The 86,566-nt window shown below is 37.8% G+C and carries 72 protein-coding genes; 40 read left to right on the forward strand and 32 right to left on the reverse strand.

Features of this window, described 5'->3' with window-relative positions:
• The 3 genes from CDA10_RS04245 to CDA10_RS04255 form a co-directional block, all read right to left on the reverse strand.
• On the reverse strand, nucleotides 1-673 hold a 673-nt coding region (locus CDA10_RS04245; protein ID WP_089604256.1), incomplete at its 3' end, for a hypothetical protein.
• A 42-nt stretch (nucleotides 674-715) separates the two neighbouring features.
• Complete coding sequence (locus CDA10_RS04250; RefSeq protein ID WP_004644609.1) at nucleotides 716-1,717, reverse strand: YagK/YfjJ domain-containing protein; 1,002 nt, start codon at nucleotides 1,715-1,717, stop codon at nucleotides 716-718.
• Between the two features lie 455 nt (nucleotides 1,718-2,172).
• On the reverse strand, nucleotides 2,173-4,026 hold the full coding sequence (locus CDA10_RS04255; protein WP_004723230.1) for a helix-turn-helix domain-containing protein: 1,854 nt from the start codon (nucleotides 4,024-4,026) through the stop codon (nucleotides 2,173-2,175).
• Between the two features lie 130 nt (nucleotides 4,027-4,156).
• Between CDA10_RS04255 and CDA10_RS04260 the strand changes: the two genes are divergently transcribed.
• Nucleotides 4,157-5,098, forward strand: coding sequence for a hypothetical protein (locus CDA10_RS04260; RefSeq protein WP_004723231.1), 942 nt, complete (start codon nucleotides 4,157-4,159; stop codon nucleotides 5,096-5,098).
• A gap of 32 nt (nucleotides 5,099-5,130) precedes the next feature.
• Here CDA10_RS04260 and CDA10_RS04265 read toward each other — a convergent pair whose 3' ends face one another.
• Nucleotides 5,131-6,018: a hypothetical protein gene (locus CDA10_RS04265; RefSeq protein WP_004723232.1), complete on the reverse strand. Its 888-nt coding sequence runs from the start codon at nucleotides 6,016-6,018 to the stop codon at nucleotides 5,131-5,133.
• Nucleotides 6,019-6,205: 187 nt separating this feature from the next.
• On the opposite strand from CDA10_RS04265, the gene CDA10_RS04270 reads away from it, so the two are divergent.
• Complete coding sequence (locus CDA10_RS04270) at nucleotides 6,206-6,478, forward strand: pyocin activator PrtN family protein (protein ID WP_004723233.1); 273 nt, start codon at nucleotides 6,206-6,208, stop codon at nucleotides 6,476-6,478.
• Here the strand turns inward: CDA10_RS04270 and CDA10_RS04275 are convergent.
• Nucleotides 6,462-7,610: a site-specific integrase gene (locus CDA10_RS04275; protein WP_004723234.1), complete on the reverse strand. Its 1,149-nt coding sequence runs from the start codon at nucleotides 7,608-7,610 to the stop codon at nucleotides 6,462-6,464. The genes CDA10_RS04270 and CDA10_RS04275 overlap by 17 nt on opposite strands.
• Before the next feature lie 133 nt (nucleotides 7,611-7,743).
• Between CDA10_RS04275 and dusA the strand changes: the two genes are divergently transcribed.
• Nucleotides 7,744-8,766 carry a tRNA dihydrouridine(20/20a) synthase DusA gene (dusA, locus tag CDA10_RS04280; protein WP_089604257.1) on the forward strand — a complete coding sequence of 341 codons (1,023 nt, stop codon included), beginning with the start codon at nucleotides 7,744-7,746 and terminating at the stop codon, nucleotides 8,764-8,766.
• Nucleotides 8,767-8,827: 61 nt separating this feature from the next.
• On the opposite strand, the gene CDA10_RS04285 is transcribed toward dusA, so the two are convergent.
• From CDA10_RS04285 to CDA10_RS04325, 9 genes are all read right to left on the reverse strand, one after another.
• Nucleotides 8,828-9,265, reverse strand: coding sequence for a hypothetical protein (locus CDA10_RS04285; protein ID WP_228704593.1), 438 nt, complete (start codon nucleotides 9,263-9,265; stop codon nucleotides 8,828-8,830).
• A 118-nt stretch (nucleotides 9,266-9,383) separates the two neighbouring features.
• Nucleotides 9,384-10,154, reverse strand: a complete 771-nt coding sequence (locus CDA10_RS04290) for a tRNA threonylcarbamoyladenosine dehydratase (RefSeq protein ID WP_089604259.1) — start codon at nucleotides 10,152-10,154, stop codon at nucleotides 9,384-9,386.
• A 127-nt stretch (nucleotides 10,155-10,281) separates the two neighbouring features.
• The gene (acnA, locus tag CDA10_RS04295; protein WP_089604260.1) at nucleotides 10,282-13,038 is read right to left on the reverse strand and encodes an aconitate hydratase AcnA; all 2,757 of its coding nucleotides are present in this window, start codon (nucleotides 13,036-13,038) and stop codon (nucleotides 10,282-10,284) included.
• A 141-nt stretch (nucleotides 13,039-13,179) separates the two neighbouring features.
• Nucleotides 13,180-14,001, reverse strand: coding sequence for a TatD family hydrolase (locus CDA10_RS04300; RefSeq protein WP_089604261.1), 822 nt, complete (start codon nucleotides 13,999-14,001; stop codon nucleotides 13,180-13,182).
• Nucleotides 14,001-14,969: an RsiV family protein gene (locus tag CDA10_RS04305; protein ID WP_089604262.1), complete on the reverse strand. Its 969-nt coding sequence runs from the start codon at nucleotides 14,967-14,969 to the stop codon at nucleotides 14,001-14,003. Before CDA10_RS04305 ends, CDA10_RS04300 begins: the two co-directional genes overlap by 1 nt.
• Before the next feature lie 138 nt (nucleotides 14,970-15,107).
• A complete protein-coding gene (locus CDA10_RS04310; protein WP_089604263.1) occupies nucleotides 15,108-15,923 on the reverse strand; it encodes a hypothetical protein in 816 nt (271 codons plus the stop codon).
• 94 nt (nucleotides 15,924-16,017) lie between these two features.
• Nucleotides 16,018-17,610 (reverse strand): peptide chain release factor 3, encoded by a 1,593-nt coding sequence (locus tag CDA10_RS04315; RefSeq protein WP_089604264.1) that lies wholly within the window; start codon nucleotides 17,608-17,610, stop codon nucleotides 16,018-16,020.
• Between the two features lie 314 nt (nucleotides 17,611-17,924).
• On the reverse strand, nucleotides 17,925-19,994 hold the full coding sequence (locus tag CDA10_RS04320; protein ID WP_089604265.1) for an EAL domain-containing protein: 2,070 nt from the start codon (nucleotides 19,992-19,994) through the stop codon (nucleotides 17,925-17,927).
• Nucleotides 19,995-20,204: 210 nt separating this feature from the next.
• Nucleotides 20,205-22,388 carry a carboxy terminal-processing peptidase gene (locus CDA10_RS04325; protein WP_089604266.1) on the reverse strand — a complete coding sequence of 728 codons (2,184 nt, stop codon included), beginning with the start codon at nucleotides 22,386-22,388 and terminating at the stop codon, nucleotides 20,205-20,207.
• A 196-nt stretch (nucleotides 22,389-22,584) separates the two neighbouring features.
• Here CDA10_RS04325 and nagZ point away from each other — a divergent pair, with 196 nt between their 5' ends.
• Nucleotides 22,585-23,604: a beta-N-acetylhexosaminidase gene (nagZ, locus tag CDA10_RS04330; protein ID WP_089604267.1), complete on the forward strand. Its 1,020-nt coding sequence runs from the start codon at nucleotides 22,585-22,587 to the stop codon at nucleotides 23,602-23,604.
• A gap of 86 nt (nucleotides 23,605-23,690) precedes the next feature.
• The gene (locus CDA10_RS04335; RefSeq protein WP_089604268.1) at nucleotides 23,691-24,554 is read left to right on the forward strand and encodes a class I SAM-dependent methyltransferase; all 864 of its coding nucleotides are present in this window, start codon (nucleotides 23,691-23,693) and stop codon (nucleotides 24,552-24,554) included.
• A gap of 247 nt (nucleotides 24,555-24,801) precedes the next feature.
• Here the strand turns inward: CDA10_RS04335 and CDA10_RS04340 are convergent, their stop codons facing one another.
• Nucleotides 24,802-26,133, reverse strand: a complete 1,332-nt coding sequence (locus CDA10_RS04340) for an alpha/beta fold hydrolase (RefSeq protein ID WP_089604269.1) — start codon at nucleotides 26,131-26,133, stop codon at nucleotides 24,802-24,804.
• 302 nt (nucleotides 26,134-26,435) lie between these two features.
• Between CDA10_RS04340 and CDA10_RS04345 the strand changes: the two genes are divergently transcribed.
• From CDA10_RS04345 to pta, 3 genes are all read left to right on the forward strand, one after another.
• Nucleotides 26,436-27,701 carry a glutamate-5-semialdehyde dehydrogenase gene (locus CDA10_RS04345; RefSeq protein WP_089604270.1) on the forward strand — a complete coding sequence of 422 codons (1,266 nt, stop codon included), beginning with the start codon at nucleotides 26,436-26,438 and terminating at the stop codon, nucleotides 27,699-27,701.
• A gap of 370 nt (nucleotides 27,702-28,071) precedes the next feature.
• Nucleotides 28,072-29,289, forward strand: coding sequence for an acetate/propionate family kinase (locus tag CDA10_RS04350; protein WP_089604271.1), 1,218 nt, complete (start codon nucleotides 28,072-28,074; stop codon nucleotides 29,287-29,289).
• Nucleotides 29,290-29,339: 50 nt separating this feature from the next.
• Nucleotides 29,340-31,478: a phosphate acetyltransferase gene (pta, locus tag CDA10_RS04355; protein WP_089604272.1), complete on the forward strand. Its 2,139-nt coding sequence runs from the start codon at nucleotides 29,340-29,342 to the stop codon at nucleotides 31,476-31,478.
• 171 nt (nucleotides 31,479-31,649) lie between these two features.
• Here the strand turns inward: pta and CDA10_RS04360 are convergent, their stop codons facing one another.
• On the reverse strand, nucleotides 31,650-33,857 hold the full coding sequence (locus tag CDA10_RS04360; protein ID WP_089604315.1) for a TonB-dependent receptor: 2,208 nt from the start codon (nucleotides 33,855-33,857) through the stop codon (nucleotides 31,650-31,652).
• Between the two features lie 421 nt (nucleotides 33,858-34,278).
• On the opposite strand from CDA10_RS04360, the gene CDA10_RS04365 reads away from it, so the two are divergent.
• The 4 genes from CDA10_RS04365 (at nucleotide 34,279) to CDA10_RS04380 (ending at nucleotide 38,934) form a co-directional block, all read left to right on the forward strand.
• The gene (locus tag CDA10_RS04365) at nucleotides 34,279-35,619 is read left to right on the forward strand and encodes an MFS transporter (RefSeq protein WP_089604273.1); all 1,341 of its coding nucleotides are present in this window, start codon (nucleotides 34,279-34,281) and stop codon (nucleotides 35,617-35,619) included.
• A 575-nt stretch (nucleotides 35,620-36,194) separates the two neighbouring features.
• Nucleotides 36,195-37,721, forward strand: a complete 1,527-nt coding sequence (locus CDA10_RS04370; RefSeq protein WP_089604274.1) for a fumarate hydratase — start codon at nucleotides 36,195-36,197, stop codon at nucleotides 37,719-37,721.
• A gap of 83 nt (nucleotides 37,722-37,804) precedes the next feature.
• Nucleotides 37,805-38,356 carry a DUF2059 domain-containing protein gene (locus CDA10_RS04375; RefSeq protein WP_089604275.1) on the forward strand — a complete coding sequence of 184 codons (552 nt, stop codon included), beginning with the start codon at nucleotides 37,805-37,807 and terminating at the stop codon, nucleotides 38,354-38,356.
• Nucleotides 38,357-38,406: 50 nt separating this feature from the next.
• Nucleotides 38,407-38,934, forward strand: a complete 528-nt coding sequence (locus CDA10_RS04380; protein WP_089604276.1) for a DUF2059 domain-containing protein — start codon at nucleotides 38,407-38,409, stop codon at nucleotides 38,932-38,934.
• 128 nt (nucleotides 38,935-39,062) lie between these two features.
• Here the strand turns inward: CDA10_RS04380 and CDA10_RS04385 are convergent, their stop codons facing one another.
• The 4 genes from CDA10_RS04385 to tig all read right to left on the reverse strand — a co-directional run bounded on the left by CDA10_RS04385 (nucleotide 39,063) and on the right by tig (nucleotide 43,459).
• Entirely contained in the window at nucleotides 39,063-39,812 is a 750-nt protein-coding gene (locus CDA10_RS04385) for a DUF2846 domain-containing protein (protein WP_089604277.1), read from the reverse strand.
• A gap of 169 nt (nucleotides 39,813-39,981) precedes the next feature.
• A complete protein-coding gene (gene clpX, locus CDA10_RS04390) occupies nucleotides 39,982-41,292 on the reverse strand; it encodes an ATP-dependent Clp protease ATP-binding subunit ClpX (RefSeq protein ID WP_089604278.1) in 1,311 nt (436 codons plus the stop codon).
• Nucleotides 41,293-41,327: 35 nt separating this feature from the next.
• On the reverse strand, nucleotides 41,328-41,939 hold the full coding sequence (gene clpP, locus CDA10_RS04395) for an ATP-dependent Clp endopeptidase proteolytic subunit ClpP (protein ID WP_089604279.1): 612 nt from the start codon (nucleotides 41,937-41,939) through the stop codon (nucleotides 41,328-41,330).
• A gap of 188 nt (nucleotides 41,940-42,127) precedes the next feature.
• Complete coding sequence (gene tig / locus CDA10_RS04400; protein ID WP_089604280.1) at nucleotides 42,128-43,459, reverse strand: trigger factor; 1,332 nt, start codon at nucleotides 43,457-43,459, stop codon at nucleotides 42,128-42,130.
• A gap of 272 nt (nucleotides 43,460-43,731) precedes the next feature.
• Here tig and CDA10_RS04405 point away from each other — a divergent pair, with 272 nt between their 5' ends.
• From CDA10_RS04405 to rdgB, 11 genes are all read left to right on the forward strand, one after another.
• Nucleotides 43,732-45,906: a TonB-dependent receptor domain-containing protein gene (locus tag CDA10_RS04405; RefSeq protein WP_089604281.1), complete on the forward strand. Its 2,175-nt coding sequence runs from the start codon at nucleotides 43,732-43,734 to the stop codon at nucleotides 45,904-45,906.
• Nucleotides 45,907-46,130: 224 nt separating this feature from the next.
• Nucleotides 46,131-48,416 carry a TonB-dependent receptor gene (locus tag CDA10_RS04410; protein ID WP_089604316.1) on the forward strand — a complete coding sequence of 762 codons (2,286 nt, stop codon included), beginning with the start codon at nucleotides 46,131-46,133 and terminating at the stop codon, nucleotides 48,414-48,416.
• 602 nt (nucleotides 48,417-49,018) lie between these two features.
• Nucleotides 49,019-51,340, forward strand: a complete 2,322-nt coding sequence (locus CDA10_RS04415) for a catecholate siderophore receptor Fiu (RefSeq protein ID WP_089604282.1) — start codon at nucleotides 49,019-49,021, stop codon at nucleotides 51,338-51,340.
• A gap of 81 nt (nucleotides 51,341-51,421) precedes the next feature.
• The gene (locus CDA10_RS04420) at nucleotides 51,422-52,105 is read left to right on the forward strand and encodes a Fe2+-dependent dioxygenase (RefSeq protein WP_089604283.1); all 684 of its coding nucleotides are present in this window, start codon (nucleotides 51,422-51,424) and stop codon (nucleotides 52,103-52,105) included.
• A 5-nt stretch (nucleotides 52,106-52,110) separates the two neighbouring features.
• Nucleotides 52,111-53,214: an alpha-hydroxy acid oxidase gene (locus tag CDA10_RS04425; protein WP_089604317.1), complete on the forward strand. Its 1,104-nt coding sequence runs from the start codon at nucleotides 52,111-52,113 to the stop codon at nucleotides 53,212-53,214.
• A 279-nt stretch (nucleotides 53,215-53,493) separates the two neighbouring features.
• Complete coding sequence (gene leuA / locus CDA10_RS04430) at nucleotides 53,494-55,191, forward strand: 2-isopropylmalate synthase (protein WP_089604284.1); 1,698 nt, start codon at nucleotides 53,494-53,496, stop codon at nucleotides 55,189-55,191.
• A 223-nt stretch (nucleotides 55,192-55,414) separates the two neighbouring features.
• A complete protein-coding gene (gene metX / locus CDA10_RS04435) occupies nucleotides 55,415-56,575 on the forward strand; it encodes a homoserine O-succinyltransferase MetX (protein WP_089604285.1) in 1,161 nt (386 codons plus the stop codon).
• The gene (gene metW, locus CDA10_RS04440; RefSeq protein ID WP_089604286.1) at nucleotides 56,575-57,168 is read left to right on the forward strand and encodes a methionine biosynthesis protein MetW; all 594 of its coding nucleotides are present in this window, start codon (nucleotides 56,575-56,577) and stop codon (nucleotides 57,166-57,168) included. Before metX ends, metW begins: the two co-directional genes overlap by 1 nt.
• Complete coding sequence (locus CDA10_RS04445) at nucleotides 57,165-57,761, forward strand: tetratricopeptide repeat protein (protein WP_089604287.1); 597 nt, start codon at nucleotides 57,165-57,167, stop codon at nucleotides 57,759-57,761. Before metW ends, CDA10_RS04445 begins: the two co-directional genes overlap by 4 nt.
• Nucleotides 57,762-57,868: 107 nt before the next feature.
• On the forward strand, nucleotides 57,869-58,336 hold the full coding sequence (locus CDA10_RS04450) for a hypothetical protein (RefSeq protein ID WP_089604288.1): 468 nt from the start codon (nucleotides 57,869-57,871) through the stop codon (nucleotides 58,334-58,336).
• A gap of 113 nt (nucleotides 58,337-58,449) precedes the next feature.
• Complete coding sequence (rdgB, locus tag CDA10_RS04455; RefSeq protein WP_089604289.1) at nucleotides 58,450-59,076, forward strand: RdgB/HAM1 family non-canonical purine NTP pyrophosphatase; 627 nt, start codon at nucleotides 58,450-58,452, stop codon at nucleotides 59,074-59,076.
• Between the two features lie 114 nt (nucleotides 59,077-59,190).
• Here the strand turns inward: rdgB and CDA10_RS04460 are convergent, their stop codons facing one another.
• Nucleotides 59,191-60,066: an AEC family transporter gene (locus CDA10_RS04460; protein ID WP_089604318.1), complete on the reverse strand. Its 876-nt coding sequence runs from the start codon at nucleotides 60,064-60,066 to the stop codon at nucleotides 59,191-59,193.
• Between the two features lie 383 nt (nucleotides 60,067-60,449).
• Between CDA10_RS04460 and CDA10_RS04465 the strand changes: the two genes are divergently transcribed.
• The 5 genes from CDA10_RS04465 (at nucleotide 60,450) to CDA10_RS04485 (ending at nucleotide 65,881) form a co-directional block, all read left to right on the forward strand.
• On the forward strand, nucleotides 60,450-61,601 hold the full coding sequence (locus CDA10_RS04465; RefSeq protein ID WP_089604319.1) for an agmatine deiminase family protein: 1,152 nt from the start codon (nucleotides 60,450-60,452) through the stop codon (nucleotides 61,599-61,601).
• Between the two features lie 88 nt (nucleotides 61,602-61,689).
• A complete protein-coding gene (tatA, locus tag CDA10_RS04470; RefSeq protein ID WP_089604290.1) occupies nucleotides 61,690-61,914 on the forward strand; it encodes a Sec-independent protein translocase subunit TatA in 225 nt (74 codons plus the stop codon).
• Between the two features lie 18 nt (nucleotides 61,915-61,932).
• A complete protein-coding gene (gene tatB, locus CDA10_RS04475) occupies nucleotides 61,933-62,406 on the forward strand; it encodes a Sec-independent protein translocase protein TatB (protein ID WP_089604291.1) in 474 nt (157 codons plus the stop codon).
• Nucleotides 62,403-63,197, forward strand: coding sequence for a twin-arginine translocase subunit TatC (gene tatC, locus CDA10_RS04480; protein ID WP_089604292.1), 795 nt, complete (start codon nucleotides 62,403-62,405; stop codon nucleotides 63,195-63,197). Before tatB ends, tatC begins: the two co-directional genes overlap by 4 nt.
• Nucleotides 63,198-63,715: 518 nt before the next feature.
• Nucleotides 63,716-65,881 (forward strand): PhoX family protein, encoded by a 2,166-nt coding sequence (locus CDA10_RS04485; RefSeq protein WP_089604293.1) that lies wholly within the window; start codon nucleotides 63,716-63,718, stop codon nucleotides 65,879-65,881.
• A gap of 276 nt (nucleotides 65,882-66,157) precedes the next feature.
• On the opposite strand, the gene CDA10_RS04490 is transcribed toward CDA10_RS04485, so the two are convergent.
• A complete protein-coding gene (locus CDA10_RS04490; RefSeq protein WP_089604294.1) occupies nucleotides 66,158-66,952 on the reverse strand; it encodes an NRDE family protein in 795 nt (264 codons plus the stop codon).
• A gap of 93 nt (nucleotides 66,953-67,045) precedes the next feature.
• Here CDA10_RS04490 and lgt point away from each other — a divergent pair, with 93 nt between their 5' ends.
• The 3 genes from lgt to CDA10_RS04505 all read left to right on the forward strand — a co-directional run bounded on the left by lgt (nucleotide 67,046) and on the right by CDA10_RS04505 (nucleotide 68,804).
• Entirely contained in the window at nucleotides 67,046-67,870 is an 825-nt protein-coding gene (gene lgt, locus CDA10_RS04495) for a prolipoprotein diacylglyceryl transferase (RefSeq protein ID WP_089604295.1), read from the forward strand.
• 80 nt (nucleotides 67,871-67,950) lie between these two features.
• On the forward strand, nucleotides 67,951-68,331 hold the full coding sequence (locus CDA10_RS04500; protein ID WP_089604296.1) for a hypothetical protein: 381 nt from the start codon (nucleotides 67,951-67,953) through the stop codon (nucleotides 68,329-68,331).
• Nucleotides 68,332-68,429: 98 nt separating this feature from the next.
• Nucleotides 68,430-68,804 carry a hypothetical protein gene (locus CDA10_RS04505; protein ID WP_089604297.1) on the forward strand — a complete coding sequence of 125 codons (375 nt, stop codon included), beginning with the start codon at nucleotides 68,430-68,432 and terminating at the stop codon, nucleotides 68,802-68,804.
• A gap of 401 nt (nucleotides 68,805-69,205) precedes the next feature.
• On the opposite strand, the gene CDA10_RS04510 is transcribed toward CDA10_RS04505, so the two are convergent.
• The gene (locus tag CDA10_RS04510) at nucleotides 69,206-69,733 is read right to left on the reverse strand and encodes a CHAP domain-containing protein (protein ID WP_089604298.1); all 528 of its coding nucleotides are present in this window, start codon (nucleotides 69,731-69,733) and stop codon (nucleotides 69,206-69,208) included.
• 788 nt (nucleotides 69,734-70,521) lie between these two features.
• Here CDA10_RS04510 and thyA point away from each other — a divergent pair.
• The 5 genes from thyA to msrA all read left to right on the forward strand — a co-directional run bounded on the left by thyA (nucleotide 70,522) and on the right by msrA (nucleotide 74,470).
• Nucleotides 70,522-71,364: a thymidylate synthase gene (thyA, locus tag CDA10_RS04515; RefSeq protein ID WP_089604299.1), complete on the forward strand. Its 843-nt coding sequence runs from the start codon at nucleotides 70,522-70,524 to the stop codon at nucleotides 71,362-71,364.
• 220 nt (nucleotides 71,365-71,584) lie between these two features.
• Nucleotides 71,585-72,097 carry a dihydrofolate reductase gene (locus CDA10_RS04520; protein WP_089604300.1) on the forward strand — a complete coding sequence of 171 codons (513 nt, stop codon included), beginning with the start codon at nucleotides 71,585-71,587 and terminating at the stop codon, nucleotides 72,095-72,097.
• Nucleotides 72,098-72,134: 37 nt separating this feature from the next.
• The gene (locus CDA10_RS04525; protein ID WP_089604301.1) at nucleotides 72,135-73,196 is read left to right on the forward strand and encodes an Lnb N-terminal periplasmic domain-containing protein; all 1,062 of its coding nucleotides are present in this window, start codon (nucleotides 72,135-72,137) and stop codon (nucleotides 73,194-73,196) included.
• 100 nt (nucleotides 73,197-73,296) lie between these two features.
• Nucleotides 73,297-73,740 carry an META domain-containing protein gene (locus tag CDA10_RS04530; protein ID WP_089604302.1) on the forward strand — a complete coding sequence of 148 codons (444 nt, stop codon included), beginning with the start codon at nucleotides 73,297-73,299 and terminating at the stop codon, nucleotides 73,738-73,740.
• Nucleotides 73,741-73,951: 211 nt separating this feature from the next.
• Nucleotides 73,952-74,470 (forward strand): peptide-methionine (S)-S-oxide reductase MsrA, encoded by a 519-nt coding sequence (msrA, locus tag CDA10_RS04535; protein WP_089604303.1) that lies wholly within the window; start codon nucleotides 73,952-73,954, stop codon nucleotides 74,468-74,470.
• Between the two features lie 120 nt (nucleotides 74,471-74,590).
• Here msrA and CDA10_RS04540 read toward each other — a convergent pair whose 3' ends face one another.
• The 5 genes from CDA10_RS04540 to CDA10_RS04560 form a co-directional block, all read right to left on the reverse strand.
• Nucleotides 74,591-74,995 (reverse strand): ExbD/TolR family protein, encoded by a 405-nt coding sequence (locus CDA10_RS04540; protein WP_089604304.1) that lies wholly within the window; start codon nucleotides 74,993-74,995, stop codon nucleotides 74,591-74,593.
• Entirely contained in the window at nucleotides 74,995-75,618 is a 624-nt protein-coding gene (locus tag CDA10_RS04545; RefSeq protein WP_089604305.1) for a MotA/TolQ/ExbB proton channel family protein, read from the reverse strand. The genes CDA10_RS04540 and CDA10_RS04545 overlap by 1 nt, the downstream gene beginning before the upstream one ends.
• Nucleotides 75,619-75,630: 12 nt before the next feature.
• On the reverse strand, nucleotides 75,631-76,380 hold the full coding sequence (locus CDA10_RS04550; RefSeq protein ID WP_089604306.1) for a TonB family protein: 750 nt from the start codon (nucleotides 76,378-76,380) through the stop codon (nucleotides 75,631-75,633).
• A gap of 221 nt (nucleotides 76,381-76,601) precedes the next feature.
• Nucleotides 76,602-77,468, reverse strand: coding sequence for a formyltetrahydrofolate deformylase (gene purU / locus CDA10_RS04555; RefSeq protein WP_089604307.1), 867 nt, complete (start codon nucleotides 77,466-77,468; stop codon nucleotides 76,602-76,604).
• 85 nt (nucleotides 77,469-77,553) lie between these two features.
• Nucleotides 77,554-78,246, reverse strand: a complete 693-nt coding sequence (locus CDA10_RS04560; protein WP_089604308.1) for a TetR/AcrR family transcriptional regulator — start codon at nucleotides 78,244-78,246, stop codon at nucleotides 77,554-77,556.
• A 112-nt stretch (nucleotides 78,247-78,358) separates the two neighbouring features.
• Here CDA10_RS04560 and CDA10_RS04565 point away from each other — a divergent pair, with 112 nt between their 5' ends.
• The 4 genes from CDA10_RS04565 (at nucleotide 78,359) to CDA10_RS04580 (ending at nucleotide 82,245) form a co-directional block, all read left to right on the forward strand.
• Nucleotides 78,359-79,807, forward strand: coding sequence for a coniferyl aldehyde dehydrogenase (locus CDA10_RS04565; RefSeq protein ID WP_089604309.1), 1,449 nt, complete (start codon nucleotides 78,359-78,361; stop codon nucleotides 79,805-79,807).
• Between the two features lie 165 nt (nucleotides 79,808-79,972).
• The gene (gene rpmB / locus CDA10_RS04570; protein WP_031952295.1) at nucleotides 79,973-80,209 is read left to right on the forward strand and encodes a 50S ribosomal protein L28; all 237 of its coding nucleotides are present in this window, start codon (nucleotides 79,973-79,975) and stop codon (nucleotides 80,207-80,209) included.
• A 12-nt stretch (nucleotides 80,210-80,221) separates the two neighbouring features.
• Nucleotides 80,222-80,377: a 50S ribosomal protein L33 gene (gene rpmG / locus CDA10_RS04575; RefSeq protein WP_003654787.1), complete on the forward strand. Its 156-nt coding sequence runs from the start codon at nucleotides 80,222-80,224 to the stop codon at nucleotides 80,375-80,377.
• 149 nt (nucleotides 80,378-80,526) lie between these two features.
• Nucleotides 80,527-82,245, forward strand: coding sequence for a cation:proton antiporter (locus tag CDA10_RS04580; protein WP_089604310.1), 1,719 nt, complete (start codon nucleotides 80,527-80,529; stop codon nucleotides 82,243-82,245).
• Between the two features lie 73 nt (nucleotides 82,246-82,318).
• Here CDA10_RS04580 and CDA10_RS04585 read toward each other — a convergent pair whose 3' ends face one another.
• The 4 genes from CDA10_RS04585 to CDA10_RS04605 all read right to left on the reverse strand — a co-directional run bounded on the left by CDA10_RS04585 (nucleotide 82,319) and on the right by CDA10_RS04605 (nucleotide 86,365).
• A complete protein-coding gene (locus CDA10_RS04585; protein WP_089604311.1) occupies nucleotides 82,319-82,597 on the reverse strand; it encodes a hypothetical protein in 279 nt (92 codons plus the stop codon).
• Nucleotides 82,598-82,705: 108 nt separating this feature from the next.
• On the reverse strand, nucleotides 82,706-83,209 hold the full coding sequence (locus CDA10_RS04590) for a DUF6586 family protein (RefSeq protein WP_089604312.1): 504 nt from the start codon (nucleotides 83,207-83,209) through the stop codon (nucleotides 82,706-82,708).
• Between the two features lie 825 nt (nucleotides 83,210-84,034).
• Complete coding sequence (locus tag CDA10_RS04600; RefSeq protein WP_089604313.1) at nucleotides 84,035-84,286, reverse strand: RNA recognition motif domain-containing protein; 252 nt, start codon at nucleotides 84,284-84,286, stop codon at nucleotides 84,035-84,037.
• Nucleotides 84,287-84,373: 87 nt separating this feature from the next.
• Entirely contained in the window at nucleotides 84,374-86,365 is a 1,992-nt protein-coding gene (locus CDA10_RS04605; protein ID WP_089604314.1) for an ATP-dependent helicase, read from the reverse strand.
• Nucleotides 86,366-86,566 lie beyond the last annotated feature (201 nt).

Genomic DNA, 86,566 nt, shown 5'->3' on the forward strand with positions numbered 1-86,566 from the left:
ATCGGTTAAAGCTCAGATAAAAGTGGATCACATACCGCTGCTGAACATCATCCCGTACAATTTGATAAAAGCGGTAAATGGCTTGTGTTCTATACCAATACTCAGCTGCTAGACTTTTTTGGAAATTTGATAAAAATCGCTCTAACTGTCGCAAATCGATAATTTCATTTCCACCGTCATTTAGACTTAGTTCCAGTTTTAAATCCGCTGCATCAGGATAGATCTGGCTTGTATTACGGTAGGATTCTCTCAACTTTTCAATCCGCTTTTCGTAGCACTCATTCAGCTTATGCATTTCTTCAGTTAAGCTGGTGCTTTCAAACAGCACTCTCAGCCGCTTTACGATCTTATCGATATAAAAACCAGCGCTTCTTTGCGCCGTGACCTCAAAGAACCGAATCTGCTCTTCCTGTAATACACTGCAGTAAGCCTGAAAGAACTTGTCTGCCCAAAAGGAAAAAGACAAATGCTCATGAATGCCAACAGCCATCATCCTGCGCCATGCTGAAAAATAACCAGACAGTTTCCGCTTGAACTCCTGATCTATATTTTTTTGATGAGCATCGTAATCAGTACCTTCTGGAATTGGAGCAAAGCGAATCGTTTGGTAATGCTCTAAAACGTCTTGTTCTAATCGGGGTGCTGTAACAAACTCCAACTCTGAATGGCTCATGTATTGTCCTATGAATCAATTGATTTCATAGAACTGGCATGTTCATAATTTTTTAAACCAAATCTCCTCTTCCAGCTTTGCTAAAGCGGTCTGCGCATCCCATTCTTTGATTCTTCTATTTTCTTCTGTATCAGGTATTGGGCGACCATGATGCTGATAATCCCCCTTATAAAACGTTTTACGCCCTCGTGGTTTAACCAATAACGACTGCTCGTATTTATCAGGGTCACTGAGATAAGCAACTGCACCCAAAGCATTGTTGCCTTGTTCGGGTGTCGTTCGACGAATATCTCCAATACCTAAACGACCTTGCTTCTCGTAGTTCTCTTTATTCGCTGTCGTGTTGATGTTCCGCCCAAAACCCTTATCGAATGTGATTTCCTTCCACTTATCGATCACTCCCTCAGCAATTTTATAATCACTCTTATGCTTCGATCTATTAATCACCAATGTTAAATGAGCATGAAAGCCTTTGGTTATACCCTGCTCCAGTGCGATCGCATAGGTCAAAAGTGCATCAAAATATCCATTCTTATCAGTGATCAAATCACGTAGTTTTCCGATATGCTGATAGAAGTCATTTACAGTAATTTCACTCATGCTGTCCTTGCTATAGCTCAAATCCACTCTGATCACTAGAACCGAATAATACCCCTTAATTGCACCTTCGAACTCCTCAAGTAATGCCACTCGATTCAATTCTTTCCGCCTCGCAAAGCTTTTGATCTCATCACGTATCAGCCCTCGATGCGCATGTAATATCCGTCTTAATGCCTTAATTTCCCCTATTGAAAGCCCTGTCAGATATTCAGCAAAGCTAAGCATGCCACGTTGGCTATTGACGTATTCAGTGACTGCAATAAATGCCCGAATCGATGCTGCATACTCAAGCCCTTCTTGTTTAAACGCTTCAAATGCACACCATAAGCGTTCGAGATTGAAAATGAACGCTTCATTCGGCATATCAAAATTAAGACATACATCCACAAAGGTATGAATGGCATACATCACCCCTGCCTGATGATCTAAATCGGATTGCAACACGTTGAACTTCCTTAACTATGATTAACGTCATAGTTAAGCAATCGACTTATTTTTTTAAATAGTGTTTTTATCTAGAGTAAGAACAAGTCATCCACTATTCGCATATATCGAATAGTGCTCTCATCCTGCATGGCTATACTCAATAGCATCGTCCACATTGGGATATCTATTCAGCTTGTATGACATATCAAACTGTTCTTATAGGTATGAGTAATAGTGATTGTATTGATATATCGAGTATTTATAGTTCTATACGCTACAGTCATTAATCTATTATTAGTATTAATCTATATATTAATAATAGATAAAACCGTCTTAGCGTAAAAGCAATAACCATAGCCCAGCCGATCAGTAGGATTTCTAGACCTTCGGCTAAGCTCGGCTTTTTATATATTTTAGCGTTACGATAGTTAAGTCAGAAAAATGGTTTTTCAAAAAAAACTTAGCGCAAAAAACTATTCGAATAATGACAAACAGTGATGATGCAGCAGTCCGTAATCTTTAAGTTCTGCCAGTGTTGGTGAAGTTTCTGTTATTTGCTGTGTAGGAAAATCAAAGCGAGTTCCATCCTGAAAGGGTTCTTGAAACGCCAATTCACTTAAGAAATACCTGTTAGTTTCCGCATGCTGATCAGGGACAAAGCAACAGCTGTATGTATTCTGTATAAATGACCGAGGTAAAATCCTAAAAGGCGTCACTATTTCAGTTGCATTTACCAACACCCTTTCCAAACTACTTTTAGTTGCACTGAGCTTTTGGTCAATATCAGAATGTTTCCGCATACATTGCTGAAAAAAATAAATTTGGTTATATGCAATTAGATCCATAAGGGCCATTAAAAACTGATGAATTCTGGACTGCTCAGCATTTAACTTGAAGGTGATCATTGATTCAATTTTATCAGACTCATTTTTTAGCGTCATATCCTCTTTGATTGTTTTGATTTGAGTCGCTTGCAATGAATACGGATAGAGAAAGTCTGTGCACCCTAAACGCTCAAAGCTTTCATCATCGATTACTACTGGGTTAGCTTCTTTCAGCATTTTAAAAAGCGATTTATTCTGACTGTATATCTGGCAGCACCACTGTTCAAGCAAGCTTTGAAAAAGACCTAAGCGGTTGTTCATCCCGCTGAGTTTAGTATGCTGGATAGATGCTAAATGACCCAAAACCGCCTCATCCTTCAAAATATTTTCATGCGGCTTTAAATAAAACGTCGCTGATAATGGGTTCTCTGGATGTAACCGCTTTAGCTCGACATAATGATCATATAACTTCATTATTTCCTGCTGTTGTAACACAACATAATTTGCATAACCTACAGCATCACGAGACCGAAGAATAAACGGTTTCATCCAGCACAAAGGATCATGTAACAAATAATAGTTTTTGCAATTCAACACCTTCAAGCCAACATCTGAATCTTCACTTTTAGTGTTTGACAACAAGTCGCTCTTTAGATTTAGCATAGTAAAAATAGAGGCCACTTTCTGAACTTCAAAAACATGCGGCTGGGGGTACTTCAAAATATAAAATTTGCCGTAGATCGCAGCATCCCCCCAAAACCTATGCGAAAGGTTTAAAGCGTATATTGGAGACTCTGTTTGAATAAAACTATTTCGAATTGCGCCATCCGCTTGGCAGCGGATAAATCCGTTTTTTTTAAGCTGCTGTATAGCGCGATAAATAGATTGTTTGCTTAAACCCGTGGCTCGCTCAATTTCAACAATTCCACACCCTATAACAATCCCAAATGAATCTGCACTGTAAAGCAATCGCAATAAAACAAGATAACTTCGATAATCAAGATTGCAATCGGTCTCTATTTTTTTAGGTAAATTGCTGATGCTTATCCCATCACTTTTTATAAATAGAATTGAAATAAAATTTAATAAAGGAAATTTCTTGTACATGCTTTTAGTACTATTTACCATCCAGCTAGCCGGCATTATTAAATCAACACCAATATAATCGAGATTAAGGCGTAAGTGACGAACACGAGCCCTCTTCCCCGTTTCGGGAAAATCTATTTTTAAAATCCCCTGCTGCTCCAACTCATTAAGTACATCACGTAATCTTTTAATCTGTATGCCTGTGACTTTTGCCAATTGGGCAAGCGGCAATGATGTACTCTCTACCCCAAAATTTCTAATAAAAGTGATTAGAGCCCAAACAGCTTTGGCTGAAAGCTCCCCATCTATTCTCTGATAGAAAGCTAAAAACAGGCTCAAGAAATCATGCTCAGAAAGCTTCTCATCCACAATAAAAATCTCCACTTCATCAATCCATACCCCATGCAGAGATATCATACACAAATTAAGATAGGCACAAAATGATAATTAAAAATATAATAATCAACATTTAATATTTAATTAACATTTACTTAATGTTTATTTATTGATATATAAACATTTATTTAATATCTATGAAAAATATAAAATGACACGACCACATTTAACTTTAGAGAAATGGTTATCTACTGAGACAGATCTAAAAAAAATATTCTTAGAGCAGGAAATTTTACTAAGACCAAATGAAATCAATAAGCGAGTTAAATCAGGTGAAAAGGAAATTTTTTATTCTATAAATCACCCACAGATTAAACCCAATGAAAATTCAGCAATATCTCCTCAGCATAACCAATATAATTCGACTGATATAAGCGAACTATTCACCAACCCACTTAAATTTTCAGTTGATAATTTCATTTGTAAAACAAATAATGAACACTTTGAAATTTTAAAAAAGAGATACCGTATATTTAAATATAACTACACAAATAAAAAAGATAAACGTATCAATAAACAAATCACACTGGATCAAAAGACATTAAAAGAACTAGAGAGAATCACAGAGAAGTACAAATTAAAAAGCCTGCAAAACTGCTTAGACTTTTTAATTGATCAACATAATTTTAAATTAACAGAAAAGGATAAAGTAATATCAAAGCTTCAAAAATCACTCATCGAAAACAATGATTCCCAATTAAAACAAGAGCTGAAATTAAAGGATGAAGAAATTAATCAACTTAAAACAGAGCTTGGGCAGCAAAAACATACCATTCAAGAAAACATGCGCTTATCAGCAAAAGAATTTGAGGACTACTTAATACAAACAGCTGTAAGCAAGACTATTGAATTGGAGAAAATTAAGGCTTTTTTGGGTGAAATTTCCGAAGAGGATCAGCAGACAATAAATGAAACTCTTGCACCCGAGGCTCTTAGCCAAATTGAAACCCAATTGAGAAATGAATGTGCTGAACAAAAACAATTTTTAACAATGAAAAATCAACCAAATACCAATATTGCTTTAGGGTTTGATCAACATAATCAATATAGTAATACCGTACAAAATGACGGTGAATTTCAGTCTAAGCCTTGAGCGTATCAATTTACCACCCTGACTAAAAAGTATTAAGTTTCACTGCAACATTGTATTATTTCGCGTATTAAATCAGGACGACGCCTTAAGTGATTTACCAGTACTTCATCACAGTATGCCGTATTAAACGGCAATTGCTTCTGCTGTGGAAAATATCGATCAGGGTATTGTAAAAATTGCTGCCATTTTTTATTTTCGTTTTGTAATTCTCTAATTTGATTTAAATAAGTGCGATCCTGAATTTTAAATGACACATCAAAATCACCATCTTCACAGATTTCTTTCTTTTCATTGTTTTTTTTGGCTTCAGTTAAATCTAAAATTTTCTGTTTATTCGCCTCTAATCTGCTTTGAACCCACTGCAAATCAAACGCTCTAAACTTTATTTGCAGTGTGGGTAAAATCAGCTGTACAGCCTGCGAAGCATTTTTGAATCTGCCATTTTTCTGTGCATAACTAGTTAATTCTGAATAGAATATCTCAAGCTTTTTATGCAACAGCGGCGCATATCGTTTACGTACATTTAAAATTCCATTAATTCTACGCTTTAAACTCGGGTTATAGGTGTAGACTTTCCCACTTTCATCTTCAACCAATTCTATGTATTTATTTAATATTTCTGAATATTTTTCATTAACCTGCTGCTGTCTATAGTCACTAATTCCTGTTGTCACCGTACTCATTTGATCAAGTAAATTCAGTAAATCCTGTACCGTATACATTTCCCCTAAAAACTGCATTTGCTGGCACTCTACCATCAGTTCAACCAACAATTTGCGTTCTGACGCGTCAAACTCAGTCTTTGGGTCAGGATCACTCATTATTTTATGTTCTCTTAAAAAGCGTCCAGCATGATCCAAAAAGCAATTCAGAATTTCGACCTTCAGTTGCTCAAAATCAAAAAGAGTGCAATTTTTCATTTTCAGTTCTAAATAATATTTTTCAGTATCTTATATCAACATTCTAGTAAAATATTATTTTTAATTATTAGGATTACATAAAAATCTATGTAAAAAAAATAGGATGAAGGCATCGAGATGGTTAACCTTCAGTCAAAAGGTATCCCATTTGAATTTAAAACTGTTCTGGTATGGAGTACCTGAATTCATGAGTTGCTTTCAAATTAATACTACTGACCTTCTTTTTATAAAATATCGCTCTATGATTGTCGAACTGATGACAATTGTTGCTGACTATTACCCTCATCTTAGTAAAGCTGAAGCTTTAAGAAAGGCGAATAATCAAGAATTCCCTTTTTCAGTGTTTAAAATAGATCAAAGTAAACGTGCACCTTTTTTGGTGCACATTAAAGATCTCGCAGATATTTTAGATAGTAAGTATTTAGAAGCTTCTAAAGATTATGCTACGTTTCATCGATGAGGCGTAGTACTTCCTCTAACTGCATAACATCCCTTCTCGCCTTCACTGACACATAACGCTGTAAACTGCTCCAAGAATCATGCAGACTTACTTTCTGAATCTCAGGAATAGTAAAGCTCTGTTCAGCTAGTCTAGTACATCCTTCATGTCTCAAATCATGAAAGCGTAGATCATCGATACCCAACATTTTACAAGCCTCTCTAAACTCTTTACCCAAGCTTTTAGGATTCAATGGCAACAGTAAGTTTTCATCATGCCCAAGCATCAACATCCGTTCTCGAACTTCTGACTGCTTTATTCTTTTAATCATTTCCTTACAAGGTTCAAGGACATCAAATGATTTATGATTACCTTTAGAGCCATTTGGATTTTTTAGATCATGTACTTTCCATGTTGAGTGATGTGAATCATAATCTCGAAGAAATAATCGTGTTAACTCAGCTTCACGTCTGCATGAGAAAACAGCAAACCAGATTATTAAATGCATTGGGTATTTAGAACCGTTACGGTTTAGCTTCCATCGCTCTGTGAAATACTTCGTCAATGCAATCAGCTCATCCGTTGAAGGAAGCCGGTCTCTTTTTTGACTGGAAGATATTTGACGTGTTTTTCTTAACTGCGCCGTAGCCTTATCAAAACCGTTTAAATCAATATCCATTTCCCACATAACAGCAGCATGAGAAAGTACACCACGGATATGTAAAAGCTCATGTTGCTGCGTACTAGTCGCAATAGGCTCAAGTTCCAAATGAGGGACTCCCCCCTTCCTTAAAGCAACATGCTCGGCCAAATGTACTGATTTTATTTTTGTGATAATATTGCGCGCGATTGGTAGCTTCTTAATTAAAAGCAGAGAATAGCGTTTCGTCCTTCCGTACTCGCTCCCGACTTCATCCAAATATTTATCTATGGCATCTGATAAGGTCAGATCAATCAGCTTTTCTTTGCCAAGTAAAATATCAGGATTTTCTTGAATTTCGACTTCTCGTTTCTTAACCCAGTTTTCAGCCAACTTCTTTGAGTGAAATGTTTTACTTTCAGAGAATGTAGGAAAGCCCTTTCGATTAATTCGAATCGCAGCACGATAGTTAACTTTACCATCTGCACCTTTCCTTGCTGTAATTGACCCCATAATTTACACCACAACCTGTTTTTTTGATTATGGTGTAAAATTTGGTGTAAATGCAAACCGATTAACCCACCTAAATATAGGTTCAAACAGATTCGCGCAGGTTGCGAAATATAGATTAAAGGTATGATTTTTAATGACTATTAACAAAAACATTGAAAACACTCAATCTCCGCGAATCAGTGTTGCACCGATGATGGATTGGACTACAAAAGATTATCGTTTCTTTGCGCGTCTATTTAATCCAAATGTCATTCTTTATACAGAAATGGTGACGACAGGCGCGATTCTATTTGGCGGTGCAAATCGTCATCTTGACTATAACAATGAAGAACACCCTATCGTTTTACAACTTGGTGGCTCAAATCCAAAAGATCTTGCGACTTGTACTAAAATGGCACAAGACTGGGGCTATGATGAAGTCAATTTAAATGTGGGCTGTCCAAGTGACCGCGTACAAAATAATAAAATCGGGGCATGTCTTATGGCAGAACCTGAACTTGTTGCCGAATGTATAGCTGAAATGCAAAATGCTGTTGATATCCCAGTCACCGTAAAGCATCGTATCGGTATTGATGACATGCACTCTTATGAGGAAATGCTGCATTTTGTTGATACTGTAGCAAAAACAGGTTGTAATAATTTTATCGTACATGCACGAATCGCATTGCTTCAGGGACTATCGCCAAAAGAAAACCGTGACGTTCCGCCACTTCGCTATGAAGATGTCTATCGCTTAAAACAAGAACGTCCAAATCTACTCATTGAAATTAATGGTGGAATTAAAACCTTTGCAGAAACACAAGCACATTTAGAACATGTCGATGGTGTCATGATTGGTCGTGAGGCCTATCATAATCCCTATCTTTTGGCTGAGATTGGTCAATTGTGGAATTTGGATTTACCTGATCGTTTTGAAATTATCGATCAAATGCTGCCTTATATTGCTAAGCGTATGCAAGAAGGCGCACCATTGTCGATTATCACTCGTCATATTTTAGGTTTATTTCAAAATCTTCCTGGTGCTCGAAAATGGCGTCAGGCTTTAAGTGGTGGCAACGCTAAAACTTTTGCAGATGTTGAAAATGCCATTTTCAATATTAAAGAAGCGATGAAAAGAACTGAAGATTACTTAAAAGAGCACAGTATCGCTCAGTAACTGAAACGTTGATCTATAATAGAAAAGCGAAGTACCTGTTTCGCTTTATTTTGTCTTTCTTTTATAATCGTGTACAAGGCTTTACTAAAGAACGTTTTTGGATGTTGGTGAAACATTTAATTTCTTTGGTTTTAAAATCATAACGATAAGAAATGTATTTCCCTGAAAGATACTCACTGACAATTGGCGCTTTTCTAAAGTAGGTTGTGGTAATGCAACTGTGTAAATCAGATGTAGGATTCACTTTGATCTGCTCAACAAATCGAGTTTGCTGGCGAATTTGATCTTGTAATTTTAAAATACGATTCATATTTTGGAATTCTGCGGACTGGGTAAGCTGTTGTATATTTTTAAAATGACAAGCCTTGATCACATCATCATGAAATTGATGCATTGACCAAACCAATAATGCCTGCACATCACTCATCATTTCTTTAGCTTCATTGACTTGATTTTTAATATAAAAATGACGAACCGTTGAATAAATAAAATATGCCATTCCGAAAATCAAAATTATCCCGAGAGCTAGCGTTTTAAAATCTAGTCTAGGGCGATCTGAAAAATGAGTCATGATATTGATCTACAAGCTTAACTTAGCAAGGAAAACAAGAAATCATCTATTGCTTCGATTTAATCTGATCTAGTTTCTTCAATACTTCCGCCACAGCGATCATGGCAAAACTTGAAGTCACAACCACAGCAGAGCCATAACCACCACAACGCAATCCAGCACTTGCACAGACATCAGCACTCGAAAATGGATTATCGATTGAATAAACACAAGTAATACCAAACTTCTCTTTTGGCTTTTTACAAATCCCTTTAGAACGTAATTGTGCACGTAACTTTGCGAGCATCGGATCTTGTTCAGTTTTGGATAAATCCGCAACTCGTATTTTGAGTGGGTCTAATTTTCCACCTGCGCCACCTGAAACAATCAGTGGAATTTTATTAAATCGACAATGTAACATCAGTGCCAATTTTGCTTTGACATCATCAATACAATCTAGGATTAAGTCAGGGACGTTTTCTAAAATGTCTTTGACATTTTCAGGTGTTAAATAGTCTTCGATTAAGTTTATTTTGATTCGAGGATTAATCGAACGGCAACGCTCTGCCATGACTTCAATTTTTTCCTGACCTAAAGTAGAGGTCATCGCAGGCAATTGTCGATTAATATTCGATGCTGCAATGGAGTCCATATCGACCAGTGTCAATTCACCAACACCTGTCCGCGCCAAGGCTTCCACAGCCCAAGAACCCACACCACCGATTCCAATCACCATCACATGACTTTTTTCATAGTGATTAAATGCATCCTCTCCATAAATTTTAGCTACACCTGCAAAACGGCGGTCATATTCATCATCTTGGAGAAGGTCGGTCATGTTCTACATCAATTCAAAAGGTACATCTTGCTATTTTACTCATTTATCCAAAAGGTGTCTTGTTTAAGCTCAATAAAAAAAGCCCTGCAAGATCAGCAGGGCTTGGAAAACTGAAATCTAACCCGTATCAAGAAGCAATTAAATTACGTAAAACGTAATGCAAAATTCCACCTGCTTTAAAGTATTCAACTTCGTTTAAGGTATCGATACGACATAACACTTGAAAATGATCTAAGTGTCCATCTGCACGTTTAACCTCAATCTTTAATATTTGATGAGATTGAATATCATCCGAAATTCCCAAAATAGAAAGTTGTTCATGTCCTGTGAGCTGTAAACTTTGACGGGTTTCACCATCTACAAACTGTAAAGGTAAAACACCCATACCGACTAAATTAGAACGATGGATACGCTCAAAACTTTCTGCAATCACCGCTTTGATGCCAAGTAAGTTAGTACCTTTAGCCGCCCAATCTCGTGATGAACCTGTACCATATTCTTTACCGGCAATAATGACCAATGGTGTACCATCATGTTGATATTTCATGGCCGCATCATAAATAGCCAGTTGCTCTCCTGTCGGAATATATAAAGTATTACCACCTTCAGCACCACCTAACATTTCGTTTTTAATACGAATATTGGCAAATGTTCCTCGCATCATGACTTCATGGTTACCACGACGAGAACCATAGGAATTAAAATCGCTCGGTGCAACACCTTGGGTCTGTAAGTATCGTCCTGCTGGACTATCCTTTTTAATATTTCCTGCGGGAGAAATATGATCCGTTGTAACTGAATCACCTAAAACAGCAAGGATTCTGGCATTTTCAATATTATGAAGTGATTTAATCGGTTGATTAATTTCATCAAAGAACGGTGGGTGTCGAATATAAGTTGAATGAATATCCCACTCATACGTTTGACTGTCTGGAATTTGAATCGCTTTCCACTGTTCATCGCCCTCAAAAACAGCCGCATATTCTTTATGGAACATCGCTGTATTGACTTTTTGCAGTGCATCATCAATTTCAGCTTGAGATGGCCAAATATCTTTGAGATACACATTCTGTCCGTTGCCATCGACACCTAAAGGCTCAACCGTAATATCATATCGAATCGTACCCAATAATCCAAAAGCCACCACCAAAGGTGGTGAAGCCAACCAATTGGTTTTAACTAAAGGATGTACTCTTCCTTCAAAGTTACGATTCCCGGACAGTACAGAGGCAACATTCAAGTCATAACATTGAATTGCATCTTCAATTGGTTTAGGCAATGGTCCTGAATTACCAATACACGTGGTACAACCATAACCAACTAAGTTATATCCCAGTTGATCTAAATAGGTCATTAAACCAGAGGCTTTGAGATAATCAGTCACGACTTTTGAACCCGGAGCCAGTGAACTTTTCACCCAAGGTTTACGCTGTAAGCCACGTTCAATTGCTTTTTTAGCCAATAAACCTGCTGCTAACATCACACTTGGATTCGATGTATTGGTACATGAGGTGATCGCCGAAATGACCACATCACCATGAACCAAAGGATAGCTTTTACCATTAATTACACAATGTGGATGCTCAGCTTGTACGGTTGATTGTTTTGCATCAACAGCAGTCCCCGCCCCACCTTCATTGATTAGACGTTCTTGGTCATTCTTGGTTGGTTTAAGATCGAGTTCGATCAATTTTTGGAAAGTTTGTGGAATATCGGATAATTTAACACGGTCTTGAGGTCGTTTAGGCCCTGCAACACTGGCTTCAACTGTCCCCATATCTAAAGACAAGGTATCGGTAAAAATTGGCTCATCACCTGCATGACGCCAAAACCCTTGTTCTTTGCAGTAAGCTTCAACCAATGCAATACGATCAGCATGACGTCCTGTTAATTTTAAATATCCTAAAGTCACGTCATCTATAGGGAAAAAGCCACAGGTTGCACCATATTCAGGTGCCATATTGGCAATGGTAGCACGGTCTGCGAGTGGTAAATCGGCTAAACCGTCACCATAAAATTCGACAAATTTTCCAACAACACCTTTCTGACGTAACATTTGGGTAATGGTCAGAACAAGATCTGTAGCAGTAATACCTTCAGGTAATTTTCCAGTCAGTTTAAAACCAATCACTTCAGGAATAAGCATTGAAATCGGCTGTCCGAGCATGGCTGCTTCAGCTTCGATCCCACCTACACCCCATCCCAGTACCCCTAAACCATTGATCATGGTGGTATGGGAATCTGTACCAACTAAGGTATCTGGAAAAGCGAAAGTTGCTCCATCATGCTCATTTAACCAAACCACTTGGGCTAAATATTCAAGATTAACTTGATGGCAAATCCCTGTCCCCGGCGGTACGACACTAAAATTATTAAAGGCAGATTGTCCCCAACGCAAGAATTGATAACGTTCACCATTACGTTGCATTTCAATTTCGACATTCTCAGAAAAAGCATTCTTATTACCGAAATAATCAACCATAACTGAATGGTCAATGACTAAATCTACAGGTGATAATGGATTGATCAGATTAGGATCTTTTCCTGCATTTTGCATTGCTGCACGCATGGCAGCTAAATCAACTACAGCGGGTACACCCGTAAAATCCTGCATTAAAACCCGCGCAGGTCTGTATTGAATTTCTTGATCAGAAGTTCGCGTTTTCTGCCAATTCACAATGGCTTCAACATGCGCCTTATTCACCGTAATATCATCTTCAAATCTTAGTAAATTTTCCAATAACACCTTGAGTGATTTGGGTAATTTGGAGAGATCACCTAATGTCGATTGAGCTTCTTTAAAACTGAAAATTTGGTAGTCTTTTGAACCTACTTTTAGATCTTTTAAAGCTTTAAAACTATTGATATGACTATACGTTGCCATAGGTGAATCCTCCGGCTGAGCATGATTTCCATTCGAACTTTTATTATTCAGGTTGACGCGAGGTACAACACTATTCTTCTAATGTAAGCCAAATCTCGGCTATTCGTGTTATGAATTGGTTATTTTTCACGCTTAGTTTTTTCAATGAGGTAAAGCCAAAGCCTTCAAAGAATTTTGCCACAATTGCTGCGCAAGCTGTTGTTGGGGAATGGATAATGTCTTCGCTAAGCCTTCCAATACATAAGGTAAATTAACTGGCGTATTACGTGTGTGATGCTCACTTGAAGTTTGACAACATAACGGTGTCATATCGGGACAATCCGTTTCAATGACTAAATGCTCTACACCAATCTCTTGAACCACGCGATGTAATTTTTTGGCGTTTGGATTGGTGATTTGTCCCGTCACACCAATTTTAAAACCTAATTTAATGAAAGCCTTCGCTTCTTCCACTCCACCACTAAAAGCATGAGCGATACCACCGTTATTGAATTGATGCTGTTTCAACATTGCCAAAACATCTGCATGCGCTTTTCGAATGTGTAAAAGAATCGGTTTATGGAATTGCTGTGCTAATTCAATTTGTTTTGAAAAGAAATCTTTTTGTTTTTGAAAAACTTCAGCTTGCTTATGTTGTTTTAGAAAAGTATCCAGACCAATTTCACCGACTGCAACACAATCATGTGTTTTAAGCATTTTTTCTAAATCATCTAAATATTCAGGTTGATGTTGCTCGATGTAAAATGGATGCAAACCGGGGGCAAGATAACTTTTCGGTGCATTCACCAATTGATTCAGATAATGATGTGTATCTACTAAATCATTAAAACGCTCATGTAAAAAGCCAATCAAAATTAAGCGTTCAACCCCAACAGCCTTGGCTTGATACGCTAAAATTTCCCGATCGACATCAAAATCGGGAACATCGAAATGTGTATGCGTATCAAACAAAGGTAAAGTCATTATGAAGCTACTTTTGCATTGGTAACAGCAGACGATGCCGCAGGTTGATCGACTTGCATATCTACTGGAAAATATTGTGGTTTTAACACCCCTTTTAACTGATCATAAGGAATCGTTAAGCGCGGTAATCCAACGACATAAGGCCCAATGTCATATTCACCATATTGCAATATCAAGCCTTGTTTACCTAAATAGAAGTTGTCTGTTAATTTGAATTTCCAAGCTTGTTCATACTCTGCTACATTTTCAGCCAGTTTAGAATCAATGACCCATACTTTAAATGCATCATGCGCCAATTGTTTTAATTTTTCTTTTTGATTCGCTTCAAGAATTTGATCCAATGCAACTTGTTTCTTGGTTTTTAAATCAAAGTTAAAATAAGTTTGTGCAGAAGAACCATGCGCACCACCCAAATAACTACTGCTATTTAATACCACAGTTGCCAATGGCAACTCTGCATTTAAGATCTTTGGACTTAAAGTTAAACTAATTTGACCACTTGCGCCCAAATTTTGTAATTCTTTCTGCAATTCAAGGAACGAATTGACATAAGGTTGTACTCGATCTTGCATTTGCTGTGCAGGCGTTTTGCTGGCATTTTCCTGTATTTCACTTGCAGAAGATTGATTTTTCTCAAGGTCTTTTTTAGATTTATTGACTTGAGTAACATCTAAAATACGATCCAAATTACTCAGAATCGCTTGATCAATCATTTCATCAACAAACGGTTGGTTGCTGTGTAAGCGATCCACAGAAAATTCAGGACAACTATTTCCACCACACTCAGGTAAAGTCAGCTTGAGTTTTTCCGTGTCACCTTGTAGAAGCATTGATGTATCAATAACTTGTGAAGCAGTACTTTGATCTACAGGTTTATCTGTATTTTTAGGGTCAGTTTTTTGACACCCTGTCATTCCTACAACGATGACCAATATTGATAATGCCAAAACATTCTTTTGATTAAACATCTCACAAACCTGTCTGAGATTTAAAAATATGTATATTCAATAGCCTATTCTTCTCAATACAAATGCTCAACCAAAATTTGTATTGAATTGGAACATTATTGAAAATACTAAAGTGATCTTTGATGTGAATAAAAACAATTAAAACATTTGCTGATAAACATCGGTTTTTAAAATCTGTTTGGTCTGTTCTTTACTCAAGTAAATATCGAGCTGTGTGCCTTCTTTAACAATTTCACTGGCGCGATAATGTAAACCGATACCCTCACCATCAAAGAACCAATCTGCTTGTCCCCAATATAGCTTTTTTGGTGCTTGCTTTTTAACATCAATATCTTGTTTTTCTAGCCATTCTTGATATTTAACTTGTACCCAATTATTGAGTAAATTCTGCTGTTTAGGTTGAATTACGTCTAGAATACTCAATGCTTTTTTTAACTTTCGATCTGCTACAAAGAAATACTGACGTTCTTTAATACTAACATCGGCTTGTAGAGTATTAATCGAAATTTGCAGCAAAACATATTGATTTCGTTGTGAAGCCATACGGGTTTGCATATGTAATTCAAAAGCTTTATTTTTAGGAAATTCTGCTTGCCACACATCTGATTTTTTCACAAATGCATTAATCGCTTGTTGCAAAGTCATATTCTGCTTGGTGTCAATTTGCGTTTGAATCACATTCGATTGATTATTCGCAATCCACTGATTTAACCATTCGTCTTGGGTTTTAATGGTTTGGATGTCGATTTCAATACAATTTTTCTTTTCACAAAATGGCAATGCATAATCAGCTTTTGTTTCCTGAATATTTAAATAAGGTAGTACTTCAGCCACTTCTTGCTGTGTTTTTCCTTGCTGTGTATCAGAATTTTTTTGATCTTTTTTTGAATCACACGCCACCAATAGCAGCGTACTTAAACAAAGTATTGATGTTATTTTTTTTGTAAACTGCATGACACGAGTCCCTACCTCAGAAGCCTAGTATTCTGATACAAAAACAGCTTCACAAGGAAGCTGTTTTTACATTTTTAAATGAGTTTATTTAAACTTAGTGCTCTCGCGTCGCACGGAATTGAATATCAGGATAACGTTCTTGCATCAATTGTAGATTTACACGACTTGGTGCAAGATAAGTTAAATGACCACCGCCATCGACTGAAAGTTGGTCATGTGCCTTTTTCTTAAATTCATTGAATTTTTTCTCGTCATCACACGATACCCAACGCACTGTATTGATATTGACGGGCTCGTAAACACAATCCACTTTGTATTCTTCTTTCAAACGATAGGCAACAACATCAAACTGAAGTACACCTACTGCACCAACAATTAAATCATTGTTGATTTGCGGCATAAAGACCTGTGTTGCACCTTCTTCAGAAAGTTCTTTTAAACCTTTTTGAAGCTGTTTAGATTTCAATGGATCTTTTAAACGAACACGGCGGAACATTTCAGGTGCAAAATGCGGAATACCCGTAAAGTGAAGGTTTTCACCTGCTGTAAAGGTATCACCAATTTGAATCGTACCGTGGTTATGTAAACCAATAATATCACCCGGCCATGCTTCTTCAAGTTGCTCGCGCTCACCTGCAAGGAAAGTCAATGCATCACTGATTCGCACATCTTTACCGATGCGCACGTGATTCATTTTCATACCCTTTTCATATTTACCCGAACAAATTCGCATAAAGGCAATACGGTCACGGTGTTTTGGATCCATATTGGCTTGAATTTTGAAAACAAAGCCAGTAAAGCCATCTTCTGTTGCATCTACAGCACGTTCTTGCGTTGGATGTGCTTTAGGTTCAGGCGCCCATTGAATAAACGTATTCAGGACATGATCTACGGCAAAGTTACCCAAAGCTGTACCAAACAATACAGGGGTTTGACGCCCTGCTAGAAATTCATCATGATCCAAAGGATCATTTGCCATTTGAACAAGCTCTAAAGACTCTTCAAATGATGCAAATGCCAATTCTCCAACACGGTCACGTAAGTCAGGATAGTCATAACCATCACGAATTTCGATATCTGTAATCGTCGAACCAAAACCTGCTTTATAGACATAGAATTTATTTTCTAACAGGTTATACACCCCAGCAAAATCACGTCCTGTACCCATTGGCCATGTTAATGGTACACATCTGATTTTTAATACATTTTCAATTTCATCAAGCAATTCTAATGGTTCACGAATTTCACGATCCATTTTGTTGACGAATGAAATGATTGGTGTGTCACGCATACGACACACTTCCATCAATTTAATGGTACGTTCTTCGACACCTTTCGCACCATCAATCACCATCAATGCTGAGTCAACCGCAGTCAATGTACGATAAGTATCTTCTGAGAAGTCTTCATGTCCCGGTGTATCAAGTAAATTGATCACGTGATTTTTATAAGGGAACTGCATTACAGATGTGGTAATCGAAATACCACGTTCTTTTTCCATTTCCATCCAGTCAGATGTTGCTGCACGATCTGACTTACGGCTTTTTACCATTCCCGCAATCTGAATCGCTTTACCCCAAAGTAACAGTTTTTCTGTCATTGTGGTTTTACCCGCATCGGGGTGGGAAATAATAGCGAACGTACGTCGCTGAGCGACCTGAGTCGCTAATTCATTTTGAAAGCTCATGCAAAATACCTACTGCGAACACGCAGTTGTAAGGATCAAAACTGACCCAAATATAAAATTGGCAATATTGTAGCAGAATTACGTCATGCTACGCTGTAATCTTGAAAGTAGTTTTAACTACAGTGCCGAGTGTTCACATTGGTAAATACCTTATTTTCATGTTTCAAAGATTTTTAGCTTTTCAAGCTATAGCGCTGCTTGAGCGGCAACATGATCGTTAGCTTGGTCGTTTTGTGTAGAATCCAGTATTACATCTAAAATCATCTGTAATCTGAATTCGATAACCTAAAACCATTCAACTCATGATTTTTAAATCAAGCAAATACAGGGTAACACGATTCCAAACGGTCTACAGGTAAAGGCATACCGAGCAAATAACCTTGTAGTTGTTGGCAACCTAAACGTTTTAAAATTGCAGCCTGCTGTTCCGTTTCTACACCTTCTGCTGTGACCACTAATCCTAAACGGATAGCTAGCTGAATAATACTTTCTAATATAATTTCTTCTTTTGAACCCACGCTTAAATTACGAATAAATTCACGGTCTATCTTCAACTCATCCACGGGTAAATCTTTTAAATATAAAAAGCTTGAATGCCCTGTTCCAAAATCATCAATCGCTAATTTAATACCTAAATTTCTTAATTTTTCAAATGTTTGAATACTGCTTGAAATATGGTGCATTGCCGTCGATTCAGTAATTTCAATAATCAAATTACCACTTTTAACATTATACTTTTTAATCAGCTTTTCTAATGATTCAATCAAATGTTTATGTTCAAATTGCACTGCCGAAAGGTTAACGGCAATTGGTCCAAATGCATATTGCTTCTCTCCCCACTCTCGCATTTGCATACATGCCTGCTCTAATGCCCAATAACCCATCCGAATAATTAAGCCTGTTTGCTCAGCACCTTCTATAAACATACCAGGTGCAAGCAAACCTAAAGTTGGATGCTTCCATCGAATCAATGCTTCAACACCACAAATCTGATAATCCGCAGTAAACTTAGGTTGATAAAATAATATAAATTGCTGATCTTCAACAGCTTTATAAAGATCATTGATCAGTTTGGATTGACTTCGACTGAGAAGCTGCTGATCAGAAGAATTACTATAAATACTAAAAGTATTTCGCCCTTGCTCTTTAGATTGCATCATTGCTGAATCTGCATTGATCAATAAATCTTGCAAACTCTTTCCATTATCAGGAAAAAATACGATACCAATACTTGCAGAAATATTGATTTCTTTACCAGAGATCTGAAAACTATCTTGAATTTTGTGTAATACCAATTCAGCAATTTTTTCAGTTTGAGTTTTATTGACACTTTCTGCAATCAGAATAAATTCATCACCACCAATCCGAATCAGCTTTTGTCCTTGTTCTAAGAGTGGATATAAACGTTGTGCTAACTTAACCAGTAACTCATCACCAACGTGATGCCCAAATGCATCATTCACGGACTTAAAGCGGTCTAAGTCAATATAAATCAACGCAATTTTAGATCTTTTTTCTTTACTCTCTAAAAATAAAGCATCTGTATATTCAACTAAAAATAAACGATTAGGTAATTTGGTTAAATTGTCTTGAAGTGCCAAACTTTCAAGTTCTTTATTGACTTGTAATAGTTGTAAATTCCGTTCTTCCAAGCGTTTTTCTAAAATCGCAACACTGAATGCAGAAACCAAGACTAAACTGGTAACAAAAATAATGGTAAAGAGCAGGATGTCTTGCCTCTCTTGAATGTGCTGTGTGACATACACAATATCGCCGACTGAATAAAATGTCGCAGAGGCCATACCAGTATAATGCATACCGACAATACTAAAAGCGATCATAAATGAAACGGCGATTTTATAAAGCGCCTTATGATGGAAAGTATTTTTATATTTGAAAGCAAGCCAGAAGGACAAACCCGCACCGCTAATTGCGATGAGAACAGAAAATACCACCAATGGAATATTGTAGTAAACCAATTGGTCAGGAACATTCAACCCTAACATACCAACATAGTGCATTCCAGAGACACCTAACCCCATTAACACAGCACCTAGAATCAAACGCACAATAGGCAAAGTATCACGTGTGGTTAGCCAAACGGCAAAAGTTGAAGCAATTGCAGCAATAACATAAGAAATGATGGTCAGACTAACATCGAATGAATAACCTTCAGGTAAGTGACAAGCAAGCATTCCAACAAAATGCATTGCCCAAATTGCGAAACCAAACAGCATTCCACATACACACATCATCAATTTTTTTATATGCGTAGTTTGTTGTTTAAATATGAGTTGTTCCAATGAAATAGCCACGTAACAAATGATTACTGCAACGCATGCAGAACCTATTACGAGAGTAGTATCATAACCCATATAACTCATAAAATATTTCTTCCCGTAATAAATCTATTTTTGTTATAAGAAGCCCCTAAAATAACGACGCATAACTGCGATCAGGTTCACCTTTTTTAAATATCTTTAGTTCTCCTTAAAATATCACTATCCTATTGAACGTCAAGTTATTTTTGACCAGAATAGATAAAAAAGCATATATTAAATATGCTTTTTAATTTATCTAAATGGTGACTTTAGCTATTTGCTTTTCAAACTTCCCATATCCATTAAAACATTGGCAGCTTCGGTTACAAAAGTTTCTTCTTCAGCCAATGCAGGACGTTGATTCGCCTTCATTTTTGCTCTAGATTCTGCTAAAGCATCTAAGCTCGCCTGATAACTTTCCCAATTTGAATAAGGCTTTAAACCTGTTTCTGCACGGCGCTTATTTTCAGCAGCTAAGGTTTTAGCCTCAAGTGCATGTAGTTCAGCTTTACGTTGATCGATATCTAAAGATGCCTTTTTTTGATCTTTAGCTTGCTGTGCAATCGCTTTACGTGTTTCTAAATATTGAAATTGCGGATCTGCAGCCACACGTACTTTTGACTTCTCACCCAACTGTGTCACATACGGCTGAATTGACCCTTCACGCTTGAATGGTGCAGTTGGAATGGTATCCCATTTCAAAGCATTTTTAGCTTTACGTTCACCAAACTCTTCATCATAAATATCGACCAGTTTAATATCTGGAACTACGCCTTTATTCTGCGTGCTTCCACCAGTAACTCGATAGAATTTACGTTGCGTTAAGGTTGCCTGACCATAAGCTAAACTGTCCAATTGAACCTGAGCCGTTCCCTTACCTGTCGTGGTGCTACCCAAAACAATTGCACGATCATAATCTTGCAACGCAGCAGAATAAATTTCACTAGCTGAAGCAGAAGCCAAATTGACAAGAACAGCCAATGGTCCTGCATAGGTCTGAGCACCACCATCGGTATCTTCAAACACGCTCACATTACCATTACCATCACGGATTTGAACAACAGGTCCTTCTTTGATCACTTGTCCAATCATCTTGGCAACTTCTTCTAAAGAACCACCCGGATTGTTACGCAAATCAATAATAATACCCTCTACTTTTTGTGAAGCCAATGATTTCAAAGCATTATTGGTATCTTCTGCAACAGAACGATATTCAGTTCCTGCTCGACGTGCACGATAGTTTAAATAGAATGAAGGAATTTCTAGCACACCAAATTTATGCTTCACACCATTACGTGTCACATCAACTGTACGTGAACGTACACCTGCATCTTCCTCTTGAATCACATCACGAGTGATCGTAACCACTCTCGCCTGATTCATAGATGCACCTGCAGCTAAAAGTTTGATTGAAACTTTTGTGCCACGCTTACCTCGAATTAATCCGACAATTTCAGAACTAGGCCAACCAATCACATCGACCATTTTGTCGCCATCTTGGGCAACACCGATGATACGATCACCTGATTTTATCTGTCCTGTTTTACTTGCAGGCCCACCATCCACGATGGTTTCAATCTTGGTGTAATCTTCATTACCACGCTCAGGACGAATAGAAACGCCAATCCCTTCCAGTTGTAAAGTCGTTTGGCGATTCAACTCCATTGCATCGACAGGTGGAAAATAGTTACTGTGCGGATCATAAGTCAGTGTCATCGCATTTAAAATGCGCTCTAACACGTCATCGCTTTTAGTACGTCCAATACGTTCTAACTGGCGGGTATAACGTTTTGTTAAAGTCTGAACTGGGGTTAAATCTTCAGATGATGCTAGATCTTGTCCATTTGCTAAAGTAGGATCATCTTTCAAGGCTTTCTGTTTGGCCTGATCTTCTTGCTTGGCAATGGTCAAGTTAATTAATTGCGAAACCAACATCTTACGCCAATAATTTTGTAGTTCGTCCTGACTTGTAAAGAAAGCAGCTTTTTCACGATCAGTGTCAATAAACTCATTTGGCTGATGTAAGTTTTGCGTTTTCTTAAGTTCAGCTAACTCAAATTCATAAAACTGCTTTAATCGTGCACGATATTGCGCATGAATTTCATACGGCGCTGATAAATCACCCGCTTTTAAGGCTGCACCTAATGTAGGGCCATACTTTTTCTTATAGTTTTCAACTTCGGAAGCTAAAAATAACGTGTGCTCAGGATCAAGACTGTCGATATACATTTCTAAAATACGATTTGATGTATTGGCATCTAAACGCATATTTAAATAATGTTGACGGTCAATCAACGTAGCGAGCTGTCGCGTCACCAAAGCCTGCTCTTGCGTAGGACGAATTGACTGAGAAACATTTGTAGCATTGGTTTCAGCCATTGCCTGATTGATGGTATGCGAAAAAAATAAACCACCAGTTGCCAGAGCTATAGCGCAAGCGAGAGTTTGAAGTTTCATAAATTCTTAATATTTCCTTGGGTTTTCCAATTTCTATATCGTTTTTCAATCTGAACTCAACAGTTTCAAGATCTTAAACGACTTTATCTGTTTATGTTGTGTAGTTTTATCATAATCTGTGCAGACTAAATGTAGCAAATCATTGCAGAAATCAGGTATTGTTTCTAGGTTTCTATAAATACAACCACGGATTCTTATGATCGGCGCATTGATGCTTGATATTGCAGGCACAAAACTTACTCAAGAAGATATTGAACTATTACAGGCTCCGCAAGTCGGCGGCATGATTTTATTTTCAAGAAATATAGAATCACCTGCTCAAGTCCGTGCTTTAACTGATCATATGCGCCAAATTCGCCCAGATATTCTGATCGCGGTAGATCAAGAAGGTGGTCGCGTACAAAGACTCAGAACAGGTTTTACACTTCTTCCAGCCATGGGACATTTTGGTGAACTTTACTTAACGCAACCTGAAAAAGCTTTAGATTTAGCTGAAAAATGTGGTTGGTTAATGGCCATCGAAGTGCTTGCAGTTGGTATTGATTTTAGTTTTGCTCCTGTTTTAGATATTAATGCAATTAGCGATGTGATTGGTGATCGTGCATTTGCAAAAAATGTGCAAGATATTGTGCCACTTGCAAGTGCATTTATGACAGGTATGCAACGTGCAGGTATGGCAACCACAGGAAAACATTTTCCTGGTCATGGCTCTGTCAAAGCAGATTCACATGTTGCCGCAGCCATTGATCACCGTGAATATCAAGAAATTTATAACAATGACATGCAAAGCTTTATTCAATTGCAATCTCAACTGAATGCGCTCATGCCAGCACATGTGATTTATGCAAAAGTTGATCCAAATCCAGCAGGTTTTTCACCCTATTGGATTCAAAAAGTATTACGTCAAGAATTGAAGTACGATGGTGTACTCTTCTCAGATGATTTGAGTATGCAAGCGGCTTGTGTTGCAGGTCATGCTGATGCGCGTATCCGTGCTGCTTTAGATGCAGGTTGCGATATGGGCTTGGTGTGTAATGATCGTGAGTCTGCATGCATCGCATTGACTGGTATTGAAAACTTACCACTCCCCAACCAAGAACGTTTAGAACGTATGCGTGGTAAAATTCCAAACATTCAGATCGGTGAACAACTTGATTTAGGAAATGAATGGCAATCTGTCAGAAAAGTCATTGAAGATTTTAAAAATTCCCTTTAAAAAGAACAGGAACACTTCGGTGTTCCTTTTTTGATGTTCATTATGAATTGTAATCAAAATTAGAAAAACAAAAGTTAAGGATAACTATGTCAGATACCTCAGAACAACAGCTTTCTAAACATCGCCATATTTCATTTACAGCCCATTACACAGGTTATATTTGGTATCAAATGGGGATTTCTCATCCTTTACTTGCAACATCTAAAGGTAAGACTTTAGCTATGATTGCGCATCCAATTGAAAGTTGGGGTGAAAAATATGTGGGAGGCAGTATGCGTACCACACTCAAAGAACGCCACACCATGCTGGATGAACACCTAAAACAACTGATTGCAGAATCTCCAGACTTACAAGTTTTAGAAATTGCTGCGGGGCTATCCCCTCGTGGTTGGTGGTTCAGACAACATTATCCAACCATTGATTATCGTGAACTTGATTTGCCTGATATGGCGAAAACCAAACAAACGGCACTGAAACAAATTGATGTACAAAGTCCAGATGTACTTTCTGTCGATCTATTTACAGCAGATTTTCAAAAGGCTTTTGAGGTATTTGATACCAATCGCCCGCTTGTGGTCATCAGTGAAGGCTTGATTAATTATTTTAACAAAGATCTTTTACAACAATTGATTCAATCCATTGCACATTATGGAAAAGACTTTAAAGCGTTGCATTATTTAACTGATTTATACCCTGAACCTGTCAAAAACAAACTGGCAAAGGTCATTTGGAACAGCAGCAAACTGTTAAAAGTGATGTCACGTAGTGCTTTCAGTTTTCACTTTATTAGCCCTGAAGAAGTAAGAAATTTTATACAACAGGCAGGTTTTAGTACTGTTAGAGTGATTCAACCCAGTCTTTACTTTCATCAAGATACTACAGACTTAAATCCTGAAGAACATTTGGGTGACTTGGTTTGGATGATTGATGCTCAGTTGCAAGGCGACTGAGATACTTGGAAAGAAAAAACAGTTATTTGACTTACTGCTAGTCAGTTAAGCATTTTTAAATCCTCCCCAACCCTCCTTTTTCAAAGGAGGGAGTATCGATAATCTAAAATTATTTTAAATTCTCAATAGTTCCCCTCTTTTTTAAAGAGGGGTTAGGGGAGATTCTTAGATGAGTAACTACCAAATTACTCTTAGCTGACTGGCATTAGTCAATTGACTGGTTTTTTGTGCCACTAAGCTTGTTAGATCAAACGATCTCTTCTACTTGATCTTCTTGAGTCTGACGTGCCACAAAACGCAACAAACGATCTGCATTTTCAAAACTACCATGCTTAAACAATGCTCGCACACCTTGTTCAGACGTTTCAAAAATTAAGCATTCAATCGCAAACTCGCCTTCATCATCACTTAAATTCAGCGCCAAATCACGTGGATGATCATTCACAAAAGTTAAATCGTCTTGATTATTCAACTTCATCCATAAACCAAAATAGTTTAAATCGACGATTTCAACATTTACAACTTGCTCAGAATGACGATGCGTCAACTGACGTTGTGATTGCAACACTTGAATACGTGCTTCGCCACGACGTTCTAATTTTTGCATGTCTTCACGTGTCAAATTGATGATGCCATCTAGACCATGAATCGACTCACCTTTTAAATAAGTGGTAAACAAAGTCATGGTTTCTTTACGACGTTGCAATTGTGGCACATGATCTGCATTGGCAATCATGGCAAACTGCATATCTGGGCACTGCAAAGCAAAATGTGCGTTTTCATGTGGCAGTGTAAAACTGTCGTATTGACCACATGCAACCAGTGTATCTGTTTGTGGAACAGGAACATGATTTAAACGCAATAAGCGATTGCAATTAATTTCATAACGTTCTTGCTCAGTATTTGAAAACTCAGCCATTTGTTTGAAAAACAATCTTTTCGCTGTCGGCGACATCCGAGTTTTATCAAGCTTGGCATGATTAACTAAATAGAGAATAACCGCTTGACCAAACTCATCCATGCGCTGCTCTTTCATGAGCATCAATGATTCTTCTAACAGCATGCGCCAACTCTTACGAGTCTCTTGCATCACGCCCATGAGAATCATTTTTTCGACAAGTTCAGAACGCTGATGTGCGAAAAAAGAAGCAATCACTGAACCTAGTGAAATACCCACCACATCGACTTTCGCAATTCCAACAATGTCTAACCACTCACCGAGCATACAAGACAAATCAGGTAATTCTAATGTGCCTGCTGATCGACCGGTATCTACATTGGTGATTTGCTGATTTGCACCCATCGATGGCAAATCAATCAGAATGACGGGCCCACTTTCAAAGAACTGTTCAACACAATACTTATAAGAGTTAAAATTTTGAAATGCGCCCCCTACAATCACAATAGGGGTATTGTGAATCGTCTTAGGATCCGCAATGGCCATATATTCAATTTTCCAACCATCGATCCATGTGGTACGAGGAGGTTGTTTAAAACTGTGTTTGTGATATAGATCGAAAAAACCAAAACTTGTAAAAGATTGGTGTGATTCATTGTCCATTTGGATAATGGAATTCATATCCTTCCTCCATCCCTGCTTTATTCTTTTAATATGCAAGATAGTTTAACTCACATTATTATCGCTAATAGCAATACAAGTTGTGTTTTGTATTACGTCAATATCCTTATTGTTTCATTCTATACAGATGTGTGATTTATACGCAATCGCTAAATTGACCGCTCATCTAGTTTAAAGAGCAAAAAGATTGCAAAATATTTACATGTCCTATTTTAAGCCGCTTTATTTCAGCGCAATACTTCCTTGCTCGTGCATAGACTGTTACTATCAAAGAGATATTTTTAGTGATCAAATAAACCGCTATGCAAGATTCTATTGAACAGTATATGCAAACTGTAGGAAAACAAGCTCGCCAAGCTGCTAGTATTTTGGCTGGTTCAACTACACTTGTAAAAAATAATGCCTTATCTGCTATTTATACTGCTTTAAAAAATAGTGAACCCCAAATTTTAGCTGCTAATCAAATTGACATGACCAAAGGCCATGAAAATAACTTGGATAGTGCTTTACTTGATCGCCTTGAACTCAACCCCACACGTTTTAAAGAGATGCTGCAAGGCTTAAAAGACGTCATTGGCTTGGTTGACCCGATTGGTGAAATCACCGATTTGGCTTATCGTCCAACGGGCATTCAAATTGGTAAAATGCGCGTACCTTTAGGTGTGGTTGGCATGATTTATGAGTCACGTCCAAACGTTACACTTGAAGCAGCATCTTTGGCGTTGAAATCTGCCAATGCAATCATTCTGCGTGGTGGTTCTGAAGCATTAAATTCAAACCAAGCCATTGCTCAAGCGATTCAACATGGTTTAAAAACGGTTGGTTTACCTGAAACATGCGTACAAGTAATTAACACCACTGACCGTGCTGCTGTGGGTCAATTGATTACCATGTCTGAATATGTAGATGTAATCGTTCCACGTGGTGGCAAAGGCCTGATTGGACGTATTACCAATGAAGCAACCATTCCAGTGATTAAACACTTAGATGGTAACTGCCATGTCTTTGTTGAAGCTCAAGCTGATTTACACAAAGCCCTTCCAATTGCATTAAACGCAAAAACACACCGTTATGGTGTTTGTAATGCAATGGAAACGCTATTGGTAGATGAAAAGATTGCTGAAGAGTTTTTACCGCGTATTGCAGAATTATATGCTGAAAAACAAGTTGAACTCCGTGGTTGCTTAAAAGTTCAAAAAATCTTGGGTACTACAGTCAAACCTGCAAGTGAAGAAGATTGGTATGAGGAATATCTAGGGCCAATTTTAGCTGTGAAAATTGTTTCAGGAATTGATGAAGCCATTCAACATATTAATAAGTATGGTTCACATCATACTGATGCCATTATCACTGAAAACTTCAGCCTAGCACGTCAATTCCTAACACGTGTCGACTCAAGCTCTGTGATGGTCAATGCTTCGACTCGTTTTGCAGATGGTTTTGAATACGGTCTAGGTGCTGAAATTGGTATCTCTACAGACAAAATTCATGCACGTGGTCCTGTTGGCTTAGAAGGCTTAACCTCTCAAAAATGGATCGTTTTAGGTGATGGTCAAATTCGCCAATAATTCAGTCTAAAAAGCTCCATTTGAACTCAGTATTTATACGTGTAAATACTGAGTTTTTCTTAGTCTGTCCCATCACATATGCAAATTAACAATTTTGAAATCAACACTTACAAGAAACTGTATTTTGCAGATAGATAAAAATAGTGATGAGTGCTAATTTTTACTTATTAAATGAATAATCAACTGATAAATATTAGGTATTAATCATTTTCAGGTCGATAGTTCTAAAGTCTAATCACCTAAAGTCTAGCTAGGACAAAAAATCTACACATGGTAAAACATACACACTGATCTCATTTACCCTATTTATAAAAAGTGTAATCAGATCAATCAGGAAGACTTTTCAAATTACAATTTCGGGTATTAAAACGTGTCTACATCAGTATTAGTCATTAACTGCGGTTCTTCATCAATCAAATATGCGCTTATTTCTGAAGATCGTGAAAATCGCATCTTTGGTTTAGCAGAAAACTTAGGTTCTGCTGATGCACGTATTAAAGGAATCACTGCGGGTAATCAACCTCTTGAAATACCGATTCCATACGCCGACCATGAGAAAGCTTTAGAAACGATTTTAGGTCGTTTATCTGAATACAAACCTCAAGCGATTGGTCACCGTGTCGTTCACGGCGGTACAATTACCAAAGCAGAATTATTAACACCTGAAATTATCGAAAAAATTCGTGAAGCTACGCCGCTTGCACCACTACATAATCCTGCGCACCTTGTGGGAATTAATGCAACAATGCGCTTATTCCCAGAATTACCACAAGTTGCTGTATTCGATACCGCATTCCACCAAACCATGCCACCACATGCATATCGTTATGCATTACCTAAATTCCTATATACAGATCATAATGTACGTCGTTATGGTTTCCACGGTACCAGTCATGCTTATGTTTCTGAACGTGGTTCTGAACTTGCAGGCAGCTTCAAACAAGGCGGTTGGCTCACTGCACACTTAGGTAATGGTAGTTCAACATGTGCGATTTGGAATGGACAAAGTGTCGATACCTCTATGGGCTTAACACCGCTTGAAGGTGTTGTTATGGGTACACGTAGTGGTGATGTAGACCCAAGTCTTCACAGTTTCTTGGCTTCAAACCTAGGTTGGGACATCTATAAAATTGACAAGATGTTAAATAGCCAATCTGGTTTACTCGGCCTATCAGACCTCTCAAATGATATGCGTACGCTGATTGAAGCTTCTGAACAAGGCAATGAAGATGCGACTTTAGCGATTGAAGTATTTTGTTATCGCTTGGCGAAATCAATTGCTGCATTAAGTTGTGGCTTACCGCGTATTGATGGTTTATTTTTCACTGGCGGCATTGGTGAAAACTCAGCTTATATCCGTGAAAAAACAGTTGCTTATCTACCTCATTTTGGTTTTGATTTGAGTAAAGATAAAAATAACACCTTAAAACGTGGTACAGAAGGTCGTATCGATGCAGGTCATGGTCCTCAAATTTGGGTGATTCCTACAGATGAAGAAGGACGCATTGCACAAGAAACAGTGTATGTTGTAGAACACGAGGTACAACAGACTGCAAAAAAGTCTAAATCAGATGTTACAACAGCTTAAGTTGTTGTAACTGTTTGTCTTAAAATATCTTTATTGTCCAAGAATAGTCTATGAAAACAATTTTATTGGTTCCTACTGGGGAAGGTGTTGGTTTAACCTCTGCTTGTCTAGGTCTTGTTTATGCATTGGAATGCCAAGGTGTAAAATCAGGTTTTTTAAAACCATTCTCACAAGAGTTAAGCACTGAACCTGACCGCACCACTGCGCTATATCGCCATATCTCTAATTCAGAAACCGTTGAACCGATTTCTTTTGTAAAAATCACTCAGCAATTAAATGCCAATGAAACGGATGAACTCTTAGAAGAGGCTGTCAGCCTGCATCGTCGAGTAGCGAAGTTACATGACATTATTATTGTTGAAGGTCTTGTTCCAACAACACGTGATTCTTTTGCAAGTGATTTAAACGCTTCTTTGGCACAAGCTTTAGATGCGAAAGTCATTTTTGTCAGTAATGCAGATATTCACAAACCTGAACAAACTGCTGAAAAAATCGAAACTCAATTGCGTAACTTTGGTGGTGCATCTTCATCACGTAATGCGGGCGTTTTGCTCATGCGTACTCGTGGTTTACCCGCTGATTCTGCACAGATCCCTGTAACCATTGATACCGATCTGCGTTTAGTCAATGATATTGAAAAATTCAGTACTGAAATTCAAAAAAGTCATCCATACATTGGTTCTGCGAAATTACCGATCATCGGTATGGTACCGTTCAGTGATATTTTAAGTGTGCCACGTGTTTCAGACCTTGCGAAACAAATCCAAGCCACATGGATTAATGAAGGTAAAGCAGCGACACGTCGTGTATTACACAGTAGTTTAATCGCTTCCAATATTGAACACGAGCTAGATAAATTTATTGCAGGCGAACTGATTATCAGTGCATCAGATCGTATTGATGTGTTATTGGCGAGTAGCTTAGCCACCAGTAATGGTATTCCCTTAGCAGGTTTGGTATTAACAGAGCATTATGAACCCAATGCTTTAGTACTTGAATTCTGCCAAGCAGCGATTAAAAATGGTTTACCTATTTTACACACCCCTCTCAGCACCTTTGAAACTGCACAAAAGCTTTCAAATTTGAGCAATGAAATCCCTGTTGATGATATCCAACGTGCTGATCAAGTAACACGTTTCGTATCTAGTCATATTGATCCCGTTTGGTTGACTCAAATGCTCAATGGTGATTACAAACCACGTTTATCTCCTTCTGCGTTCCGTCATGAATTAGTACAAAAATCAATTGCTGCGAAAAAGCGTATTGTACTGCCGGAAGGTGATGAGCCACGTACTGTTCAAGCTGCTGCAATCTGCCAGTCACGTGGTATTGCTCAATGTGTTTTATTGGCAAAACCTGAAGCCGTGATTGAAGTTGCTAAAGCACGTAATATTGAATTGCCTTTTGATTTAGAAATTATTGATCCAGACCTGATTCGCGAAAATTATGTCACTCAAATGGTTGAATTACGCAAAGGCAAACTCAACGAACTCCAAGCTCGTGAACAACTTCAAGATACTGTGGTTTTAGGTACCATGATGTTGGCGCTTGATCAAGTTGATGGTTTAGTTTCTGGTGCAATACATACCACTGCTAATACTGTTCGACCTGCTTTTCAGTTAATTAAAACTGCACCAGACTATTCTTTAGTATCTTCTATATTTTTCATGCTGTTACCAGATGAAGTTTATGTCTATGGTGACTGTGCGATCAATCCTGATCCTGATGCAGAACAGTTGGCGGAGATTGCCATCCAATCCGCTGATTCAGCAAAAGCTTTTGGCATAGACCCTCGTATTGCCATGATTTCTTATTCAACAGGTACTTCTGGCGCTGGAGCAGAAGTTGAGAAAGTTGCCAAAGCAACTGAAATTGCGAAACAACGTCGTCCTGATTTACTCATTGATGGCCCGCTTCAGTATGATGCTGCTTCGGTTGAAAGTGTGGGACGCTCTAAAGCCCCTGACTCTAAAGTTGCAGGTCGTGCCAATGTATTTATTTTCCCGGACCTCAATACAGGAAATACCACTTACAAAGCGGTTCAGCGTTCTGCCAATGTAGTGAGTGTAGGCCCAATGTTGCAAGGTTTAAATAAACCTGTAAATGATTTGTCTCGTGGTGCTTTGGTCGATGATATTGTCTTTACCATCGCCTTAACTGCAATTCAGTCAGCACAACAAGAAGTCTAAATCTAAGATTTTCAAGTTGATATAAAAATCATATCAATATAAAAAGCCATCCAATCGAACAACTGGATGGCTTTTTTTGCAATCAAATACTTCTTCAGAAATCGAGTGATGTGTTTATTCTAAGTAAAAATACCGCTGTTCCATGAAATACTGATTTACTGAAAGTATGATTTAGAAGAAATAATTCATTCTAAATAAATAATTTCGTGGTGTTCCCGGCATAGAGCTTGAACGCCAGTATTCTTTATCCGTTAAATTATTCACTGCAAAAGTTGCGCCCCATTTGTCATCTTTATAACCAATGGCTGCATCTACGCGAGTAAAGTCAGGCATTTTTGCAGTGTTTTTATCTGTCGTATAATAAGAACCAACATAAGTTACACCTACTTCGCCATACCAATTTTGCGTTGGTAAATAACGGACAAATAAATTCCCCGTATTCTCAGAAATACCACCTAATCGGTTACCTTTTAAATTATCAGCTTCTTTTACATTACGACTATCATCTTTCCATTTAGCATCAGTAAAGCCATAGCCTCCACGAACGTAGAGATTTTCAAACACTTTACCAATAAAACTAAACTCTGCACCTTTAGATTGTTGTTTTTGCCCTACTTCCCATTCATCTGGTTTATTTATAGCATCAGGCTGATAGCGAATATTGTTTTTGGTAATATCATAGATAGAAAGTTGTGTATTCAAGTTCCCATCTAACCAATCACTTTTTACCCCAATTTCATACTGCTCGTTATACTGTGGTTCAGCATCATATAAATTTGGATTTATAGATGCACTCACCCCTAATAAACCTCGACCACCGTAAGGTGAAAAGCTTTTACTATAAGATGCATAGAAACTTTGACTTTCAACAGGTTGCCAAACAAAACCAATATTTGGACTTACGCTATCATCACTATAAGATCGAGTGCTGTTCTTACGAATGTCATTGGTTTTAAAATCATAACTGTCGTATCTCAGACCAAGCATCATCTTGTATTTTTCATTAAATGAAATCAGATCTTGAAGGAAGAAACTCAGCGCATTGGCATCCGTTTGACTGTGCGATGTTTCAGCAGGTCGCGCACCATTCAATGCTGTCCAACTTGGAGACAAGAAACTATCCGTTGTATTAAACGGATTGACATAACGATAATAAATTCCCGCCTTTTCTCCACTCGAATAGTTTCCAAGGATTGGTTCTCTCTTTTCATTAGACCAATCACTGCCTAGCATAATTTTATGGTCTAAAAGACCCGTTTTAAATTGCCCCGTAATATCAAAAGTATTCACCAATGTTTTATTTGTTGTTTGTTGCCAAGCATAATTTTGGCGAATTTTACCTTGCCAATCACATGGCTTACCGTCATTTTGTAATCCTGCTGTTGAACACCATGTTCCAGCAAAGAAATTATCAAAATCTTGGAATGATTCACGGTGACTGAGTGCCCAATGAAACTTCCAGTCAGGTGCAAATTCATATTTTAAGTCAGTTCTAAATGACTTTGTTTCATCAACGATATTATCATTTTCACCAGCAAACCCCGTTTTGATCGAAACACCTGCGGGTAGATTTACATATTCTGGCCCACGATCTGGCGTTCTGTTTAGGCTGTCATAGGTGAATTCGGTTGTCCAAAACAACTTTTCATCATCACTACGATAGGTCACGCTAGGTGATAGCATTTCCTGATTAAATCCGATGCCCGAACGAAAACTATTGCTATCAGACTTCTCGCCAACCAAACGTACTGCCCAGTTATCCGTTAAAGCTTTATTAAAATCAATGGTTCCACCTACGTTATCGTAAGAACCTACATAAGCCCCAACTGAACTTTTAGAATCAAAGTTAGCAACTTTAGTCACCATATTGATGACACCGCCGCCTGCGCTGCGGCCATAAAGTACCGATGCAGGGCCTTTTAAAATCTCGATACGTTCAATATTTGCAGTACTACGACGATACTGTCCACTTTCACGTACACCATCACGGTAAATATCATTGGTATCTGCATTAAATCCGCGAATAGAAATACCATCATTTCGCGCATCATAGCTTGTCGAAACACCAGGTGTACCTTGCAACATTACGCTTAAGTCATTTGCACCATAAAGCTTGTATTTTGATACATCAATAGTATCAATTGTTTGTGGGATATCTTTTTTATCTAAGCCATTTCGAGTGACATTTGCTTGTTTATAATCCACATAGGTTTTTATCGGATCTCCTTCTTCCATGGCTTCAATAACAATTGTTGGAAGCGTTGCTGAACTGGTTTTTTGCGCTTCATTTATCTCTGAATTCGCAAATGTTGTAGAGGAAACAAACAAAAAACCTGTTGATAACATCATCAGAGATAAAGAATTTTTTACAAAAGGCACAGCAACACCGGAAAAGTAATGATAATAATTATCATTATAATACATCTTTTCATAAAACTTTACAAAATATATTAATTCAACTACAGAATAGGCAACTTTTACACCATAAGAACCTAAAATTATTGTCAAAATATCCGATGTACTTTTTTTAATTTGTCATGAAAACTATTTTATTCATTTCTATTTATGACTTCTTACAACTTCAAAACAACCATTCCCCTAAAACATAAAAACAAGTCATTGCTTTATGGTTAAGTGATTTACAGATTCTAAAATTTTCATGATTTTTATCTAAATAATTTTATAAATAAAATCTATTCATTCATATTTTTATGTTGATAAATACGTTCTATTTCAATATCTTTAAAGGGAAAAGATAAAACATAATTTGAACAGAAAATAAAAACTGGTATCCACATCAATGAGTGAAACAAGTACAAGCAAATTTCCATTTGGACGAAATTTTTATTTCATTCAGTTCTCTGCAATTTTTAACAGTATTGCTTCTCGATGCATATATCTAGCACTTGCTTGGTGGGTACTTTCTGTCACCCATGATGCAACTGCTTTTGCAGTTTTTGTTGCTGTAGGCGCTGCGGCTGATATCTTAGCACGTGGATTATTTGGCTCACTTGGTGATACTTACGATAAACAAAAACTGATTTCCATTTGCTATTTGATGAGTTTAATTTCATCCATGGTTATTGCTCTGCTCGCTACAGCAAATTTGTATTGGTCAGGATTGCTCATTTTTTGCCAAGTGATCGCTGGTTTAGCGGTAGGAATTCGAGAACCCTTACAAAATAGTATTATTCCTTTTCAAGTGACTAAAGCATTGCTTTCTAAAGCAATTCAATGGCGCTCAGCGGCCATCACCATCGTGACATTTTGTTCACCTATCCTTGGAACTGGATTGATTTCAATCATCGGTGCACAAAATACCCTTTGGCTAGGTGTTGGATTGATTATTGTTTCAATCGTACTTTTAGCATTTATTAAGCCGACAAATCTGCCTCAAGACTTTGAACATGCACCCCAACGCCCCAAATGGTACAGTGGTTTTTCTGCAATTTTACGACTACCACCCGAAATCAGTTTAATTAAAATTACTTTTTTCATGAATTTAGGGCTTTATCCATTTTTAGGTGTCGTTCTACCTGCGTTCTTTTATCAAAATTACAGCAAAAGTCCTTGGTTATTTGGGATCGCAGATACTGCTTTTGCGCTCGGTATGTTTATCGGTGCAACAAAGATTGGGGCCGCTGCTAATACTCATTTTGGTCGTGCGCCTACCACCTATATGGGGTATTTAGGTTTAGGTGTTGGTATTTTTATTACTGCGCTGATGTGCCAAATGTTAAGCGTTTTTCATCTAGCTTATTTTCTACTCTTATGTTTTGGAATGGGTCTAGCTGGCTGTGGCTTAATGGTGGCTGTGACCAATACCAGTTTTATGCGTAGCGCTGCTTCTCCAAATCATTTTCTAAATAGAATCAGTGCATCAGCAACTTTTGGTACAGGTATTGCTAGTCCACTTGGCGTTGTGATTGCGGGTATGTTTATAACTTATTTAGGTTTATATACAACCATGATTGTCCTAAGTTTGATCATTGTATCTGCTTCAGTTTTATCATTTTTTAGTTCAAACCTTCGACAAGTGTTGGCTTTACCTGAAGATGAAATTCATGGGGCTTATTCTCGCTTTTACCCCAAAGCTTTTGATAAAAATGAGCAGATTGTGTTGAATGAAGATGTTGTGTAAATGTGACAGCAAATGCTCATTTTGAGGAGTTTTATTTGGACAAATAATTGAAATTATTTTAACAATCGGAATAAGTATTAAGTATAAGGATTTTAAACAGAAAAGAAGACGTATCTTTAAATTTTAGACATAAAAAAGAAGATAAAGCGTTAGGCTTGATCTTCTTTCTGACCGTAAATCCAAGTTGCTGCAATAAAGGTACTAAAAGCTACAACCATCAGGACACTTAACATTGTCATACTACATTTCTCGATTTTTGTTGAAGCTATTATGTAAAAGTTTTATGACAAATTTATGACAATATCGTCATATTTTAAAAATTAGACTTAAATTAATTTTTATATATAAATTACAAATACTTGTGAATAAAAATTTATTCCGATCGTTAAAAATTATTAATTTTCTTTTAAAATATTACCTTAATTATGACACTGAATAATCACCAAATATGAGCTTAAATGATAAGTGATATTTATTAAACTTTAGCCCAAATCCTAAGCAAAATACCCACAAATCTTGCTTTATCACGTATAATTTAGCCCGCTAGCTATCAGCCCGCTCACGAGATTTTCGATATGACAACTATTATCAAGCAAGATGACTTGATCACATCGGTCAAAGATGCGCTTCAGTTCATTTCTTACTATCATCCACAAGACTTCATCCAAGCGATGAGCCGTGCTTATGATCGTGAAGAGAACAAAGCCGCAAAAGATGCGATTGCACAAATCCTCATTAACTCACGTATGTGTGCAGAAGGTCATCGTCCAATCTGTCAAGATACTGGTATTGTTAACGTATTTGTTGATGTGGGCTTAGATGTTAAATTTGATTTAACCATGAGCTTAGATGACGCAATCAATGAAGGTGTACGCCAAGGTTATTTAGAAAATAGTAACGTACTTCGTGCATCTGTACTTGCTGATCCTGCTTTTGGTCGTAAGAATACTAAAGACAATACGCCTGCTGTGATTCACTACAAACTCGTACCGGGTAATAAAGTAGATATCACTGTTGCTGCTAAAGGTGGCGGTTCAGAAAATAAATCTAAACTTGCCATGTTAAACCCTTCTGATTCTATCGTGGATTGGGTATTGAAAACTGTTCCAACAATGGGTGCAGGCTGGTGTCCTCCGGGTATGTTGGGTATTGGTATTGGTGGTACTGCTGAAAAAGCCATGATGCTTGCAAAAGAATCGCTCATGGAAGAAATCAACATGGACGAGTTACTTCGTCGTGGCCCTGAAAATAAAATCGAAGAACTTCGTATGGAAATCTTCGAAAAAGTAAATGCTCTTGGTATCGGTGCTCAAGGTCTTGGTGGTCTAACGACTGTTCTTGATATTAAAATCAAAGATTACCCTTGTCATGCTGCAGGTAAACCAGTTGGGATGATTCCAAACTGTGCCGCAACTCGTCATGCACATTTCCAACTAGATGGTTCTGGTATTGCACACATTCAAGCACCGAAAATTTCTGATTATCCTGAAGTGACTTGGGATTCTTCAAGCTCTAAGCGTGTTGACCTAGACAATATTACCCAAGAAGAAATGAACGCTTGGCAACCAGGCGATACATTATTGTTGAACGGTACAATCTATACAGGTCGTGACGCTGCACACAAACGTATGTGTGAAATGTTGGATAATGGCGAAGAGCTTCCAGTCGATCTTAAAGGTAAATTTATTTATTACGTTGGTCCTGTAGATCCTGTAGGTGATGAAGTGGTTGGCCCTGCTGGTCCAACAACAGCTACGCGTATGGACAAATTTACACGTCAAGTTTTAGAAGCAACTGGCTTGTTCGGTATGATTGGTAAAGCGGATCGTGGCCCTACAGCAATTGAAGCAATCAAAGACAACAAAGCGACTTATTTAATGGCTGTTGGTGGTGCTGCTTACTTAGTGTCTAAAGCAGTTCGTCAAGCTGAAGTCGTTGCATTTGCTGATTTAGGAATGGAAGCAATCTACAAATTTGTCGTTGAAGACATGCCTGTTTCGGTTGCTGTCGATGTGAATGGTACTTCTATTCATGCGACTGCACCAAAAATCTGGCAAGCAAAAATTGGAAAAATTCCAGTAGTCGATGCTGCTGCAAGTTAATCCATTATTCTTTTCAAATTCAACTTGAATCTTGATAAAAAAGCACTCTATGATGAAGAGTGCTTTTTTATTTGGGTTAAAGAATGAAAATAAAACAATGGATCACATCATTTATATTCACCAGTTTATTTTTGGGAACCCAATCTATTGTCTTTGCTAGTCCAGCAACAGATAAAAGTGTAGATAAGTTGATGCAACTTTCAAATATTTCCGAGGTCTTTAAACAAAGCACCAAAGACATGCAACCTTATTTTGATGAACAAGCGGAAGACCTTGTCCGCCAAGTGACTGGTGCTCAAACATTCAATATTGATCAACAAAATGCGGTTCTACAAATCAGCGCACTTTACAGTGAAGTCCAACAACGGATTACCACAGACCCTAAATTCATGAACGTGTTTAAGACGCTGTTCAAAAAGACATTTACAGAAGAAGAAGTTCAAGCCAATATTCAGTTTCTGAGCACCCCAATTGGGCAATCGATTAATCATAAAATGAATCTACTGATGTCAGATATCATGTTAGAAACAACAAAATTTTCACAAGAACAAATGTTAAAAGAAGAAAATCAAAAGTTGATTAGACAGAAAATGGAAGCGATCTTAGTGCCCTTGGTTCAAGGGCGAGAAGACTGAATTTATAAATATATCCGATTCTAAACTGAATACTCATAAAGGAATAAAACATGAAAGCTATCAAATATTTTATCTGTGGTCTGATCTGTTGTTCTGCCAATTTAAGTTTCGCAGCTCAAGCAACGCCGCAAGATGTTGAAAAATTGATTAATGTTATGAATTTAAATCAACTGATCCAAGATACACTCAAACAAATTCGTCCACAGCTTGATCAACAAGCTTATGTCATCGTTCAATCCATCGTAAAACATGAAAATTTAAGCCCACAAGAGCAAGTGATTGCCAATCAATTGGCGGATAAACTTTATGTGCAAAGCCAAAAAACCTTAGCTTGGGATAAATTAAAACCCATTTATTCAAAAATTTATAGCAATGTATTTAATTCAGAAGAGATCAAAGCACAAATTGATTTTTATTCAAGTCCTATTGGCCAATCGATTTTACAAAAAACACCACAGGTCGCTCAAGAAAGTATGAAAATTATGAATGATCAATTATTTTCCGTGATGCAAACCACGCGACAAGATTTTGCAGATATTGATAAACAGTTACGTGAGCTAAAAAAACAAGCTGAATAAAACGACGAAAATAATGATGATAAAAACAAAGAAATCGAGTTAAACGCTTAACTCGATTTCTGATAAGAGCGTCAGTCTATTTCAGCTCAAAAGCACTGATTTAAAAAACACTGACTTAACTTGTTGAATTACCAAGTCATTGGATTCCAAATTTTGAATGGTTGAGTTAAATGCACATCATCACTGACTTTATAATCTTCACCTTTAATTTTTTCTTTTGGCTTAATTACACGTCCGTCAGCTGTGACTTCCCCAACAAAATTTAATCCTGGTGATTTCAACTGTGTCATTGCGATTTCTTTCAACGCTTGACGTGTTGGCATTTGCATTAAAGGACCAACTCGCAGCAGTCCAGCTTCACCATTAGGGCCTCCACGAAATTTTTCCTCTTCATATTTCACAAAGTATTGCCCACCTGCTTCTACAGAGAAATAGGCAACTTTCGGTTTTTGAAAATGTAAAACACCCAAAGGACGACTTAAACTTAACTTATAATCCCCTTCAGCTAATTCAACCCAATAATAATGGTTGCTGATTAGACTTGGGATATGTTCACCATTCAAAAAGAAACTGGTTGGTATGATTTCCTGCCTATTCCATCGACTATCTGGGCGATAAAAATAGACGATCGCAGCTTGTGGATTTTGAGGTTTAACCAGTTTGAAATATTGACCTGGCTTTTGTTTCATCCAAGAGCCAGCAGAAAATGAAGCAATTTTATATTGATCAAGTTTCTCATGAACCAATGAATCTTCTTTTTTAAAATCAACTGGATCCAAAGTCGAAACAACTTTTACAGATTGCTGTTCAACTAATTGATGACTTTGACACGCTGCTAAACCACAACTGATCAAAACAACTAAACCGATGTAACGCATGATTATCCCTCACCGCGTATTTTTTATTTTTCGTTCTTGATTAAACACTATTTTTCGCCATTGAGCTTAACATTTCAATGACCATTTAAAAATAAAAAACGTGTAAATAGTCAAGCTAATTACACGTTTCAGATGAATTGCATCAGTTATTCAAACAAAATACACTGAATTAAGCAGATTTTGTATCAAGTACCTTTAAATCCACTTTTTCTACATCCATTTGTTCTTGCTTCGGCTGACGTCCTGCTTGATAAACAGGTTCAGCTTTATCATTAATCACTGCTTCATTGATAATCACTGTACCTACATCTTCACGACTTGGTAAGTCATACATCGTTTCAAGCAAGACATTTTCAAGAATAGAACGTAGACCACGCGCACCTGTATTACGATCAAGTGCTTTTTTCGCAACTGCACGTAAAGCAGAGTCTTCAAAAATGAGGTCAACATTTTCCATCTCAAAGAGATATTGATATTGGCGTGTCAATGCATTTTTAGGCTCAGTCAAAATTTGCATCAAAGCTTCTTCATCAAGCTCTTCAAGCGTTGCAATGACAGGCAAACGACCAATAAACTCTGGAATTAAACCAAAACGAACCAAGTCGGTAGCTTCAACTTGACGGAATAACTCAGATAACTTTTTACCATCATCTTTATTCTTCACATCAGCCGTGAAACCAATACCACCCTTCTCTTGACGTTGCTGTACAACCTTTTCAAGTCCTGAGAAAGCACCACCGCAAATAAATAAGATATTTGCTGTATCCACTTGAATAAATTCTTGCTGTGGATGCTTACGGCCACCTTGTGGTGGAATGGATGCAACTGTACCCTCAATCATTTTTAACAATGCTTGCTGTACACCTTCACCAGACACATCACGGGTAATCGATGGGTTTTCAGATTTACGGGTAATTTTATCAATTTCATCAATGTAGATAATGCCCTTTTGCGCCTTCTCTACATCATAATCCGCTTTTTGCAATAACTTTTGAATAATGTTTTCAACATCTTCACCGACATAACCCGCTTCGGTCAATGTCGTCGCATCTGCCATAGCAAATGGAACATCAAGCAAACGAGCAAGTGTCTGTGCAAGTAAAGTTTTACCCGAACCAGTAGGCCCAATCAGCAAAATATTACTTTTAGCAATTTCAACAGCATCTGCAGGCTTATGACCTGTTTGGCTCACTTTTAGACGTTTATAATGGTTATATACAGCAACAGAAAGTGTTTTCTTTGCGGTATCTTGACCAATCACATATTGATCCAACGCAGCACGAATTTCATGCGGTTTTGGTAATGGGCGAGTTGCCCAATCACCTGTTTCCACTTGTTGACTGGTTTGGACTAAGTCTAAGCATACATCCACACATTCATTACAAATGTATGCGTCCTCGCCTGCAATCAATTTACCGACTTCAGACTGCGTTTTACCGCAAAATGAACAATGCTTTTGTCCTTGAGGAAGATCGGACATTTTCACTCCAAATTCTTAAATCTTGTCTTTAAAGTTTAGTTTTGAGGGCGTTTACTTAATACCTGATCAACTAAACCATATTCTCTCGCTTGTTCAGCAGTCATGAAGTTATCACGATCTGTATCTTTTGCGACTCTTTCAAAATCTTGACCACTGTGCTCTGCCATCAAACGATTTAATCGTTCTTTGATGAATAGAATTTCACGTGCGTGAATTTCAATATCAGAAGCCTGACCACGGAAACCACCTAATGGTTGATGGATCATCACACGTGCATTTTCTAAGCAATAACGCTTACCTTTTGCACCCGCATTTAACAAGAATGCACCCATAGATGCAGCTTGCCCCATGCAATAGGTCACAACATCAGGCTTAATAAATTGCATGGTATCGTAAATTGCCATACCTGCAGTCACAGAACCACCCGGTGAGTTGATATATAAATGAATATCTTTATCTGGGTTTTCTGCTTCCAAAAACAACATTTGCGCAACAATTAAGTTCGCCATGTTGTCTTCAACTTCGCCTGTTAAAAAAATCACTCGCTCACGTAAAAGACGTGAAAAAATATCGAAAGAACGCTCACCACGAGAAGACTGTTCTACGACCATTGGTACTAAAGCGTTTTCAATTGATGGAACATACATATGTTATTTATTCCTGAATTTTTGTTACTGCACACATAGTCACAATATGAGGGATAATTACTGAAAATGCAAAATATTCCCAACCAAATATCCGATATTTTTTGCATTAGTATTGTGAATGGATCTAACAAGCTTATGTTAAATCACATAAAAAAAGGCGCCGAAGCGCCCTCTTTTCACTGAAGAACTTAGCCTTGTTGACGCGCTTGTTGTTCTTTCAATAAGTCTTGGTAACTTACAACTTCGTCAGTTACTTTAGCAGCAGCTAAAATATGATCAACAACCTGATCTTCTAACACAACACCTTCAATTTGAGCGCGTTGTTGTTTATCCGTTTTAAAGTATTCAATCACTTCTGTAGGATCTTCATAAGAAGAAGCCATATCTTCGATATAAGCATCTACACGAGTAGCGTCTACTTCAAGTTTAGCATCAGCCAATACTTTGCTGACTAATACGCCAAGTTTAACTGCTTTTTCAGCTTGTTCTTTGAACAAATCATCTGGAAGCATGCTGCTATCAAATGCTTTTGCACCTTGAGCACCAAACTGTTGAGTGAATTGTTGAATCATTTGTTGACGTTGACGGTCAATTTCTTGTGCCAACATAGACTCTGGAACTTCCACTTCGTTTGCAGCAACAAGTGCATCAAAAGTTGCACCTTTCACTTGATTACGAAGACCATTTTTCACTTCACGTTCCATGTTTTTACGAACGTCAGCTTTTAATTTTTCAACGCCTTCTTCTTCAGTCACACCAAAGATTTTTAAGAATTCAGCATCAATTTCAGGAAGTTTTTGCTTTTCAACAAGTTTTACATTGATTTTGAATTGAGCAGCTTTACCAGCAAGGTTTTCAGCTTGGTAATCTTCTGGGAAAGTAACATCAATCACTTTCTCTTCGCCTTTCTTCATACCAACGATACCGTCTTCGAAGCCAGGGATCATACGACCAGAACCTAAAACGAGTTTAAAGTCTTCAGCAGCACCGCCTTCAAACTTCTCACCATCAACAGTACCTTCGAAATCGAAAGTTACTTGCATGTCTTTTTTAGACATACCTTTGGTTTCAGTCCATTCAGCACGTTGCTTTTGAAGATTCTCAAGCATTGCTTCAACATCTTTGTCAGTCACTTCAGATGACTTACGTGCAATTTCAAGGCCGTCAAATTTAACTTCAACTTCTGGGTAAACTTCAACAGTTGCTTGATAAACCAAAGCATCGTCTTTGTTTTCAACTTTATCGATATTTGGCATACCAACAGCGTTGATTTTTTCTTGTTGAATCGCTTCAAATACGGTGTCACGAATAATGTCGTTGACAACTTCTTGGTAAATGCCCGCGCCATATTCACGACGTACAACATTTACAGGCACTTTACCTTGACGGAAGCCGTTAATCTTCACAGTTTTAGCAGTGCGTTTCAAGCGAGCTTCAAACTGCTCGTTAATACGGCTCGTCGGTACAGATACATTTAAACGACGGGCAACGCCCGAAACCGCTTCAGAAGTTACTTGCATGGCTTCCTCGATAGAATTTAATAATTACAGTTTTTAAAAAGTGCCACATATTATATGACAACATTAAAGGATATACAAAACAGGATGACGAAACTATAAGTTTTTATTTTGTTTTATTCGATTATTTCATTTTCTTTTATTTTTTTGAGTAAAAGCTCAACTTTTGTATGATTTTTATTGCAAATGATAAACTTTATCATTATCATTGCTATGCTTTTTTAATATTTTATTAATTTTCATATATTTATCTCGTCCAATTTGGAATTCTATTTATGAGTAAGTTCAACCTCCGCCCATTAAGCCTTGCTATTATCGGAATAACTGCAAGTTCTGCGTTTGCAAATACACAAACTGAGGATTCCTCCTCAACGCATCAACTTTCAACAATTGTGGTTTCAGCTGCGGGGTTTGAACAAGATATTAAAAATGCACCTGCTTCTATTAGTGTCATTACACAAGAAGATATAAGAAAAAACAATGCAACTAGCATTTCGGACTTATTAGTCAATGTTCCTGGTATCGACATTCGTGATGGTGTAGGTAAAACCTCAGGTTTAAACATAAAAATGCGTGGTTTAGGCAATGAATATAGCCTCATTCTTATTGATGGCCGCCGCCAATCCACTTCATCAGATGTAACACCAAATGGTTTTGGTGAGTCATCAAATGGTTTTCTTCCACCTTTAGCAGCAATTGAGCGAATTGAAGTCATCCGTGGACCAATGGCAACACGTTATGGTTCTGAAGCGATGGGTGGCGTGATTAACATCATCACCAAGAAAATATCTGATCAATGGAATGGAAATGTTACGGTTGGCGGTAACATAATGGAAGATAAAGACGAAGCAGATTCTTGGAAGACAAGCTTTGTGTTGAATGGACCAGTTATCAATGACCGTTTAGGATTACAACTACGTGGTAGTTATTTAGATCGCCAAGAATCTGCACGTATTACTGGAACATCAGGCCGTGATCCTCGTCCAAGTGAAGCAGATATTTATGATGTAGGCGCGAAGTTACATTTAAAAATAGATGAAAAAAATGCGCTATGGGTGGATGGATTCCATTCTAGTCAAACATATAGTAACGCAGATAATCGCTTAGGAACTCAAGATACGCCGACTCGAGCAAACGGTTATAAAGATGAATTAGAATTTAATCGTGAACAATATTCTATTGGTCATGATGGCGACTATAATTTTGGTACATGGAAATCTTATGTTAGCCAAACAAAAACAGAGACTTTAGGTCGAACTATTCCAAGAAATACATTTCCAAATAATGCTTACGCAGGACAAGACCGTACTTTAGAAAATACAGACCTTGTTGCAGACTCACATGTGATTTTGCCTATTCAGAATCACAAAGTGACTCTTGGTGGAGAATATAAAAAAGCTGAGATAGCAGATGATGTGGCTGGCGCTGGAGCAAAATTTAAGAAAGACTCATTATCATTTTATGCTGAAGATGAGTGGAGTCTAAATGATACATTACACTTAACAGTCGGTGGTCGTTATGAAGATCATTCAGGTTTTGGCGGGCAATTTAGCCCACGAGGTTATTTAGTTTGGAATGCGACAGATGCATTCACATTAAAAGGTGGTGTGAGTACAGGATATAAAGCCCCTTCTGCAAAAGCACTACATGACGGTATTATTGGTGTGAGTGGTCAAGGTACAAACTTTTTAATTGGATCTCCAAATTTAAAACCTGAAGAATCGTTAAATTATGAACTCGGTTTTAATTTTAATCGTGGTGATTTGGATCTCACAACAACTGCATTTTTCACCAAAATTGATAATTTGATCACTGATGGTCCTGATTTATACAATTGTTCTTCAACAGCGAATCCGAATCGACCAAACTGTGTAAGTTATGGATCTCATATTACTCAAGATACATTCTCTCAAAGTATCAATGCGAATGAAGCAGAAACAAAAGGCGTTGAACTCAGCTTAAAATACAACATCATTCCAGAATGGGATATTAAAGCTGCTTATACCTATATGGAAACCGAGATTACCAAAGGTGAAAATAAAGGCTCTTATCTGAATAATGTGCCTAAAAATGCCTTTAATATGACATCAACATGGCATATCAATGATCAGTTTGATCTTTGGTTACAACATGAATATAAGTCTGAGCGGAAACGTTATAGTACAGAGCAAACTGCTGGTGATGCTGCCATTATTTATGCAGCAACAGGAAACAAATTAAAAGGCTATAACTTATTTAATTTAGGTGCGAGCTACTTAATTAATGACAATCTACGCATTAATGGTGCAGTAAACAATTTACTGGATAAAGACTTTACAGATAATGGTACTTATATAGATGCAAATGGTAATCCAGCCTCTTACTATGATTATATGACGATAGGTTCTAGCACTTCAGGAACTTACATTTCTGGTCGTAATTTATGGCTTTCCTTATCCTATGATTTCTAAGGATTTTTGAAATCTAAAATTTCAATAAAAAACCCTGTTTTAACAGGGTTTTATTTTTTTACAAAAAATCATGCATTTACAAACATATTGTTACACTATTCCATTTATTTTTACACTCTATTTTAAATCTACAATCGTTAATAACAATTGATATGAATTGGTATAAAAAACAAGAATCATTATTATTCGCATACAAATTTGCATTACTCTTTGTGAGTTCCAGTATGTCTTTTATCAAATCGCGTAAAAAACTTGTTACTACAGCAATCGCCTCTTCTTTATCAGTTATCGCCACTACAGCGATTGCACAAGAAGAAATTGCACAATTGCCAACAATCAAAGCTCAAGCAACAAACGAACAAAGCTTAAAAGTAGACCAATCTGCAAATACAAAATTTGTAGCTCCTCTTTTAGATACACCTAAGTCTGTATCTGTAATTTCAAAACAATTAATTCAAGACACGCAAGTTACAACGCTTGCAGACGCCCTTCGTACCGTTCCAGGGATTACCTTAGGTGCTGGTGAAGGTGGTAACCCAAATGGTGACCGTCCGTTTATCCGCGGTTACAACTCTGAAAGCTCAATGTTTGTTGATGGTGTACGTAATTCAACCTCACAAAACCGAGAAATGTTTGCAGTAGAGCAAGTTGAAATTACCAAAGGTTCTGCATCTGCTATGGGCGGTGCAGGTACAACTGGCGGCAGTATTAACATGATTTCTAAAGTTGCTAAACAAGGTGACTTTTTAGAAGGCTCTGTTGGCGCTGGCACAGACGATTACCAACGTATTACCTTAGATGGTAACAAAGATTTTGGTAATGGTATTGCTGCACGTGTTGCTGTCATGGGACACCACAATGACAAAGCTGGCCAAAAAGATGGTACTGAATATGCACGTGCTGGTATCGCTCCAAGCATTACTTTTGGCTTAGACAGTGATACACGTGCGACATTAAGTTATTACTACTTAAAAACTGACGATACGCCAGATTCGGGTATTCCATATAACAATCCATTTGCAGCTACAAATGCAAAAGTAGGTTTAAATGGTAATGGTAAGCCGATCGATGTTAAACAAGGCATGTACTATGGCTGGAAAGATCGCGATTTTCAAAAGCAAGAAAACCAATCGGGAACCATCAAGCTTGAGCATGATCTTACTGATAATTTAACCATTTCCAATACTGCTGTTTATAACAAATCAAAGAACGATTACCTTTGGACTAACCCTGATGATTCAAAAGGGAACTTCTATAATGCTAAAGGTGATTTAACAGGAAATGTTTGGGCTCGTGCAAACTCACGTGTTGGCGATACCGACGCATTTACAGATCAACTGGCTTTAAAAGGCAAATTTAATACTGGTCGCTTCAAGCACAGCTTCAACTTAGGCGCTGAATACTCTGAGCAAGATACAGATCGTACGCAATATATTATTGATGGCTTGACGACTACAGGTACTGCGAATAGCGCATGTAATGCAGCTGCTATTGCTTCTGGCTGGTGTACGTCTGTACAACATCCTAATCGTGGTCAATGGACTGGTACGCTTAGTACAGTTGGTGCCGATCGTTATAAAATTGAAAATGAAAATACCTCAGTTTACTTCCTTGACAGCATTGAATTACACCCACAATGGATTTTAGATTTAGGTCTTCGTTGGGATGATTATTCTGCTAAACAGACTATGACTTATGGTGCACGTAATAGTGCGGTATTAGGAAGTAGTACGGCTCCTGCAACAGCAAAAACAGGCGATCAAGTTGCCATTAAAAATGATTCTGATTTTGTAAATTATCAAGCTGGCTTAGTTTATAAACCTGTAGAAAATGGTTCGATCTATGTAAGTTATGCAACTTCATCAAACCCAGTCGGTGTAGATGGTGGTGATGGTTCTGAAGGCATTACTACTGCAATCAAGAATCTAAAACCAGAAGAAGTTCGTACGATGGAACTTGGTACGAAATGGGATGTTTTAAATGACAAGTTGAACTTAACTGCTGCCATTTTCCGTACTGAAAAAACCAATACTCGTGCAACAGCAGATGACGGTACAACCAAAAATATTGGTGAAACACGTGTCGATGGTTTTGAGTTAGGCATCAACGGTAATATCACTGAAAAATGGGGTGTATCTGCGGGTTATACTTATTTAGACAGTGAATTAGTGGATGATGGTACTGGCTTAAATGATGGTAAACAAGTTCAAAACGTTGCAAAAAATAGTGGAACACTTTGGACGACATACCAAGTTTTACCTGAACTTACTTTAGGTGCTGGCGCAATTGCTATGGACAAAGTCTATGGGAATGCGGCGAATACTAAATTTGTTCCAGGTTATGTACGTTACGATGCAATGGCACGTTATAACGTGAATAAGAATGTTGATTTACAACTTAATGTAAACAACCTTTCTGACAAACGTTATTTCACTAAAGCATACTCATCACACTATGCAACTGAAGCTGAAGGTCGTAGCGCAGTACTTTCTGTTAACTTTAAATACTAAGATCGAAAAACTAAGATCGAATAATCCTATTTTTTGATAGGATAATATTGAGATAAAAGGAGTCTTTATCCCTAAAGGCTCCTTTTTTAATCCAAAAAATTTAGCAAATATTGAAAGCAAACTCATTATTCTAATCTTGTACGTGAACAAATAAAATCAACGCAGTCTATCTAAAACAGCCCCCTACTCTTTTATCTCCTTTATTTCTGATTTTTGACAAGTTAATTCACCTTAATAGCTGCTTCATTTTCACATCATGATTCTATGCAATAAAAATTTAAATTGATGACTGAAGTTTTTTAGACGCTAAAATTTACCATCGAATAAAAAACATTGATTTTTAACAGAAAAAATCACTCAACTTTTACATTCTGTCATTGTTTTACTGAATCAAAATATCGAAATTAAACATTTTTTTCATCAATATTTATGCATAACCAAAGATAATAGCCATTGTTAATGATAATAATTATCACTAAAATTCGCATCAATTGTTACAGGCCTTAACAATATCTTCACTTTTACTGCATATTCAAATTTGCCAATACGCAATGCCATGCAGTCAAAGAATTTTGTCATTCATATACTAGGGATACCCTACAATGGCGCAGATTAAAAGCCGTAAACATAACAGATCAACTCAGCTTGTTGCTCTAGCAGCTTCGTTTCCTTTGATGGCTCATGCCGCTCAACAGGAAAGTGACACAGCAAAATTACCTGTGATCGCAGTTGAGGCAAAAGCTGAAAACAACTATAAAGCTGAGCGAGTTAGTTCTACGAAATACACTCAGCCATTGGTGGATACCCCACAAACCATTTCTGTGATCAAAAAAGAAATTTTAAAAGAACAAGGCGCGACTTCGCTTGTAGATGCTTTACGTAATACGCCGGGAATCACATTGCAACTCGGTGAAAATGGCAATACCAGTGCGGGGGATTCATTCCAAATGCGTGGTTTTGATACCAAAAACTCAATTTATGTCGATGGTATCCGTGACATTGGTGCTGTTAGTCGTGACGTATATAACCTTGAACAAATTGAAGTTGTAAAAGGACCTTCAGGGGCAGAAGCTGGACGTGGTGGTGCGGGTGGCTATATTAACCTTGTAAGCAAACTTCCTTATGCTGAAAATAGCCGTGAAGTCTCTGCGACCTATAAAACAGCAGAACATGGACGCTTAGCCGCTGACATCAATCAGGCGATTAATGACAGCGTGGCTGTACGTTTAAATGTCATGGGCCAGCAAGGTGGTGTAGATGGGCGTGATTATGTCGAACAAAATGGTTGGGCAGTCGCACCATCGATTGCTTTTGGTCTAGATAGTGACACTCGTTTTTACTTATATTCACAACATATTCAACAACGCAACGTTCCAGATGGTGGTATTCCTACAATCGGGATGAAAGGTTTTTATTATAATAATACCGACACTAAACTGACGCAGCCACAGCGCGATATTATTAACAATGCCGTTAATTCTGCAAGACCAGTTGATAGTGAAAACTTTTACGGCAGTATCGACGACTATGAAGATATTGATGCCAATATGGTCACTGCAAAAGTTGAAAGTGATTTTGCTGAAAATGTGAAACTGACCAATATCACGCGTCTTGGTAAAACAGAAATGGATCGTGTGTTAACAGGGGTCAATGCACTGGTCATTAGCAATTTAAATACCCCTAAAGATCCAAACTCTTGGTCAGTGGTCCGTACTCGTCAAGGTGTAGATCAAACCAATAAAATTTTAACCAATCAAACTTCTCTCAACTTAAATCTTAAAACAGGTTCGATTGAACACGACGTCGTGGTAGGCCTAGAACTATTAAGAGAAGAACAGTTTAACAATACCTTGAATGTTCAAACGCCTGGACAAGCAGCACCAGTTATTCCGCCTGCAAGCTTATACGATCCTAATCCATATTCGAAATTACCAGGCTTAGTACATACTGGAGCATATGCAAAAGGCAAAACGGATACTGCTGCTGCGTATTTATTTGACACTTTAAAATTTGGTGAACGTTTTCAGTTAAATGGCGGTGTTCGTGTTGATTATTATGATACTGAATATGATGGATTGACGGTTGCAACCGATGCGAAAACGTTGGCTGTCACCAATACAGCAAGTAATTTGGGTACCAATGGCACCTTAGTCAGTTGGAAATTAGGTAGCGTATTTAAACCAACACCTGCAAGTAGCATTTATGCATCTTATGCAAAATCATTAACCCCTCCAGGTACGGCTTTTGTTTTAAATGACAGTTCAACGTCTGCAAACAATGTTGCCAATAACCCAGCAGCGAAGCCACAAAAAACTCACCATTATGAGGTGGGGACTAAATGGACACTGAATGATGACAAAATCATTCTAACCGCTGCGGCTTATCATACTGAAAATGAAAATCAAATTACGCAAGATCCAATTAGCCTACAATATGTTCCTGAAGGGAAAATGACGGTTAAAGGCTTGGAACTTGGTGCTGTAGGTCAAATTACACGTGCATGGAATGTTTCAGCAGGTGTTGCCTTCATGGACACTGAGCAAGAGAATCAGCAAACCTACAATGCAACGACAAAAGTTTGGACTGAAAATAATGCCGTTCGTTGGTCACCAGACTTGACTGCGACTTTATGGACAACCTATAGCGTTGCAGGATTTAAAGCAGGTGTTGGCGCACGTTATGTAGATGAACAAAAACGTGCCATCACACCGGGTTCAACCACGACCACCAACATGCCTGCAATTCCGAGTTATGTCGTATTTGATGCCATGGCAGGTTATACGTTTAATAAAAATGCATCCGCGAGTTTGCATATTTATAATCTAGCAGATAAAGAATATATCAGTACTTTGAATAATGGTGGTTCACGTCTGGTACTAGGCCAACCACGTTCTGCTGCATTATCTTTTAACTATAAGTTCTGATAAATTTAGCACTCGTTTTTTATATCGTGTATTCTCAGGGATGCACGATTTTTTCTTTTTAAATCTTGGGAAAACTGAACCATGATGCTGCATATCCCTGACGTTTTGACCAAACAACAGGTTATCGATATTCGTCACAGACTAGACCATTCAACAGCATGGATAGATGGTAAAAAAAGTGCTGGCTCGCAGGCTCAGTCCATCAAAAATAATCTACAAGTCGATGTCCATTCAGAAATTTATCAAAATATTGCACCGTTTATTCTCACAGCACTCAAACAGCAAGCAATGTTTCAATCAGCAGCATTACCACGACACTGTTTAATGCCAATGCTGAATTGCTACCAAGACTCAGGAAACTATGGCAATCATGTAGACAATGCCGTGCAATATTCATCAGAAACAGGACAACCGATCCGTACCGACGTATCTATAACGGTATTTTTATCAGAACCTGAAGAATATGAAGGCGGTGAATTGGTCGTTGAGGACAATTATGGAACTCACGAAGTTAAACTCAATGCTGGCGATGCCATACTCTACCCTGCAACCAGCTTGCATCGGGTTGAACCTGTAACTTCGGGCAAACGTATTGCAGCATTTACATGGATACAAAGCATGGTCAAAGATGATTGGCAACGCAGCATGTTATTCAATCTAGATATGACCATTATGCAACTGCGCCAAAAGTACGGTGATTCAGAAGAAACCGTCAGTCTAACCAGTCATTATCATAATCTATTAAGACAATGGGGTGACTTATGAACCACATGGATTCTAAAAAAATTCTGCCTCCTTTTGCACAAATCCCTGCTTATTTACAAACCATTGCAGACTATGAACAACAAGCAGAAAAGCATTTAGCTGTAAATACTTGGCATTACCTACAAGGCGGTGCTATGGATGAATATAGTGTCCGAGACAATCTGCAACAGTTTAAAAATATTCAACTTATTCCACGTTTATTAAATGACCTAACGCAAGGCGATACTGCATGTGAGATTTTAGGACAAAAATTCCCACATCCGATCTTTTTAGCACCGATTGGACATCAACAACTCTTTCATAGCGATGCTGAGGCTGCTTCTGCTCTTGCTGCTGAAGTTTTAGGCAGTAATTTTGTTTTAAGTACATTTACCAATACCAATATTCAAAATCTAAAAAAAGAAAATCCATACAAATGGTTTCAGCTCTATTGGCAAGGGGATCGCGAAAAATCATTAGCTCTGATTAAGCTCGCAGAACAACAAAACTTTAAAGCGATTGTGATTACGGTAGATTCACCGCATACCGGTATCCGAGATCGTGAGCGTCGTGTTTTCTTTCAACTGCCAGAAGGTATGCAGCATCCGCATACGCCGACTCACATTCCTTTGCCTGAAATAACAGAAGATCAACATCCTGTTTTTAACGGACTCATGCATATTGCACCCAAATGGGCAGATATTGAATTTATCATTGCCAATACAGATTTGCCTGTTATTTTAAAAGGTGTGCTCCACCCTTTAGATGCAAAAAAAGCAGTAAATATTGGTGTGAAAGGTTTAATCATTTCCAATCATGGCGGACGTGTTTTAGATACGGCCATTTCTCCACTTAAAGCCTTAGAAAAAATAAAAACCGTTGTACCGAGTGATTTTCCATTGTTATTGGATGGTGGTGTTCGCCGTGGAACAGATGTATTTAAAGCCTTAGCACTCGGTGCTTCTGCTGTATTGATTGGTCGTCCAGCGATTTATGGACTGGCAGTTGCAGGTGCTTTAGGTGTTGCTCATGTCATCAAAATCTTAAAGGAAGAATTTGAGATTACTATGGCTTTGATGGGAACGGCTACCGTAAATGAGATTAATCAAGAATACATTTTCCAAGATTAACGATTTTAAAGAAAATTTTTCTCTTAATTCGATTAAATAGTGCAAATTAAGAAAATTATTCCCGAACCATCTGTTTTACAATTAAGCTTAAGTTAAACCATTTACAAGCAGTCAGAGTCTGACTTTATGTGATGTTATTTCCATCCATAATTTTATGCCACTTTAGGCGAATATACTCCGAAAAATACTTGTAAATTGCGTGAATAGACACAATCTATAGAGTAGTAAGTTGCCTTTACCCAAGATACGAGCAACGACAACTACACAAGGAGTTATCTCATGATGTTGGCTGATCCAAGTAAAAAATATCGTCGCATGTACCAACGTGTTGACTTGCCTGACCGTCAATGGCCAAACAATGAAATCAATAAAGCGCCGATTTGGATGAGTACCGACCTTCGTGATGGTAACCAAGCGATTTTCGAACCGATGAACATTGAACAAAAATTCAAAATGTTCCAGATGTTGGTGAAAATTGGCTTTAAACATATTGAAATTGGTTTCCCTTCAGCATCACAAGTTGACTTTGACTTCACACGTAAATTAATTGAAGAAGGTCATATTCCAGAAGATGTTTATATTGAGGTTTTAGTACAAGCACGTGACCATTTGATTGCACGTACTTTTGAGTCTTTGCAAGGTGCAAAACGTGCCATTGTGCATATTTACAATGCAAACTCACCAACCTTCCGCCAAAAAGTCTTGAATGTTGACGTGGCTGGTGCAAAACAATTGGCAATCAATGCAGCAACCAAAGTCAAAGAATATGCTGCAAAACAGCCTGAAACTGATTTTATTTTCCAATACAGCCCAGAATGTTTTACGGCAACGGAACTAGAAGTTGCTAAAGATGTTTGTGATGCTGTCACTGAAATTTGGGAAGCATCTCCTGAGAATAAAGTGATCTTGAACTTACCTGCAACGGTTGAAGTTTCAGGCCCACACGTTTATGCAGACCAAATTGAATGGATGCACCGTAATTTACAACGCCGTGATGGTGTGATTATTTCTGTACACTGTCATAACGACCGTGGTTGTGGTATCGCTGCATCTGAATTGGCAATCATGGCGGGTGCTGACCGTGTCGAAGGTTGTGTCTTTGGCAATGGTGAACGTACTGGTAATGTAGACGTTGCAGCAATTGCTTTGAACATGTACACCCAAGGCGTGGCATGTGAATTAGATTTCTCAAATATCAATGAAATCATTGCAACTATTGAAGAATGTACAGGCTTACCTGTACACCCTCGTCACCCATATGCAGGTGATTTGGTCTTTACAGCATTCTCAGGTTCTCACCAAGATGCGATTAAAAAAGGCTTTGAATACCAAAAGAACGAAGAAATTTGGGATATGCCTTACTTGCCAATCGACCCGAAAGACTTAGGTCGTGACTATGACGCAGTGATTCGTGTCAACTCACAGTCTGGTAAAGGCGGTATAGCTTACTTATTAGAGTCCAACTACAACGTGGTATTACCTCGTCGTTTACAAATTGAATTCTCGCAAATCGTTCAACAAGTTGCAGATGACGAAGGTGTTGAAGTTTCAGCTCAACAAATCTGGACCTTATTCCAAGACACTTATGTTGAAATAAAAGATGCGCATTATGCTGCCAAAAACTACAGATTATCTGATGATAATGGCAACCAAGTGATTGAACTTGATGTGGTTGTAAATGGTGAAGTGCAGCATTTACGTGGTGAAGGCAATGGCCCGATTTCTGCAATCTTAAATGCGCTTCAATTACCAATTGATGTCGTTAACTATGAAGAACGCAGTATCAGTTCTGGCGCACATGCCAAAGCACTCGCTTTAATTGAACTTCAAGTACAAGGTACAGGTAAATCTGCATTTGGTGCAGGTGTACATGACAATATCGTCACCTCATCGATTGAAGCGATTATTGCCGCAACCAACCGTTTGATTGATCAAGGTGTATTAAGCACTGAGCAAGTGATTGCTGCTGCCGTATAAGCCATATCTATATAAGCAATATCAATTAAATGACTTTAGAAAGGATGTCCCAAGTGGTATCCTTTCTTGCGTTAAAGCTTAAGCCTAGAAATAAACTTTAATACTCAGACGCTATTGCAAAATTACTTTCATATCATTAATTTATTAGCAATAATGATGACGTAGATGTGCGTAACATCAGTAATTTATTCTACCTACCAAAATTTTAAGGCGAATTATTTCTGTGTCTTTTCCAGCTGACTCGGTGGGTGTAATCACCCCGCAAAAGTTCCAATTTGAAGAACCTTTAGAGCTAGAATGTGGCCGTATTTTACCACGTTTTGAAATCATGGTTGAAACCTATGGTGAGCTCAATGCTGATAAATCCAATGCAATTTTGATTTGTCATGCCCTTTCAGGTCATCACCATGCAGCGGGTTATCATCATGAAGATGATAAAAAAGCAGGTTGGTGGGATGCATGTATTGGTCCGAATAAAGCGATTGATACCTCGAAATTTTTTGTTGTTGCTTTAAACAATATTGGGGGTTGTAATGGCTCAACTGGCCCCACTTCACCGAACCCTGAAAATGAAAATCGCCCCTATGGCCCAGATTTCCCTTTAGTCACAGTACGAGACTGGGTGAAAACGCAGACCATGCTTTCTGACCGTTTAGGTATTGATATTTGGTATTCAGTGATTGGTGGATCTTTAGGTGGAATGCAAGCTTTACAGTGGTCTGTAGATTATCCTGATCGCTTAAAGAATTGCGTGATTATTGCTAGTGCGCCAAAACTTTCAGCGCAAAATATTGCCTTTAACGAAGTGGCACGTCAGTCGATTTTATCTGATCCTGATTTTCACAATGGTCGTTATTTAGAACATGATAGCTATCCAAAGCGTGGCTTAATCTTGGCACGCATGGTCGGACATATTACCTACCTGTCCGAAGAAGCCATGAAACAAAAATTTGGTCGTGACTTAAAATCGGGCAAATTTATGTATGGTTTCGATGTTGAATTCCAAGTCGAAAGTTACTTGCGCTATCAAGGTGAGCAATTCAGTCGTAACTTTGATGCCAACACTTATTTGATCATGACCAAAGCTTTGGATTATTTTGATCCATCTCGTGAATATGAATTGTCACTCAAAAAAGCCATGGCCAATACAAAATGTCGATTCTTGGTGGTGTCATTCACCACAGACTGGCGTTTTACCCCACAACGTTCACAAGAAATTGTAGATTCACTCATCAGCAATCATAAGTCTGTCAGTTATATCGATATCGATGCAGAACAAGGACATGACTCCTTCTTATTCCCTATTCCATTATATGTAAAAACATTACGTGCTTTTTTAGGTGGTCCTGAACACCTCAAAGCGACACCGAAGGAGGCATTGTAATGCGTATAGATCAACAACTATCTGAAAAATGGATTACACCCGGTGCAAGTGTGCTCGATTTAGGTTGCGGCGATGGTGAATTATTGGCACAGCTAGGCAAAAAGCAGCAAATTCGTGCTTATGGCTTAGAAATAGACCAAGAAAAGATTGCAATTGCTGTAAGCAAAGGGTTAAATATTATTCAACAAGACTTAAATCTCGGTTTGGGACGCTTTGCTGACCAGTCTTTTGACTATGTGGTTATGGCACAAGCTTTGCAAGCTGTAGATGCACCTGATGTGTTATTACGCGATATGGTGCGTGTGGGGAAACAAGCCATCATTACTTTTCCTAATTTTGCATACTGGAAGACTCGTTCTTTCCTTGCACTTAAAGGGATGATGCCTGTTTCTGATGCATTACCGTATATGTGGTACAATACGCCAAATATCCACTTATGCACCTTTCGTGATTTTGAAGCACTGTGTGCAGAAAATCAGATTCAAATTATTGATCGACTCGCTGTAAATGGGAACCAACAAGGAAGCTTTTTAAGTAAAGCTGTACCGAATTTGTTCGGCGAAGTCGCTATTTATCGAGTGAGCGCTCTATGAAAAAAATATTATTAGGTAGTACATTATTTTTTGGGCTGTTAAACATTCAAGCTCATGCAGAATATGTCTCTCAACAGCAGCCCTCTGTTTCTCAAATGGCTGCACAATATGCACATATGAATGTTGCCGATTTGCAAAAAGCAGCTAAATCTGGACAGCCAGCAGCACAATTTTATTTAGCGACTCACCTCCAAGCGGGAACAGGTGGTGTTTCTAAAGACCTTAAACAAGCTTTTGTTTGGTATAAAGCTGCAGCTGATCAAGGTGTTTCTGCTGCTCAGCTCAATGTTGGTCGTATGTATGCAGATGGTCTTGGTGTTTCTAAAAGTGAAACTTCTGCTCGTCAATACTTTGAAAAAGCAGCAAGTCACGGCGATAACCGCGCAAGCTTTAACTTAGCGGTGATGGAAGAGCAAAAGAAAAACTACATGGGTGCTTACCAGTGGTATGAGCTTTCGACTCGTGATGGTATGTTAGATAATAAAGTCATCAATATGTCTCAAAGCAAGAAAACTGCATTGGCTGCGAACTTAACTCAAGATCAAATTCGTACTGCAACTCAACGTGCAGACCAATGGATTCAAGCCCAGTAAGTCTGATTCTAAGATGCCTTACTAGATCCAAAAAACCGACCTATATTTAAGTCGGTTTTTTTGTTAGTTTAAAAATAATCTTTTGAAATTGAAATCTAGACTATCTAATGAGTAACGTTGACGCAGCTATATTCAAAGCTAGACTTGAACTTAAAACTATCAAACCTGAAGAAATTCAAGAATGGGCTATTGCAACTTTAGAAGCAGACTCATCCAATGTCCTAGCATTAGAAATATGTTTTTTCTCAAAACCAAAAGAAGTTGTAACGCACTTTAAAAAGATGTCTAAAAATATTTTTTCTCAAACCTTAACAGAAAAAATAATTAATGATCTATTGAAAGATTATATAAACAAGAACTTAAGTTTGTTTTCAATCAAAGAAGCTCAACGTTCTCTAATTCAAAAACTTTTACACTTCTCAAATGTGATCGAAAGTAAAGAGCTTTTTGAATTATTGAACTATTATGATGACCAATTTTACCTTAGTTCAGAAGGCTATACTTCTTCTGAACCAGATATTGTATTTCAAGATTTAATCAATGATTTAAAAAACTTCTTATCTAACTCAAATTAAATCAGAATTCTAAATAAAGTTATAATTCACTTATGAATAACGACAATATATATCTATTCTACTTATAGAATCAGCTAAAATACGCCACATTATTCAAAATCAGAGCAATTCAAATGTCTGCACAAGATTGGTTATCCCAAGGAACATTGGTACTCGCAAGTAATAACAAAGGTAAAATTGCTGAATTTGAAAAAATGTTTGCCGAGTTAAATTTGCCTGTAGACGTGGTTCCACAAGGAAAACTCAATATCGAAGATGCGATTGAAGATGGTTTAAGCTTTATTGAAAACGCCATTATCAAAGCACGTCACGCAAGCCGTATTTCAGGAAAACCTGCGATTGCAGATGACTCAGGTATTTGTGTGCCAATTTTAGGTGGTGCACCTGGAATCTATTCAGCTCGCTATGCAGGTGAACATGGTGATGATGCTGCGAATAATGTAAAACTATTAGAAAATTTAAAAGCTTATCGTCAAGATGGTAGCGTAATTGAAGGTATGTTTGTTTGCGTACTGGCTTTGGTTCAACATGCAGATGACCCACTTCCACAAATTTTTCAAGGCATTTGGCAAGGGGAAATTTTAGAACAAGCACGTGGTGAAAATGGTTTTGGCTATGACCCGCTGTTCTGGTTACCTGAACTGGGTATTTCTAGTGCTGAAATGAGCAAAGAGGACAAAAATAAAATCAGCCATCGTGGTCAAGCAATGCAATTATTTAAAGCAAGTTTGGAAAAGTAAAACCTTGTAAATCCCCTCTCCTTGTAGGAGAGGGTTAGGGTGAGGTCTATACTATATCCTCCCTCAATCCCTTCCAAAGGGAAGAAAACTTTTCCTTATTGTTATTATAATTCTCTACAACACATGCACCACCACCCCATAAATCACACACACTACACAGCTTACAATGGTTCCGGAAGCAATGTATTTTGCTGAAATACCTGTGCCATGATAATGCGTTTCCAATGCCACAATATTGGCGGCTGGTGGTAGACAGAACATCAGAAACATCACCCCGATATAATCATCGATATGTGGAATTGCAAAGAAATAATAAGCCATAGCACAAAGCGCTGCACCACAAAGTAATTTCAACAGTGCAACACGAACACTCCACCATAAATCGTCAACATGCACTTTGGTTTTACGCAACCACATTCCCAAAACACACATCCCTGCAAAACTCATGCACCATTTCGCTGCGCTATAAATCCAATCAATGAGAATATAATTTTGAAACTGTTGCACATCAAAACAACGAAGCACACCAGCGACAATCAATGCGACAACAGGTGGCGATTGCAGCATTTTTTTTAGAATCGTGAGAATGGATTGGGATTCTGAGCTAATTGAAGTCACTGCCCAAGAATTGCCAAAAATAGAAACACCAATATAAAGCGGAATCATGGCGATACTATTTTCTGGCCCAAACAATGCCATTGCAATAGGAAAACCCAACCAAGCCATATTGGTATAGCTAAAACACAATGAACTTAAACGGTCTTTTGACAGTACTAAAAAAATAAAGAATAAAATGATGCACGCAAAGAAACTAAATAGAATTAAACCTATGCTGCCCGATTTATAAAAAACCATATTGTAAATAATCACAATAGGGATAAATAAACGTGCTAGTAAGCTGGATAATAATGATTTTAATTGTATATTTAAGGCCGTATTTGCCAGTAATAACCCACAAATAAAAGACAAAAGTGGAAATAACAAAGCCACAGCATGCATCTCAATCGGTAGAAAATTCATGTTAACATACAGCACTAAGCTGTCGTTTAATACAATCTAAAAAAGTGTGTTATCTAGTATTTTACAAGTAATATAGCTCATTATATCTTCTCCAACACAGGCTATTAAAATCAAAAATCAACACAAAAATCCAACAAACTTATATGAATATTTCATAATATGTTCACGTATTCTTCTTAAATAAAACTTTAGTCTTACTTCATGAGTATTGGAATAATTTAACTCTTAAAAAATTCCCTCTAGTATGAATAAAGCCTCCCAAATTGAGCGACAATGAATAATAACTCGATATTTATAAACCAAGAGTCATTAGGATTTAGAGCAAAGAATAGAAACAGGAAAAGGATTCCATGATGACCAATGTAACACGTAGAAAATTTTTAGGTTTATCCGTCGCAGTTGGTGCTTTAGTCCTTACAGGATGTGGCGGTAGTGGTGACGATGATGATTCATCTTCAACTGGAGGGGGGTCTACAGGAGGATCAGGTACAAATCCGACTATTATCGGAACCATGCCTGATGAAGCTGAGCCACATACGCGTACATGGATGGTATTTGGAGCGTCTGATCAAGTTCATGAGCCTGCTAATATCAATGGTTTACGTGATGATTTAGCTAGAATTGCACTTAGTATTGCAGCTTTTGAACCTGTTTCTATATTGGTTCGTGCCAACGAAATGGATATTGCACGAGCAAAATTGAATCATTCAAATATTACTTTGGTTACAGGTACTATGGATGATTTCTGGGCACGTGACACGGGTCCAGTCTTTGTAAAAAATGCTCAGAATAAACTGACAGGTATCGATTTTAATTTTAATGGTTGGGGCAAAAAACAAAGTCACAATAACGATAAAACTGTTGCGGCACAAATGCTGAGTAATGTGAATATTGATCGCGTCACCTCCACATTAACCCTTGAAGGTGGTGGTATTGAAGTTGATGGCCTAGGTACAGCCATTATCACCGAAAGCTGTGTGTTGAATGACAACCGAAATCCAGGGATTACAAAAGCAGCTTGCGAAGCCGAATTGAAACGCTGTCTTGGGATTAACAAAGTCATTTGGTTGCCGGGTATTAAAGACAAAGACATTACAGATGGTCATACCGACTTTTATGCTCGTTTTGTCAGTGAAGGCGTAGTTGTTGCCGCTTACGATAGCGACCCTGCATCTTATGATCATGCTGTGACCAAACGTCATCTTGAAATCTTAAAAACAGCAACAGATGCCAAAGGCAAACCAATCAAAGTTATAGAATTACAAGCACCTACGACACTTCGAGTAAAAAATCCGAGTGAAGACTTTGCTGCTGGCTATATCAATTATTATGTATGTAATAATGCAGTGATCATGCCTGAATTTGGGGATGCTGTTGCAGATGCTGAAGCGAAGCAAAAGCTTCAATCATTGTTCCCAAATAGAAGCATCGTACAGATTAATATTGATTATATTGCTGCTGGCGGTGGCGGTATTCATTGTACGACGCAACAACAACCTGTCTAATTGTATCAATTAAATTATACAAGACATATTTTTGTCATTTTAGTTTGTTATAGTGGAAAAAATTAATATTTTTAAAAGGAAATAAATGATGGCAGGATTATCAATTTGGCACGTACTGATTTTTGCAATTGTCGTGATTTTATTGTTCGGTACTTCTAAGCTTAAAAATCTCGGTAAAGATGTAGGTGGTGCAGTAAAAGACTTTAAAAAATCAATTAAAGATGAAGAAACCACTGCTGCTTCAAATACTGAAGCCCGTACATTAGAACATCAAAATACCAATACTGATGTGAACTCTACTGTAAAACATTAATCGTAGAGGCGTAGAATCATGTTAGATGTCGGTTTTTCTGAATTACTCGTTTTTGGGATCATTGCACTTTTAGTGCTTGGTCCTGAAAAACTTCCTGAAGCTGCACGTTTTGCTGCTAAATGGTATAGCAAATTTAAGCGAGCCATTACGAGTGTTCAAAATGATATTGACCGTGAATTACGTCTTTCCGAATTCCGTGAGCAAATGCAGCAAGAAATGAAACGCATTCAAGAGCTTGAGCAAAAAATGCAAGCTCAAATGAATGAGTTACAACAACAATCCATACTTGCTGCAGAGCAACAAAGACAAGCAGCGCCATCGAATAATAAAAATTTCTCTTATACTTTTACTGGTTTCACTCAGTTAAACACTGTGGTTCCTTCAAGTTATATGGCAAAAATTTGGCTCGATCAACGCAACTGTACGCATCAAACGATCAAAACTGTAGATATCCAAAAGATGAATACAGCTGAATTCAAGGTGGCTGTATGACAGATTCTCTAGTACCTCAAATTCAAACAACAACAGAAAAAAACCAAGATGCTGAACAACCGCAACTTGAAGCAATGCCGATTACCCAACACCTTGTTGCGTTACGTAAGCATTTATTCAAAATTGTTGGTGCATTATTGCTGATTTTTTTCTGTTTATTGCCCTTTGCCAATAAAACCTATATCGCCTTATCTGAACCTCTCAGAAAGCAACTTCCTGCAAATTCAACCATGATTGCAACAGATGTCACCGCGACATTTATGGCACCTTTTAAGTTGAATTTCTTTATTGCGCTGATGTTGGCAATGCCTTTTATTATTTATCAATTATGGGCATTTATTCGACCTGCTTTATATGAAAAGGAAAAGAATCTCGCCTTTCCATTGTTATTTGGCAGTATTGTTCTGTTTTATTCAGGCATAGCTTTTGCCTACTTTGTTGCCTTGCCATCAATCTTACATTTCTTCATGAGTGTTTCTCCTGAAACTGTTGCACCCATGACAGATATCAATAGCTATCTTAACTTTTGTTTAAAACTATTTTTGGTTTTTGGTGTGACTTTTGAGATTCCAATTATCACGCTGATCCTGATTTTAGTGGGTCTCGTTTCGACAAAAACACTTGCAGAAAAACGTCGTTTTATTATTGTTGGATGTTTCTTCATTTCAATGTTTATTACGCCACCTGATGCAATTTCAATGATTATGTTAGCAATTCCTATGTGGATGCTGTTTGAGCTTGGCTTATTATTTGGTAAATTAATTGAAAAGCGTCATAAAACTGAAGCTTAAATCGCAATGGAATAGTCTAAACATCATAAAAAGCGACTTCACTATAAGTTAATGCCAGTCAGTTAAGAGTAATTTATAATTTAGTAGCTACTCATCTAAGAATCTCCCCTAACCCTGAGCCATTTATGGCGCAAGGAAAAAGAGGGGAACTATTGAGAATTTAAAATAATTTTAGATTCCTTGCGTAGCAGTGCTGCTCATCCCTCCTTTATCAAAGGTGAGGAGCATGCTCCGCAAGGGGAGGATTTTAAAAGGCTTAATTGATCAGCATTACGTCCCTATAAATCGCTTTTTATATTTAAGGCTTCGCTAAAACATAAAACACAATGTTCTCAATAAAAACTTAAATGCTTTCCCTTCCCCATCAAAAAATTGCTTAAAAAATTTCAAACTTAAATAAAGCTTAAATTTAACCAATATTAAATATAAACGTAAGAAAGCTTACATATTACTCCGCTATGGTCTATGGCTTATTAAATATTTTATTTATCAATTACTTTAAGCCAAAGGAAAGCATCATGACCGACCTCACGCCATATCATGAAGAACAAGAGTTAGACAATAACACTTCAAATAATATTCATTTTCGCGACATTTTAGAACAACGTATCTCTCGCCGTAGTCTCATTACAAAAACAGCAAGCGGTGCAGCAGCATTGGCTTTGGCATCAAGCCTCACAGGCTGTAATGATGATGACAATTCAAGTACAACACCACCAACAACGATTAAAAAACCTGAAAAGTTAACGTTCAAACCAGTTGCAAAAAATCTAAATGATATCGTTACAGTTCCTGAAGGCTATGAAGCAAATGTGCTTTATGCAATGGGCGACTCAATTAACCCTGCATATACAGAATGGGATGATAATAACGTTCCAACAGGTTTAAGTTTTCAATTCCGCTCAGGCGATTGCCATGACGGTATGAGTTATTTTGGCCTAAATGGCTCAACGCAAAAGTATGATGCAAAAGCTGCTGATCGTGGTTTATTAGTCATGAATCATGAGTACATCAATCCGACATTTTTACACCCTAAAGGCGCAACCAAAGTCGATGGTCGCCGCCCTGAAGACGAAGTGATTCGTGAAGTGAACGCACATGGTGTTTCGATTATTGAGTTAAAGAAAGACAGTAAAACTCAGAAGGTTGAAATCGTTAAAAACTCTGTGTTAAATCGTCGTATTACAGCTGCAACAGTTATGGACTTTGGCGGTATCGTGGCAGGTAGTGAGTTAGTTACAACCAAATATTCTCCAGTAGCAAAACAAACCCGTGGTACACATAATAACTGTGGTAATGGTTATACACCGTGGGGAACATATTTAACGACTGAAGAAAACTATATTGGTTACTTCGTGCGTAATAAAGGTGATGATGCAAAACGTACAGCTGCTGAAATTGTGGCGCTCAATCGCTATGGTTTAAAAGATGGTGCAAGCTCTCGTTACGGCTGGGAGACAGCAATTGGTTCATTGCAAGAACAAGATTTATATGACCGCTGGAACGCATCTGTAACAGCAAATTCAGCGACACAAGACTATCGCAATAGTGCAAATACCTTTGGCTGGATCGTTGAAATTGACCCTTTTGATCGTAGTCAAAACCCAGTAAAACGTACCTCTTTAGGACGTTTTGCGCATGAAGACTGTCGTGCAAGCCGTTTAATCGAAGGTGAAAACCTTGCTTTCTATATGGGCGATGACTCTCGTGGTGAGTACATCTACAAGTTTGTTTCTGATGCAAAATGGGATGCCAAAGATGTTAATGGTGGCTACCGTGCTGGTGACAAATACATGAACTCAGGCAAGCTGTATGTTGCTAAGTTTAATAATGATGGTACTGGACAATGGATTGAACTTGCCTATGGTAAAAATGGTTTAACCAATACCAATGCAGTTTATCCTTTTAAATCACAAGCTGAAGTAACCACTTTCGCTCGTTTAGCAGGTGATGCAGTCGGTGCAACCAAAATGGATCGTCCAGAATGGGTTGCTGTCAATCCTGAAAATGGCGAAGTCTACGTTACACTGACTAACAACTCAAACCGTGGTACTGCACATGCCTTAGATGCAGCAAACCCTCGTAACTATGTTGATCCTGAAGGTGGTAAAGGCAATGTGAATGGTCACATTATCCGTTTCCATGAAAAAGACAACAAAACCACAGCTGAAAGCTTCACTTGGGATATTTACTTATTCGGTGCTGAGGCAAAAATGGCAAGCAACATCAACCTTTCTGGTTTGAATGATAATAATGATTTATCTTCTCCAGATGGTATGTGGTTCGATCCACGTGGTGTATTGTGGATTCAAACCGATGATGGCGCATATACAGACACTACAAACTGTATGATGCTCGCTGCCCTACCGGGTAAAGTGGGTGACGGTGCTAAAGCGACAACTTCAGCAGGACAAGAAACCATCGTTGGAGCAAAAGTAACCGATGAAAACTTACGTCGCTTCCTGACGGGCCCTAAAGAATGTGAAATCACAGGTGTAACCATGACACCTGACTTTAAAGCCATCTTTATCAATGTTCAACACCCTGGTGAAGATTCGAAGTCTTATAGCACACCAACCAGTCATTGGCCTGCGACACAAAAAGATCCAAACAATAAAACAGCTCGTCCACGCTCAGCAACAGTTGTAATTACGCGTAAAGATGGCGGTTTGATTGCAGGTTAAGACTTTGAATTTGCCTTGAATTTTGTATCAGAAGCTTTCATTTTCAATATGTGTTGTTTCACTAGACTTATTTCGTAAGTCGAGTTGTGATAGACATTGATTTACAAAGGAAGTTCCCTCTCCTTTATAAAGGAGAGGGTTAGGGAGAGGATTTATATGATAAATCCTCTCATTCTTTTGTTGAACAATATTCATTATCCCAGAGAGAGAAGAGACTTTTAATATTCATATTACTGCTAATTTCTTGTTTTTTTGACTATGGCAAGAGGCTTAATATCAACACGTGTTTTTTTCAATCATGGGCAATTTGATTTGCACAAAATCACCTTGATGTTCACCTTGTTGGGTCTTTTCCACCCAATCTATATCTGATTTGCTTATTCTTAAAAAATTGGAGCAACGTGTCCCGTAAATTGGACTTTGAATAAAAGTAGAAGACAATAATTCTTCCATTTCTAAATTGATTCCCGTACTTGGTAATAAGTCTGGAATTATTTTTCGTTCATCTTCTAAAATATCCCACACAGCATATTCTAAATCTGCTTCTGGCGTTGAAGGCAGCTGCATCATTGGCAAAAATTCTTGAGTAAACCGTTTGCGCAAATGTTGGGTCTTTTCCCAGTCATCAGACATGAGCCCATTAGAAACCACAAATACACCTTTGGATAAAACCTGCGGTGCTTCACCACGATTACTCATATAAACAGCTTGATGTTGATCCCCAATAAATAAATTAAAACCTGCGTAATTCATTTGTGATTGTTCTAATTGTTGTGCAAAACGAATCGGTGTTTGTTCTGATTCTAAAAAGGCTTGGATCAAATGACCACGAGACGTTGGATAACCTCGTTGATCTGCTCCATCACGATAATTCGTAATAACTGCCCAACGTCCTTGTTGAGTTACACCCATCCATGTTCCACCTGATTGTAAGTCTTGTCCTGCAATAATTTGGCTTTTTGGCCATTGGTGCAGTTGTGACGTCGGACGCTGATAAAACTCATCACGATTTGAAATGAGACAGACAGGAAAATCATCCAAAACTTGCCAAGCCAATGCCACAATACACATAAATACACTCCATGAACTTTACACATTGAATGTACAACATTTTTCACATCTTTCAGCTAAAATCTGTGCGAAATATATAATCAAGGAATAGGAATGCTCACCTACCCGAATATTGACCCCATTGCAATCGCTTTGGGGCCTGTCAAAGTCCATTGGTATGGACTCATGTACTTATTGGCATTTTTATGTGCTTGGGGACTTGCAACATATCGCGCGAAACAGCGAGATAACTGGGACTCAGAAATGGTTTCAGATCTCGTTTTCTACGGCGCACTCGGTGTAGTACTCGGTGGTCGTCTTGGTTACGTTATTTTCTACGAATTTGATAAATTTCTTGCAGATCCAATTTGGCTGTTTAAAGTCTGGACTGGCGGTATGAGCTTCCACGGTGGTTTCCTTGGTGTGATGATTGCCATGTTATTGTGGTGTCATAAATACAAAAAGACATGGTTTGAAACCCTTGATTTTATTGCACCTTGTGTACCTACAGGTTTAATGTTTGGTCGTATTGGTAACTTTATTGGTGGTGAGTTATATGGTCGCCAAGTGACTGATCCAAACTTTGCTTTGGGTATGATCTTCCCAACAGATCCATTGCAATTGGTTCGACATCCTTCACAAATTTATCAAGCTCTTTGCGAAGGTTTATTACTGTTTATAATCCTGTGGTTCTATAGTGCAAAACCACGCCCACGTTATGCAGTTTCAGCTGTCTTTTTAATGGGTTATGGTTGTGCTCGCTTCTTTATGGAATTCTTCCGTGAACCTGATGCAGATCAAGGCTATATCTTGTTTGGATGGATGACCAAAGGACAAATGCTGTCACTACCCATGATTTTGATTGGAGTATGGTTAATTTGGTACGCATATCAAAAGAAAATCTTTGATTGGGGCCCTCAAAAGACAACACTGAACTAAATTGATTCGGGAATAATGAGCAAGTGTCTCATTATTCCGACTATGTTAAAGTACACATAACATTGACACGTTGATTGATTATGCTTGAATTTTGGTTTGATCCTAAAGTAGCCATTGCTAAGAAATTGGCATTCTTTATTGTGATTGCAATCGCTTCAATCGCACTTTACTGGTACCAGCCTTTAACATTAGACAACATCTTACTGTTTGCAGGTACTGGGATTATTTTTTTAATCTGCCGTTATTGCAAAGTGCATTTTGCAGCAAAAAATCCAACAGGCTTACTTTATCGCTTGCTCACTTGGATTCCAATTGCGATTCTTTTAGCGCTTATTTTTAAAAATATGAACAATGGTGAAATCTTGATTCCTGGTGCTCAAGGCGTTGCATTTATGGCTTTGGCAGTCTGTATTTTCTCTCCATTGGCATTATTGAATAAGAATACGCCTGAACAAAACTAAACCATACATCCCCCTATCATTTTGATGATTTATATGGCTGTTCATAGCAACATTATCAGTCAAAATGATTTCTTTTTATTTTATGACAATTACTCAATATGTTATTAGATTTTTGGTACTCAGAACGCTGTACTCGACAAATTAAATTGATGGTTTCAGTCATCACCTGTGCAATCATTTATTATTGTTCAACCTTTGAAAAACTCAGCCCTATATTTACCCTCGCAAGTTTAGCGATTGGTATTTCTATCCATGTGCTTAGAAATATATCCATTAAAATCGCAATGGGTACGCCATATCTCAAGCTTTATAAAATTTTATTTGCTGTCTTTCCAATATTCACTTTTTCAATCTTAGTCTTTCTTTTACCCAACGCCAATAAGCTCTATACAGCTATTCAAGCTTTAGGATTTGTTGCTTTAGGTCTGTTTGTTGTTTCAATTTACGAAAGTCGCCAAAAACGCTTTGAATAAAAAAGGAAGCGGTCTATTCAAAACGCTTCCTTTTTTATCTATTCCACAAATGGTTAGTCCGTAAAATAAATCAACCTGAGCTCGGGATAAGATATGTTTCCAATTATATGATACGCGGAAACGTCAGTCGCATTGTTCGAGGCAGGGCTACATTTGTAATATACTGTTTTTGCGATATATTAGGTACTTGATAGTATCTGTCGAGTTGGCGACTGACAAGTGGTTTTGCCTACTTTTCCCGAAAGAAAAGTAGGTCGAACCGAAGGTTAATCCTTACATCTGACTTTAAACGGTAAGACTCCGTTGTGCCTGATCTATCTTTTCAATAACTTACATCAGAGTTTATCCCGAACTGACGTTAAATCAATCTCAGGTGTCATTTACATAATAAGAAGATTAAGTTAAGCATTTAAACGGTAATATTCATACGTCACGTTTGGATCTTTATAAACATCATAACTACGCTGTCTAAAGTCTGAAACCCATTGTGAACCAGTAAATCCTGCAATATGCCCATAACGATGGCGGCTAGTTCTATTGATAATATAAATGTCGCCTTCTTGCGGATTATCAAAATCAGGGCGGATCTTCTTATAACCAATTTCAGTCAAAGTACTTCCCCAATCTGAAGCTGCGACTGGATGATCAGAAAAACGTGCACCCGCCGATTGCAAAGCAATACGCACATATCGTGCACAACGATGCGCTGTGGTACTACGTGACATACTGACGAGCTTTTGAGTGAATTTTTCAATATCAATCAGGCTTTCTTGTTTAAAATTTTCAGTTTGGTTTTTAAAATTTTCTAATGCTTTGTTTCTTAAGTATTGTTCTGGTTGGAATGTATTATTTTGATTTTCCGATCGTACTTGAATATGAACCGTGGGGCTCACGTATTCATTCATATTAACATTATGGTCGTAAATCATGCCTAATCCTCAAACTTCGCATCATGAATTGGTTAAAACACCTTGTAAAAACCAATAACAACATTTCATAAGCAAAGCATACTAATCAGCGAAACTTAAAAAGTAGATTAAAAACATGTAAAAAAATATGTAAGTGTTAATAAATCTCATTTGTACATTTTTAAATGACTGAAACCAATGAAATTGTGGCTCTGCCCTTTTGGATCTATTTGATCAAAATATGTACGCAACAAAAAATACACTCTAAGCCATATTGGTAAAAAATTAACTCAATTGAATCAATAGCTTTTAATGTCAATTCAGTCACATTTTTAGATTTACTCAACCTTCAACAACGCTCTAACCTCATCATTTTTAAAATAAAAAGCTTATAAAAATCTATAAGCGTCTATCACTTCAATGAAAGTGAATATTCATAAAATCCTCCATCAACAAAATTTCCTCAGCAAAATTAATTTGCGCAAAAATTGTAAATTTTGCTCACCCAAACTTTGTCGCTTGTAAATCTTTCATTCATGGATATTTTTGTTTTAAAGCACGTTACAAATCTGAAAACTTACTTAAATTGCTATTCATAGCGCAATTATCAATTTTTGATAGAACAGCGATTTTAAGCAGAATAAAGATAAAAACTTAGAGTGAAAATGCTTAGGCAGAATCAATCAGTCTTAAAAAAAACTTCAGTTTAGTATAAACTCAGGTGTCATTTAAAAGCAGTGTGAATCCTTGTTCAAACTATAGAATCTATCTCTCTTGTTGCAATGATTCACCCTCAGATTGGAAAATTTATGAAAGCGTATTTAGACCTCTTACAACATATCCTAGACAATGGCGGTGACAAAGGTGATCGTACAGGTACAGGTACACGTTCTGTATTTGGTCATCAAATGCGTTTTGACCTTTCAAAAGGTTTCCCTTTACTGACCACAAAGAAAGTGCATTTCCGTTCTATCGTCATTGAACTATTGTGGTTTTTAAAAGGCGATACCAATGTTCAATATTTAAAAGACCATAAAGTGTCTATTTGGGATGAATGGTCTACAGCAGAACAAACTGCCCGTTTTGGACGCTCTGAAGGTGAATTAGGACCAGTCTATGGTCATCAATGGCGTAACTTTGGCGCAACTAAATTAGACAATGGTTTGTATGAAAATGATGGTTTTGATCAAATCAAATGGTTGATCAATGAAATCAAAACCAATCCAAACTCACGCCGTTTAATCGTTTCAGGTTGGAATCCGAATGAAGCAGGTAATGTTGCATTACCACCATGTCATACGCTTTTCCAATTCTTCGTTCAGGACGGAAAACTCTCTTGTCAGTTATATCAACGCAGTGCTGATGTGTTCTTAGGTGTGCCATTTAATATTGCCAGCTATGCATTGCTTACCCATATGATTGCGCAAGTCTGTGGCTTAGGTGTAGGTGATTTCGTTTGGACAGGTGGTGATACACATTTATATGTTAATCATTTTGAACAAGCTCAACTACAGTTAACACGTGACCCGTTATCATTATGTCAATTAAAGTTAAATCCTGAAGTCAAAGACATTTTCGATTTCAAATTTGAAGATATTGAAATTGTGGGTTATGAATCCCATCCTGCAATTAAAGCCCCTGTTGCGGTTTAATACTGATTAGTTAAGAGTAATTTAGTGATTACTCATTTAAGAATCTCCCCTAGCCCTGAGCCATATATGGCGCAAGAAAAGGAGGGTTGGGGAGGATTTAAAAATGCTTAACTGATCAGCATTACCTGTCGCAGTTTAATTTTATAAAATACGCCATCAACTAAGGAAGACCACCTCTCTGAAATAAAGAGAGGTTGGGAACGATTAGAAAGAGTAAGTTATGAGCTTTAAAAATTTTGAAATTGTACATGTTGTTGCAATGGATCAACAGCGTTGTATCGGTAAAGGTAATGACCTTCCGTGGCATATTTCCGCTGATCTCAAACACTTTAAAGAAATTACTCAAGGTGGTGTCGTGGTCATGGGGCGTAAAACCCTTGAATCCATGGGACGAGCGCTGCCGAAACGTGTGAATTGGGTGATTACCCGAGATACAAACTGGTCATTTGAAGGTGTAAAAACAGCGCATAGTATTGAAGAAGCTTTGGAACTGGCCATTCCTGATGTTCTAGCCTCAGAAAAACCTGACAGTATTTTCATTATTGGTGGTGGTGAAATCTTTAAACAAACCATGGCTATTGCCGATCGTTTAGAGCTCACCCATGTCGAGCTTGATGTTCGAGGTGATGCACATTATCCAGAAATTCCAAAAGAATTTAACAAAATTTCGAGCGAATCACATATTGATGACAAAACAGCTATTGCTTTTGAGTTCGCAACATATCAAAAATAAGGGTAATCTTGCTAAAGCTTAATAAAAACCCTTCACTATGCATAATACGGACAAAAAAAACTTTATCCACACTTTAGGAATGTTCTTAATACATTCCTTTTTTAGTCTTTTTATCATTTTAAGCACTGTTTGGTTTTGTTTAGCTGTTTGGATTCAACAACCCTTCGGGCAAAGTTTTAGCTATGGGTTGATCGCAATTTGGATTGTCTTTGCATTTAGTATTTTAGGCTTTTATTTCACCAATAAAACGCTTAATCGTAAAACTGGCAGCTTGATTTATATTTTGGCTTTTATTGTCAGTTTACTGTGGTATTTCAATATTTCTGCAAAACAAGATCGAGAATGGAGCCCTGACGTTGCTAGAGTTTTCAGTTATCAACAGCAAGGCAATGTAATCACCATTCATAATGTGCGAAACTTCAATTGGCATTCAGAAACTCAATATGATGAGCGCTGGGATACTCGTAGCTACAATCTCGACCACATCACTGGGATAAATGTCATTACTTCCTATTGGATGGGGCCTGAAATTGCTCACACCTTAGTGAGCTTTAATTTTTCAGACCAAAAGCCTTTAGTATTTTCGATAGAAACTCGTAAAGAAAAAACTGAAAGTTTCTCTGCTATTGGTGGTTTTTTTAGAAAATATGAGTTGAGTTTGATTGCTGCTGATGAGAAAGATATCGTCTATACACGTAGCAATATTCGAAACGAACAGGTTTATTTCTTCCCCGTTAAAATTCCAAAATCTGAAATGAAAGCACTTTTTGAAGAATACTTAAGTAAATCAAAGCAGTTGGCGAAACATCCAAAATGGTATAACACTTTAACCAGTAACTGCACCACTTTGGTTTTTGATATGGTTCAAGCGATTTCACCACAAAAACTTCCAATGGACTATCGTTTATTTGCTTCGGGTTATTTACCCAATTATCTTTATGACCTTGGTGCTTTAAACCAACAATGGACAATGAAACAGTGGTATGACAAAGCACACATTAACCCACGAACCGCTGAATTTGCTCATTTTAAATATCAAAATAGTACTAATTTCTCAAAAGTAGTGCGCTTTGGCTTACCCCAAGAACAGGTACAATAAAATCATTTTGTAATTTAATTTGTGTATCGATCAAGATTCAGCTACTTTTTGTTTATATAAAACGATACGTTTAAAACAATTGAAATTAAAGAGAATACTTATGTTGAAATCCGCAATTGTGACTGCTTTAATCACTACGACTTTACTTGCGGCTGGATGTACTTCTATGCCAAATAAAGATCAGCAAGCAAAGAATTTAAGCTTATTACAGAATAAAACTTGGGTGCTGACATACATTGGAACGACCGAGTACAAGACTGTTTCTACAGTAAATACACCCATCATTCAATTTGGTACAGATTTACGTGTAAGTGGCACAGATGGCTGTAATCGCTTGATGGGACTTTATGCGATCAAAGGTGAACATATAACTTTAGGTCAATTGGGTTCAACTAAAATGCTTTGTAAAAACAGCATGCAACTTTCAGCTAAATATAGCGAAGCTTTAAATAAAGTGACGGCTTATCAAGTCTATGACAAAACACTTAAGCTGTTAGATCAGCACGGCAATCGCGTATTGCAATACACAACCACGACCCCATAAATAGCCTGCACATTCAATTTTAAATGTGAGAAGTTATGAATATTTCATAAATGACTAGGTCATAACTTCTACTCGCTAAACAAAAGAGTTGATTGAACAGGATTTAGATACACCGAATACTGTTACTGTTAAAGATCAATTTCACATGACTAATTCACATTAATTTTCTATATTCTCAATACTGAGTATTGATCAATAAAAGGACGTCACAATGCAACAAGCGCTTTTGGGTGGTGGATGTTTCTGGTGTACTGAATCCGTTTTTCTACAATTGAAAGGCGTAGAAAAAGTGGTGAGCGGTTATGCAGGTGGTACAACTCAAAACCCAAGTTATGAGGATATCTGTACAGGCAATACAGGACATGCTGAAGTGATTTTGATTGATTTTGATGAAAATCAAATTAGTTATAAACAATTACTTGATGTATTTTTTGCAGTCCACGATTCAACGACTTTGAACCGTCAGGGCAATGATATTGGAACCCAATATCGTTCAGTGATCTATTATTTTAATGAGCAACAAAAAGCTGAAGCTGAACAATATATTGAGCAATTAAAAGCAGAAGGTCTGCCAATCGTGACTGAACTCAGCCCTGAACCAACGTTCTATGCAGCTGAAGAATATCATCAAAATTTCTTTGCCAAGAATCCTTCACAAGGCTATTGCAACTTCTCTATTCCACCTAAACTTTTAAAATTACGAACCAAATTCCAAGATTTACTTAAATGATCTACTCAAATGATTGACTTCAACAATTGAGTGAAGTGATTGAGATAAAAAAGCGATCTTTTATAGATCGCTTTTTTTACATCAATTATTTCAATAACTAAACATACGTTCGTGCTTAAATTAATTATCACTCATAAAAGCCAAATCATTTAGACCAGCTTCACTTGCACGTGACATCACTTGTGCAACAGTATCATAACGAGACTCTTTATCTGCACGAAGCTGTACAGCAGGCTTGACTGGCTTTTGACCTGCTTCATTAAAACGAGTAGACAATTCATCTAAAGTAATAATTTGATCGTTCCAAGCCACTTCACCTTGCGGGTTAATACTAATCGTAATTGCTTCAGGCGGTGGAGCAAGTACTTCAGCCGTGGTTTTCGGTAAGGTTAATGGTATCGATGGGTTAGCAACGGTTGCTGTCACCAAAAAGATGATCATCAATACCAACATAATGTCGATCAGCGGAATGAGATTCATCTCATTCATGCCAGAATCGTTGTCTTCTCCCAATTGAAAAGCCATTAAGCTTGACCTCCAACTAAACCTTTTTGTGCCGATACAGATTCAACTTTCTGTGTTGAAGAGTCTTGCAACAACATCGTATCGATCAATAAGCTATGCGCTTGATCTTGTAACTCATGTGCTAATGTACGGTTAAAACGTACACAAATGTTATAAGCCAATACGGCAGGAATTGCCACGGCAAGACCTAAGCCTGTCATGATCAGCGCTTCACCTACAGGTGTAGCAACTTGAGCCAAACCTGCTTGACCGCTCTTACCTACAGCAACCAATGCATGGAAAATTCCCCACACTGTACCGAATAAACCGACAAATGGTGCGAGTGAAGCAATTGTTCCTAGAACTGAAACACCTTTCTCAGCATTGGCTTTTTCTGCTGAAATTTGACGTAACAAAGCTTGTTCAGCAACGGCTTTACGTTGTTCAAAACCTAATGGCGCAAGTTTAGCCTTGAGTGCACTCATTGCCTGAGTCAGTTGAGCTTGAGCAATTTGCTTGAGTTGGCGAGTGCCTAAAATACGCAAAATGAACACAGTCCAAGTTGCAATCGACATTGCCAATAACACGAAATACAGTGTTTTACTGACTGCATCAGCATGTTGCCAATAAACTGAAAAGTTCATGTAGAACTCCTATTATCTTGTAGTCGGTGTTAAATCAAATGGTTGCTCTGCACTAATTGGATAAGCGATACCATTTTCTTTATAAGGTTTAAATTTTGCATTACGAACTGAATTTGAAACTTTATTGGTCAATTCAGGACTACAGCTTGAGTTTTTTACACTAGCGCTGGTTACACTGCCCTTCTCATTGGCTTTAATTGAAATAACAACGCGACAACTGCTCGTTAATTCACTTGCTTTAAAGCTCAATTTTGGAGATCGGCTCCATTGAACACCTGACCCACCAATAGAAACACTTTTTGGAGAGGATTGTACAGGTTCTGCCATAGGCTCAGGCTTTGGATCTTGTATAGGTTCAGGCTTTGGTTTTTGTGTGATCTTTGTTGTCACTGTCGTTGAAACCACAGGAGTAGGTTCAGCTTTAACCGTTTTCTCTACAACTTTCTTGGTTTCAGCTTTTTTAACTTCTACAACCTTTTCCACTTTCTTGGGTGGAGGTAACGCTTTTTCAACAATCTTAACCTGTTTAGGTTTTGGTGGTTCTTTCGGTTTAGGAAGCTCTTTCGGCGGTGGTGGTTCTTTAATTTTTACAAATTTAACTTTTAATGGTTCTTTTTTGATTTGAGGTAGCTCTGGTGCTTTCATTTGGCTAACAGCCCAAAGAACACCAACATGACCAACGATCACCGCTAAAATAGCAGCAATAACTTTTTTCTTCATTGGTGGAGGCGTATGAAGTGGTGCTGTGGAAGAGTGACTCATAAGAATCTAAATACCTAAAACTGACTTAAACTACAAAACAAAATATTTCATAGGTCAAGCACATCGAATAGAACAACTAAAGTGGCCTAATGATAAATGAGAAGTGTTTTCATTTGCAACTGCTTTTTCGTTGTAGTTAATCGATTTTACGAATCAAAAATGTAAAAAGGATGCCTAAAGCATCCTTTTCTTGGAACATGATATACAATACTTTTCACATATTATTGAAATACAACAGTCTTATTCCCATCGACAATAATACGATCTTCAAGATGCCATTTGACTGCTCTGGCTAAAACATTACGTTCTACATCTTGACCAAGTTCACGTAATTGTTCAACAGTAAAATCATGATTAACACGTTCTACATCTTGTTCAATAATAGGCCCTTGATCTAAATCGGCAGTAACATAATGTGCTGTTGCACCAATCAACTTCACACCTTTTTCATATGCTTGCTTATAAGGATTTGCCCCCACAAATGCAGGTAAGAAAGAATGATGAATATTGATGATCTTCATTTCCCATTTTTGTACAAACTCTTCATCCAAAATTTGCATATAACGAGCAAGTACCAATAAATCGTTACCTTGCATAAGCTCATCTATAGCAGCATAAGCTTCACGTTTGTTCTCTTTATTTACAGGAACAACGTAGAATGGAATACCGAAGTTTTCGACTGACTCACGTAAATCTTCATGGTTTGAAACCACTTGGGTAATTTCACAGGGTAAACCACCACGTGAATGACGCCATAACAACTCAAGCAAAGCGTGGTCAACTTTAGAAACTAAAACGCCGACTTTTTTAATATCACTCACTAATGCCAAACGCCAATGCATTTCATAACGCTCTGCGACATTACTGGCAAAAGTTTGCAGCAAACTCTCACGGCGTGATTGTAAATGATCAAGTTCAAACTCAACACGCATAAAGTAACGTCCACCCTGAGCTTCTGTAGCATATTGATCAAGTGCAGTAATATTTGCGCCTTGATGATACAAAAAGCTCGATACAGCTTGCACGATACCAGGCTTGTCTTCACAAGTAATCAGTAAACGTGCTGTGTGGGCAGTAGTCATGTTCATGTTGATGGATATCACTTATAAGTTAATTTTAAAAACAGCCAAATATTCTAACGCTTTTTTACCAGCTTTCAATCATCGTTATAAATCAATCTTGATGAATGGATGATAAACTGGCAAATAATTCAGAAGAACCAAAGCTTTCTAATAAGCGCTCATACGTCTCACGACTTTCACCACGCAAATATGGACCTTCTAAAAACACCATTTGTCTTAAAGCTTGCCAAATCCACTTTTCGTCCAAATGATTTGAATCGCTTAAATGTCCAGACATATATAAAAAATTAGTCCAGTTGGTCAGTACAATCCAAATATTGATAATCAGCGCTTCGATTTCTGAAGACGTCATTTGCATTAAGCCCGCTTCAACAAAGGCATGATAGATTTTTTGCCCTTGCTGCATCACTTTGCCTGCAAAGCGCGGATAAATTTTTCTAAAATCTTCGTTATTCTCAACCAAATGATAAACATCACGATGCAAAAAGCGAAATTCCCAAAGCTGACTACTTAAAACTTGAAAATAACGTATCTTGTCATTTGCATTGACTGCACGGTCATCGGGTAATGAGAGCATGTCTAAAGTTTCTTTTTGGTACTGCTCCATCAACTCTTTGATGATCTCTTGTTTGTTTCGAAAATGGTAATACAAATTTCCAGGACTAATCCCAAGCTCAGCAGCTATATGGTTTGTCGTTACAGAACGTTCACCACGTTCATTAAAAAGTTGCAGACTAATCTGCAAAATTCGATCTTTCGTTTTTAAAGTTTTGGTGCTCGACATCCTATTACCATTTTTAACCGTTAGCGCAAGCTAAACATAAAGTGACTTGACTATTTAGAGTATTTACTCTAAAAAATACATTATATTAACCTATCCGTAAATGGTGCTTGTCATGAACAGTCATACAAAAACAAATTCAATGACTCCCTTTTCCCCTGAAATTCAACATATGCATGATGTTTTGCAACAACAGAAGACTGCATATCAACGTTATCCTATGCCAACTGCAAAGGAACGTATTGAACGCTTAGCGCGCTTGAAGAAAGTTCTCGTTAAATATCAAGATCAATTTGCAGAAGCGATTAATCAAGATTACGGTAATCGTTCATTCAGCGAATCAAAGATCGGTGAGTTACTTACATGTTTAGAGCAAATTAAATATTATAGCAAGCATTTAACCGCTTGGATGAAACCATCTAAACGTCACGTTTCTATGTTACACCAACCTGCTAAAGCATGGGTACAATATCAACCTTTAGGTGTGATTGGGATTATTGCACCGTGGAACTACCCATTGCTTCTCTCGGTTGGTCCTTTAATCTGCGCTTTGGCTGCGGGTAACCATGCCATGATCAAGATTTCAAGCGCATCTGCAAATTTTGGCTTTGTTTTAGAAAATGCATTATCAGAAGCTTTCCCACAAGAACTTGTAACTGTAATCAATGGTGGTGGACAAGTTTCAGATGAGTTCAGTCATTTAGCTTTTGATAAAATTATTTTCACAGGGTCTGGCAACGTAGGTAAAACCGTGATGGCTGCGGCATCACAAAATCTTGTTCCAGTGATATTAGAGCTGGGTGGCAAATCACCCGTCATCGTGCATCCATCAAGCGATATGAAAATCGTTGCTGAACGCATTTCTTTTGGTAAATTATGGAATGCGGGGCAAACGTGCGTTGCGCCTGACTATATATTCCTACCTAAAGGTAAAACTGCAGAATTTATTAGAAGCTTCAAAGAAGTTGCAACAGAAATGTACCCAAGTCTGCGCGATAACCAAGACTACACTTCTATTATTAATGATAAACAATACAAACGTATCCAAAATTATTTAGAAGATGCGCGCCAGCAAGGTGCTCAGCTTATTGAACATAATCCTAAAAATGAAGACCTAGTACCAGTTCGTAAAATTGCGCCAACATTCGTGACAGGTGTATTGCCAACCATGGATATCATGAAGAATGAAATCTTTGGCCCAGTGCTTCCAATCATAGAATATGATCAAATTGACGATGTTATTGACTTTATTAATAGCAGACCGCGTCCACTTGCATTATACTACTTCGACTTTGACGACGCTCGTGCCGAGTATGTCGCTCAACGTACACATTCTGGGCATTTTGGTCAAAATGCTGTTGTTACCCATGTTGCACAAGATGATCTGCCATTTGGTGGTGTCGGTGCATCAGGCATGGGGAAATATCACGGTCCAGAAGGCTTTTTCAGTTTATCGCATGAACGTTCAATGATGTCTATTCCTAAGCTATTTAGCTTGAAATTCATCTTGCCACCATACGATAAGCCATTAAATAAAATTTTAGAGAAAGCCTTTCTCCGCTAACTGATCAAGGCATGAGCTATCGATATAGATCATGCTACGTTTTTGTCGATTCCGCTTGTCTTTTAAGCGGAATTTTGATATAAAACGCCCCTTGAATGAATTCAATCCGTTTTATTTTGACTGGCCATACAGATTTGCTGTTGGCTAAATCAATGGAGTTACACCATGTCTAAGGTTTGCCAAGTTACCGGCAAGCGTCCAGTCGTTGGTAACAACGTCTCACACGCCAACAACAAAACTAAACGCCGGTTCGAGCCGAACCTGCATCACCACCGTTTCTGGTTAGAAAGCGAAAAACGTTTTGTACGTCTTCGTTTAACCACTAAAGGTATGCGTATTATCGACAAATTGGGCATCGAAAAGGTTATTGCTGACCTACGTGCTCAAGGTCAAAAGATCTAAGGAGTCTGAACCATGCGTGATAAAATTCGCCTAGTTTCTACTGCTGGTACAGGTTATTTCTATACCACAACTAAGAACAAACGTACTATGCCGGAAAAAATGGAAATCAAAAAATTTGATCCAAAAATCCGTCAACACGTAATTTTCAAAGAAGCTAAAATTAAATAATTTTAGTTTTCTTAAAAAATCCGACCCTTTTGGGTCGTTTTTTTTGCCTTTTTTTTATTCAAGTTGTTAAAATTCTCAGAGTTTTCTTTTGGCACTGTTTGTGCTTTTAGTTATTTTTATTAATTCCTCCAAATTTTAAGGAGTGTTTAGTGCCTCATGATGTAGATTTGATCATTTTACTTGCAGTTGGTTTTGGTATAGCACTTATTTTTGGCTATATCGCTGCACGGCTACGTCTTCCTCCTTTGATTGGATATTTAATCGCAGGAATCATCATCAGCCCAAACACACCAGGCATTGTTGCAGATATAGCACTGGCCAATCAGCTTGCTGAGCTGGGAGTCATGTTCCTCATGTTCGGTGTGGGGATGCATTTTTCTTTAAATGATCTGATGCAAGTCCGCCGAATTGCTTTGCCTGGTGCAATTCTACAAATCGCAGTCGCAACTTTGTTAGGTATGGTGGTATCTCTATTTTGGGGATGGAGCTTCGGATCTGCCTTAGTATTCGGTCTGAGCTTATCGTGTGCCAGCACTGTTGTGTTACTCAAAGCATTGGGCGATAAAGGCTTACTCAACTCGGTGAATGGTAAAATTGCAGTCGGTTGGCTTTTGGTTGAAGACCTGGTTATGGTTCTCGTCCTTGTTCTTTTACCTGCAACTGCTGTACTTTTAGGTGGACATACGATTGCGGGGCACGAATCCAATCAAAATATTTGGCTAACACTTGGCATCACACTGTTAAAAGTGACAGGTTTTATTGCCTTCATGCTGATCATTGGTAAACGTTTAGTGCCTATGATCATGCAGTACGTCGCTCGTTTAGGCTCTAGAGAGCTTTTCACTTTAACTGTTGTTGCAGCAGCAGTATCGATTGCCTATGGCTCATACGCGATTTTTGGCGTTTCTATGGCATTAGGTGCATTCTTTGCTGGAATGGTGGTGAAAGAATCTGACTTCAGTCATCGAGCCGAAGAAGAAACTTTACCTTTAAGAGAAGTTTTCTCTATCTTATTCTTTATTTCAGTCGGGATGCTGTTTGACCCACGTATCATTGTTGAACAACCACTACATATTCTTGCTGTCATCGCCATTATTATGGTGGGTAAAACGCTTGCTGCAATGGCTCTGGTTTTATTCTTTCGTTACCCGATTAATACTGCACTTACCGTTGGGGCAAGTTTGGCGCAAATTGGAGAATTCTCATTCATTTTAGCCACACTCGGTCTATCACTCGGCTTACTAACTCCAGAAGCTCAGAATTTAATTTTAGCAGGTGCCTTGTTCTCCATTACGCTTAATTCATTCCTATTTTCAGCTATTGAACCTGTTCAAAATTGGATTCGCGAGCGTTCACATTTGGCTCGTTTGCTTGAACGCAGTGGTGACCCATTGGCCATGCTTCCAGATGAAGTCGATCAAGATTATTTACGTGATCAGGTGGTCATTGTCGGTTATGGTGAAGTTGGACGGCGTATTACCAAAGCATTAATGCAGAACGATATTAAAGTCGTCATTGCAGAAGAAAATCGCGAAATCGTTGAAAAGCTACGTGAAAAAGAAGTTGCAGCAGTTTCTGGTCGTGCAACTGAACCGAGTGTGCTAATTCAGGCGCATATTCAACATGCACGCTTACTGATCATTTCACCAATGGACATTTTAGATATTCATAAAATTGTGGATACAGCAAAATTACTCAACCCACAAATTCAGGTCTTGGTTTGTGCTGAAAATAAAGAAGAAGCTGAGATCATTCGTGCGGATGCTGTCGGTGATGTCTATTATGCTAAAGAGGAAATGGCGAAAAATATGACCAATCATATTTTAAATCAAATCCAACTTGCACATCAGCATGAACCACCACATTGATTCGTATTTAAGCTTAAAACAAAAAACGCACTCTTAAGTGCGTTTCATTTTATTTATGTTATCAAACTTCAAATTAGCTCAGAAATTGCGGTTGTTCATCTACCACTTCCGCATGCCACTCATTGGATTGCTTTTCAAGCAAGCCAAATAAAGCAGCTTGAATCATCTGTTGAGCAATCATTGGTGTCTGATCACCAAGCAATGCTTTCACTTCTTCATTAAACTGAATGGTGACTAAAGGCTCATTTTCAGAACCTGCATTGCGTAGAGCCAACTCCCCGCCTTCGAGTTGAACCAACTCTAAAATTGCTTCTTGATTCCCAAATAACTCTTTTAACTGTTCAATAGACATAAACCCTCCATGCTCAACATGGGGCAAAATGCCGAATGCATTTTGCATCTTGTAAACATTTTATATAGTCATTTAAAACAAAATTTCAAGTAAAACCAATCAAAAAGATCAGAATTCAACCATTTCGTTACGAAAACCATCAATTAGTTGAGTTAAGTCGCGGTGCCACTCTCTTAAAATTTTAGTATCGGGTAACCATGCTTGTGGCGTTTGCGTGACTTTGATGATCAAATTTGAAGAGGTTTCATCTTCTGGCTCAGGTGTACTCGGCTCTGGCGCGTACTGACAAAGACGGTAAGCTCTTTTCAGTTCTGCAATAAATCCATCTTTGGCTAATTTTTGCATCACCAATACTTCAGGTGATACTTGTCCTTTTGCCGCCATGTTTTCTTCAATTGACTTGAGTGTTGGGGCAAAATCATTTAAACGATAATAACGTACCAATTCTTGTAAAAACGCTAAAATTCCACCATGTAAATGAAACACAGCAGCTTCACGATGTGCTTGAGCTTGTTGAACATTTTCAGATTGTTCTGCTTGTACGCATGCAAGGCGCGCAAAATAAAGTTTTTGATTAGTACGGTCTGCATGAAAGCGAGCTACACGTGACATGAAATTTCCCTAAGATTTTGGCATCTGTTACATCTCTAGCTTAATCTTTATTTCACTAAAATCACAATAAATTTTCTTCAAGATCTACATCAATAGAATATATTTTTCGTTTTGCAACGACTTCAACAAACTTTTCTATTGGGCGAACATTGCTGATCACCCATGCCCAATAACCATCTTCCCAATATGAAGCTACTGCTAACGCTAATTCATTTTCTGTCCAAAAATGAACAAATTCAATATCTACAATAGCGACAGCTCGTCCTACCTCCTCATCACCATCTTGAATTAAATAATTAACCTAAGCTCGGGATAATATATGTTCCCAACTATATGATACTCGGAAACGTCAGTCGCATTGTCCGAGGCAGGACTACATCTGTAATATACTGTTTTTGCAATATATTAGGTACTTGATAATATTTGTCGAGTTCGCGACTGACAAATGGTTTTGCCTACTTTTCCCGAAAGAAAAGTAGGTCGAACCGAAGGTTAATCCTTACATCTGACTATAAATGGTAAGACTCCGCTGTGCTTGATCTAACTTTTCAATAACTTACATCAGAGTTTATCCCAAACTGAAGTTAGTTAATGTCTTCAACAATCAGCAAATCTTTGAGTGCTANAAACTGAAGTTAGTTAATGTCTTCAACAATCAGCAAATCTTTGAGTGCTAAAGACTCAGGTTACCATGAGCCTTTACCTTCAGAAACCGATTGCCTAGCAGGAGCAACTATGGACAAAGCTTGATATGTTCTTTTCATTTTTTATCCAATAAAAAGGAGCAATTTTTGCTCCTCTTACATCAACACACTCACACAACAGTTAAGCTTCTGGCTTCTCATCCGCAGCTTTAACTCGAATACCATGCCCATGCAAACGTAAAGTATTCAAAGCCTTAATCGCTTTCACTGCTTCACGGCCATGTGGCATTTCAACAAAAGCAAAACCTTTCGATTTTCCCGTTGCAGCATCTAATACCAAAGTACATGAATTCACAGTACCGAATTGTTTAAACAATTCAAGTAATTCTGCTTCTGTCACAGTACGTTCTAAATTACGAACTAAAATTTTCATCTCACAACCTTAAACTAAAATAGGCAAAAAACATCAAAAAGCACTCGCCTACTCTACTTTTTGAATGAAATACATAATGACACTAGTTTAATCTAGATCTATACCAAAATCTAAATTAATCGCCTGACGTTCGATAAGCGCACTTTTTACGGTTTGCTGACGTTGCTTATAATGCGTTTCAGTCGTGCATAAGTTCCGAGTCAAATCATTGAGAAAATAACTTTCAATGTAACGACCTTGATCATCTGTCTGACTATGTGCCCAAAAACTTAAATTTTGTTTGGTCAGAATTAATTCATTCTGCGCACGTGTTAACGCCACATACAGCACACGACGCTCTTCCTCAACCTCATCAAAATTACCTTGCGCACGTGCATGAGGATATTGTCCAGCAGACACATTTGCGACATAACAGACTTTTTGCTCAGTTCCTTTAGCCGAATGAATAGTGATTAAAGTCACAACATCATCTTGCGACTGGCGCTCAATTTCACTAATCGATACAGGATCAAGCACATATTCCTCTAGAAACTCACTGAGTTGAGAATGTTTTGAAGCCAGTTGTTTAACCAGATCAAAATCTCCGATCCGTTTATGCCAATCTTTCTTGGCATAATTTTCTTCAAGTTGATTGAGAATGGCTTCTACGCCCAGTTTCACACAAGCTTCAACTTCTGTTTTTAACACGCTCATTTGCTTCATGATCAGCAAAGTATGGTCAGGAATACGACCAAATTTTTCCAGTTTTTCAGTAATTTTATCAATATCAGGTTCATGTAATAATTGCTGGGCCAGTTTACTTGCACCTACATCCCCTACACCATTCCACAAGGTTAAAAAGCGCATCCACGCAATATCATCCAATGGATTGGCGATTACCCGCAATAAGCTCAACAAGTCTTTAACATGCGCAGTTTCAAGGAGTTTCATACCTCCAATAAAACGGTATGGAACATTAGCCTGAATAAATGCAGCTTCAATATGACGTGCCGCAAATGCTGAACGCACCAACACCATGTGTTCATTCCACGCTGAGCCTTCAAGTAAATGACGCTCTTTGATATCTATTGCAATCCATTTTGCTTCATCAAATTCATTCGGGAAAACATGCATGCGTGGTTTAATACCATCTCCACGATAGGCTTCTAATTTTTTATCGTAATGAATAGCGCTTTGATCCAGTAACCAATTGGATAGATCTAAAATTTCTTGAGTTGAACGATAATTTTTCTCTAATTTAAAAATCTGTGCATCAGGCACACGCTCTTTAAAATGGTGAATATTTTCAAAATCTGCGCCACGAAAACCGTAAATAGACTGTGCATCATCACCCACACAGAAAAGAGAGCTTTTGTCTTTTAACGGTTCGAGAATCGCCCACTGCAAGGGGTTGGTATCCTGCATTTCATCGACAAGTAAATGCTGGCATAACGATGCCACATAATCCACTAGCCCTTCTGACTGCGCCAAAGCAGAAGCAACAACCGCTAAAATATCATCATAATCTAAAAAAGAACGAGCACGTTTTCGAGCTTCGTACTCTTTCATAATTTCAGCAATTTGATCTTTATATTCTAAAAACTCAGGCAGTTGCTTTTCTAGAGCCAGACTCAATTTTTGACGAGTATTTCGTGCAAAGGAATATAAATCACATAGCTCCTTGGGCTTCGGCAATGCATTTGGATTCTTTTTATCATCCTTTCCACGAATAAGACGAAACATCATCAGTTGATCATCACGATCTATAATCGAGAATTGATCTAAACCAAAAACTTTAGGCGCACGACGCAATAAATACATACAAAAGGTATGAAATGTTGAGGCTCTTAGCCCTTTAGCTTGATCACCTAAAGCCAACTCAACACGTGCCACAATTTCACTTGCGGAACGGCGCGTGAAAGTGAGAATTTGAATTTGATTGGCAGGTACACCTTGATCAATCAAATATGCCGCTCGTGCTACGATGGTTTTGGTTTTGCCACAGCCTGCCCCTGCAAGTACCAAGCTATGTTTTGAATCTGTTGTTGCAGCTTGTTTTTGTTGCGGATTTAATTCATTGGTCAGGTTGGCTAAACTCATGTGCACTCATCGTTTTGTGGATGGCGCTAGTTTAACAGAGCTATAGATAAATTATGAGTTTTACCTTTATGATGACGGTATAGCTTTACATAGAACAAACGAGTCTATAAAAATGAACGATTGGATTCAAAGAACTGTTAATACACAAGAATACCAACACTTATTAAATATATTCAATCTATACCAAGATCAAAAGTCATC

The sequence above is a fragment of the Acinetobacter piscicola genome (assembly GCF_002233755.1).
Taxonomy (GTDB): Bacteria; Pseudomonadota; Gammaproteobacteria; order Pseudomonadales; family Moraxellaceae; genus Acinetobacter; species Acinetobacter piscicola.

Excerpts from the sequence above, each read along its gene's own strand:
- CDA10_RS04255 (WP_004723230.1), bottom strand. The coding sequence starts at position 4,026 with ATGATATCTCTGCATGGGGTATGGATTGATGAAGTGGAGATTTTTATT.
- CDA10_RS04260 (WP_004723231.1), top strand. The coding sequence starts at position 4,157 with ATGACACGACCACATTTAACTTTAGAGAAATGGTTATCTACTGAGACA.
- CDA10_RS04265 (WP_004723232.1), bottom strand. The coding sequence starts at position 6,018 with ATGAAAAATTGCACTCTTTTTGATTTTGAGCAACTGAAGGTCGAAATT.
- CDA10_RS04270 (WP_004723233.1), top strand. The coding sequence starts at position 6,206 with ATGAGTTGCTTTCAAATTAATACTACTGACCTTCTTTTTATAAAATAT.
- CDA10_RS04275 (WP_004723234.1), bottom strand. The coding sequence starts at position 7,610 with ATGGGGTCAATTACAGCAAGGAAAGGTGCAGATGGTAAAGTTAACTAT.
- dusA (WP_089604257.1), top strand. The coding sequence starts at position 7,744 with ATGACTATTAACAAAAACATTGAAAACACTCAATCTCCGCGAATCAGT.
- CDA10_RS04285 (WP_228704593.1), bottom strand. The coding sequence starts at position 9,265 with ATGGCATATTTTATTTATTCAACGGTTCGTCATTTTTATATTAAAAAT.
- CDA10_RS04290 (WP_089604259.1), bottom strand. The coding sequence starts at position 10,154 with ATGACCGACCTTCTCCAAGATGATGAATATGACCGCCGTTTTGCAGGT.
- acnA (WP_089604260.1), bottom strand. The coding sequence starts at position 13,038 with ATGGCAACGTATAGTCATATCAATAGTTTTAAAGCTTTAAAAGATCTA.
- CDA10_RS04300 (WP_089604261.1), bottom strand. The coding sequence starts at position 14,001 with ATGACTTTACCTTTGTTTGATACGCATACACATTTCGATGTTCCCGAT.
- CDA10_RS04305 (WP_089604262.1), bottom strand. The coding sequence starts at position 14,969 with ATGTTTAATCAAAAGAATGTTTTGGCATTATCAATATTGGTCATCGTT.
- CDA10_RS04310 (WP_089604263.1), bottom strand. The coding sequence starts at position 15,923 with ATGCAGTTTACAAAAAAAATAACATCAATACTTTGTTTAAGTACGCTG.
- CDA10_RS04315 (WP_089604264.1), bottom strand. The coding sequence starts at position 17,610 with ATGAGCTTTCAAAATGAATTAGCGACTCAGGTCGCTCAGCGACGTACG.
- CDA10_RS04320 (WP_089604265.1), bottom strand. The coding sequence starts at position 19,994 with ATGAGTTATATGGGTTATGATACTACTCTCGTAATAGGTTCTGCATGC.
- CDA10_RS04325 (WP_089604266.1), bottom strand. The coding sequence starts at position 22,388 with ATGAAACTTCAAACTCTCGCTTGCGCTATAGCTCTGGCAACTGGTGGT.
- nagZ (WP_089604267.1), top strand. The coding sequence starts at position 22,585 with ATGATCGGCGCATTGATGCTTGATATTGCAGGCACAAAACTTACTCAA.
- CDA10_RS04335 (WP_089604268.1), top strand. The coding sequence starts at position 23,691 with ATGTCAGATACCTCAGAACAACAGCTTTCTAAACATCGCCATATTTCA.
- CDA10_RS04340 (WP_089604269.1), bottom strand. The coding sequence starts at position 26,133 with ATGAATTCCATTATCCAAATGGACAATGAATCACACCAATCTTTTACA.
- CDA10_RS04345 (WP_089604270.1), top strand. The coding sequence starts at position 26,436 with ATGCAAGATTCTATTGAACAGTATATGCAAACTGTAGGAAAACAAGCT.
- pta (WP_089604272.1), top strand. The coding sequence starts at position 29,340 with ATGAAAACAATTTTATTGGTTCCTACTGGGGAAGGTGTTGGTTTAACC.
- CDA10_RS04365 (WP_089604273.1), top strand. The coding sequence starts at position 34,279 with ATGAGTGAAACAAGTACAAGCAAATTTCCATTTGGACGAAATTTTTAT.
- CDA10_RS04370 (WP_089604274.1), top strand. The coding sequence starts at position 36,195 with ATGACAACTATTATCAAGCAAGATGACTTGATCACATCGGTCAAAGAT.
- CDA10_RS04375 (WP_089604275.1), top strand. The coding sequence starts at position 37,805 with ATGAAAATAAAACAATGGATCACATCATTTATATTCACCAGTTTATTT.
- CDA10_RS04380 (WP_089604276.1), top strand. The coding sequence starts at position 38,407 with ATGAAAGCTATCAAATATTTTATCTGTGGTCTGATCTGTTGTTCTGCC.
- CDA10_RS04385 (WP_089604277.1), bottom strand. The coding sequence starts at position 39,812 with ATGCGTTACATCGGTTTAGTTGTTTTGATCAGTTGTGGTTTAGCAGCG.
- clpX (WP_089604278.1), bottom strand. The coding sequence starts at position 41,292 with ATGTCCGATCTTCCTCAAGGACAAAAGCATTGTTCATTTTGCGGTAAA.
- clpP (WP_089604279.1), bottom strand. The coding sequence starts at position 41,939 with ATGTATGTTCCATCAATTGAAAACGCTTTAGTACCAATGGTCGTAGAA.
- tig (WP_089604280.1), bottom strand. The coding sequence starts at position 43,459 with ATGCAAGTAACTTCTGAAGCGGTTTCGGGCGTTGCCCGTCGTTTAAAT.
- CDA10_RS04405 (WP_089604281.1), top strand. The coding sequence starts at position 43,732 with ATGAGTAAGTTCAACCTCCGCCCATTAAGCCTTGCTATTATCGGAATA.
- CDA10_RS04410 (WP_089604316.1), top strand. The coding sequence starts at position 46,131 with ATGTCTTTTATCAAATCGCGTAAAAAACTTGTTACTACAGCAATCGCC.
- CDA10_RS04415 (WP_089604282.1), top strand. The coding sequence starts at position 49,019 with ATGGCGCAGATTAAAAGCCGTAAACATAACAGATCAACTCAGCTTGTT.
- CDA10_RS04420 (WP_089604283.1), top strand. The coding sequence starts at position 51,422 with ATGATGCTGCATATCCCTGACGTTTTGACCAAACAACAGGTTATCGAT.
- CDA10_RS04425 (WP_089604317.1), top strand. The coding sequence starts at position 52,111 with ATGGATTCTAAAAAAATTCTGCCTCCTTTTGCACAAATCCCTGCTTAT.
- leuA (WP_089604284.1), top strand. The coding sequence starts at position 53,494 with ATGATGTTGGCTGATCCAAGTAAAAAATATCGTCGCATGTACCAACGT.
- metW (WP_089604286.1), top strand. The coding sequence starts at position 56,575 with ATGCGTATAGATCAACAACTATCTGAAAAATGGATTACACCCGGTGCA.
- CDA10_RS04445 (WP_089604287.1), top strand. The coding sequence starts at position 57,165 with ATGAAAAAAATATTATTAGGTAGTACATTATTTTTTGGGCTGTTAAAC.
- CDA10_RS04450 (WP_089604288.1), top strand. The coding sequence starts at position 57,869 with ATGAGTAACGTTGACGCAGCTATATTCAAAGCTAGACTTGAACTTAAA.
- rdgB (WP_089604289.1), top strand. The coding sequence starts at position 58,450 with ATGTCTGCACAAGATTGGTTATCCCAAGGAACATTGGTACTCGCAAGT.
- CDA10_RS04465 (WP_089604319.1), top strand. The coding sequence starts at position 60,450 with ATGACCAATGTAACACGTAGAAAATTTTTAGGTTTATCCGTCGCAGTT.
- tatA (WP_089604290.1), top strand. The coding sequence starts at position 61,690 with ATGGCAGGATTATCAATTTGGCACGTACTGATTTTTGCAATTGTCGTG.
- tatB (WP_089604291.1), top strand. The coding sequence starts at position 61,933 with ATGTTAGATGTCGGTTTTTCTGAATTACTCGTTTTTGGGATCATTGCA.
- tatC (WP_089604292.1), top strand. The coding sequence starts at position 62,403 with ATGACAGATTCTCTAGTACCTCAAATTCAAACAACAACAGAAAAAAAC.
- CDA10_RS04485 (WP_089604293.1), top strand. The coding sequence starts at position 63,716 with ATGACCGACCTCACGCCATATCATGAAGAACAAGAGTTAGACAATAAC.
- CDA10_RS04490 (WP_089604294.1), bottom strand. The coding sequence starts at position 66,952 with ATGTGTATTGTGGCATTGGCTTGGCAAGTTTTGGATGATTTTCCTGTC.
- lgt (WP_089604295.1), top strand. The coding sequence starts at position 67,046 with ATGCTCACCTACCCGAATATTGACCCCATTGCAATCGCTTTGGGGCCT.
- CDA10_RS04500 (WP_089604296.1), top strand. The coding sequence starts at position 67,951 with ATGCTTGAATTTTGGTTTGATCCTAAAGTAGCCATTGCTAAGAAATTG.
- CDA10_RS04505 (WP_089604297.1), top strand. The coding sequence starts at position 68,430 with ATGTTATTAGATTTTTGGTACTCAGAACGCTGTACTCGACAAATTAAA.
- CDA10_RS04510 (WP_089604298.1), bottom strand. The coding sequence starts at position 69,733 with ATGATTTACGACCATAATGTTAATATGAATGAATACGTGAGCCCCACG.
- thyA (WP_089604299.1), top strand. The coding sequence starts at position 70,522 with ATGAAAGCGTATTTAGACCTCTTACAACATATCCTAGACAATGGCGGT.
- CDA10_RS04520 (WP_089604300.1), top strand. The coding sequence starts at position 71,585 with ATGAGCTTTAAAAATTTTGAAATTGTACATGTTGTTGCAATGGATCAA.
- CDA10_RS04525 (WP_089604301.1), top strand. The coding sequence starts at position 72,135 with ATGCATAATACGGACAAAAAAAACTTTATCCACACTTTAGGAATGTTC.
- CDA10_RS04530 (WP_089604302.1), top strand. The coding sequence starts at position 73,297 with ATGTTGAAATCCGCAATTGTGACTGCTTTAATCACTACGACTTTACTT.
- msrA (WP_089604303.1), top strand. The coding sequence starts at position 73,952 with ATGCAACAAGCGCTTTTGGGTGGTGGATGTTTCTGGTGTACTGAATCC.
- CDA10_RS04540 (WP_089604304.1), bottom strand. The coding sequence starts at position 74,995 with ATGGCTTTTCAATTGGGAGAAGACAACGATTCTGGCATGAATGAGATG.
- CDA10_RS04545 (WP_089604305.1), bottom strand. The coding sequence starts at position 75,618 with ATGAACTTTTCAGTTTATTGGCAACATGCTGATGCAGTCAGTAAAACA.
- CDA10_RS04550 (WP_089604306.1), bottom strand. The coding sequence starts at position 76,380 with ATGAGTCACTCTTCCACAGCACCACTTCATACGCCTCCACCAATGAAG.
- purU (WP_089604307.1), bottom strand. The coding sequence starts at position 77,468 with ATGAACATGACTACTGCCCACACAGCACGTTTACTGATTACTTGTGAA.
- CDA10_RS04560 (WP_089604308.1), bottom strand. The coding sequence starts at position 78,246 with ATGTCGAGCACCAAAACTTTAAAAACGAAAGATCGAATTTTGCAGATT.
- CDA10_RS04565 (WP_089604309.1), top strand. The coding sequence starts at position 78,359 with ATGAACAGTCATACAAAAACAAATTCAATGACTCCCTTTTCCCCTGAA.
- rpmB (WP_031952295.1), top strand. The coding sequence starts at position 79,973 with ATGTCTAAGGTTTGCCAAGTTACCGGCAAGCGTCCAGTCGTTGGTAAC.
- rpmG (WP_003654787.1), top strand. The coding sequence starts at position 80,222 with ATGCGTGATAAAATTCGCCTAGTTTCTACTGCTGGTACAGGTTATTTC.
- CDA10_RS04585 (WP_089604311.1), bottom strand. The coding sequence starts at position 82,597 with ATGTCTATTGAACAGTTAAAAGAGTTATTTGGGAATCAAGAAGCAATT.
- CDA10_RS04590 (WP_089604312.1), bottom strand. The coding sequence starts at position 83,209 with ATGTCACGTGTAGCTCGCTTTCATGCAGACCGTACTAATCAAAAACTT.
- CDA10_RS04600 (WP_089604313.1), bottom strand. The coding sequence starts at position 84,286 with ATGAAAATTTTAGTTCGTAATTTAGAACGTACTGTGACAGAAGCAGAA.
- CDA10_RS04605 (WP_089604314.1), bottom strand. The coding sequence starts at position 86,365 with ATGAGTTTAGCCAACCTGACCAATGAATTAAATCCGCAACAAAAACAA.